Origin of the sequence: Micromonospora sp. WMMD1274 (assembly GCF_049179035.1) — a bacterium.
GTDB lineage: Bacteria > Actinomycetota > Actinomycetes > Mycobacteriales > Micromonosporaceae > Micromonospora > Micromonospora tulbaghiae.
The window spans coordinates 5731286-5845493 of sequence record NZ_JBMHMG010000001.1; the positions used below are offsets into that span (position 1 = coordinate 5731286).

The window sequence follows — 114208 nt, forward strand, 5'->3', positions numbered from 1 at the left end:
CGCCCCGCTGGAACGGGTCGGCGGTCCGGAGTAGCGTCGAAACTCCCACCGCTAGTTTCCACCGCCCCCGAAGGACGCCATGGATCTCGCCGCCGCCCCTCCCGCCCTGCTGACGCGCCGCCACCTGCACGTCGCCGGTGACTGGGTCGACCCGTCGTCGCGCGACACCATCCCGGTCGAGAACCCGGCCACCGGGAGCATCGTCGGCGAGGTGCCCGCCGGCACACCGGCCGACGTGGACCGCGCGGTCGCCGCCGCCCGCGCCGCGTTCCCCGGCTGGGCCGCCACCGCCCCCGCGGAGCGGGCTGCGCACCTGGACCGGCTGCACGCCGCGCTCGCCGCCCGCGCCGACGAGATCGCCCGCACGGTGGCGACCGAGCTGGGCACCCCGCTCAAGCTCGCCACGCGCGTCCAGGCCGGCCTGCCGCTGACAGTGCTGCGGACCATGGTCGACCTGGCCGCCCGCCCGGCCGCCGAGCACACGGTCGGCAACTCGCTCGTGGTCCGGGAGCCGGTCGGCGTGGTCGGGGCGATCACCCCGTGGAACTACCCGCTGCACCAGGTGGTCGCCAAGGTCGCGCCCGCGCTCGCCGCCGGGTGCACAGTGGTGCTGAAGCCGAGCGAGCTGACGCCGCTGACCGCGTACCTGCTGTTCGACGCGATCACCGACGCCGGCCTGCCGCCCGGCGTGGTGAACCTGGTGCCCGGCACCGGCGCGGTGGTCGGCGAGGCCCTCGCCGCGCACCCCGACGTCGACCTGGTCTCGTTCACCGGTTCCACCGCCACCGGCCGGCGCATCGCCCACCTGGCCGCCGAGCGGATCGCCCGGGTGTCGCTGGAACTCGGCGGCAAGTCGGCGAACGTCGTCCTGGCCGACGCCGACCTGCCCACCGCGGTCAAGGTCGGCGTGGGCAACGCGCTGCTGAACTCCGGGCAGACCTGCACCGCCTGGACCCGGATGCTCGTACACCGCGACCGCTACGCCGAGGCGCTGGACCTGGTCGCGGCGGCGGTGGCCGGCTACCGGCTCGGCGACCCGTTCGACCCGGCCACCCGGCTCGGCCCGCTCGCCTCCGCCGCGCAGGCCCAGCGGGTACGCGACCACGTCGACCGGGCGCTCGCCGACGGCGCCCGGCTCGTCGCCGGTGGCCCGGACGCGCCACTGCCGCCGCAGGGGCACTTCGTGGCGCCCACCGTCTTCGCCGACGTGCACCCGGACAGCGCGCTCGCCCAGGAGGAGGTGTTCGGGCCGGTGCTCGCGGTGATCCCGTTCGCCGACACCGACGAGGCGGTCGCCATCGCCAACAACTCCCGGTACGGGCTGGCCGGCGCGGTCTGGTCGGCCGACGAGGAGGCGGCGCTGGCAGTGGCGCGGCGGATGCGTACCGGCCAGGTGGACGTCAACGGCGGCGCGTTCAACCCGCTCGCCCCGTTCGGCGGCTACAAGCAGTCCGGCCTCGGCCGGGAGCTGGGCGGGTACGGCGTGGAGGAGTTCACCGAGGTGAAGGCGATCCAGCGGTGAGGGCGCTCGTGGTGCGCGGCCGGGGCGAGACACCGGCGGTCGAGGACGTACGGCTGCCCGCGCCCGGCCCGGGTGAGCTGCGGGTACGCATCCGCGCCGCCGGCATCTGCCACTCCGACCTGGCCATGGTGGACGGCACGCTGGCGCCCGCGTACCCGCTGGTGCTGGGGCACGAGGCCACGGGCGTGGTGGCCGAGGCCGGGCCCGGCACGACGCTCGCGGTCGGCACGCCCGTGGTGCTCAACTGGGCGCCGGCCTGCCGGGAGTGCTGGCACTGCCGGCACGGCGAGCCGTGGCTCTGCGCCGCCAACCCCAACCCGTCGACACCCCGGGGCGAGACGGCCGCCGGTGAGCCGCTTCAGGTCACGCTCGGGCTCGGCGCGCTCGCCGAGGAGGTGATGGTGCCGCAGCACGCCGCCGTGCCGGTGCCGGCCGGACTGCCGACGGAGCAGGCCGCGGTGCTGGGCTGCGCGGTGCTCACCGGCGTCGGCGCGGTCCGCAACACCGCGCGGGTCGCACCCGGCGAGTCGGTGGCGGTGATCGGGCTCGGCGGGGTGGGCCTGGCCGTGCTGACCGCCGCGCGGCGGGCCGGCGCGTCGCCGATCCTCGCCGTGGACGTGGTGGAGGCCAAGCGGGACTTGGCGCTCGCCGCCGGGGCCACCGACTTCCTCCGCTCGGACGACCGGCTGGGCAAGGAGATCCGGGTCCGCACCGAGGGACGCGGCGTGGACCACGCGTTCGAGTGCGTCGGCCGGTCCGCCACCATCCGCGCCGCCTGGCGGGCGACGCGGCGCGGGGGAGCGGTCACCGTGGTCGGCATGGGCGGCAAGGACGACATGCTCAGCCTCTCCGCGCTGGACATCTTCCACTCCGCGCGCACGCTGCGCTCCTCGGTGTACGGCTCGACCGACCCGGACCGGGAGGTGCCGGAGTTGGCCGAGGCGCTCGCCGCCGGTGACCTGGACCTGGGGCCGCTGGTGAGCGGCACGGTGCCGCTGGCCGAGGCGCCCGCCGCGCTGGAGCGGCTGGCCCGCGGCGAGGGCGCCCGCTGGGTGGTCACCTTCCCGGACTGATCCGGCTCGGCCGGATTCGCCGGTGGCGCATCCGGATCGGGCCGTGCGGACGAACCCCTGGGTAGGAGAGCTACCCGGGGGTACGTCCGTTGCTGACCGAGAACATGCCGGCCTGGGCCGCCGAGACGGCCCGCAAACGGCTGACCGCCGCCGCCGAGGACCTGGACGACAACCGGGTCGCCGGGCTGGTGCTCGACCTGGCCGCCGAGGCCGGGGTGGTGCCCGCCTGGGAACAGGTCTGCCTGCCGCTGCTGGGCACGCTGCGCGGCGACAGCGCCGCCGAGATCGCCGTCGAGCACGCCCTCTCCGAGGGGGTACGCGTCGGCCTGGACGTGTTCGGCCGTGAGCCGTCCCGGCCGCTTCCCGCCCAGGGCGTGCTGCTCGCCGGCGCCGAGCACGAGACGCACTGCCTCGGGCTGCACGCCCTCGCCGCGGCGCTGCGCGAACGCGGCCGGGGCGCGCTGCACCTCGGCCCGGCGCTGCCCTGGTCCGCGCTGGCCAGCGCGGTGGTCCGGGTCCGCCCGCGGGTGGTGGTGGTCTGGTCGCAGTCGCCGCTGACGGGCCGCGCGTACCGCCTGGTCCGTCTGCGGCGGGACCTGCCCGGGGTACGCGTGCTCGCCGCCGGTCCGGGGTGGATCGAGCCGTTCCCGCCCTCGTCGGCCGTGCCGCGTCGCCTCACCACCCTCGGTGAGGCGACGCTGGCCTGCCTGGCCGGAGGCGGCGCCTGACGCCAGGGCGCCGGACCGGCCCGCGCCTGGCGCCGGCTGCCTGTGGGCCCGCCTGACGCCCGCCGCCTGGCATCCGGTCAGCCGGCGCGAAGGCCGCGCAGCAGCGTGGCGACGGCGGCCTCCGGGTCGAAACCGTCATCGGGGGAGGCGAGCTGGTTGCTCAGCAGCCCGTCGACGAGCGCCAGCAGCATCCGGAAATGGGCGGGCGGATCGGCCGAGCCGAGCGTGGCGAGCAGCGGCTCGCCCCAGCCGGCCAGCCGTGCCCGGGCGGCCTCGATCGCCGGGCGCAGGTCGGGCCGCACGGCCGCCTCGACGAACAGCGCGTACCGGGCCAGGGTGACCACCCGCTGCTGGTCGGTGAACTCCCGGATCAGCCGGCCGACCACGGCGGCGAACGCGGCGACGTCGCCCGGCGGCAGGTCCGCGGCGAGCCGTTGCCAGGCCGCCGTCTCCACCTCGACCAGCCGGTCGAAGACGCCGGTGACCAGCGCCTCCCGGGTGCGGAACCGGTTGGACGCCGAGCCTTCGGGCAGGCCCGCCTCCGCGTCCACGGCCCGGTGGGTGAGCTGCCGCGGCCCTCCGGTGCCGAGCACCCGGATGGCGGCGTCGAGCAGGAGCTGCCGGCGATCGGTCACCCGGTCAGACTACAGCCGTAGTGCGGCCGACTACATCTGTAGTACGGTGACCGCATGGGCGGACGCGCGGTCGTGGTCGGGGGCGGCATCGGCGGGCTCGCGGCGGGCATCGGCCTGCGTGCGGCGGGCTGGGAGGTGACGGTCCTGGAGCGGTCGGCCGCGTTGCCGCACAGCGGCACCGGGCTCGGCATCTGGCCCGCCGCGATGCGCGCCCTGGACGCCCTCGGCGTCGGCGACGAGGTGCGCCGCCGGGGCAGCCGTCAGGCCGGCGGCTCGATCCGGCGTCCCGACGGCAGCCGGATCGCCACCGTCGACGTCGAGCGGCTGGAACGCCGGCACGGCGAGCCGGTGCACCTGGTCACGCGGCCGGTGCTGCTCGCCGTCCTGGCCGGCGCGCTGCCCGGCCCGGCGCTGCGCCTCGGCGCCCCGGTGGTCGACCCGGCGTCACTGCTCGACGCGTACGACCTGGTGGTGGGCGCGGACGGGATCAACAGCGTGGTGCGGGCGCAGATGTACGGGCAGCGGTACCCGCTGCGCTACGCGGGCGCGGTGGCCTGGCGCGGCGTGGTCGACATGGACCTGGCCGAGGGTGGCGAGACCTGGGGGCGGGGGCGCAAGTTCGGGCTGACCCCGGCCGGGCCGGGCCACACCAACTGGTACGCCGCGGTGCGGCTGCCCGAGGGGCACCCGGCGCCGCCGGACGACCGGGCCGAACTGCGCCGCCTCTTCGGCGACTGGCATTCGCCGGTGCCGGAGGTGCTCGACGCGCTCACCCCGGAGGGGATCCTGCGGCACGAGATCCGCGACCTGACGCCGCTGCCGTCGTACGTGTCCGGCCGGACGGCGCTGCTCGGCGACGCCGCGCACGCGATGACCCCGGACCTCGGGCAGGGCGCCTGCCAAGCGCTGATCGACGCGGTCACGCTCGCCGACTGCGTACGCGACGCCGGGGACGTGCCGGCCGCGCTGCGCGCGTACGACGGGCGACGCCGGCGGCCCACGCAGCGGATCGCGGCCGGCGCGCGGTGGGCCGGGCGGCTGTCCGGCGTGCGGCGGCTGCTGCCGGTACGGGACGCGCTGCTGCGGCTGGCGCTGGCGGCCGGCCCGCCCGCGTGACCTGAGACACATCCGATACGAACCCGTTCCGTATCGAAACCGGCTCACCTACGCTCGGCAACGTTACGAGTCTGACCCGTATCGTATTTCGAACGCGGGTGAACCGGGGGGAGAACGGCAGTGGAACTGCACGAGAACACCGGACACCCGAGGAGGTGGGCGATCCTTGGGGTGCTGGTGATCAGCCTCCTCGTGGTCGTCCTCGACAACACCATCCTCAACGTCGCGCTGCGCACCCTGGCCGACCCGGTGCACGGCCTCGGCGCCACCCAGGGTGAGCTGGAGTGGGCGATCAACTCCTACACGCTCGTCTTCGCCGGACTGCTGTTCACCTTCGGCGTGCTCGGTGACCGGCTCGGCCGCCGCCGCTTCCTGATCCTCGGGCTGGCGCTGTTCGGCCTGTCCTCGCTGCTGTCCGCGTACGCGCAGGACCCGGGCCAGCTCATCGCGGCCCGCGCGCTGATGGGCGTCGGCGGCGCGGCCATCATGCCGGTGACACTCTCGATCATCTCCAACGTCTTCGACCCGCGCGAGCGCGCCAAGGCGATCGGCGTCTGGGCCGGCGCGGTCGGCCTCGCGGTGGCGATCGGCCCGGTGCTCGGCGGCGCACTGCTGGAGCACTTCTGGTGGGGCTCGGTCTTCCTGATCAACGTGCCCGTGGTGGCGCTCGGCGTGGTGCTCGTCGCGGCCCTGGTCCCCGAGTCGCGCGACCCGAAGCCCGGCCGGGTCGACCTGCTCGGCGTGCTGCTCTCGGTGGTCGGCCTGGTCGCGCTCACCTACGGCATCATCGACGGCGGCGAGCACGGCTTCGGCCGCCCGCAGGTGTGGGTCGCGGTGCTCGGCGGTCTCGCGGTGCTCGGCTGGTTCGTCGCCCACGAGCTGCGCAGCGACCACCCGTCGCTGGACGTACGGCTGTTCCGGGTGCCCCGCTTCGCCGCCCCGGTGGCCCTGGTCGGGCTGGTCTTCTTCGCCGCCATGGGCGTGATGTTCTTCGGCGCGTTCTACCTCCAGCTCGTGCGCGGCTACAGCCCGCTGGAGAGCGGCCTGCTGTTCCTGCCGTTCGCCGCGGCCCAGCTCATCTTCGCGCCGCGCAGCGCGGCGATGGTCCGCCGCTACGGCGGCCGGGCGGTCGCCGCCGTCGGGCTGCTGCTCACCACTGTGGCGCTCGCCGCGTTCGTCTTCATCGACGCGGACACCCCGATCTGGATCTTCTCGGCGCTCGGTTTCCTCCAGGGCGCCGGGATGGCCAACATCATGCCGCCGGCCACCGAGTCGATCATGTCCTCGCTGCCCCGGGAGAAGGCCGGCGTCGGTTCCGCAGTCAGCAACACCGTGCGCCAGGTGGCCGGCGCGCTCGGCGTGGCGGTGCTCGGCTCGGTGCTCTCCGCCGTCTACCGCGACCAGGTCGGCCCGGCGGTGGCGGCCCTGCCCGCCCCGGTGCGCGACGCGGCCCGCGAGTCGGTCTCCGGGGCGTACGCGGTCGCCGGCCGGCTCGGCCCCGACGCGCCGCGGCTGATCGACGCGGCGAACGACTCGTTCGTCTCGGCCATGCACTGGGCGGCGGGCGCCTCCGCGGTGGTGGCCGCGCTCGGCATCGTGATCGTGCTGCGCTGGATGCCGGGCCGGCCGGTCGCCGCCCCCGACGCGACGCCGGTCACCGACCGGGAGTTGGCCGGTACCGCGTAGGTTCGTGGACAATGTCTGACATGACTTCCACGGCGGATGCTCCGCGGTCGCCCGGGCGACCGCGGAGCACCCGCGCGGACGAGGCGATCGTCGACGCCACCCTCGACCTGCTGGCCGAGGGCAGCACCATAGAGTCGCTGTCCATCGAGGCGATCGCGGCCCGCGCCGGCGTCGGCAAGGCCACCATCTACCGCCGCTGGCCGGGCAAGGACGCGTTGCTGCTGGACGCGTTGCGCACGCTCAAGGGGCCCGCGCCCCGCACGGCCGGACGCTCCGTCCGCGACGACCTGGTGCTGCTCGTCGGCGCCGTGGGCCAGCACACCGACCCCCGGGTCCGCAAGATCATGCCCTGCCTGGTGCCCGAGGTGAACCGCAGCTCGGCCCACCGGCAGGCGTACGAGGCGATCGTCGAGCCCCGGCGCGCGGCGCTGCGCGAGGTGCTGCGCCGCGGGATCGAGCAGGGCGAGCTGCGCGCCGACCTCGACGTCGAGGTGACCATGTCGCTGCTCACCGCGCCGATGCTCACCCAGCGGATGCTGCGCTGGCACCCCGAGCGTGACGAGCGGATGCTGCCCGAGCGGATCGTGGACACGGTCCTGGACGGTCTGCGCGTGCGCTGATCCCGGGTCGCCGTGCCCGACCGCTCAGCGGCCGGGCGTGCGCAGGCGGTGCAGGCGCAGCGCGAGCTGCACCTCCAGCGCCCGCTCCGGGCGCTGCCAGTCCGCGCCGAGCAGGTGCCCGACCCGCTCCAGCCGCTGGGTGACCGTGTTCACGTGCACGTGCAGCTGCTCGGCGGCGCGAGCCAGGCTGCCGCCCACCCCGAAGTACGCCTCCAGCGTCTTCACCAGCGCGGTGCCCCGCCGGGCGTCGTAGTCCAGCACCGGCCCCACCGTGGTGGCGAGGAACCGGGCCACGTCCCGGTCCCCGGCGTCACCGACCGCGCCCAGCAGCAGCCCGACGAACCCCAGCTCGGCGGTGCTCGCCCCCTGCCCGGCCCGGCCCAGCGCGCCGAGCGCGGACAGGCAGCGCTCCGCCTCGGTGAACGTGACAGCCAGCGACGCCGGGCCGGTCGACGGCCCGCTCGCCCCGGCGGTCACCGGCCGGCCGGTCACCCGGGACAGGTCCCGCGCCACCGCGCGTGCCGCACCACCGGCGTCGTGGCCGGGCAGCATCAGCACCACCCGCCCGTCGCGCGCCGCGGCCAGGCCACCCCGGGTCGAGGCGTACGTGGTGGCCCAGGACAGCACCCGCTGCCGGGCCGAGCCGGTTTCGGCGAACGCGTCGTCACCGACCGCGACCAGCACGTGCGGGGCGTCCAGGTCCACCCCGATCCGGCGCGCCCGTGCCCGCAGCGCGTCGGCGTCGCGCAGCGGCCGGGCGATCAGGTCGTCCAGCAGCTCGCCGCGGACCCGTCCCTCCGCCTCGGCCACGGTCCGGCGGAACAGCAGCAGCAACGCGGTCACCAGCGCGGCGCGTTCCAGGATCCGCTGGTCGGCGTCGACCAGCTCGTCGTCCGGGCGCAGCACCAGCGCGCCCAGGTTCTCCGCACCGGCCACCACCGCCGCGTACCAGAGCGGGCCCCGGCGCACGCTGCGCCCTTCCGTACGCGACGCGGCCACCGCCTCCACGATGTCGGCCCGGTCCGGCTCCTCGATCTCACCGACCCGGGCCAGCCGCCGGCCCTCGGCGTCCAGCGCCAGCAGCGCGCCGCCGAGCACCTCGGTGACCGCCGCCGCCACGTCCTCCATCCCGCCGCCGCGCACCACCAGCGCGGTCATCCGGTCGTGCGCGGCGGCGGCACGCTCCACCGAGCTGCTGTGCGCCCGGATGGTGCTGTTCGCCGCCGACAGCTCCGCCAGCGCCGCACGGGTCTCGGCGAGCAGCCGCGCGGTGTCGATCGCCACCGCCGCGTGCGCCGCCAGCGACACCAGCAGCGACACCTCCTCGCGGGCGAACGGCCGGGCCGAGCGGTTCGCCGCGTACAGCACGCCGATCACGCTGGACCCCAGCCGCAGCGGCACGCCGAGGATGGCCACCAGGCCCTCCTCGCCCACCCCGCCGTCGATCTCCCCGGTGTGCCGGAACCGCTCGTCCTCCTGGTAGTTCGAGGTGACGTACGGGGTGCCGGTCTGCGCGACCAGCCCGCCCAGCCCGTCGCCCAGCTCCAGCCGCAGCCGCTGGAACCGGGCCGAGATCGAGCCGTCGGTGACCCGCATGTACGTGTCGCCGCGCTCGTCGTCGTTGAGCGTCATGTACGCCACGTCGGTGCCGAGCAGGATCCGCGCCCGGTGCACAATCGCGCGCAGCACGTCGTCCAGGTCGCGCAGGCCGGCCAGGTCGCTCGCGGTGTCGTACAGGCCGGACAGCTCGGTTTCCCGGCGGCGCCGGCGGGCCAGCAGCGCCCGTACCCGCAGCGCCACCACCTTCGCCTGCTCCAGCTCGGCCAGCCGTTCGGCGGGCAGGCCGGCGGCGCGCGCGGCCACCAGCGGGCCCTCGAACTCGACCGCGGCGGCCTCGCGCGCCAGCAGCTCCAGGAACTCGACCGGCGACGACATGACCGACATTGTGCGCGGGGCCACTAGTTCGCCGTCCAGCCCCCGTCGAGGGCGATCGAGGTGCCGGTGAGGAACGCGGCGGGCGGGGAGCACAGGTACGCCACCAGTTCGGCCACCTCCGCCGGCTCGATCAGCCGCTTGATCGCCGCCCGGGCCAGCATGATCTTCTCGACCACCTCGTCCTCGCCGATGCCGTGGGTGGCCGCCTGGTCGGCGATCTGGCTCTCCACCAGCGCGGTGCGCACGTACGCCGGGTTGATGCAGTTGGCGGTGACACCGTGCGCGGCGCCCTCCAGCGCGACCACCTTGGACAGGCCCTCCAGCGCGTGCTTGGCCGAGACGTACGCCGACTTGAACGGCGACGCGCGCAGCCCGTGCACCGAGGAGATGTTCACGATCCGGCCCCAGCCGTTCGCGTACATCCGGGGCAGCGCGCGGCGGATCAGCAGGAACGGCGCCTCCACCATCACCCGCTGGATGTACTCGAAGCGCTCGACCGGGAAGTCCTGCACCGGCGCGACGTGTTGCAGCCCGGCGTTGTTGACCACGATGTCGGCGTCGGCGTCGAGCGCGTCCACCGCCGCCGGGTCGGCCAGGTCGATCCCGACGGCCCGGCCGCCGGTCTCGGCGGCCACCGCCTGGGCCGCCGCCACGTCGCGGTCCAGCACCACCACCGTCGCGCCGGCCGCCGCCAGACGCAGGGCGCAGGCCCGCCCGATGCCGCCGCCACCACCTGTGACCAGCGCGGTGCGACCGGTCAGGTCGACGTGTACGACGTGGGGGACCGCCACGGGTTCTGCCGTCATGGCGCATGAACGTACGAGCCGGGTGCCCCCCGGCACATGGGGCGGCGACACATACTCCACCGCCCGCGTGTGTGGTGCGCCGCGTCACCGCCCGCGCCCGGCGTGTCCGCCCGCCCCGCTGTCGGCGCGCACCAGTAGGGTGTGTCGAACACACGTACTGCTGGCGGCTCGGGGAGGAGGCGGCGTGCGCGTGCTGGGCGTCGACCCGGGGCTGACCCGGTGCGGGGTCGGCGTGGTCGAGGGCGTGCCGGGCCGCCCCTGCACGCTCGTGGCCTACTACGTGGTCTACACCGACCCCGAGGACGACCTCGCGCTGCGCCTGCTGCACCTGGACCGCTCGCTCACCGACCTGGTCGCCGAGCACCGGCCGGACGCGGTCGCGGTGGAGCGCGTGTTCAGCCAGCACAACGTCCGCACCGTGATGGGCACCGCCCAGGCCAGCGGGGTCGCGGTGCTCGCCGGGGCCCGGGCCGGGCTGCCGGTGACGACGTACACGCCGAGCGAGGTGAAGGCGGCGGTGACCGGCTCCGGCCAGGCCGACAAGAAGCAGATGACCACCATGGTCACCCGGCTGCTGCGGCTGCCCGAGCCGCCGAAGCCGGCCGACGCCGCCGACGCCCTGGCGCTGGCCATCTGCCACGTGTGGCGCGGCGGCACGAGGTCCAAGCTGGCCGCCGCCGCGCAACAGGCCCGACGAGGAGGGACGCGATGATCGCGAGCGTACGCGGCACGGTGACCGCCACCGGCCCGGATCACGCGGTGGTGGAGGTGGGCGGCATCGGCCTGGCCGTGCAGTGCGCCCCCGGCACGCTCGCCGACCTGCGCGTGGGCCAGCCCGCCCGGCTCGCCACCAGCCTGGTGGTCCGGGAGGACTCGCTCACCCTCTACGGCTTCGCCGACGACGACGCCAAGCACCTGTTCGAGCTGCTCCAGACCGCCAGCGGGGTCGGTCCCCGGCTGGCCCAGGCGGTGCTCGCCGTGCACACGCCGGACGCGGTCCGCAAGGCCATCGCCAACGCCGACACCGCGGCGCTGACCCGGGTGCCGGGCATCGGCAAGAAGGGCGCCGAGCGGCTGGTGCTGGAGCTGCGCGACCGGGTCGGCCCGGTGCCGGTGGGCGCCGACGGCGCGGCCGGGGTGACCGCCGGCGCCTGGCCGGAGCAGGTCCGTCAGGCGCTCGTCGGGCTCGGCTGGACGGCGGGCCAGGCCGAGCAGGCGGTGGCCGCGGTGGCGGAGACCGTCGACGGCGAGACCCCGCCGGTGCCGGTGCTGCTCAAGCAGGCCATCCGCCTCCTGGGCCGGACCCGATGACCGGAGAGAACCTGGTCTCGGCGTACGTGGACGACGCCGAGCGGGACGCCGAGGCGAGCGTCCGCCCGAAGCGGCTCGACGAGTTCATCGCCCAGCACCGCGTCCGCGACCAGCTCGACCTGCTGTTGCAGGGCGCGATGCGGCGCGGCTCCCCGCCCGACCACATCCTGCTGTCCGGGCCGCCTGGCCTCGGCAAGACGACCCTGGCCAACATCGTCGCCGCCGAGCTGGGCACCGGGATCCGGGTGACCAGCGGCCCGGCCATCGAGCGCTCCGGCGACCTGGCCGCGATCCTGACCAGCCTCGCCGAGGGCGACGTGCTGTTCATCGACGAGATCCACCGGATCGCCAAGCCGGCCGAGGAGCTGCTCTACAGCGCCATGGAGGACTTCCGGGTCGACGTGGTGGTCGGCAAGGGGCCGGGTGCCACCGCCATCCCGCTCGACGTGGAGCCGTTCACGCTCGTCGGCGCCACCACCCGGTCCGGCCTGCTGACCGGCCCGATGCGCGACCGGTTCGGCTTCGTCGCGCACCTCGACTTCTACGCGCCGGCCGACCTGGAGACGCTGCTGCACCGGTCGGCCCGGATCCTCGGGGTGCCGATCACCGCGGACGGCGCGGCGGAGGTCGCCGGCCGGTCCCGGGGCACCCCGCGTATCGCGAACCGGCTGCTGCGCCGCGTCCGCGACTACGCCGAGGTCCGCGCCGACGGCGTGGTCACGCTGGAGACGGCGCGGGCCGCGCTGACCGTCTACGACGTGGACGCGCTGGGCCTGGACCGGCTCGACCGGGCGGTGCTGACCGCGCTGGTCGACTCGTTCCGGGGCGGCCCGGTGGGCCTGTCCACGCTCGCCGTGGCGGTGGGGGAGCAGCCGGACACGGTCGAGGAGGTCTGCGAGCCGTTCCTCGTCCGGGCCGGGCTGCTGGCCCGGACGCCGCGCGGGCGGGTGGCCACCGAGGCCGCCTGGCGCCATCTGGGCCGTACGCCCCCGAATGGTACATTTGGTACGGATGCCCCTCCGGGGCCCGATCTGTTCTCGGTGCAGACCGACCAGCCGTGATCCGTTCGTGATCTGTGCCGCATTCGGTCTTCTCAGGAGCAGGGACTAGACTTCGCCGCGGTTTGTACAGGACGTGAGAATCCGCTTCCGCTGCGGCGCCCTCCGGCGCCGGGGTGGAGGCCAACCGGAAGGTCTACACCGTGCTTTACGCAGCAGCGAGTGGCGGGGGAGCCGGCAGTCTGACGCCGATCCTCATGATCGCTCTGCTTTTCGTCGTCATGTACTTCATGATGATCCGTCCGCAGCAGAAGCGCCGCCGCGAGGCCGAGCAGATGCAGGCCGCTCTCGCCCCGGGCGACGAGGTGGTCACCATCGGCGGCCTGCACGGCACGGTCACCGCGGTCGAGGACGAGACGGTCCTGCTCGAGGTCGCCCCGGGCGTGCAGACCCGGTACGCCCGTCCCGCCGTCGCGCGGGTGATCAAGCGCTCCGAGGCGCCGGCGGCCGAGACGATCACCGAGGAAGCCGAGCCGGTCAAGGAGTGACCACCCGTCCCGGACGGGGCAGCGGATTCATCCGTACAAGTGGATAGTTGGGGTCGGCGCGCGGCGCCGGCATCCGGCCGGGCCGTGCGGCGCCCCCGCGCCGCGCTCCAGCTGGCGTGCCGTCCTCCGGTGCCGACCCGCCGGAGCAGTCGGGCGGACACCCCCGGCCCGACAGTTGTCGCCGCCGTGGAAGCGGCGCGACCGTACAGGGAGACAGGACAGCCGTGGCACCACCTCAGGGACAGATGCGGCCCGGACGGCAGCTCGCCGTGCTCGGGCTCATCTTCGTCGTCCTCTATCTATTGGTGTTCTTCTCGGGCGGCGCCAGCGGCGGCTGGAAGGACCGGTTGGAGCCGCGGCTCGGCCTGGACCTCGTCGGCGGCACCCGGCTGACGCTCGAGGCCACCAACACGGTGGACGGCAAGCCCCCGACCGCCGACAACCTCGAGGAGGCCCGGCAGATCATCGAGAGCCGGGTCAACGCGTACGGCGTGGCCGAGGCCGAGGTGGTCACCGAGGGCAACCGCAACATCGTCATCTCCCTGCCCGGCCAGAACCGCGACCTGACCGACGTCGGTGAGGCCGCCGAGCTGCGCTTCCGCAAGGTGCTCAAGGCCACCGACGGCAGCGGCGCCGCGCTCGCGCCCGCGCCGACGCCCAGCGCCACCCCGTCGGGTGCCGCCACCCCGTCGGGCAGCGCGTCGCCGAAGGCGAGCACGAGCCCCAAGGTGAGCGGGTCGCCGAGCGCCGGCGGGCAGGGCGGCATGGCCCCCACGCCGAGCGCCAGCGCCTCCGCGTCCCCGTCGGCCTCGCCGAGCGCCGCCGCGCCGAGCCCCAGCGCCAGCGCCGAGCCGGTGCCGCAGAGCATCGAGCAGCAGCGCAAGGCCGTCGAGCAGAAGGTCGGCGCGGCCGCCTGGGCCGCCGCCTCGGGCCTGCAGGCCCCGGCGGACCTGACCACCGACCCGTCGCTGGCGGACAAGCTCAAGCCGTTCGGCACGCTCTCCCCGCAGGAGATCGCCGTCCTGCCGGTGGAGATGCAGTTCAACGTCCCGAGCATCACCTGCGCCCAGCTCGACAAGCGGCCCGCCGCCTCGATCAAGGACGAGAAGCAGAAGGCGGTCGCCTGCGAGTCCGGCGCCAAGTACCTGCTGGACGTCGCGAAGGTGCTGGGCACCGACGTCAAGAACGCCTCCGCCCAGCTCGACCAGACCAGCTCCTGGGTGGTCAGCCTCAACTTCACCGGCGGCGGCCAGGAGAAGTGGACCGCGCTGACCCGCGAGGCGTTCACCAACGAGGGCCAGGCCTGCGACCAGACCGCGCTCGGCCAGGACGGCAAGTGCCGGGTCGCCGTGGTGCTGGACAACGAGATCGTCTCGTCCCCGGAGATCCAGGGCGTGCTGACCGGTGACTCGCAGATCACCGGCAGCTTCGACAACAAGGCCGCGAACGCGCTCGCCAGCCAGCTGCGCTACGGCGCGCTGCCGGTGACGTTCGAGCCGCAGGAGCAGCAGAACGTCACCGCGACGCTCGGCGACAGCCACCTCAAGGCGGGTCTGCTGGCGGCCGGCATCGGCATGCTGCTGGTCATCATCTACTCGTTCTTCTACTACCGGCTGCTCGGCTCGGTCATCTTCCTGAGCCTGGTGCTCTCCGCGCTGCTGGTGTTCGGCGCGCTCGTGGTGCTCGGCCGGTCGATCGGCTTCACGCTCACGCTCGCCGGCATCGCCGGCATGATCGTCTCGCTGGGCGTCGCGGCGGACTCGTTCGTCATCTACTTCGAACGACTGAAAGACGAGATCCGGGAGGGCCGCAGTCCACGCAGCGCGGTGCCGCGCGCCTGGATCCGGGCCCGCCGGACGATCATCTCGGCCAACGCCATCACGCTGATGTCGGCAGTGGTGCTCTACATCGTGTCCGTCGGCGCGGTGAAGGGCTTCGCCTTCGCGCTCGGCCTGGCGACCGTGCTCGACCTGGTCGTCGTGTTCCTCTTCCGCCACCCGATCATGACGATGTTCGCCCGTACCCGGGCGTTCCTGTCGCCGCGGGTCAGCGGTCTGGGCCGGGCGCTGCCGGCCCGGTCGGCCGAGCCGGGCAACGCCCGCAACCCGCGTGTGAAGGAGGCCTGAGATGGCTAAGAGCGGTCTGGCCGCCCGGCTCTACCGGGGTGAGGCGGATCTCAACATCGTCGGGCGGCGCAAGCTGTGGTTCGGCGTGGCCGGCGTGCTCGTGCTGATCGCCGTGCTGAGCTTCGCGATCAGCGGCTTCAAGCTGGGCATCGAGTTCGCAGGCGGCAACTCGTTCCAGGTGCCGGCCAGCGTCGGCACGCTGGACCAGGCCGAGCGGACCGTCGACGACGTGCTGGCCGACGAGGCGCCGGGCGTCGAGGTGGTCAGCGCGCAGAAGGTCGGCGGCACCAGCGGCGAGTTCTACGAGATGCGCACCGGCCAGCTCTCCGCCGAGCAGGCCAACGCGGCCAAGACCGCGATGGCGCAGGAGTTCGGCATCCCGGCCGACCAGATCAGCGGCAGCCAGGTCTCCGAGGCCTGGGGCAGCCAGGTCACCTCGCGCGCCTTCCTCGGCCTGGTGATCTTCATCGCGGTGGTGTCGATCTACCTGGTGCTGCGCTTCGAGTGGCGGATGGCGGCCGCCGCGATCGTCTCGCTGCTGACCAACCTGGCCCTGACCGCCGGCATCTACTCGATCGTCGGCTTCGAGGTCACCCCGTCGACGATCATCGGCTTCCTCACGATCCTGGGCTTCGCGCTCTACGACGTGGTGGTGGTCTTCGACAAGGTGCAGGAGAACACGCGCGGCATCACCGCGAACAACAACGTCACCTACGGCGAGGCGTCCAACCTGGCGCTCAACCAGAGCCTCATGCGGTCGCTGAACACCTCGGTGGTGGCGCTGCTGCCGGTCGGCGGCCTGCTCTTCATCGGCGCCGGCCTGCTCGGCGCGGGCACGCTGAAGGACCTCGGCCTGGTGCTGTTCGTCGGTATGGCGGTGGCGTTCCTGACCTCGATCCTGCTGGCCACGCCGCTGCTGGTGCTGCTGAAGAACATGGATCCGCGGATCAGCGCCCACAACAAGCGGGTGCTGTCCCGCCGGGCCGCGCTCGCCCGGGGCGAGATCACGCCGAAGGGCCCGCGTACCGCAGCGCCGGCCGCCGACGCGCCGATCGACCCGGACGCGGCCGCGCTGGCCGGCGCCGCACCCAAGGTGGGCGCCCGCCCCGCGGGCAAGCGCCCCAGCGGCGCCCGCGGCGGCCGTCCCGCCGGTGGCGGCGGCAACCGGCCCGGCGGCAAGCGCCGCTGACCGCAGGGCCGGACGGAATCGGTCCGACGGCGTCCGTCATGCTGATGTCACGGCATGACGGACGCCGTCGTCGTTTCGAGAGGACATGGGACGCACCGTGACGGAGACCCACACCGCAGGGGTACGCGGAGACAGCGGCCCGGAGGTCGCCCAGCTCGTCGCCAGCCGGCTGCTGGACGTGCCGGACTTCCCCAAGCCGGGTGTCGTGTTCAAGGACCTGATGCCGCTGTTCGCCGACGGTGAGGCGTTCCGGGCGGTGATCGACGGCATCATCGCGTACCACGGGCGGGACTCGTTCGACACGGTCGCCGGCATCGAGGCGCGCGGGTTCGTGCTGGCGGCGGCGGTCGCGTACGCCACCGGTGTCGGCGTGGTGCCGGTGCGCAAGGCCGGCAAGCTGCCCCGGGCCACCCACTCGGCCTCCTACGCGCTGGAGTACGGCGAGGCGACGCTGGAGGTGCATCAGGACGCGTTCACCGCCGGTCACCGGGTGCTGGTGCTCGACGACGTGCTCGCCACCGGCGGGACCGCCGAGGCCACGCTCGACCTGGTGGAACGGGCCGGCGGGACGGTGGCCGGGTTCACCGTGCTGCTGGAGCTGGGCTTCCTCGAGGGCCGCAAGCGGCTGGCGCAGCGCCCGGTCCATGCCCTGTTGACCGTTTGACCGGGCCGGACCGTCGGGCCGGTCGGCGCCGACCGTCCGGGGGAGCGGTGGCGTACCCTGCGTACGGGTAGCATTGCCCTTTGCCCGGCCCGGCCGAGATCTCCGGGGCGGCGAAGGCGCCGGGGCCCGGCCCCGGCGACCGCGTGGAACAACACCGGCCCCCGGGCCGGTTGAACCAGACGTCGGCCGGACGGCCGGCGCATCCCGGCGAGCGGTGAGGAGGCCGGTGTCCCACGATGTCGTCCCTCCGGTGGAGGGCACGGTGCACCCGACAGGCGACGCGGACGGCTCGGTGACCGAGCGCAGCGGCAACCCGCCGGCCCGGGCGACCGGCGCCACCGGCGGCGCGTCCGACGCGACGGCCGACGGCGGGGCGGTCGTGGTGCCGTTCCCGACCGAGGGTTCCACCGAGTCCACGCCCGGCAGCGGTTTCGCCCTCTCCAACGCGCCCACCGGCCGGCGGGTACGCGCCCGGCTGGCCCGGTTCAACGCGCCCTGGCAGACCTCGCAGGTCAGCGAGGTGCTGGAGCCGCTGATCGCGACGCACCGGGAGAACCACCCCAAGGCCGACGCGCGGCTGCTCCAGCGCGCCTTCGACACGGCCGCGCGGTGGCACTCGGGGCAGTACCGCAAGTCCGGCGACCCCTACATCACGCACCCGCTCGCGGTGGCGACCATCCTGGCGAACCTGGGCATGGACACCACCACGCTGGTCGCGGCGCTGCTGCACGACACCATCGAGGACACGGAATACACGCTCGACCAGATGCGCGCCGACTTCGGCGGTGAGGTCGCGCTGCTCGTCGACGGCGTCACCAAGCTCGACAAGGTCAAGCTCGGCGACGCGGCGAAGGCCGAGACCATCCGCAAGATGGTCGTCGCGATGGCGAAGGATCCCCGGGTCCTGGTGATCAAGCTGGCCGACCGGCTGCACAACATGCGGACCCTGACCTTCCTGCCCCGCCCGAAGCAGGAGCAGAAGGCCAAGGAGACGCTGGAGATCCTGGCCCCGCTGGCGCACCGCCTCGGTATGAACACGATCAAGTGGGAGCTGGAGGATCTGGCCTTCGGCACGCTGTTCCCGAAGCGGTTCGAGGAGATCAACCGGCTGATCGGGGAGCACCAGCCGCAGCGCGAGGCGCTGCTGCGCCAGGTGACCCAGAAGGTGTCCACCGACCTGAAGGCCGCCAAGATCAAGGCGGAGACGACCGGGCGGCCGAAGCACCTCTACTCGATCTACCAGAAGATGATCGTGCGGGGGCGCGACTTCAACGACATCTACGACCTGGTGGGCGTGCGGATCCTGGTCGACACGGTTCGTGACTGCTACGCGGCGCTGGGGGTCATCCACGCCAACTGGCAGCCGGTGCCGGGCCGGTTCAAGGACTACATCGCCATGCCCAAGTTCAACATGTACCAGTCGTTGCACACGACTGTCATCGGGCCCACCGGCAAGCCGGTGGAGATGCAGATCCGCACGTACGCGATGCACCGCACCGCCGAGTTCGGCATCGCCGCGCACTGGAAGTACAAGGAGCACAAGGGCACCCCGGTGGTGGGCCCGCCGGCGCACATCGACGAGATGACCTGGCTGCGGCAGCTGCTGGACTGGCAGCGCGAGGCGGCCGACCCGAGCGAGTTCCTGGACGCGCTGCGGTTCGACCTGTCCAGCCAGGAGGTGTACGTCTTCACGCCCAAGGGCGACGTCATCCCGCTGCCGACCGGGTCGACGCCTGTCGACTTCGCGTACGCGGTGCACACCGAGGTCGGGCACAAGTGCATCGGCGCGCGGGTCAACGGCAAGCTGGTGCCGCTGGAGTCGACGCTGTCCAACGGCGACGTGATCGAGATCTTCACGTCGAAGTCCGACACGGCCGGTCCCACGCAGGACTGGCTGGGCTTCGTCAAGAGCCCGCGGGCGCGTACGAAGATCCGCCAGTACTTCAACAAGGAGCGGCGCGAGGAGGCGATCGAGGCCGGCAAGGACGCGATCGTCAAGGCGATGCGTAAGCAGGGCATGCCGTTGCAGCGGATGCTCACCTCGGACGCGCTGATGGCGATCGCCCGGGACCTGCACCTGGCCGACGTGGCCTCGCTGTACGCGGCGGTCGGCGACAGCCAGGTCTCCGCGCAGTCGGTCGTGCAGAAGCTGATGGCGTCCTACGGCGGCGAGGAGGGCGCGGCGGAGGACATCGCCGAGACCGCCGTCGCCACCCGGCCGCCGCGCAGCCGGCAGAGCAGCGCCGACCCGGGCGTGGTGGTCCGCGGCGTCAGCGACGTCTGGATCAAGCTGGCCCGCTGCTGCACGCCCGTACCGCCGGACTCGGTGTTCGGGTTCGTCACCCGCTCCGGCGGGGTCAGCGTGCACCGGGACGACTGCGCCAACGCCGAGGACCTGCGCGCCCAGCCCGAGCGGGTGGTCGAGGTGAGCTGGAAGCTCACGTCCGCCTCCACGTTCCTGGTCGCCATCCAGGTCGAGGCGCTGGACCGGCACAAGCTGCTCGCCGACGTGACGCGGGTGCTGTCCGAGGAGCGGGTCAACATCCTCTCCGCGACCGTCACCACCACCCGTGACCGGGTGGCGGTGAGCCGGTTCAGCTTCGAGATGGCCGACCCGAAGCACCTCGGCCACCTGCTGGCCGCCGTGCGGAAGGTCGACGGCGTGTTCGACGCGTACCGGGTCACCTCGGGGGCCTGAGCCACCCACGCACACGAAAGCGCCCGCCGGCTGCGATCAGCCGGCGGGCGCTTCGTCGTTGTGCGGGTGCGGTCAGCCGCCCTCGACCGGGCTCATCGTCACCTTGGTCATGGTGATCTCCTTCTTCGGGTGACCACCGCCGGCCTGCTTGGCGAACGCGCCGTCGTCACCGGCCGTGGCGACCTGCTTCACCACGTCCATGCCACCGGTGATGGTGCCCAGCACCGTGTAGTTCGGGTCGAGCGGCGAGTCGCCGTACACGATGAAGAACTGGCTGCCGGTGCTGCCCGGCTGGCCGGAGTTGGCCATCGCGATGACACCCTCCGGGTACGGCGGGCGCTTGTCGGTGGGGAGGTTCTCCTCGGCCAGGTTGTACGACGGGCCGCCGGTGCCGTCGGTGTCCCGCCAGCCCTTGCCGGTGGCGCTCGGGTCGCCGCACTGGAGCACCTTGATGCCCTCGGTGACCAGCCGGTGGCACTTGGTGTTGTCGAAGAAGCCCTTGCTGGCCAGGTGCGTGAAGCTGCCGGCGGTGCAGGGCACCTTGGCGCGGTCGATCTTGGCGGTGATCGGGCCCAGGTTGGTGTCGATCGTCATCGTCTGGGTGCCCTTGCCGGCCTGCTGGGCCGGCGGCAGGCCGACGTCCTTGATCTGCGGCGGCCGGCCCTCCTTGGGCACCTCCGTGTACGCGCACTGCACGGCGTCGGCCCCGGCGGCGGTGCCGCCCTGCTTCTCGTCGTCGTCGCCGAGCGCGGCGACGAGCCAGACCGTGCCGGCCACGACGAGCACCAGCACCGCCGCGGCCCCGACGATCGCCTGGGTCTGCCGGCGCTTGCGGGCCCGGCCGGCCCGTTCCGCCATCTCCCGCTCGAGCTTGGCCCGCGCCGCCGCGCGCTGGCGGTCTCTGGTGGACGTCACGGTCACTCCTCACCTGCTGCGTATGGGGTCGGCGCGCGCGCCGCCGGGTCACGTGTGGGTCACCGGCGGCGGGCCGCCGGATCGGGTTGTCGGGTCAGCCCGCGCTGGCGCTGGGCGAGGGCGCGGGGCTTTCGGCCGGCGCCGCGCCGGGCTCGCCGACTGTGACGCTCTGGACCAGCACCTGCGTCTTCGGCTTGACCTTGGCGCCGTTGCCATTGTCCACCGTCGGCATGGCGCCGATCTTCTCCACCACGTCGAGCCCGCCGGTGACCTTGCCGACCACCGAGTAGGCCGGCTTGGCCGGGCTGGCGTCCTTGAAGAAGATCAGGAACTGGCTGCTGTTGCTGCCGGGCGGGTTGCCGATCATGGCGACCGTGCCCTTCGGGTACGTCGGGGCCTGCCCGGGCGCCGGCGAGGCCGACGGGCTGGGCTCCGCCGCGGCCGGGACGTTCTCGTCGTAGAACGAGTAGGTCGGGCCGCCGAGCCCGGTGCCGGTCGGGTCACCGCAGCGCAGCGCACCCTCGGCGGTGATCTCGTGGCAGGTGGTGTTGTCGAAGAACGACCGGCCGGCCAGGTAGCTCAGGCTCGCCGCGCCGCACGGCGCGTCGGTCTGGTCCAGCTCGACGGTGATCGGCCCACCCTGGTTGGTGGTGATCGTCATCGGGCGGGTGCCCGAGGTCGGCAGGCCCGTGGTGGGCGGCTGGCCGACGTCCTTGAGGTTGGTGTTGACGGCACCGTCCTCCGCGGTCCAGAGGCAGACGTCCTCGGCGGCCTTCTTCTCCGGCTCGGAGTCGAACGCGCCGAGTGCCCAGGCCGAGCCGGCCACGATCAGCACGAGCACCACCGCGGCACCCACACCGGCCCGGATCTGCCGGCGGCGCTTCGCGACCGCCGCCCGCCGGGCGAGCTGCCGGTCGAGCTTGGCGCGCGCCAGTTTGCGCTGCCGGTCCCTGCTGGAAGCCACGTGCGCTCCCCTTCCTCTGCCTGATCGCCGCCGGCGCCGGGCGCCGTCCGCCGTTCCGATCGGGGTGCGCCACGCCACACGCCCGCCAGAGTGTACGGGTAGCGACTGTGAAAGTGGTGTACGAGGTCCGGTCATCTCAGCCCGGCCGGGGCGGACGGGGCCGGTGGCGGACGGAATCCGTTCGCCGCTGCGACTAGGCTGCAGGCAGACGACGACCGGACGGAAAGGGGAGCGACGTGCTCGTGGCCGGCTTTCCCGCGGACGCCTTCGGCACCAACTGCTATGTGGTGGCGACCGGGCCGGGGGAGCAGTGCGTGGTGGTCGACCCCGGCATCGGGGTGCTCGACCGGCTCGACGCCGTGCTCGCCGAGCACCGCCTGCACCCGGCCGCCGTGCTGCTCACCCACGGCCACCTGGACCACACCTTCTCCGTCGCCCCGGTCTGCGGCGCGCGGGGCATCCCCGCCTACGTCCACCCGGACGACCGGGAGCTGCTGGCCGACCCGAGCAAGGCGCTGTCGATGGACCTGACCCAGCTGTTCGGCGGCCGGCTGCCGTACGCCGAGCCGGACGACGTGGCCGAGCTGACCGACGACGCGACGCTGTCGCTGGCCGGGTTGGAGATCACCGTCGACCACGCCCCCGGCCATACCGGCGGGTCGGTGCTTTTCCGGTTGCCCGGCGCCGGCTCGCCCTGGGAGGCGGAGCAGATCTGCCTCTCCGGTGACGTGCTGTTCGCCGGCTCGATCGGCCGCACCGACCTGCCGGGCGGCAGCATGCCCCGGATGCTGTCCAGCCTGCGGGAGAAGGTGCTCCCGCTGGCCGACGACACGGTCGTCCTGCCCGGCCACGGCCCCGCGACCACGATCGGCCGCGAGCGCGCGACCAACCCGTACCTCGTCGAGGTGGCGGGCACCGGCGGCGCGCGCCCGGCCGCGCCCACCCGAGGCCTCTAGACCCTCACCCGCGCCCGCGCGGGTTCTCAAGGAGTTCGTGATGAGCAAGCCCACGCCCATTTCCGGCTTCCCCGAGTGGACGCCGGCGCAGCGGATGATCGAGCAGTTCGTGCTCGACCGGATCCGCGCCACGTTCGAGCTGTACGGCTTCGCCCCGCTGGAGACCCGTTCGGTCGAGCCGTTGGACCAGCTCCTGCGCAAGGGGGAGACCTCCAAGGAGGTCTACCTGCTGCGCCGGTTGCAGGCCGACACCGACGGTCCGGCCGGTGACGACGCGCTCGGCCTGCACTTCGACCTGACCGTGCCGTTCGCCCGCTACGTGCTGGAGAACGCCGGCAAGCTCCAGTTCCCGTTCCGCCGCTACCAGATCCAGAAGGTGTGGCGGGGTGAGCGCCCGCAGGAGGGCCGCTATCGGGAGTTCCTCCAGGCCGACATCGACATCGTCGACCGGGACACCCTGCCGGCCCACTACGAGGCCGAGATGCCGCTGGTCATCGGTGACGCGCTGCGGTCGCTGCCGATCCCGCCGGTGCGTATCCAGGTCAACAACCGCAAGATCTGCGAGGGGTTCTACCGGGGCGTCGGGCTGACCGACACGGAGGCGGCGCTGCGCGCCGTCGACAAGCTCGACAAGATCGGCCCGGCCGGGGTGACGGAACTGCTGGCGAGCACCGCCGGGGCGAGCGAGGCGCAGGCCAAGGCCGTGCTGTCGCTGGCCGAGATCTCCGCGCCGGACGCCTCCTTCGCCGACGCGGTGCGCGGCCTCGGGGTGAGCGACCCGCTGCTGGACGAGGGCGTCGCGGAGCTGACCGCCGTGGTGGAGACCGCCGCCGCGCACGCGCCCGGCCTCTGCGTGGCCGACCTGCGCATCGCGCGGGGCCTGGACTACTACACGGGTACGGTCTACGAGACGCAGATGATCGGCTACGAGCGGTTCGGCTCGATCTGCTCCGGCGGCCGGTACGACAACCTGGCCAGCTCCGGCAACGTCCGGTTCCCCGGCGTGGGCATCTCGATCGGCGTGACCCGGCTGCTCGGCCTGTTGTTCGGCGCGGAGGCGCTGTCGGTGTCCCGTTCGGTGCCGACCTGCGTGCTGGTGGCCGTGACCGTCGAGGAGGACCGGGCGGCCAGCGACGCGGTCGCGGCGGCGCTGCGGTCGCGGGGTGTGCCCACCGAGGTGTCCCCGTCGGCGGCCAAGTTCGGCAAGCAGATCCGGTACGCCGAGCGGCGCGGCATCCCGTACGTCTGGTTCCCCGGCGCGGACGGCGACGAGGTCAAGGACATCCGTTCCGGCGAGCAGGTGCCGGCCGCTGCGGGGGAGTGGACGCCACCCCGGGCGGACCTGAAGCCGCTGGTCGGCCCGGCGGGCACTGGCGTCTGAAGACGTTTCGACCTACGGTGGCGTAAGTTACGCCACCGTAGGGAGAACGTCGTGACCGTGCTCAGCCAGACCGCTCTGCTCACCGAACTCGAGCCGGTGGTCGAGAAGAACCTCGACCGCCACCTGTCGCTGGCCAAGGAGTGGTTCCCGCACGAGTACGTGCCGTGGAGCGAGGGCCGCACCTTCGACGGCCCGCTGGGCGGCGAGGCGTGGTCGCCGGAGGACTCGACGCTGCCCGAGGTGGCCCGGACCGCGCTGATCGTCAACCTGCTCACCGAGGACAACCTGCCGTCGTACCACCACGAGATCGCCACCCTGTTCGGGCGCGACGGCGCGTGGGGCACCTGGGTCCACCGGTGGACGGCGGAGGAGGGGCGGCACGGCACGGCGATCCGCGACTACCTCACTGTGACGCGGGCGGTGGACCCGGTGGCGCTGGAGCGGGCCCGCATGGTGCACATGTCGGCCGGTTACCAGAACGTGCACGACCAGGAGATGCTGCACTCGCTGGCGTACGTGTCGTTCCAGGAGCTGGCCACCCGCATCTCGCACCGCAACACGGGCCGGGCCACCGGCGACCCGATGTGCGAGGCGCTGCTGGCCCGGGTCGCCGCGGACGAGAACCTGCACATGGTCTTCTACCGCAACCTGCTCGGCGCGGCGTTCGAGCTGGCCCCGTCGCAGGCGATGCGTGCCGTAGCCGACGTGCTCGCCAACTTCCAGATGCCGGGTGTCGGCATCGACGGCTTCGCCCGCAAGTCGGTGGCGATCGCGCTGGCCGGGATCTACGACCTGCGCCAGCACCGCGACGAGGTGGTGATGCCGGTGCTGCGCCAGTGGAACCTGTTCGACGTGACCGGCCTGAACGCCGACGGCGAGGCCGCCCGCGACCAGATCGCCGCCCACCTGGACACCCTGGAGACCCAGGCGTCCCGCTTCGAGGAGCGCCGAGCCGCCCGAGCCGCCCGCGTCTCCGCCCGCACCGCCTGACCCCCCGCCCCTCCCGCTCGCCCGCGCGATCTTGCACTTACGGCCCCCGCGAATGCCGCGAAACCGGCGCTGCGGGGGCCGCAACTGCAAGATCGCGCGGGATCAGGGAGGGGGTCAGGGGAGGGGGAAGATGAGGCAGGTCGAGGTGGCGTGGGCTACCAGGCGGTTGGCGGGGTCCGTGAGGCGGGCCTCGGCCAGGGCGGTACGGCGGCCCCGCTGGAGCACCGTGCCCTCGCAGCGCAGCAGGCCGGTGTCGACTGTCACCGGGCGCAGGAACTTCACGTTGAGGTCCAGCGACGTGTAGCCGACGCCGGCCGGCAGCGTGGTGTGCACGGCGCACGCCGCGGCGGTGTCCAGCAGCGTGGAGAGGACGCCGCCGTGCACGGTGCCGAGCGGGTTGTAGTGGAACTCCTGCGGCAGCAGCTCGACCGCCACGCGCCCCTCCTCGGCCTCCATCCGGGACATGTCGACGAGGTGCATGATCGGCGGCGCGGCCAGCTCCCCGGCGATCATCGCCTGCATCAGTTCCAGGCCGCTGCGCCGGCCCAGGTGTGCGGCGCCGGCCGCCGGGTCGGACCAGGTGAACGTACGGGTGCGCTCCTGCGTCTGCGTCATGGACTCAGCCTCGCAGCGCGTTGCTGAGTCTGTCAATCAGACCTAGCCTGGTCGGCATGAGACCCGCGGCACTGGACTGGTCGGTGGAGAACTGCACCATCGCGCGCGCCATGGAGGTCCTCGGCGAGCGGTGGACCCTCGTCGTGCTGCGCGAGGTCTTCAACGGCGTACGCCGGTTCGACGACATGCGGGTGCGTACCGGCATCCCGCGCCAGGTGCTGACCAACCGGCTCGCCATGCTCGTCGAGCGCGGCGTGCTGCGCCGGGAGCCGTACCGCGAGCCGGGCAGCCGGCCGCGCCACGAGTACCGGCTCACCGAGATGGGGCTGGACCTGTGGCCGGTGCTCGTCGCGGTGCTCGGGTGGGGTGACCGCTACCTGGCCGACCCGGAGGGCTCGCCGCTGAGCGTCGCGCACCGCGACTGCGGCGCCGAGGTCCGGGTCGCGTTGCGGTGCGCCGGGGGGCACGAGATCACCGAGGCGCGCGACGTGCTGCCCCGCCCGGGCCCGGGCGCCCGCCGCCGCGCACCCTGACCCGCTCTGACAGATGATGTCGATGTTGTTGCTTCGGCGTTACACCGGGCGCTGGTGCGAATCCGGGCAAAGCCATGTCTTGCTTACGATCTTAAATGTGTGAATACTTTGGGCACCCGGGCGGTTTCCCCAGGTCGCCCGGGTTGTCCTCGGGCGCGCCCCCATGACAGCGCCCGTTCACCCCCATTCGGAGGTTGTTACATGCGACCCACGAGGTCCACGCTCCGCCGCGCCGCCGCAGTCGCCGTCGCCGGCACCCTGGTCACCGGCTCGCTGCTCGGCGCCCCCGCGCAGGCCGCCCCCACGGCCCTCTCGCCGGACGCCGCCGCCACCCTCGTCGAGAAGCTCGGCGCCCGCGCGGCCGGCACGTACGCCGACGCCAGCGGCAAGATGGTCGTCACGGTGACCGACACCGCCACCGCCCGCCAGGTGCGCGACGCCGGCGCCATCCCGAAGATCGTGGCGCGCGGCGCGGACAAGCTCAACGCCGCCACCAGCGAGCTGGAGCGCTCCGCCAAGATCCCCGGCACCGCCTGGTGGACCGACCCGGCCACGAACCAGGTCGTCGTCTCCGTCGACAGCACCGTCACCGGCGCCAAGCTGGAGCGGGTCAAGGCCGCCGCCGCCCGTCACAACGGCGCGATCCGCATCGAGGCCGAGGCCGGCGTGCTGAGCACCCGGATCTCCGGCGGCCAGGCGATCTACGCCGGCGGCGGGGGTCGCTGCTCGCTCGGGTTCAACGTCCGCAGCGGCTCGACCTACTACTTCCTCACCGCGGGCCACTGCACCAACATCTCGTCGAGCTGGTACAGCAACTCCGCGCAGACCAGCCTGCTCGGCACCCGGACCGGCACCAGCTTCCCGGGTAACGACTACGGCATCGTCCGGCACAACAACTCGGCCAACGCGGCCGGCAACGTCTCGCTCTACAACGGCAGCTTCCAGGACATCACCTCGGCCGGCAACGCGTACGTCGGCCAGTCCGTCCGCCGTTCCGGCAGCACCACCGGCCTGCGCAGCGGCAGCGTCAGCGCGCTCAACGCGACCGTGAACTACGCCGAGGGCAGCGTCTCCGGCCTCATCCGCACCAACGTCTGCGCCGAGCCGGGCGACAGCGGCGGCTCGCTGTTCGCCGGCACCGTCGCGCTCGGTCTCACCTCCGGTGGTAGCGGCAACTGCCGCACCGGTGGCACCACCTACTTCCAGCCGGTCACCGAGGCCCTCAGCCGCTACGGCGTGAGCGTCTTCTGATCCACGCACTTCCACGAACGGGCCGCCGGGTGACCGGCGGCCCGTTCCGCGTACCCGTCTCAGGCGCCCGCCCCGAGGCGGCCCGGACCGACCGGCGGGCCGTCCGGCCGGGGCGGCTCCGACGGCCGGGCCGTCCAGTGCCGGTGGGCCCGCCGGGCGGACAGCACCGCGGCCAGCGGCCAGAGCGTCACCGCGAGCGCGGCCACCCGCTCGGCCAGCCCGGTCCGGGAGCCGCCCGTCACCTCGGCCACCGACCAGCCGAACAACGCCAGCAGCACCGCCGTGACGGCCAGCGCCACCGGCCGGCGGAACGCCCACGGCGGCCGGCCCGCCGGGGAGGCGGCCACCGCACGCGGCACCCTGCGGGGCAGGCGCAGCGCCGTGCCGGCCGGCCACAGCGCCAGCGCGAGCACCGCCACGGTGGCCACCACCCCGTGCGCCGGGGAGCCGCCCACCTGCGGCCGGGGGAACGCGATGAGCGCGACGGTGGCCACCCCGCCGACCGCGAGCAGGAAGCGGCTGGGCAGCCCGGCGGCGTGCAGCGCGGCGGCGGTGGCGCAGTAGCAGCAGCCGAGCAGCACGAGCGCGCCGCCCATCAGCCACGGATCGGTCGCGCCCTCGCCGGCCAGTTCGCTGATCGTGTCCCGCACCGGGTCGTACCCCGGCCCCTGGCGGGCGCCCGCCACCGTCCAGCCCGCCACCAGCAGCGCGGGCGCGGCGGCCGCGGTGGCCACGGCCCAGGTCGGTACGGCACGCACCCGGCCACGGTAGACCGCCGGACCCGGCCCGCACGGCGCTTTGGCCAAGCACCCGGGGCGGCCCGGCTCGACGGGTGCCGGGGAGCGGGCCCGCCCGTCCTGACAGAATGCGGGGGAGCAGTGAGTGGACCAGATTGAGGAGACGCCAGCCGTGATCCGTACCCACAATGCCGGAAGCCTGCGCGCCGCGGACGCCGGCTCGACGGTGACGCTCGCCGGGTGGGTGGCCCGCCGGCGCGACCACGGCGGTGTCATCTTCGTCGACCTGCGTGACGCCTCCGGCGTCGTGCAGGTGGTCTTCCGCGAGGAGGACGCGCACGCGCTGCGCAACGAGTTCTGCGTCAAGGTCACCGGCGAGGTGACCCGCCGCCCGGAGGGCAACGAGAACCCGGACCTGCCCACCGGCGAGGTCGAGGTGACAGCGACCGCGCTGGAGGTGCTCTCCGAGGCCGCGCCGCTGCCGCTGCCGGTGGACGACCAGATCGAGGCCGGCGACGACATCCGGCTCAAGTACCGCTACCTGGACCTGCGCCGGGGCGGCCCGGCCAAGGCCATGCGGCTGCGCTCGCGGGCCAACCAGATCGCCCGCGGCGTGCTGCACGAGCGGGACTTCCTGGAGATCGAGACGCCGACGCTGACCCGCTCCACCCCGGAGGGTGCCCGCGACTTCCTGGTGCCGGTGCGCCTGCAGCCCGGTAGCTGGTACGCGTTGCCGCAGTCGCCGCAGCTGTTCAAGCAGCTGCTCATGGTCGGCGGCATGGAGCGGTACTACCAGATCGCCCGCTGCTACCGCGACGAGGACTTCCGCGCCGACCGGCAGCCGGAGTTCACCCAGCTCGACATCGAGATGTCGTTCGTCACCGAGGACGACGTGATCGACCTGGGCGAGGCGATCGTCTCGGCGTTGTGGAAGGACCTCGCCGGCTACGAGATCTCCCGGCCGATCCCGCGCATCACCTGGCACGACGCCATGTCCCGGTACGGCTCGGACAAGCCGGACCTGCGCTACGGCGTGGAGCTGACCGAGCTGACCGACTACCTGCGCGGCACCGAGTTCCGGGTGTTCGCCGGCGCGATCGACGCGGGCGGCTACGTCGGCGCGGTGGTCATGCCCGGCGGCGCCTCGCAGACCCGCAAGGAGCTGGACGGCTGGCAGGACTGGGCCAAGGCGCGCGGCGCGCGCGGCCTGGCATACGTGGTGCTGGACGCCGAGACCGGCGAGCCGCGCGGCCCGGTGGCGAAGAACCTGTCCGAGGCGCACCTGTCCGGCCTGGCCGACGCGGTCGGCGCGAAGCCCGGCGACGCGATCTTCTTCGCCGCGAGCACGAACACCCGCGAGGCGCAGGAGCTGCTCGGCGCCGCCCGGATCGAGATCGCCAAGCGGTCGAACCTGATCGACGAGAACGCCTGGGCGTTCTGCTGGGTCGTGGACGCGCCCATGTTCGAACGCACGGACGAGGGCGGCTGGACCGCCGTGCACCACCCCTTCACCTCGCCGAACGCCGAGTGGGTGGACCGGTTCGAGGAGGCACCGGACCGGGCGCTGGCCTACGCGTACGACATCGTCTGCAACGGCAACGAGATCGGCGGCGGCTCCATCCGTATCCACCGGGGCGACGTGCAGCAGCGGGTGTTCGACCTGCTCGGCATCACCGCCGACGAGGCGCAGGACAAGTTCGGCTTCCTGCTGGAGGCGTTCAAGTACGGCGCTCCGCCGCACGGCGGCATCGCGTTCGGCTGGGACCGGGTCTGCATGCTGCTGGCCGGCGCGGACTCGATCCGCGAGGTGATCGCGTTCCCGAAGACCCGGGGCGGCTTCGACCCGCTGACCGGCGCGCCCACCCCGATCACCGGGCAGCAGCGCGCCGAGGCCGGCATCGACGCCAAGCCGAAGGCGCCGGCCGGCCCGCACGCCGGCACCGCCGGCCCGGCCGCCCCGGTGGCCGACCCCACCTGATCCTCGCCTCGTCGAAAGGCCCGCGTCATGATGACGCGGGCCTTTTCGATCTTCAGGGGGACTCATGCGTCTGCTCGTGGTGGGAGCCAGCGGCTTCCTCGGCGCCGAGGTGTGCCGGCAGGCGGTCGCCGCCGGGCACCGGGTCACCGGCACGTACCACCGCGCCGCCGTCGCGGTGCCCGGCGTCGCGCCGCACCGGCTCGACGTGACCGACCGCGCCGCCGTGCGTGAGCTGCTGATTCGGGTACGCCCCGACGCCGTCGTCGCCACCCCCTACCGGTACGACGACTGGGCGGTCACGGCGGACGGGGCGGCCCACATCGCGGTAGCCGCCGCCGAGGTGCGCGCCCGGCTGGTGCACCTGTCCAGCGACGCGCTGCACGCCGGGCGGCCCACACCGTACGCGGACGAGGACGTGCCCACGCCGCTGCACCCGTACGGGGCGGCGAAGGCGGCGGCGGAGACGGCCGTACGGGCGGTGGATCCGGCCGCGGCGGTGGTGCGGACCTCGCTGATCGTGGGGGAGGGCAGCAAGCAGATCCAGCTCTGCCGGGACGCGCTGGCCGGGCGGGCCACCTTGTTCACCGACGAGCTGCGCTGCCCGGTGCACGTCGCCGACCTCGCCGCCGCGGTGCTGGAGCTGGTGCCGGGCGACTACGCCGGGCTGCTCAACGTGGCCGGGCCGGACGCGGTGAGCCGCGCCGAGCTGGGCGTGCTGGTGGCCCGGCACGACGGGGTGGACGCGCGCGGGCTGCCCACCACCACGATCGCCGCCGCCGGGCAGCACCGCCCGGGTGAGGTGGTGCTGGACTCCACCCGCGCCGCGGGGCTGCTGCGGACCCGCCTGCGGGGGATCACCGAGCTGTACGGCTAGTTGCACAGATTCTTTGCAATCCTCTTGTGCATGGAAAGTATGCACAGATATTGTGCATCCCATGGAGGAGAAGAAGGAGCGCACCGTACGCATCGACCACCGCCAGGTTCGTGCCCTGGCCCAACCGCTGCGCATGCGGCTGGTCGGGGCGCTGCGCGTGGGCGGTCCGGCCACCGCCACCGCCCTCGCGGAGGCGCTCGGCACCAACAGCGGTGCGACCAGCTACCACCTGCGCCAGCTCGCCGAGGTGGGCCTCGTGGTGGAGGACCCGAGCCTCGGCACCGGCCGCCAGCGCTACTGGCGGGCCGCGCACGACGTCACCAACTGGGAGTCCAGCGACTTCGACGACGACCCCGACGCGCGGGCGGCCATCGAGTGGATCGAGGCGGACTACGTCCGCTTCTTCGCCCAGCACGCCGAACGCTGGTTCGCCCAGCGGCACCGGTGGTCGGCGGACTGGCGCGACGGCTTCGGCATGGGCGACTTCTTCATGCGGATCCCGGTCGACCGCCTCAAGGCGATCCAGGAGGAGGTCTTCGCGGTCTTCGAGCGGCACCGCGACGCCACCGACCCCGACGACCCCGACGCCGAGACGGTGCAGTTCTACCTCGCCGCCCTGCCGATGGACGCGGCCTACCCGCGGTCCACCCCGCCGCCCGCCGAGGAGACGCCGTGACCGCGCTGTCCGTACGCCAGATCCGGTTCCGCTACCTCACGCTGTACGGCCTGCGCTGGCTGCCCACCGGCCTGCTCATGCCGGTGATGATCCTGCTGATGCAGGAGCGCGGGCTCACGCTGTCCCAGATCGGCCTGGTCGCCACCGCGCAGGGCCTCGTCGTACTGGCGCTGGAACTGCCCACCGGCGGCTTCGCCGACGCGCTCGGCCGCAAGCCGGTGCTGGTCGCCGCCTGGGCCATCGGCCTCGGCTCGCTGGCGCTCATGGCGGTGGCCGACTCGTTCTGGATGTTCTTCCTGGTCTGGGCGTTGCAGGGCGTCTACCGGGCGCTCGACAGCGGCCCGATGGAATCCTGGTACGTCGACGCCACGCTCGCCGCCGACCCGAAGGCCGAGTACGAGCGCGGCCTCGGCTGGGCCGGCACCGTGGTCGGTGTCGCCATCGGCGCGGGCGCCCTGCTCAGCGGCGGCCTGGTCGCGCTCGGTCCGATCGGCCCGGTCAGCGCGCTGGCGCTGCCGGTGATCGTCGCCGCCGTGCTCCAGGCCGTCTCCATCGTGGCGCTGCTGGCGCTGATGGCCGAGCGGCGGCCCGCGTCCGGCCCGGCCGCGCTGCGCGCCTCGGTGGTCGACGCGCCCCGCATGGTCGGGCAGGCCGTCGGGCTGCTGCGCCGCAACCGGGTGCTGCTGGCCCTGGTCGCCGTCGAACTGTTCTGGGGCTTCGGCATGGTCACCTTCGAGTCGCTGCTCCCGGTACGCCTCGCCGACGTGGTCGGTGGCGCCGACCGGGCGGCGGCGCTGCTCGGTCCCGCCGGCACGGCGGCCTGGCTGGCGAACGCCGCCGGCGCCGCGCTCACCCCGTTCCTGCTGCGCCGCCTCGGCGCCGCCCCGGCCGCCGCGCTGATGCGGATCCTCCAGGGCGTGACGGTGGTCGGCATGGGCCTGCTGGCCGGCCCGGTCGGCGTGCTCATCGCGTACCTGGCCTGCTACGCCGTGCACGGCGCGTCGAACCCGCTGCACATGGGCCTGCTGCACCGGCAGGTCGACGGCCCGTACCGGACCAGCGTGCTCTCGCTGAACTCGATGGCCGCCCAGCCGGCCGGCGCGCTCGGCGCGGTCACGCTGACCGCGCTGGCCGACGCCACGAGCGTCAGCGTCGCCATGATCGTCGGCGGGGTGGTGCTCGCCGTGGCCGCGCCGCTCTACCTGCCGGCCTGGCGCGCCGCCCGCCGTACCCCGCAGGACGTCACAGTGGAACCGGAGGCGGCGGCCGGCCCCGGCCACTCCGGCCTGGCGCCCGAGCCGGCCGGCCCGTCCCTCGACGCCGCCGCAGCCCCTGCCGGCCGGGACTGACCCCGGCGCGATCCGCCGGGACCGGACGAGATCCTGGTACGCGAGCGCCCCTGTGACGGCCGTTCCGTACCAGGATCCCGGCGTGGGAGGCTGCGTCAGGCGAGCCGGATCGACGTGCGGCGTTCGGCGGCGGTGAAGCCGAGCCGGCGGTAGAGCCGGATCGCGCCCACGTTGTCCGGGTACACGCCCAGCGCCACGGCGTCGTACCGGTCGAACAGGGCACACGTCATCCCGGCGGTCAGCGCCGCGCCCAGCCCCCGGCCGCGATGCCCGGGCGCGACCGTCAGCCCGGCCAGGAAGCCGATGTCACCCCGGCTGCGATCGGCGCCGCAGGCGAGCAGGCGGTCACCGTCGCGGATGCCGTACCAGCCGACGATGCCCGGATCGCCCGGCCGGGAGGTGGTGCTCGGGAACGCCTCCTCGATCAGCGCGGCCAGCGCGGGACGGTCGGCCCCGGTCAGGCGTACCACCCGCTCCTGCTCCGGCTGCCGCGGCGGCGGGCCGGTGGTCCAGAGGAAGTCCCACTCGGTGAGCCGGGCCACCGGCAGCCGCGCGGCCACCTCGTCCGGATCGGCGTGGGAAAGGTTGATCGACTGACCGGCCCGCAGCGTCCCGTCCGCCCGGTGGGCGGCGAAGACGTCGAGTGCCGGGCCGGGTGCGCCGACCGCGCCGCCGGCCGACCACTCGCCCGGCGGGAGCAGCCACCCCACCGCGCCGCCGTGCCGCCATCCGCGTACGGCCTCGTCGCGCCGCAGCGCGTGCCGGGCGAACGGGTGACGGCGGGCCGCGGCCAGCAGCCCCTCCCGCTCCGTCAGCGACTCGTCGACCGTGATCATTCCGCCAGCGTACGAGCATCCCTGCTGGTACCGAGGGCCGAGGCACCTCCTGTTCCACGGTGGAGATTGACGAACAGACCGATTGGGTACATCCGTCGCCGACCTGCTGGGAACCCCCACCGGAGGAACGACATGCTCGCCATTCTCGCGGCCATCGTGTTCGGTTTCGCGCTGCTGCTCGACTTCATGAACACCGACCTCGGCGCCCCCGATCTGTTCAGCACCACGACGCTCATGCTCATCGGCTTCCTGCTGCTCTCGCTCTACCTGGCCGGCGTCGGCTCCGGCCCGCGCGGCGGCGGTGGCGGCCGGTGGTACCGGGGCCGGCGGCCGGGTCGCGGCTGACCGGAAAAGACCACCCGGGCCGGGGCGGCGGCGCGATTCCGGCGTCGTCGGCCCGGCCCGGTACTGTTCCCGTGATGGAATCGGACGCCCTCTTCACCCTCGGCGAGCCGGCCGGCGCACCCGCGGGCGCGGGCGGCGCCGACGGCTTCACCGACACCCGGGCGGACTCGCCCCTGCCGGTGCGGATGCGCCCGGCGGGCATCGACGAGCTGGTCGGGCAGGAGCACCTGCTCGCGCCGGGAGCGCCGCTGCGTCAGCTGGTCGAGGGCGCGGCGCCGATGTCGGTGATCCTCTGGGGTCCGCCGGGCAGCGGCAAGACCACCATCGCCCACCTCGTGGCCCGGGCCACCGACCGGCGGTTCGTGGCGATGTCCGCACTGACCGCGGGCGTGAAGGACGTGCGCGCCGTGATCGACACCGCCCGGCGGCAACGCCGGTCCGGCGGCCCGCCCACAGTGCTGTTCATCGACGAGGTGCACCGGTTCAGCAAGACCCAGCAGGACTCGCTCCTCGCCGCCGTCGAGGACCGGACGGTCACGCTGCTGGCGGCGACAACGGAGAACCCGTACTTCTCGGTCATCTCGCCCCTGCTGTCGCGCTGCGTGCTGCTCACCCTCCAGGCCCTGGACGACGACGACGTACGCGGGCTGCTGCGCCGCGCGGTCGCCGACGAACGCGGTCTCGGCGGCGCGCTGGCCCTGGCGCAGGAGGCGGAGGACCACCTGGTCCGGCTCGCCGGGGGCGACGTGCGCAAGGCGCTCACCGCGCTGGAGGCCGCGGCGGCCACCGCGACCGCGCTGGGCACCGGCCGGATCGACCTGGCCGTGGCCGAGCAGGCGGTCGACGTGGCGGCGGTGCGCTACGACCGGGACGGCGACGCCCACTACGACGTGACGAGCGCGTTCATCAAGAGCATGCGCGGCTCGGACGTGGACGCGGCACTGCACTGGCTGGCCCGGATGCTGGTGGCCGGCGAGGACGCCCGGTTCATCGCCCGCCGGCTGGTGATCTTCGCCAGTGAGGACGTCGGCATGGCCGATCCCACCGCGCTGACAGTGGCCACCGCGGCCGCCCACGCGGTCGAGTACGTGGGCCTGCCGGAGGCACAGCTCAACCTGGCCCAGGCGGTCATCCACCTGGCCACCGCGCCGAAGTCGAACTCGGCCACCACGGCGATCGGCGCTGCCGTCGCCGACGTACGCGCGGGTCGGGGCGGCGCGGTGCCGCGCGGTCTGCGCGACGCCCACTACTCCGGGGCGCGGGGCCTCGGTCACGGCGCCGGCTACCGCTACCCGCACGACGACCACCGGGGGGTGGTCACCCAGCAGTACGCTCCGGACGACCTCGTCGGAACCGACTACTACCAGCCCAGCGGGCACGGCGCGGAGCGGGCGGTGGCCACCCGGCTGCCGCTGCTGCGCCGGATCGTGCGCGGGCTGCCGGCTCCGGCGACCCGGGCGGAGGCCGGCGCCCCGGCCGCCGCGAACGGGGCCCGGGTGGGGGGCGGCGAGCAGGCCAGCGGGGCGAGTGAGGGCGGCAGCGACGCCGCCGAGGGGGGTCAGTAGTGATGGCGCGTGGTCCGGAGCGGCCGGCGGACGGCCCCGACGAGCGGCGCGACCCGCGGGGCAAGGGCCGCCGGTGGGGACGGGGCCGGGCCGAGCCCGAGCTGGACCCGACAGTCGTCGGCGAGGAACTCGGCTGGATCGACGACCTGCGTACCGCCAAGCAGCAGGGCGGTGAACTCGGACCGGACGGGGGCGTCCCCGCGCCGCGCCCCGGCGCCGACCCGTCCTGGCCGGACGGCGAGCCGGCCCGGCCACCCCGCCCGGCCGCCGCGCCGGCTCCGGGCCCCGGTGTGCCGCCCGCCGGCCGGCAGGCTCCGCGGCCCCCGGCACCGGGCACCCAGCCGCCCTCGACCGGCCAGCCGGTTCCACCGCCGTCACCCGCCGGCCGGCCCGGCACTCCGTCGGCAGGTGCACCCCCGGCTCCCGGCCGGTCCGTTCCGCCCTCGGCTGCCACGCCCCAGGCTCCCGGCCGGCCCGTTCCGCCGTCGGCCGCCGCGCCGCAGGCTCCCGGCCGACCGGTTCCGCCGTCGGCCGCCGCGCCGCAGGCTCCCGGCCGGCCCCATCCGGGCGGGCCCGCTCCGGCCGGCCGCACCGACCCGACGATGCCGCCCGTGACCGGCCGTCCCGGCCCGGCCGCGCCCCCGGCCGCCGGGCGTCCCGGCGGGCCGGTCACCGGACGACCCGGTACCGACCTGCCCCCGGCTCCCGGCCGACCGGGCGTCGACACGCCTCCGCCTGCCGGACGGTCCCGGGTGGACACCGCCCCGCCGTCCGGCCGGCCCGGCGTGGACATGCCTCCGGCTCCCGGGCGCCCGCCCGCGGACACGCCGCCGGGGGTCCGCCCGCCGGTCGTGGACGCGCCCTCCGGCGGTGGCCGTCCCGGCCCGGAGACGCCGCCCGGTGGTGGCCGGCCCGGTCCGCGTCCGCCGGTCATGCGCCGCCCCGACACGCCCGGTCCGGCCGCGCCGCCGGTGCGCCCCGGCGGTCCCGAGACCGGTGCCCCGCGCCGGGCCGGCGACGGCCCGTGGCCCGGCGGCCCCGAAGCCGGCGCCCCGCACCGCCCCGTCGACGGTCCGTGGCCCGGCGTGCCCGAGGCACCCCGTCCCGCGGACGCGCCGTACCGCCGCCGCGTGGACGGACCCACCGGCCAGCAGTCACCCGTGGCCGGCACCCGGGTCCCGCCCGCTCCACCGACGCCCGGCCGGGCACCCGCCGACCCGGGTCGGCCGCCTGTCGACGGTGACACCCGGGTACCGCCGACGCCGCGCGGCCGGCACGGATCCGGACCCGAGGTCCCGCACCAGGCCGATCCGACGATCGCGTCGCCGCCCGTCGGCCGACGCGCCCGGGCGGACGACACCGCCGGCATCCAGCCGGTCTCCGGTGGTGCCCGCCGGGCCCGCGCCGAGGACACCGACGCCGTCCAGCCGCTCCCCGGTGGAGCACGCCGGGCGCGCCCCGACGACGTGGCACCCGGCACCCAGCCGGTGTCCGGTGCGGGCCGCCGGGCCCGTCCCGACGACGTTCCGCCCGGCACCCGGCCGGTGTCCGGTGCGGGCCGGCGGGCCCGTGCCGACGACGTACCGCCCGGCACCCGCCCCGTCTCCGGTGCGGGCCGTCGCGCCGCGCCGGAAGGTGCCGTACCCGGCGGGCCGGCCGGACGGGCCGTACCGGACGCCGCCCCGGTCTCCGGCGGCGGGCGACGCGCCCGGCACGACGAGCCCACCGGCGGGCACCACGTGTCCGCGCCCGGCGGCGAATCCGCAGCCGTGCCCACGCCGGGCACCGGCCGCCGGGCCGCCCCGGAACGCCCCCCGGTCGTCCCGCGCAGCGGAAACGCGCCGGACCTGCCGGGCGCGCCCGTGTCCGGCAGTCCGGCGACCGGCCCGACCTCGCCCGCCGGCCGCCGAGGCACGCCCGCCGGCCGCGGTGCCGCCCCCGACGTACCCGGCGGCCGCCGGGCCGCGCCCGATGCCGCCGGTGGCCGCCGGGCCGCTCCCGACGAGCCGGTCGGTCCCGGCGCCGGCGTCGAGACGCCCGGTCGCCGCGCCGCGCGTGACGAGGCCGGTGAGCCGCGGCCGCAACGGCCCGACCGGCCCGCGGACTGGCTGCGGCAGGCCGGTCGCACGCCGCACACCGACCCGGCCATGCCGGTCACCCGCCGCCCGGCCGGACCTCCGGCCGAGGAGCCGTCCGGTCGTCCCGGTGGGCCCGCCGGCCGGGCCGGCGTCGCGGTTCCGCCGGTGCGTCCCGAGCCGGGTACGCCGTCCCCGCGCCCCGGACAGCCCGGCCCCGACGTGCCGGCGCGCGCCGAACCGGCGGGCCGCCCCGGCCAGCCCGGTCCGGCCGTGCCCCCGGCCCGGTCCCAGCCGTCCGACCCGTCGCGCGGTGGGCCCGGTCCGGCCCGCGGCGCGGCGCGCCCCGGTGTCGCGCCCGCTCCCGGCCCGGCCGGTCCGGGTCCGCGTGGCGACCTCGATCGCACGGGCGGGATTCCCGCGGGTGGTGGCCGTCCCGGTGGTGCTCCGGCGGGTCCGGCCGGCCCGGCCCGCCCGGGTCCGCGTGGCGACCTCGATCGCACGGGCGGGATTCCCGCCGACGGTGGCCGCCCCGGTGGCGGCCCGGCGGGTCCGGCCGGTCCCGGTCCGCGTGGCGACGTCGAGCGCACCGGTGGGGTGCCGGTCGGTGCCGGCCGCCCCGGTGGCGGTCCGGCCGGACCCGGTGGCGACGGACGCGGGATGGCACGCCCCGACGACACCCGGCCCGGTGCCGGGCCCCGTCCGCCGGTGGCACCCGGCGCCCGAGGGCCGGCAGGCGACGGCCCGGTGCCGCCCGGCGCGCCGGTGACCGCCCGCGCGGCAGCCGGTGTGGCCCGCCCGGTCGCGCCGGACGAGCGGAGCGCCGGACGTGCGACGCCACCCGGACCGGAGCCGGACCGGCCCGGACCGGGCAACGCGGCGACACCGGCGACGGCCCGCGCGGCTGTGGCCGTACCCCCGGGGGAGCCCGCGGGGCCACGGCCCGCAGCGGGCGGCGCGCCACGGCCCGGCGGTCCCGGACCGGACGACAGCGGCGCGGAGGCCGGGGGCCTGCGCGGCGCCCGGTCCGAGCTGCGCCGGCAGATGCGCGAGCGCACCCGGCTGCGGCTGGGCATCCTCGCCCTGGTCAGCCTCGTGCTGCTCGGCGCGGTGCCGCTGTACTTCGGGATGCGGACGCTCAGCCGCGACCCCGTCTTCGACACCCTCGACGCGCTCGCCGTGCCCGCCTGGGCGCAGAGCAACACCGTCGACAACGTCAGCGGCAGCCGCTGGTGCCTCCAGGACTGCCGCCTGCGTGAACGTTCCGTCGAGTCGGAGCAGGGGTGGAAGGAGACCGTCGCGGTCTACGAGAAGGCGCTGACCGGGGACGGGTGGCGGCGCTGGAAGGTCGACCGCTGCCCGGACGAGAAGGTCCCGGGTAGCTACACCTGCTGGCGCCGGGACGAACTGACGCTCGACCTGTGGGTACGCGACCGCACCTGCACGCCCCCGCCGGTGGACGGGGCGCCCGCGCCGACCGCACCGGCCACGCCCGCAGCGGCGGAGTGCACCGGCTCGTTGGTGTCGGTGAAGGTGCGCAACGCGATCGACGACGAGCGCACCGGACCGACACCGACCACCGATCCGTCACTCACCGGTGAGGATCCGTACCCGACCCTGACCGACGACCCGCTGGGCGAGGCGACCCCCTCACCGTCGTGAGCCGACTTTCATCACGGACGGTAGGGTCTGGGGCTGGCACGCCCGTCCGCGCCCGGTGACCGGGTCGGCGTGGCGCGAAGTGGGTAGGTACGGTCGCGCGTTCCGGGGCGTCGGGTCCCGGGACACTGCTTGAGGAGGACTTTCGCGTGAGTGGTGGAGAGATCGCTGCGCTGATCGCGGCCGGCGCGTTCCTGATGCTGGTGCTCGTGCTGGCGGTGCCGATCCTGCGGCTGCGGCACACCGTGGACGCGACGACCCGCATGATCACCGACGTGAACGAGCGCACCGCGCCGCTGCTCGGCGACGTGAACACCACGGTGAAGAACGTCAACGTGGCGCTGGAGCAGGTGCAGACCTCGCTGGACGGGGTGAACCTGCAGCTCGCCAAGGTGGACACCATGACCAGCCACGCGCAGAACGTCACCGCGAACGTGGCGAACCTGGCCACCGTGGTCTCCGCCGCCGCCGCGAACCCGCTGGTCAAGGTGGCCGCGTTCGGGTACGGCGTGCGCCGGGCCGCCTCCGCCCGCCGGCACGCCGAGACCGAGCGCGAGGTGCGCGACACCATCAAGCAGCAGCGTCGCGCCGCCAAGCGCGGCAACCGCTGACCCCGACCGGCGTACGCGGGAAGGATGAGAACATGAGGCGGTTGTTCTGGCTGGGCATCGGGCTGGCCGTGGGCGTCCTGGTGGTGCGCAAGGCCACCCGGACCGCGCAGGCGTACACCCCGGCCGGCATCGCCAGCGGGCTGTCCGAGTCCGCCGGCGGTCTGGTCGAGTCGCTGCGGGCGTTCGTGGACGACGTCCGGGTCGGCATGGCCGAGCGTGAGCAGGAGATCCACGAGGCCTTCGCCCGCGGCGAGGTGTACGACGACCAGTTCGCCGAGCTGCGGGAGGACCCGCGGATCGGTGACCGAGAGATTTTCCCGGAGGACCACCAGCGATGAAGACGGCGGAGATCAAGCGGCGGTTCCTCGCCCACTTCGAGGCGAACGGGCACACCGTGGTGCCGTCCGCTCCGCTGCCCGCCATCAGCGACCCGAACCTGCTGTTCATCAACGCGGGCATGGTGCAGTTCGTGCCCTACTTCCTGGGCCAGCAGACCCCGCCGTACGCGCGGGCGACGAGCGTGCAGAAGTGCATCCGGACGCCGGACATCGACGAGGTCGGCAAGACCAGCCGGCACGGCACGTTCTTCCAGATGAACGGCAACTTCTCCTTCGGTGACTACTTCAAGTCCGGGGCGATCCCGCTCGCCTGGGACCTGGCCACCAAGCCGGTCGAGGCGGGCGGTTTCGGGCTGGACCCGGAGCGGATCTGGGCCACCGTCTACCTGGACGACGACGAGGCGTACGACATCTGGCGCGCCACCGGCGTGCCGGCCGAGCGGATCGTGCGCCGGGGCAAGGCGGACAACTTCTGGTCGATGGGCATCCCCGGCCCGTGCGGCCCGTGCTCCGAGCTGTACTACGACCGCGGCCCGGCCTACGGCCGCGAGGGCGGCCCGGAGGTCGACGAGGACCGCTACCTGGAGTTCTGGAACCTCGTCTTCATGCAGTTCGAGCGGGGTCCGGGCGTCGGCAAGGAGGACTTCCCGATCCTCGGCGACCTGCCGGCGAAGAACATCGACACCGGCATGGGCCTGGAGCGGATGGCCTCGCTGCTGCAGGGCGTGGACAACCTCTACGAGATCGACGAGGTCAAGCCGATCCTGGACCGGGCCGCCGAGCTGACCGGCAAGCGCTACGGCGTGCACTCCGGTCACGCGGCGAACGAGTCGCACCCGGACGACGTACGGCTCCGGGTGATCGCCGACCACGTGCGCACCTCGCTGATGCTCATCGGCGACGGCGTGACCCCGTCGAACGAGGGCCGGGGTTACGTGCTGCGGCGGATCATGCGCCGGGCGATCCGGGCGGTGCGGCTGCTCGGCTACCAGGACCGGGCGCTGCCGGAACTGCTGCCGGTGGCCCGCGACTGCATGGCGCCGTCGTACCCGGAGCTGGCCGAGGACTTCGGCCGGATCTCCCAGTACGCGTACGCCGAGGAGGACGCGTTCCTGGCCACGCTGCGCGCCGGCACCACGATCCTGGACACCGCCATCGCCGAGACCAAGTCGGCCGGCAAGGCGGCGCTCTCCGGTGACAAGGCGTTCCAGCTGCACGACACGTACGGCTTCCCGATCGACCTGACCCTGGAGATCGCGGCCGAGCAGGGCTTGCAGGTCGACGCGGAGGGCTTCCGCCGGCTGATGGCCGACCAGCGCAGCCGGGCCAAGGCCGACGCGCAGGCGCGCAAGACCGGGCACACCGACGTGTCGGCGTACCGGTCGGTGCTCGACGGCGGCGGGCCGGTGGAGTTCACCGGCTACACCGAGCTGAGCCGGGAGTCCCGGGTGCGCGCGCTGCTGTCCGGCGGCGCCACCGTGTCGGCGGCTGTCGAGGGGGACACGATCGAGCTGGTGCTCGACACCACCCCGTTCTACGCCGAGGGCGGCGGCCAGCAGCCCGACCAGGGACTCATCACCGTCGGCGGCGGCCAGGTCGAGGTCTTCGACGTGCAGCAGCCGGTGCCCGGCCTGATCGTGCACCGGGCCAAGGTGGTGCGCGGCGAGGTGCGCTCCGGCGAGACCGGGTACGCCGAGATCGACGTGTCCCGCCGCCGGGCCATCTCCCGCTCGCACACGGCGACGCACCTGGTGCACCAGACGATGCGCAACTTCCTCGGCGAGTCGGCGACCCAGGCGGGTTCGCTCAACGCGCCGGGCCGGCTGCGGTTCGACTTCAACACCCCGACGGGTGTGGCGCCGAGCGTGCTGCACGACGTCGAGCAGCAGGTCAACGAGGTGCTGCTGGCCGACCTGGAGGTGCACGCGTTCGTCACCAGCCAGGAGGAGGCCCGCCGGATCGGGGCGATGGCCCTGTTCGGCGAGAAGTACGGCGAGCGGGTCCGGGTCGTCGAGGTCGGCGACTACGCCCGTGAGCTGTGCGGCGGCACGCACGTGGCCCGCTCCGCCCAGCTCGGCCTGGTGAAGATCCTCTCCGAGGCGTCGGTGGGTTCCGGAGTACGCCGGATCGAGGCGCTCGTCGGCATGGACGCGTTCGGGTTTCTGGCCCGCGAGCACCTGCTGGTGTCCCGGCTGGCCGAGCTGTTCCGGGTGCCGGGGGAGCAGGTCGCCGACCGGGTGGAGCAGACCGTCACCCAGCTGCGCGACGCGGAGAAGGAACTGGAGAAGCTGCGCGCCCAGCTCGTGCTCGGCGGGGCCGGTGCCCTGGCGGCGCAGGCGAAGGACGTGCGCGGCGTCGCGTACGTCGGCACCGAGGCGCCGGAGGGCGCGGCGGCCAACGACGTGCGGACCCTCGCCCAGGAGATCCGGGGCCGGATCGACGCGGCCCGCCCGGCGGTGGTCGCGGTGGCTGCCCGGGCCAACGGCAAGGCGTCTCTCGTGGTGGCTGTCAACCAGGCCGCCCGGGGCCGGGGCCTGAGCGCGAAGGACCTGGTCAAGGCCGCGTTCTCCGGCCGGGGCGGCGGCAGCGACGACCTGGCCCAGGGCGGCGGGCTGCCCGCGACGGAGGCGCCGAACCTGCTGGTCACCGTCGAGCGGGCGGTCGCCGACGCGGCATGAGCGAACGCACCGAGCGGAGCGAGGGCCGTGAGGGCATGCCCAGTCGGCACGGCATGAGCGAACGCACCGAGCGGAGCGAGGGCCGTGAGGGCATGCCCAGTCGGCACGGCATGAGCGAACGCACCGAGCGGAGCGAGGGCCGTGAGGGCATGCCCAGTCGGCACGGCATGAGCGCAACGATCGACGCCAGGGCGGACCACCCGGTCCGCCCTGGCCCGTACCGGCGGGGAGGTGTCCGCTCGTGAGCGAGCTGTCCCGTGGCGTCCGGCTGGGTGTCGACGTCGGTCAGGTCCGGGTGGGGGTGGCCCGCTGTGATCCGCACGGCATCCTCGCGACGCCGCTGGTGACGCTGGCCCGCGATCTGACGGCCGAACCGGACGCGGTCCCCGCCGACATGGCCGAGCTGGTCCGGCTCGCCGCCGAGCACGAGGCGGTGGGGATCGTGGTCGGGCTGCCGGTCAACCTCGCCGGAAAACACGGCCCGGCGGCGGTGAACGTATCAGCATATGCCAGCCGATTGGCTGATGTAATGAGGCCAATTCCGGTGACGCTGACGGACGAGAGGATGTCTACCGTCGTCGCGAGTCGTAGGCTGGCCGAACGGGGCGTCCGGGGAAAGCGCCAACGAGCGGTGGTCGACCAGGCCGCCGCGGTGGAGATTCTGCAGAGCTGGCTGGACGCACAGCGGAGGCGGACGCAATGATCGACGATCTTGATCTGGGCTTCGACGAGCAGGACAGGGGGGAGAAGGGCCGGCACCGGCGCGGCGCGGTACGCCGGCGCCAGGGCAAGTCCGGCGGCGGCCGGGGCAAGACCCTGCTCGCCCTCGCGCTCGCCCTGGTTCTGCTCGGCGGCATCGGCGGCGGCGCGTTCTACGGCTTCGACCGGGTCCAGAACTACTTCGTCACCCCCGACTACGACGGCTCCGGCACCGGCGAGGTGACAGTCGAGATCAAGCAGGGCGCGCTGATCGCCGACATGGCCGACGCGCTCGTCGCCGCCGACGTGGTGAAGAGCACCAAGGCGTTCATCGAGGCCGCCGAGGAGAACTCGCGCAGCAAGAACATCCAGCCCGGCACGTACAAGCTGCGCAAGCAGATGAGCGGTGACGCGGCGGTCGTGGCGCTGCTGGACCTCAAGAACAAGATCGTCAACGGGATCACCATCCCCGAGGGGCTCACCGCGAAGACGGTCTACAAGCGGCTCTCCGAGAAGACCGACATCCCGGTCAAGGACTTCGAGGCCGCTGCGAAGGACCCGGAGGCGCTCGGCGTCCCGGACTGGTGGTTCAAGCGCTCCGACGGCAAGAAGGTCAAGCCGTCGGTCGAGGGATTCCTGTTCCCGGACACCTACGAGATCCCGCCGAAGGCCACCGCCGAAACAGTGCTCAAGCTGATGGTGGACAACTTCCTCACCGTCACCGGGAACCTGAAGTTCGCCGAGAACGTGCAGGCGAACCGTGGCGGCATCAGCCCGTACGAGGTGCTCATCGTGGCGTCGCTCTCGCAGGCGGAGGCGGGTAACAAGGACGACCTCGGCAAGATCGCCCGCGTCGCCTACAACCGGGTCTACAGCGGCAACTTCCCCTGCAGCTGTCTGCAGTTCGACGTGTCGGTCAACTACTACTGGGAGCTGACCGGCAAGCCAACAAAGGCGTCGAAGGACATGCGCAGAGAGGAGCTGTACGACGAGAAGAACCCGTACAGCACCCACGCTCGCCCGGGTCTGCCCCCGACTCCCATCAACAACCCGGGGAAGCAGGCCCTGGAGGGGGCGCTGAACCCGCCGAACGAGAAGTGGCTCTTCTTCGTCGCCATCGACAAGCAGGGACACTCGGCTTTCGCGACGACGAACGCCGAGCATGAGCGCAACATCGAGAAGGCCAAGGAGAACGGCGTTCTCTAGGCACGACCGCGCGACCTCGCTCAGCCGCGATGCTTGCGGAGATCGACTGCAGTCACTACGCTCGGTGCCTGTATTCGACATCGAGACGCGGGGGTGCCTCATGATGCGTGGTTTGTGGACGCGGCGAGTCGGCGTGGTGGGAACTGGCGTCGCGATGCTGTTGGGATTTGCTGCTGTGCCGGCACAGGCGGCGACGATCACCCGGAGCACGACCGGAGCGGCTGGAAGAGCGGTCTACCTGGGCGATTCCAACTGGGAGCTGTTCGCTCGCGACACGCTGTCGGACGGGCACTGCGCGCGTTGGCAGGTGCGCGCACCCGGGGGAACCTCGTGGTCGTGGCAGGGCGATTCCGTCTGCACCTCGACGGAGAAGTCCGCGACGTTCGGTGTGTCGAACTACTCCTACCGGATCTGCCGAACCGGGATCGGCAACTGCTCGTCCGCGGCTACGCTACCCTGATCCGTTCATGACCTGGGGGGAGAGAAGCAGTGCAGTTCTCGACCCCCCGCCGCGCCGCTGTTGTCGGCAAGCCGATCGCCCACTCGCTCTCCCCGGTGATCCACACCGCCGGGTACGCGGCGGCCGGGCTGACCGGCTGGTCGTACACCCGGATCGAAGCCGGCGCCGACGACCTGCCCGGCCTGGTCGCGGGCCTGGGCACGGAGTGGGCCGGGCTGTCGGTGACCATGCCCGGCAAGGAGGCGGCGCTCGCGCTGGCCGACGAGGTCTCGCCGGTCGCCGCCGCGGTCGGCGCCGCCAACACGTTGGTACGCCGGCCCGACGGCACCTGGTACGCCGACAACACCGACGTCGCCGGCATGGTCGAGGTGCTCACCGGTGCCGGTTGCGTGGCCGGGGCGGTCGTCACCGTGCTCGGCGCGGGCGGTACGGCCCGGGCCGCGATCGCGGCGGCGGCCCGGATCGGGGCGGCCGAGGTGACAGTGGTGGCCCGTCGCCCGGAGGCCGTCGACGAGCTGCGCCCGGTCGCGGAGGTGGCCGGCGTGCCACTGGCGGGCGCCGAGTGGGACGGCGCGCCCGCCCACGCCCGCGCCGACCTGGTGATCTCCACGGTGCCGAAGGGCGTCGCCGACCCGCTCGCCGACAACTTCGACTGGCGGCCCGAGTCCGTCTTCTTCGACGTGGTCTACGACCCGTGGCCCACGCCGCTCGCGGCGGCGGCGCTGGCCGCCGGATGCCGGGTGGTCTCCGGGCTGGACCTGCTGCTGGCCCAGGCGTTCGGCCAGTTCGAGCAGTTCACCGGCGTCACCGCGCCACGCGCCGCGATGGCCGACGCCCTGGCACGGGAACGGGCCGGCGCCGGACCGGTGTGACCGGCGCGCGGACGGGCCCGTCCGCAGGGCGGGACGCGGCGGGCGGCGTACGCCGGTGACCACCGGGCGTGACAGACTGACCGTCGTGTTGCGCTGGCTGACTGCAGGTGAATCGCACGGACCCGCCCTCGTCGCGATGCTGGAGGGCGTACCCGCCGGCATCGAGGTGACCACCGGGGAGATCTCCGGCGAACTGGCCCGGCGCCGGCTCGGCTACGGCCGGGGCGCCCGGATGTCGTTCGAGCAGGACGAGGTCGAGATCATCGGCGGGCTCCGGCACGGCGTGACGCTGGGCAGCCCGGTGGCGATCCGGGTCGGCAACTCCGAGTGGCCCAAGTGGCGCACCGTGATGGCCGCCGACCCGGTCGACCCGGAGGAGCTGGCGAGCCAGGCCCGCAACGCGCCGCTGACCCGTCCCCGCCCGGGTCACGCCGACCTGGCCGGCATGCAGAAGTACGGGCACACCGACGCCCGGCCGATCCTGGAACGCGCCAGCGCCCGGGAGACCGCCGCCCGGGTCGCGGTCGGCACCGTCGCCAAGGCGCTCGTGCGTCAGGCGCTCGGCGTCGAGATCGTCTCCCACGTGGTCGAGCTGGGTCCGGTGGCGGTCAAGCCGGGTCTGCGCCCCACGCCGGAGGATGCCGCGCGCATCGACGCCGACCCGCTGCGCTGCCTCGACGCCGAGGCCAGCGCCCGGATGGTCGCCGAGGTCGACGCCGCGAAGAAGGCCGCCGACACGCTCGGTGGCGTGGTCGAGGTGCTCGCGTACGGGGTACCGCCGGGCCTGGGCAGCCACGTGCAGTGGGACCGCAAGCTCGACGCCCGCCTCGCCACCGCGCTCATGTCGATCCAGGCGATCAAGGGTGTGGAGATCGGCGACGGCTGGCAGCAGGCGCGTTCCCGCGGCTCGGAGGCGCACGACGAGATCGTGCCCACCGCCACCGGGGTGCGGCGGATCACCGACCGGGCCGGTGGCCTGGAGGGCGGCATCACCACGGGTGAGCCGCTGCGGGTGAAGGCGGCCATGAAGCCGATCTCGTCGCTGAACCGGGCGCTCGCGACGATCGACGTGACCACCGGCGAGCCGGCCACCGCCATCAACCAGCGCTCGGACGTGTGCGCGGTGCCGGCGGCAGCGGTGGTGGCCGAGGCGATGGTCGCGCTGGTGCTGGCCGAGGCGGCGGTGGAGAAGTTCGGCGGCGACTCGGTCGCCGAGATGCGCCGCAACCTGGCCGGTTACCTCGACAGCCTGGTGGTCCGGTGAGCGCGAGGAACGCAGCGCAGCGGAGTCCCGCAGTCGCGAACGAGAGGTGGCAACGATGAGCACCCGGCCGGTCTGCGTGCTGGTCGGTGCGCCCGGCTCCGGCAAGACCACAGTCGGCACGGCGCTCGCCGAGGCGCTCGGCGTCGGCTTCCGGGACACCGACGCCGACATCGAGAACCTCGCCGGCAAGCCGATCCCGGAGATCTTCGTGGACGAGGGGGAGGAGCACTTCCGTACCCTCGAACGGGCCGCCGTGGCGGCGGCGCTCGCGTCGCACGCGGGTGTGCTCGCGCTCGGCGGCGGCGCGGTCCTGGCCGAGGAGAACCGGGCCGCGCTGATCGGCCACACGGTGGTGCACCTGTCGGTGGAGCTGCCCGACGCGCTCAAGCGGGTCGGTCTCGGCGCCGGCCGGCCGCTGCTCGCGCTGAACCCGCGCGCCACGCTCAAGCACCTGATGGACCAGCGCCGCCCGCTCTACGCCGAGGTGGCGACCGCGACCGTGGTCACCGACGGGCGTACGCCGCAGGAGTTGGCCGCGGAGATCGCCGCGCTGCTCAAGCCCTGACCCGCCCGCCCAGCCACACCCGGCTCCCGGCTCCCTCGGTGGAACGCCGTGGGTGTCTCCCGGGGCGTTATGCACCCATGGTGTTCCAGCCGGCGTGGATGCCGTCGGTGGGTGGAACGGTGTGGGTGTCTCCCGAGGGTTGTGGCACCCGTGGTCTTCCAGTCGAGGCGCGTGACGTCGGTGGGTGGAACGCCATGGGCCAGTGAGAGGGCGTGCCGGCGCGAGGGTGGACGGTCAGGCGTTGGCCGCAGCGGTCCCGGCCGTCCGGCGTCCGGCCCGGCGGCGAGGGCTCCGCGCGCGGCGGCGCCGGGCCGGTTCGGGCCGCCAGGTGGCGAGCAGCGCCAGCGCCAGCGCGATCTCGGCCAGGTCGCCCAGGTAGTACATGAGTGTGGCGCCGGCCCGCAGCTCGGCGGCGGTGGCGGGCACGTCGACGAACAGCCCGGCGTAGAGCAGCTGGGCGATGGTGGCGTGCGCGGCCACCCCGAACCCGATCACCACCAGCCGGACCGGTACGCGGGGGCGGTGCGGTCCCGGATCCGGACCGGCGATCGACCAGGCGAACAGGCAGCCGCTGAGCAGGAAGTGCAGGTTCACCAGCGTGTGCAGGGCCGGGCTGTCCAGGGTGGCCCGGTACAGCGGGGTGAGGTAGAGCAGCCAGAGCCCGCCCGCGGTGAGCAGCAGCCCGGTCACCGGGTGGCCGAGCACCCGCGCGACCGGATGCCGCAGCAGGTGGACCAGCCTCCGGCCGGTACGCCGGTCCAGCGTGCGCAGCAGCAGCGTGACCGGGGCGCCGAGCACCAGCGCCAGCGGCGCGAGCATGCCGATCAGCAGGTGCTGCCACATGTGCCCGACGAAGTCCCCGGCCGGCCACAGCAGCCCGGCCGTCAGCAGCAGCGCGCCCAGCCCGAAGCTCGCGGTGCGGGCGTGCGGCCAGCCCGGCCCGCCGGGGTCGCGCAGCCGCAGCGCGGCGGCCAGGTACGCCCAGAACAACGCCACCGGGATCAGCGCGGTGGCCGGGAAGCCGCCGGCGGCGTGCCCGGCGTGGGCCACTGTCACCGGCGCTCCGGCGCGCAGAGGTCGACGGCGCGGGCGCGGCGCTGGATCGCCCAGCCCACAGCGATCAGCACCACGCCGAGGGCGAGGAACCCGAGGTCCCACCAGAGCTGGTTCGGGCCGCTGCGCACGTGGTGGATGCCGAGCAGGTGGTGGTCGATGACGCCCTCGACCAGGTTGAACAGGCCCCAGCCGATGAGCGCCCAGCCCCACAGCATCGGCGAGCGCCACAGCCGGCCCCGGGAGTGGGTGACACGGGAGTAGAGCAGGGCCAGGCCGGTCAGCACCGCCACCCAGGTGACCACGTGGAACAGGCCGTCCCACAGCGTGTTCATCTGCAATCCGGGCACCGTGTCCACCGGGTACTCCCGGACGCCGATCCGGTCGCTGCCGGTGCTGCTGAGCAGGTGGTGCCACTGGAGGACCTGGTGCAGGACGATGCCGTCGACGAAGCCGCCGAGCCCGACGCCGAGGATCGTGGCGGGCAGCCGGATGCTCGTCGCGGACTCCGGCCGGGTCGTGTGTGCCGTCGTCTCACTCATTCCGGCCGCCCTACCCGCCCTGCGGCCGGGCAAACACCCAGCCAGTGGACAACGGCCGCGCGAGGGCGGCGCGCTGGACTAGGCTGCCCGCGATGGACGAGGTGACCCGGATCCCGGTCGGCGGCGAGCGGCCGTACGACGTGCTCGTGGGACGTGACCTGCTGGACCCGCCGCCCCGGCTGCTGCCCGGCGCCGAGCGGGTGGCCTTCCTGCACGCGCCGCCGCTCAAGGCGCTCGCCGACAAGCTCGCCGGCGGCGTCCGCGAGGGCGGCGTGACGCCGCTGCTGATCGAGGTGCCGGACGCGGAGGCGGGCAAGCACGTCGACGTGGCGGCGGCCTGCTGGGACCGGCTCGGCGACGCCGGGTTCACCCGTACCGACGCGGTGGTCGGGGTGGGCGGCGGCGCGGTCACCGACCTGGCCGGGTTCGTCGCGGCCACCTGGCTGCGCGGCGTGCGCTGGGTGCCGGTCGCGACGTCGCTGCTCGGCATGGTCGACGCCGCCGTGGGCGGCAAGACCGGCATCAACACGGCCGCCGGCAAGAACCTGGTCGGCGCGTTCCACCCGCCGGCCGGCGTGCTGGCCGACCTGGCGACGCTGGACAGCCTGCCCCCGGCCGACCTGGCCGCCGGGATGGCCGAGGTGGTCAAGTGCGGGTTCATCGCCGACCCGGTCATCCTCGACCTGGTCGAGCGGGATCCGGCCGCCGCGCTGGACCCGGCCGGGCCGGTGCTGCGGGAACTGGTCGAGCGCGCGGTCCGCGTGAAGGCCGACGTGGTCGCCGGGGACCTGCGCGAATCCGGGGTACGCGAGGTGCTGAACTACGGGCACACGCTGGCGCACGCGATCGAGAAGGCGGAGGGCTACCGCTGGCGGCACGGTCACGCCGTGGCGGTCGGCCTGGTCTACGCCGCCACGCTGGCCCGGCTCGCCGGCCGGCTCGACGCGGCCGACGCGGAGCGGCACCGCCGGGTGCTGGCCGCGCTCGACCTGCCCACCGGCTACCGGGCCGACGCCTGGCCGGAGCTGCTGGCCGCGATGCGGGTGGACAAGAAGGCCCGGGGCAGTCGGCTGCGGTTCGTGGTGCTCGACGGGCTCGCCCGCCCGGCGATCCTGGAGGCGCCCCCGGACGACCTGCTCGCCGCCGCGTACGCGGAGATCAGCTCGTGAGGGTGTACGTGCTGAACGGGCCGAACCTGGGCCGGCTCGGCACCCGCCAGGTCGACGTGTACGGGGTGACCAGCTACGCCCAGCTCGTGGCCGACTGCGAGCGGCACGGCCGGGAGCTGGGCCTGGACGTGGTGGTCCGGCAGACCGACGCCGAGCACGAGATGCTCGCCTGGTTGCACGAGGCGGCCGACGAGGCGGCGGCGGTGGTGCTCAACCCGGCCGCCTGGTCGCACTACTCGGTCGCGGTGCGGGACGCCTGCGCCATGCTGCGCGGCCCGCTGGTCGAGGTGCACATCTCCAACATCCACGCCCGGGAGGAGTTCCGGCACCACTCGGTGGTCTCCGCGGTGGCCACCGGGATGATCTGCGGCCTGGGCGTGGACGGCTACCGGCTGGCGCTGCACCACCTGGCCGCCCGGCTCGCCGCAGGTGCCTGAGCCGGTCCGCCCGGCGGCGCTCCCGCCCGGTCCGTTCCGTGGCGCGAGTCCGATTCGACAGGGCGAGTAGACTTGGACGGTCTGTCCGCCAATTGATGATCAAGGCAGGAAATGGCCACCACCAACGACCTGAAGAACGGCCTGGTACTCAACCTGGACGGCGAGCTGTGGGCCGTCGTCGAGTTCCAGCACGTCAAGCCCGGTAAGGGTGGTGCCTTCGTGCGCACCACGCTGAAGAACGTGCTGTCCGGCAAGGTGGTCGACAAGACCTTCAACGCGGGCACCAAGGTCGAGACCGCGACCGTGGACAAGCGCACCATGCAATACCTCTACGCCGACGGCGAGGACTACGTCTTCATGGATCTGGAGACGTTCGACCAGATTACCGTCCCCGGCGCCACCGTCGGCGAGGCCGCCAACTACCTCCTCCCCGAGGCCGAGGCGACCGTCGCCACCCACGAGAGCGTGCCGCTGTACATCGAGCTGCCGACCTCGGTCGTGCTCGAGGTCACCTACACCGAGCCGGGCCTGCAGGGCGACCGGTCGACCGGCGGCAACAAGCCGGCCACCGTCGAGACGGGCGCGACCGTGCAGGTGCCGCTGTTCATCACCACCGGTGAGAAGATCAAGGTCGACACCCGCGACGGCCGTTACCTCGGCCGAGCCTGATGGCCGAGGGCCCCAAGCAGCAGATGCCGGCGCGCCGCAAGGCGCGCAAGCGGGCGCTGGACGTGCTCTTCGAGGCCGATCTGCGGGACCGCCCGCCGGTCGAGGTGCTCGCCGGTTACCTGGAACGGATCGAGCAGCCCCGCCCCGACCACCTCGGCTACGCGGTCGGGCTGGTCGAGGGCGTGGCGGCGCACCTCGACCGGATCGACGAGACGATCGCCAGCTACGCCGAGGGGTGGACGCTGGAGCGCATGCCGGTGGTCGACCGCAACCTGGCCCGGATCGCCGTGTACGAGCTGCTCTACGTCGACGAGATCGACGACGCGGTGGCGATCAGCGAGGCCGTGGAGCTGGCCCGGCAGATGTCGACCGACGACTCGCCCCGCTTCCTCAACGGCATCCTCGGCCGGATCGCCGAGTACGCCTCGCGCTGACGCGCCACGACGACGAAGGGCCCGTGCCGGTAGGCACGGGCCCTTTCGGTCGTACGGGGTGTCAGGACGCGAAGAACGCCCGCGGGTCGGCGACCAGCACGCCGTGCTCGGTCAGCCGCTCGATCAGGCCCGACGGCGAGGCGTCGTAGACGATCGCGAGGGCGCGCAGGTCGTCGGCGCGGATCGAGAGCACCCGGCCGTTGTAGTCGCCGCGCTGCTGCTGGATGGCGCGCGCGTAGCGGGCCACGTACGCGAGGTCCTCGGAGGCCTCGTCGTAGAGCCGCTCCAGGTCCAGGACGATCTTGCTGGTGGGCTCGTGACGCACCCCGCTGCCGTCGGGCAGCAGCTCCGAGACGGGAACGCGGTAGAAGTCGGCCAGCTCCGCCAGGCGGGACACGGTGACGGCGCGGTCGCCGCGCTCGTACGAGCCGACCACCACGGCCTTCCACCGCCCGTTCGACTTCTCCTCCACCCCCTGCAGGGACAGGCCCTGCTGCTGGCGGATGGAGCGCAGGCGGGCGCCCAGCGACTTGGCGTATTCAGAGGGCATTCGGACACTCCCAGTGCTGTTCGGGTTCCCCGAGCTATCGCTACGGAGCGTGACGGTACGGGGATTGCGACATGTGGTCAAGTGTTGCCGTCCACCGGGTCCGGCACCCACGTGTGGCTTGTCCCCATTTCTCCGGGCTGACCAGCAGGTCAGGACCGGCGGCGGGCGGCCCGGTGACCGCTGGTAACGTGGCGTGAAGCCCCGGTCCGGGCCCCGCGCGGGCCTGCCGGAGCCGACCAGACGTCCTTTAACGACCCGTCCCGTGAGGCGGGGAAGGAGGTCCGCCGTGGCCTACCCGCCGGCTGCCCATTCGTCGCCGCCGCGACAACCCTCGGTGAAGGTGATCCTCGCCGCAGCGGACGTGTCGCGGGTGGTCGACCGCATCGCCCACCAGATCCTGGAGAAGACCCAGGGCGCCGCCGACACCGTGCTGCTCGGCATCCCCACCCGGGGTGTGCCGCTGGCCCACCGCCTCGCGGACCGGATCAGCACCTTCGAGGACGTCACAGTCCCGGTCGGCGTGCTCGACATCACGCTCTACCGCGACGACCTGCGCCGGCACGCCACCCGCGCGGTCGGCCCGACCGACCTGCCCACCGGCGGGATCGACGGCAAGCGGGTGATCCTCGTCGACGACGTGCTGTTCTCCGGCCGCACCGTGCGGGCCGCGCTGGACGCGCTCAGCGACGTCGGCCGGCCGGCGTCCGTGCAGCTCGCGGTCCTGGTCGACCGCGGCCACCGGCAGCTGCCGATCCGCGCCGACTACGTCGGCAAGAACATCCCCACCGCGCTGGCCGAGAACGTCAAGGTCACCCTCGCCGAGACCGACGGCACGGACGAGGTCAAGTTGTACGGGGGTACACCCGCATGATCCGGCACCTGCTCTCCGGCGCCGACCTGGACGCCGGCACCGCCACCCTGGTCCTGGACACCGCCGCGGAGATGGCGACGGTGGCCGGTCGCGAGGTCAAGAAGCTGCCGGCGCTGCGCGGACGCACCGTGGTCAACCTCTTCTACGAGGACTCCACCCGCACCCGGATCTCGTTCGAGGCGGCGGCCAAGCGGCTCAGCGCCGACGTGATCAACTTTTCCGCCAAGGGCTCCAGCGTGGCCAAGGGGGAGAGCCTGAAGGACACCGCGCTCACGCTCCAGGCGATGGGCGCGGACGCGGTCGTCGTCCGGCACCCCGCCTCCGGCGCCCCGCACCGGCTCGCCGAGTGGGTGGACGGGTCGGTGGTCAACGCCGGTGACGGCACCCACGAGCACCCCACCCAGGCGCTGCTCGACGCGTACACGATGCGGTCCCGGCTGGGCCGGCTCGACGGCCTGCACGTGGCGATCGTCGGCGACGTGCTGCACTCCCGGGTGGCCCGCTCCAACGTGCTGCTGCTGTCCACGCTCGGCGCGAAGGTCACCCTGGTCGGCCCGCCCACGCTCATCCCGGTCGACATCGCCGCCGCCCTGGCGCCCGGCACCGACGTCTGTTACGACCTCGACGCCGTTCTCCCGGATGTGGACGTGGTGATGATGCTGCGGGTGCAACGTGAGCGGATGGGTGACTCCTACTTCCCGTCGGCCCGCGAGTACGCCCGCCGCTACGGGCTCGACGGGCCGCGCATGCGCCGGCTGCCCGCGCACGCGATCGTCATGCACCCCGGCCCGATGAACCGGGGCATGGAGATCACGCCCGAGGTGGCCGACTCGCCCCGCTCCACCATCGTCGAACAGGTCGCCAACGGGGTCTCCGTGCGGATGGCCGTGCTCTACCTGCTGCTCGGAGGGAACAACCGGTGACCGCGTACCTCATCAGAAGCGTCAGCATCGTCGGCGGCGAGCCGACCGACCTGCTCATCCGCGACGGCGTGGTGGCCGAGACGGGCCGCGGGCTCGCCGCGGACGACGCCACGGTCGTCGACGCGAGCGGCCTGGTCGCGCTGCCCGGCCTGGTCGACCTGCACACCCACCTGCGCGAGCCCGGCCGGGAGGACGCCGAGACCGTCGAGTCCGGTTCCCGGGCGGCGGCGCTCGGCGGCTACACGGCGGTGTGCGCGATGGCGAACACCTCGCCGGTCGCGGACACCGCGGGCGTGGTCGAGCAGGTCTGGCGGCTCGGCCGGGAGGCCGGCCTGGTCGACGTGCAGCCGATCGGGGCGGTCACGGTCGGGCTGGCCGGCGAGCGCCTGGCCGAGCTGGGCGCGATGGCCGACTCGGCCGCCGGGGTGCGGATCTTCTCCGACGACGGGCACTGCGTGTCCGACCCGCGGCTGATGCGCCGGGCGCTGGAGTACGTCAAGGCGTTCGACGGCGTGATCGCCCAGCACGCCGAGGAGCCCCGGCTGACCGAGGGCGCGCAGATGCACGAGGGTGAGGTGTCCACCCGCCTCGGCCTGACCGGCTGGCCGGCCGTCGCCGAGGAGGCGATCATCGCCCGGGACGTGCTGCTGGCCGAGCACGTCGGCAGCCGCCTGCACGTCTGCCACGTCTCCACCGCCGGCAGCGTCGAGGTGCTGCGCCAGGCCAAGGCGCGCGGGGTACGCGTCACCGCCGAGGTGACGCCGCACCACCTGCTGCTCACTGATGAAAGGGCAGCCAGCTACGACCCGGTCTTCAAGGTCAACCCGCCGCTGCGTACCGCCGCCGACATCGCCGCGCTGCGGGAGGCGCTGGCCGAGGGCGTGATCGACATCATCGCCACCGACCACGCGCCGCACGCCGTGGAGGACAAGGAGTGCGAGTGGGCGTACGCCCGGCCGGGCATGCTCGGCCTGGAGACGGCGCTGTCGATCGCGCTCGACGTGTTCGGCCCCCGCTGGGACCTGATCGCCGAGCGGATGTCCCGCACGCCGGCCCGGATCGCCGGGCTGGCCGGGCACGGCCTCGACCCGGCGCCCGGCGTACCGGCCAACCTGACCCTGGTCGACCCGGCCGCCCGCCGCGTCATCGAACCGGCGGAGCTGGCCAGCCGTAGTCGCAACACCCCGTACGCCCGCATGACGCTGCCGGGTCGCATCGTGGCGACCTTCCTGCGCGGCGAGCCGACGGTCCTGGACGGAAAGGCAGTCAAGTGAGCGCGAGGAACGCAGCGGAGCGGAGTCCCGCAGTAGCGAACGAAAGGCGGGCACAGTGAAGCGACGGCCCGCGATTCTCGTCCTTGAGGACGGGCGCACGTTCCACGGCGAGGCGTACGGCAGCGTCGGGGAGACCTTCGGCGAGGCGGTCTTCAACACCGGCATGACCGGCTACCAGGAGACGCTCACCGACCCCTCGTACCACCGGCAGGTCGTGGTGCAGACCGCGCCGCACATCGGCAACACCGGCGTCAACGGCTCCGACGACGAGTCCGACCGGATCTGGGTGGCCGGGTACGTGGTGCGCGACCCGGCCCGGATCAGCTCCAACTGGCGCGCCGACGGCGGGCTGGAGGACCGGCTCGCCGCCGAGGGCGTCGTCGGCATCAGCGGCGTGGACACCCGGGCGCTGACCCGGCACCTGCGCGAGCGCGGCGCGATGCGCGTCGGCATCTCCAGCGTCGAGGACGACCCGGCCGCCCTGCTGGAGCGGGTGCGCCGCTCGCCGCAGATGGTCGGCGCGAACCTGTCCGCGGAGGTGACCACCGCCAAGCCGTACGTCGTCGAGGCGCAGGGCGAGCACCGGTTCACGGTGGCGGCGGTGGACCTGGGCATCAAGCGCAACGTGCCGCGACGGCTCGCCGCCCGCGGCGTCACCACCCACGTGCTGCCCGCCGGGTCGACGATCGAGGACCTGCTCGCCACCGGCGCGGACGCGGTCTTCTTCTCGCCCGGCCCGGGCGACCCGGCGACCGCCGACGGCCCGGTGGCGCTGGCCCGGGAGGTGCTGACCCGGCGGATCCCGCTGTTCGGCATCTGCTTCGGCAGCCAGATCCTCGGCCGGGCGCTCGGCTTCGGCACCTACAAGCTCGGGTACGGCCACCGCGGCATCAACCAGCCGGTGCTCGACCGGGCCACCGGCAAGGTCGAGGTGACCAGTCACAACCACGGCTTCGCGGTGCAGGTGCCGGGTGCCGGGGACGGCGCCGTGGTGCCGGACCAGGTGATCCAGACCGAGTTCGGCGGCGTCCAGGTGTCACACGTCTGCCTCAACGACAACGTGGTCGAGGGGCTGCGGGCCGTGGACGTGCCCGCCTTCACCGTCCAGTACCACCCGGAGGCGGCGGCCGGCCCGCACGACGCGGACTACCTCTTCGACCGTTTCGCAGAGCTGATCGAGGGGCGCACGAATGCCTAAGCGGACCGACCTCAAGCACGTCCTGGTGATCGGCTCCGGGCCGATCGTGATCGGACAGGCCTGCGAGTTCGACTACTCCGGCACCCAGGCCTGCCGGGTGCTGCGCAGCGAGGGGATCCGGGTCAGCCTGGTCAACTCCAACCCGGCGACGATCATGACGGATCCGGAGTTCGCCGACGCCACGTACGTCGAGCCGATCACCCCGGAATTCGTCGAGCTGGTCATCGCCAAGGAGCGCCCCGACGCGCTGCTGCCGACGCTCGGCGGGCAGACCGCGCTGAACACGGCCGTCGCCCTGCACGAGGCGGGCGTGCTGGAGAAGTACGGCGTCGAGCTGATCGGCGCGAACATCGAGGCGATCAACCGGGGCGAGGACCGGCAGCTGTTCAAGGAGATCGTCGCGAAGGCCGGCGTACGGCTGGGCCTGGCGGATCCGTCCGCGCTGGTGCCGCGGTCGCGGGTCTGCCACTCGATGGACGAGGTCCGCGAGACGGTCACCGAGCTGGGCCTGCCGGTGGTCATCCGGCCGTCGTTCACCATGGGCGGCCTCGGTTCCGGCATGGCGCACACCGACGAGGACCTGGAGCGCATCGCCGGCGCGGGCCTGGCGGCCAGCCCGGTGCACGAGGTGCTCATCGAGGAGAGCGTGCTCGGCTGGAAGGAGTACGAGCTCGAACTGATGCGCGACCGCCACGACAACGTGGTGGTGGTCTGCTCGATCGAGAACGTCGACCCGATGGGCGTGCACACCGGCGACAGCGTCACCGTCGCCCCGTCGATGACGCTCACCGACCGGGAGTACCAGCGGCTGCGTGACCTCGGCATCGCGGTGCTGCGCGAGGTCGGTGTGGACACCGGCGGCTGCAACATCCAGTTCGCGGTGAACCCGGCCGACGGCCGGATCGTCGTGATCGAGATGAACCCGCGCGTGTCGCGTTCCTCGGCGCTGGCGTCGAAGGCCACCGGCTTCCCGATCGCGAAGATCGCCGCGAAGCTCGCCATCGGCTACACGCTCGACGAGATCCCCAACGACATCACGCTGAAGACGCCTGCGGCGTTCGAGCCGACGCTCGACTACGTGGTGGTGAAGATCCCCCGGTTCGCGTTCGAGAAGTTCCCCGGCGCGGACCCGGAGCTGACCACCACGATGAAGTCGGTGGGCGAGGCGATGAGCCTGGGCCGCAACTTCACCGAGGCGCTGAACAAGGCGATGCGCTCGATGGAGACCAAGGCGTCCGGCTTCTGGACCGTGCCGGACCCCGACGGCGCGACCAGGGAGAACACGCTGGCGGCGCTGCGCACGCCGCACGACGGCCGGCTCTACACCGTCGAGCGGGCGCTGCGCCTCGGCGCGTCGATCGCCGAGGTGTCCGAGGCGTCCGGCGGCATGGACCCGTGGTTCCTGGACCAGATCGCCTCGCTGGTCGAGCTGCGCGCCGAGATCGTGGACGCGCCGGTGCTCGACGCCGGTCTGCTGCGCCGGGCCAAGCGGGCCGGCCTGTCCGACCGGCAGCTCGCCGCGCTGCGTCCCGAGCTGGCCGCCGAGGACGGCGTCCGCACGCTGCGGCACCGGCTCGGCGTACGGCCGGTCTACAAGACGGTGGACACCTGCGCGGCCGAGTTCGAGGCGACCACGCCGTACCACTACTCGACGTACGACTCGGAGACCGAGGTGGCGCCCTCGGCCCGGCCGAAGGTGCTCATCCTGGGCTCCGGGCCGAACCGGATCGGGCAGGGCATCGAGTTCGACTACTCGTGCGTGCACGCTGTACAAGCTCTCCGGGACGTGGACTACGAGACCGTCATGGTCAACTGCAACCCGGAGACCGTCTCCACCGACTACGACACCGCGGACCGGCTCTACTTCGAGCCGCTGACGTTCGAGGACGTGCTGGAGGTCTGGCACGCCGAGGACACCTCGGGCAAGGAGGCGGGCGGTCCCGGCGTCATCGGGGTGGTCGTGCAGCTCGGCGGGCAGACCCCGCTCGGCCTGGCCCAGCGGCTCAAGAACGCCGGCGTGCCGATCGTCGGCACCTCCCCGGAGTCGATCCACCTGGCCGAGGAGCGCGGCGCGTTCGGCGCGGTGCTGGCCCGGGCCGGGCTGCGCGCGCCCGCGCACGGCATGGCCACCTCGTACGACGAGGCGAAGACGATCGCCGACGAGATCGGGTACCCGGTGCTGGTCCGCCCCTCGTACGTGCTCGGCGGGCGCGGCATGGAGATCGTGTACGACGACGCCACGCTGCGCGACTACATCGGCCGGGCCACCGCCATCTCGCCGGACCGCCCGGTGCTGGTGGACCGGTTCCTGGACGACGCCATCGAGATCGACGTGGACGCGCTCGTGGACGCCGACGGCGACGTCTACCTGGGCGGCGTGATGGAGCACATCGAGGAGGCCGGCATCCACTCCGGCGACTCGTCCTGCGCGCTGCCGCCGATCACGCTGGCCGGCTCGCACCTGGCCCAGGTGCGGCACTACACCGAGCAGATCGCCCGCGGCGTCGGGGTGCGCGGCCTGCTCAACGTCCAGTACGCGTTGCAGGGCGACATGCTCTACGTGCTGGAGGCCAACCCGCGCGCCTCCCGGACCGTACCGTTCGTCTCGAAGGCCACGGCGGTGCCGCTGGCCAAGGCGGCGGCCCGGATCGCGCTCGGCGCCACCATCGCGCAGCTGCGCGCCGAGGGGATGCTGCCGCCCACCGGCGACGGCGGTACCATGCCGGCCGACGCGCCGATCGCGGTCAAGGAGGCGGTGCTGCCGTTCAAGCGGTTCCGCACGCCGTCCGGCAAGGGCATCGACGTGCTGCTCGGCCCGGAGATGAAGTCCACCGGCGAGGTGATGGGCATCGACACTGGCTTCGGTCAGGCGTTCGCCAAGTCGCAGGCCGCCGCGTACGGGTCGCTGCCGACCGCCGGGAAGATCTTCGTCTCGGTCGCCAACCGGGACAAGCGCGGCATGATCTTCCCGATCAAGCGCCTGGCCGACCTGGGCTTCGAGATCGTGGCCACCACCGGCACGGCCGAGGTGCTGCGCCGGCACGGCATCGCCTGCGAGCAGATCCGCAAGCACTACGAGTCGGGTGAGGGCGCGGACGCGGTCTCGCTGATCCTCGGCGGGGACGTGGCGCTGGTGGTGAACACGCCGCAGGGCTCCGGGGCGAGCGCCCGTTCCGACGGGTACGAGATCCGCAGTGCGGCGGTGAGCGCCGACATCCCGTGTGTCACCACGGTGCCCGGCGCGGCCGCCGCCGTCATGGGCATCGAGGCCCGGATCAACGGCGACCTGAAGGTCCGCCCGCTGCAGGACCTCCACGCCGCCCTCCGGGCGGGCGAGTGACCCCCCGCCCCACTGCGTCGATCATGAGGTTGGCGGCGGATATGGAGATCCACATCGCCGCCAACCTCATGGTCAACGGGGAGATCGGGCGGACCGGGCGGGGGGCCGGGGCGTGATCTTCGAGAAGGTGGTGCGGCCCCGGCTGTTCTCGCTCGCGGGTGGGGACGCGGAGGGGGCGCACGAGTGGACGCTGGAGCGGCTGGCCGCGGTGTCGCGGCAGCCGGCCGTGCTCGCCGCGCTGCGCGCGGCGTACTTCCGGTCGGCGCCGCGCACCGTGTTCGGGGTGCGCTTCCCCAACCCGGTCGGGCTGGCGGCCGGCATGGACAAGAACGGACTCGCGTTGCCGGCCTGGCCGGCGCTCGGCTTCGGCTTCGTCGAGGTCGGCACCGTGACCGCGCACGCCCAGCCGGGCAACCCCCGGCCCCGGCTGTTCCGGCTGCGCGACAGCGAAGCGGTGATCAACCGGATGGGCTTCAACAACGCGGGCGCGGCGGCGCTCGCGGACCGGCTGGCCGCGTTGCCGCGCCCGCTCGGCGTGCCGCTGGGCATCTCGCTCGGCAAGTCCAAGGTGACCCCGCTGGACGAGGCGGTCGAGGACTACCTCGCCTCCTACCGGGCGCTCAAGGAGCACGGCGACTACTTCGCGGTGAACGTGTCCTCACCGAACACTCCCGGACTGCGGTCGCTTCAGGACCGGTCCCATCTGGACGCGTTGCTCGCCGCGCTGGTGGGGGAGAAGCCGGTGCTGGTGAAGATCGCCCCGGACCTGACCGAGCCGGCCGTGGCCGAGCTGCTGGAGGTGTGCCTCGACCGGGGCGCGGCCGGGGTCATCGCCACCAACACCACGCTCGCCCGTGACGGGCTCGCCCCGGCCGACCGGGGGCGCGCCGCCGAGGCCGGCGGGCTGTCCGGCCGGCCGCTGACCGCCCGGGCCCGGGAGATGGTCGCCTTCGTGCACCGGGAGACCGGCGGCCGGCTACCGGTGATCGGCGTGGGCGGCATCCTGCACCCGGACGACGCCACCCGCATGTTCGACGCCGGCGCCGCCCTGCTCCAGCTCTACACCGGCTTCATCTACCGAGGCCCCGCCCTGACGAGAGCCATAACCCGGACCACCCGACCCTGACCCACCCCTCCACCCCCGCGATCTTGCACTTCCGGCCCCGGCACACCGCCTCATTCCGGGCGCGGCCGGGGCGGCAACTGCAAGATCGCGGGGGTGAGAGGGGGAGGGGTGACGGAGGAGGAGACGTGACGCCTGAGGAGATCCTGGAGGCCGACCGGCGGCACGTGTGGCATCCGTACACCGCCATGCCTTCCGCCAGTGCGCCGTACGTCGTCGACAGCGCGGAGGGGGTGCGGCTGCGGCTCGCCGACGGGCGGGAGCTGGTCGACGGCATGTCGTCGTGGTGGGCGGCGATCCACGGCTACCGGCACCCGGTGCTCGACGCCGCGGTGACCGACCAGCTCGGGCGGATGAGTCACGTGATGTTCGGCGGGCTCACCCACGAGCCCGCCGTACGCCTGGCGCGCACGCTCGTCGAGCTGACCCCGGACGGGCTGGAACACGTCTTCCTGGCCGACTCCGGCTCGGTGAGCGTCGAGGTGGCGGTGAAGATGTGCCTGCAGTACCAGCGGGCGCTGGGACGCCCTCAGCGCCGCCGGCTGGGCACCTGGCGGGGCGGCTACCACGGCGACACGTTCCACCCGATGAGCGTGTGCGACCCGGAGGGCGGCATGCACCACCTCTGGGGCGACGTGCTGCCCCGGCAGGTGTTCGCGCCGGTGCCGCCGCCCGGCTTCGACGCGGCGCCGGACCCGGCGTACGAGGCGGCGCTGGTGGAGGCGGTCGAGCGGCAAGCCGACGAGCTGGCCGCGGTGATCGTGGAGCCGGTGGTCCAGGGCGCCGGCGGGATGCGGTTCCACCACCCGCACTACCTGCGCGTGCTGCGCGAGGTGACCCGCAGGCACGGCATCCTGCTGGTGTTCGACGAGATCGCCACCGGCTTCGGCCGGACCGGGCGCATGTTCGCCGCCGAGCACGCCGCCGTCACCCCGGACGTGCTCTGCGTCGGCAAGGCGCTCACCGGCGGGTACCTGACGCTCGCCGCGGCGCTGTGCACACCCGAGGTGGCGCGCGCGATCTCCGCCGGCGGGGTGCTGGCGCACGGGCCGACGTTCATGGGCAACCCGCTCGCCTGCGCCGTCGCCAACGCCTCCCTGGACCTGCTGCGGGCCGGGGACTGGGCGGGACGGGTGGCGGGCATCGCCGAGGGCCTGCGGGCCGGCCTGGCGCCGTTGCGGGACGCGCCCGGTGTGGCCGACGTACGCGTGCTCGGCGCGATCGGGGTGGTGCAGCTCGACCACGAGGTGGACCTGCCCCGGGCGACCGCCGCCGCGGTGGCCGAGGGGGTGTGGCTGCGCCCGTTCCGGGATCTCGTCTACACGATGCCGCCGTACGTCTGCGACGCCGCGGACGTGGCGCGGATCGCGGCCGGAGTGGCCGCGGCGGTCAAGGCCGGCTGAGCCCGGCCGAGTTCCACAGGGCGCGACGGGAGGCCCGTCGCCGGACACGCCAGGCGGCCCGGAGCCGCCGGGAGAGGGAGAGACGCGATGGAGACGTTCGGCGCCCGTCTGCACCGGGCCGTGGCGGAACGAGGGCCGCTCTGCGTGGGGATCGACCCGCACCCCGGGTTGCTGACCGCCTGGGGCCTGTCCGACGACGTGGCGGGCCTGGAGCGGTTCTGCGCCACTGTGGTGGAGGCGATCGGCGACCGGGTCGCCGTGGTCAAGCCGCAGTCGGCGTTCTTCGAGCGCTTCGGCGCCCGGGGCGTGGGTGTGCTTGAGTCAACTATCCGACAGTTGCGAGATTTGGGAGCGCTCACTCTGCTTGACGTCAAGCGTGGTGACATCGGCTCGACGGTCGCCGCGTACGCCTCGGCGTACCTCGATCCATCCAGCCCCCTGTATGTCGATGCGGTCACCGCGAGCCCCTACCTGGGAGTAGGTTCGCTCGCCCCGATGTTCTCCACCGCCGCCGAGCACGGTGGCGGGGTCTTCGTCCTGGCGCTCACCTCCAACCCGGAGGGTGCCTCCGTGCAGCGCGCCGTGGGTGCCGACGGGCGCACCGTCGCGCAGACCGTGATCGACGAGATTTCCCAGCTCAACCGGGGTGCGGAGCCGCTCGGCAGCTTCGGTCTGGTGGTCGGCGCGACGGTCGGTGAGACGGGTCACGATCTGGACTCGGTCAACGGTCCGCTGCTCGCGCCGGGGCTGGGCGCGCAGGGCGGAACGCCCGCCGGGTTGCGTACCGTGTTCGGCGCCGCGCTGCCGTCGGTGCTTCCCTCGTACTCCCGGGAGGTGCTCGGCGCGGGCCCCGACCCGGCCGACCTGCGGGCCGCCACCGAGCGGGTGCTGGCCGACTGCCGGGCCGCCCTGGGCACGGCGGACTGACTGACGGCTCGGTCACTTTGGGTTGATCATCGCGCGCCCACGTTGCCGAAATCTCCGTTGACCGCTAGTTTTCCCCGCGCTGGGAACCACGGACCCCTTTGGTTGCCAGCGACACCACGTTTCACAGATGCGGTGGGGCGCTCAGCCCGCCGTACTAGGGACCTGAGGAGAACTGGTGCCGCTCCCGTCACTGACCCCCGAGCAGCGCGCTGCCGCGCTGGAGAAGGCCGCGGAGATCCGCAAGGCCCGCGCTGAGCTGAAGGAGCAGCTCAAGCAGGGCAAGACCACCCTCGCCACCGTCCTCGAGCGGGCCGAGTCCGACGACGTCGTGGGCAAGCTGAAGGTTTCGGCCGTGCTCCAGGCGATGCCGGGCATCGGCAAGATCCGGGCCACCCAGATCATGGAGAAGCTCAAGATCGCGGACAGCCGTCGCCTGCGCGGCCTCGGCGAGCAGCAGCGCAAGGCTCTGCTCGGAGAGTTCGCCGCCAACTGAACGGCCCGCCGTGTAGAAACAAGCGGTGAGCACGGATGACGAGGCGCGCTCGGCGGCTCGGCTCACTGTCCTGTCCGGTCCCTCCGGGGCCGGCCGGAGCAGTGTCGTCGAGGCGGTCCGGGCGCGCCTTGCGTCTGTCTGGGTGCCGGTGGTCGCCACCACCCGCCCACCCCGTCCGGACGAGCGCGACGGCGTGGACCGCGTCTTCCTCGACGCGCCGGGCTTCGACCGGCTGATCGCCGCCGGGGAGCTGCTGGAGTGGTGCCGGATCGGGCCGTACCGCCGGGGGGTGCCCCGGGCCGAGGTGCGGGCGCGGCTCGCCGAGGGACGGCCGGTGCTGCTGCCGCTGGACCTGGTCGGCGCGCTGGCGGTACGGGCGGCGGCGCCCGGCGCCCGGCTGGTGCTGCTCGCGCCGCCGGCGTACCGGGCCGACCCGGACGTGGCGGCCGTCTTCGCCCACGCCGTGGCACACGACCACACCGAGCGCGCCGCGGCCGAGCTGGTAGGATTGCTCGGTTCGTCCTTCCTGGCTCCGGCCCGACCGCCCGCGGGCGGCGCACGAGACGCAGAGGTTTAATTCGTGGGATCCATCGCCACCAACCCCGAGGGCATCACCAACCCGCCGATCGACGAGCTGCTCGAGAAGACCACCTCGAAGTACGCGCTGGTCATCTTCGCCGCCAAGCGCGCCCGTCAGGTCAACGCCTACTACAGCCAGCTCGGTGAGGGCCTCCTGGAGTACGTCGGCCCGCTGGTGGAGACCACCCCGCAGGAGAAGCCGCTCTCCATCGCCATGCGCGAGATCAACGCGGGCCTGCTCACCGCCGAGCCGACCGACCAGCCGTAACCGCGCCCGCGCCGATGCCCGCCGAGATCGTCCTCGGGGTCGGCGGCGGCATCGCCGCCTACAAGGCGTGTGAGCTGCTCCGGCTCTTCACCGAGTCGGGTCACCGGGTCCGGGTGGTGCCGACCGCCTCGGCGCTCCGCTTCGTCGGGGCGCCGACCTGGGCGGCCCTGTCCGGCCGGCCGGTCGCCGACGACGTCTGGTCCGACGTGCACGAGGTGCCGCACGTGCGGCTCGGGCAGCACGCCGACCTGGTCGTGGTCGCACCGGCCACCGCCGACCTGCTCGCCAAGGCCGCCCACGGCCTCGCCGACGACCTGCTCACCAACACGCTGCTGACCGCGCGCTGCCCGGTGCTGCTGGCCCCGGCCATGCACACCGAGATGTGGGAGCACCCGGCCACAGTCGCGAACGTGGCCACGCTGCGTTCGCGGGGCGTCCGCGTGATCGAGCCGGCCGTGGGCCGGCTCACCGGGCGGGACACCGGCAAGGGCCGGCTGCCCGACCCGGCGGAGATCTTCGTGGTGGCCCGCCGGGCGCTGGCCCGCGGCGTCGAGGCCGAGGCCGACCTGGCCGGCCGGCACGTGGTGGTCACCGCCGGGGGCACCCGCGAGCCGCTGGACCCGGTCCGGTTCCTGGGCAACCGGTCGTCCGGCAAGCAGGGGTACGCGTTCGCCCGCGCCGCCGTGGCCCGGGGCGCCCGGGTCACGCTCGTCGCGGCCAACGTGGCGCTGCCCGACCCGGCCGGGGCGGACCTGGTCCGGGTGGGCACCACCGAGGAGCTGCGCGACGCGACGCTCGCGGCGGCCGCCGACGCGGACGCCGTGGTGATGGCCGCCGCGCCCGCCGACTTCCGGCCGGCCAGCTACGCCACCGGGAAGATCAAGAAGTCCGACGACGGGGTTGCGCCCACCATCGAGCTGGTCACCAACCCGGACATCGCCGTGGAGCTGGGGCGGCGTCGCCGGCCCGGGCAGGTGCTGGTGATCTTCGCGGCGGAGACCGACGACGCGGAGGCCAACGGCCGGGCCAAGCTGGCCCGCAAGGGGGCCGACATGATCGTGGTCAACGAGGTCGGCGTGGACAAGGTCTTCGGCGCCGACACCAACGCGGCCACCGTGATCGGTGCCGACGGCGCCGTGCACCGGTTGCCGGAGCAACCAAAGGAGGCCCTGGCCGACGCCGTCTGGGACCTCGTCTGTCAGCGGTTGCCGTCGCGTTCCTGACGGTTGGTCGACCCGCGTTCGTCGGGTCGCGGCGGAACGATGATGACTAAACTGCCGCCGAGCGACCTTTAAAAGTCTTCACATGCTTAGGAGTGCCGTGACACGTCTCTTCACGTCCGAATCGGTCACGGAGGGCCACCCGGACAAGATCGCCGACCAGATCAGTGACGGCATTCTCGACGCGCTGCTCGCCCAGGACCCGCACAGCCGGGTCGCGGTGGAGACGTTGATCACCACCGGTCAGGTGCACGTGGCCGGCGAGGTGACCACCAAGGCGTACGCCGACATCCCGACGATCGTCCGCGAGACCATCCTCGGGATCGGCTACGACTCGTCGAAGAAGGGCTTCGACGGCGCGTCCTGCGGCGTCAGCGTGTCCATCGGCGCCCAGTCGCCGGACATCGCCCAGGGCGTCGACAACGCCTTCGAGCTGCGTACCGGTGGGTCGGAGAGCGCGCTGGACGCGCAGGGCGCCGGTGACCAGGGCATGATGTTCGGCTTCGCCTGCTCCGAGACGCCCGAGCTGATGCCGCTGCCGATCGCGCTGGCGCACCGGCTGGCCCGCCGGCTCGCCGCGGTCCGCAAGGACGGCACGATCCCGTACCTGCGGCCGGACGGCAAGACCCAGGTCACCATCGAGTACGACGGGCTGCGCCCGGTCCGGCTCGACACCGTCGTGGTGTCCAGCCAGCACGCGGCGGACATCTCGCTGGAGTCGCTGCTCACCCCGGACATCCGGGACCACGTCATCGCCCCGGAGCTGGAGGGCCTCGGTCTGGAGACCGAGGGCTACCGGCTGCTGGTGAACCCGACCGGGCGGTTCGAGATCGGCGGCCCGATGGGTGACGCCGGCCTGACCGGCCGGAAGATCATCGTGGACACGTACGGCGGGTACGCCCGGCACGGCGGCGGCGCGTTCTCCGGCAAGGACCCGTCGAAGGTCGACCGGTCGGCCGCGTACGCGATGCGCTGGGTGGCCAAGAACGTGGTCGCCGCCGGGCTGGCCGAGCGGTGCGAGGCGCAGGTCGCGTACGCGATCGGCAAGGCGCACCCGGTGAGCCTGTTCATCGAGACGTTCGGCACCGAGACCGTGCCGGTCGCCTCGATCGAGAAGGCCGTGGCCGAGGTGTTCGACCTGCGTCCGGCCGCCATCATCCGGGACCTGCACCTGCTGCGCCCGATCTACCAGCAGACCGCCGCGTACGGCCACTTCGGCCGGGAGCTGCCGGAGCTGACCTGGGAGGGCACCGACCGGGCCGCCGACCTCAAGTCGGCCGCGGGAGCCTGACCGCCACCACGCGCCGCGACCGGCGACCCGCACAGGGGTCGCCGGTCGCGCGCGTCTGCGTGGACGTGCCGCTGCCCCACCTCGACCGCCCCTTCGACTACCTGGTGCCGGAGGCGCTCGACGCCGACGCCCGGCCGGGGGTACGCGTGAAGGTGCGGTTCGCCGGGCAGCTCGTCGACGGCTGGCTGCTGGAGCGCGCCGAGTCGTCCGAGCACCCGAAGCTGGCGTACCTGGAGAAGGTCGTGTCGCCGGTGCCGGTGCTCTCCCCGGAGGTGGCCCGGCTGGCCCGCGCGGTCGCCGACCGGTACGCCGGCAGCCTCGCCGACGTGCTCCGGCTGGCCGTGCCGCCCCGGCACGCCCGCGCCGAGAAGGCCGTCACGGCGGCGGACGCGCCACCGTCCGCCGACGCCGACGCCGACGCCGACGCCGACGCCCGGGTGGGCGGTCGGGCGGAGGTGGACCCGCGCGGCTGGCGGGACTACCCGGCCGGGCCGGCGCTGCTGCGCGCGCTCACCGACGGCAAGCCGGCCCGCGCGGTCTGGTCGGCGCTGCCGGGGGAGGACTGGGCCGACCGGTACGCCGACGCGGTCGCCGCCACGGTGGCCGGCGGCCGGGGCGCCGTGGTCGTGGTGGCCGACGCCCGTGACCTGGACCGCCTCGACGCCGCCCTGACCGCCGTGCTCGGCGCGGGACGGCACGTCCGGCTCACCGCCGCCGACGGCCCGGCCCGCCGCTACCGGGCCTTCCTCACCGCCCGGACGGGCGAGGTGGACGTGGTCGTCGGCACCCGGGCCGCGATGTTCGCCCCGGTGCGGCGGCTCGGCCTGGTGGCGATCTGGGACGACGGCGACGACCTGCACGCCGAACCGCGCGCGCCCTACCCGCACGCCCGGGACGTGCTGCTCACCCGGGCGCAGCTCGGCGACGTGGCCGCCCTGGTCGGCGGCTACGCGCGTACCGCCGAGGCGCAACTGCTGGTGGAGACCGGCTGGGCGCGCGAGGTGGTGGCCGACCGGGCGGTGGTGCGCGCGCGTACCCCGGCCATGGCGCCCACCGGCGACGACCCGCAACTGGCCCGCGATCCCGGCGCCGCCTCGGCGCGGCTGCCGAGCCTGGCCTGGACCACCGCCCGGGACGCGCTGCGCGCGGACCTGCCGGTGCTGGTGCAGGTGCCGCGCCGGGGGTACGTGCCGTCGGTGGCCTGCGCCGACTGCCGCGCCCCGGCCCGCTGCCCGCACTGCGCCGGACCGCTCGCGCTGCCGTCGGCGCAGGGCACGCCCGCCTGCCGCTGGTGCGGCCGGGTGGCCGCCGCGTACGCCTGCCCGGAGTGCGGCGGGCGGCGGCTGCGCGCCTCGGTGACCGGCGCCCGGCGGACCGCCGAGGAGCTGGGCCGGGCGTTCCCCGGTGTGCCGGTGCGGACGTCGGGGCGGGAGGAGGTGCTGGCGGGCGTGCCGGGCGGGGCCGGGCTGGTGATCGCCACCCCGGGCGCCGAGCCGGTCGCGGAGGGCGGGTACGGCGCGGTGCTGCTGCTCGACTCGTGGGCGCTGCTGACCCGGGCCGACCTGCGGGCCGGCGAGGAGGCGCTGCGGCGCTGGATGGCCGCCGCCGCGCTGGCCCGGCCCGGCCCGGCAGGTGGCCGGGTGGTGGTGGTCGCGGACGGCGCGCTGGCCCCGGTGCAGGCGCTGCTGCGCTGGGACTCCGCCTGGTTCGCGGCCCGGGAACTGGCCGAGCGGCGCGAGCTGGGCTTCCCCCCGGCGGTCCGGATGGCGAGCGTCACCGGCGCGGCCGAGGCGGTGGCCGACCTGCTCGCCGGCGCCCGGCTGCCGGGCGACGCCGAGGTGCTCGGCCCGGTGCCGGCCGAGGAGGGCCGGGAACGGATGCTGGTACGCGTGCCCCGGTCCCGGGCCGCCGCGATGGCCGAGGCGCTGCACGCCGCCGCCGGGCAGCGCAGCGCCCGCAAGGCGGCCGACCCGGTACGCCTCCAGGTCGATCCGCTCACCCTGTTCTGATCGGACGCGACCGCGTGACGGTGCGCACGCGCGCCCTCGCGCACGGTCGTGAGCTGGGGTTTGCCGCACACCTGGTCCGGCAATCGAGTAGCGGGCGGTGATAGCATCGCCCGTCATGCCCAGCCGCGCGGTTTCCCCGCGCGGGACGCGGCGCGGCGGGTGCCAGAGCACGTCGGGCCGACACTCGATGTCGTCAGTCAGCCGGTGAGCAGGGGTGGACCAGTCGTGACCGTTCGTCAGTCGATCGTCTTCAACGGTGACCTCGGCAGTGGCAAGAGCACCGTCTCGGTCGAGATCGCCAAGCGGCTCGGGCTGCGCCGGGTCAGCGTCGGTGACCTCTACCGCCAGATGGCCCAGGAGCGGCAGATGACCGCCCTCCAGCTCAACCTGCACGCCGAGCTGGACCAGGCCGTCGACGGCTACGTCGACCAGCTCCAGCGCGACATCGCCGCCTCCGGCGAGTCCCTGGTCATGGACTCCCGCCTGGCCTGGCACTTCTTCACCGACGCGCTCAAGGTGCACATGATCACCGAGCCGACCGAGGCGGCCCGGCGGGTGCTGGCCCGCCCGTCCGGTCCGGCCGAGAGCTACACCTCGCTGGAGGAGGCGCGGGCCAAGCTGCGCGAGCGCAGCGAGAGCGAGCGCGGCCGGTTCATCGTCCGGTACGGCGTCGACAAGGCCCGCCTGCGCAACTACGACCTGGTCTGCGACACCACCCGGGCCAACCCGGAGCAGGTCATCCAGCACGTCATCGACGTCTACGAGGGCCGCCTGGGCGCGGACGTGCTGCGCGCCGGCCAGCCGTTGCTGCTGCTCGACCCGACCCGGGTGTACCCCACCGAGGACGTGTCGACGCTGCGCGGCCTCTGGGACGCCGACGCCGCCGCCGAGGCGGCCGGAAGCGGCGAGGAGCCGGAGCCGCTGAGCATCGGCTACACCGGCGAGTACTTCTTCGTCGTGGACGGGCACCGGCGGCTCAGCGCGGCGGTGCGCGCCGGGCTGCCGATGGTCCCGGCCCGGCTGGTCGCCGAGGTGGAGGAGCCGGTGGTCGGCGGGATCAGCGCGCTCGACTTCTTCACCGCGCAGGCCCGCCCGGGCCTGATCCACGACTGGGAGGACGCGCACGGCATCACGCTGCCGCTGCCGGAGCACGCGCTGCTCGGCGGCGGCCCGGTGCTCGCCGGGGAGCCGGGCGCCGGCGCCTGACCGCCGGGGGACACCACCACCTCACCGGCACGGGTTCACCCGATCCGGCGGGCCGGAGCATGATGAAGGCCTCCGATGCCTGGGGAGGCGGAATCGTGGATCCCACCGACGCGCTCGCGCTGCTGATGTCCCCCGAGGGTCGTCTCGACCCCTATCCGACGTACGAGCGGCTGCGCGCGCACGGCCCGGTGGTCCAGGCCGGGCCGGTCTTCTACGTGGTCACCGGCTACGCGGAGGCCGACGCGATCCTGCGCGACGCCCGGTTCGGTGTGATGGACGACGCGCTGCGCGACCAGTTCATGCCCGGCTGGCGGGAGAGCCCGGCGGTGCTGTCGATCTCCCGGTCGATGCTGCGCACCAACCCGCCCGACCACAGCCGGATGCGGCGGCTGGCCGCGGGCGCGTTCACCCCGCGCCGGATCGCCGCCATGCGCGACGTGGTGCGGGCACAGGCCGACGAGCTGGTCGACGCGATGCTCGCCGCCGACGGGCCGGTCGACTTCATGGCCGCGTTCGCGTACCCCCTGCCGGTCGGGGTGATCTGCGCGCTGCTCGGCGTGCCGGCAGCGGACCGGCCGCTGTTCCGGCGCTGGGCCACCGACCTGACCGGCGTGCTCGAACCGGAGATCACCGCCGACGAGCTGGCGGTGGCCGACCGGGGCGCGGCCGAGCTGCGGAGCTACTTCACCGAGCTGGTGGCGGCCCGCCGCCGGGCCCCGGCCGACGACCTCACCACCGCGCTGGTCCAGGCCCACGACGGCGGTGACCGGCTCTCCGGCGACGAACTGCTGGCCAACCTGATAGTGCTGCTGGTGGCCGGTTTCGAGACCACCACCAACCTGCTCGGCAACGGCCTGGTGGCGCTGCTGGACCACCCGGACGCCGCGGCGGCGCTGCGCGAGCGGCCCGACCTGGCGCCCGCCTACGTCGACGAGTTGCTGCGCTACGACTCGCCGGTGCAGCTCACCTCGCGGATGAGCACCGCGCCGTCCCGGTACGGCGACGTCGACCTGCCGCCGGAGAGCTGGGTCATCGTGCTGCTCGGCGCGGCCAACCGCGATCCCCGCCGCTATCCGGATCCGGCCCGCTTCGACCCGTGGCGGGCGCAGATCGCGCCGCTGTCCTTCGGCGCCGGGCCGCACTACTGCCTCGGCGCGGCGCTGGCCCGGCTGGAGGCGCAGGTGGCGTTCCCGCTGCTGCTGCGCCGGCTGCCGGAGTTGGCCCTCGCGGGCCGGCCCGAGCGGCGGGTGCGGCTCACCCTGCGTGGTCACGCCACGCTGCCGGTGCGCGTGGGGCGGGAGGCGGCCCCGGTCACCGTTCCCGGTACGCCACCCGGGGCGGCCGGGCCGACTCCGTAGACTGGACGCGCATCGTTCGACCCAGACAAGGAGCCACGCCGAGTGACCGTCCAGCCCATCCGTCTGTTCGGCGATCCGGTGCTGCGCACGCCGGCCGACCCGGTCGTCGACTTCGACGCCGAGCTGCGCAAGCTGATCGCCGACCTGACCGACACGATGCGCGAGCAGAGCGGCGCCGGCCTGGCCGCGCCGCAGCTCGGGGTGGGCCTGCGGGTGTTCACCTTCGACGTCGACGACGTCCTCGGTCACCTGGTCAACCCGGTGCTGGAGTTCCCCGACGAGGAGGAACAGGACGGCCCGGAGGGCTGCCTGTCCATCCCCGGGCTCTACTTCGACACCAAGCGCCGGCAGAACGTGATCGCCAAGGGCTTCAACGGCTACGGCGACCCGCTGCAGATCGTCGGCACCGGCCTGATGGCCCGCTGCGTGCAGCACGAGACCGACCACCTCGACGGCGTCCTCTTCGTCGACCGGCTCGACGCGGCCGGCCGCAAGGAGGCCATGAAGGCGATCCGCCAGGCCGAGTGGTACGACCAGGCCGCCCCGCCCACAGTCAAGCTCAGCCCGCACGCCGCCGGCAACCCGTTCGGCCTGGGGCGGTGACCCGGATGCGCCTGGTCTTCGCCGGCACGCCGGCTGTCGCCGTACCGGCCCTGGACGCGATCGCCGCCTCCGGGCACGAGCTGCTCGCCGTGGTCACCCGCCCCGACGCCCCGGCCGGCCGGGGGCGGGGACTGGTCCGCTCGCCGGTCGGCGCGTGGGCCGACGCGCACGGCGTCGAGGTGCTCACCCCGGCCCGCCCGCGTGAGCCGGAGTTCCTCGACCGGCTGCGCGAGCTGGCGCCGGACTGCGTACCGGTGGTCGCCTACGGCGCGCTGGTGCCGCCGGTGGCGCTGGAGATCCCCCGGCACGGCTGGATCAACCTGCACTTCTCGCTGCTGCCCGCCTGGCGCGGCGCCGCGCCGGTGCAGCACGCCGTGCTGCACGGCGACGAGCTGACCGGGGCCAGCGTCTTCGAGCTGGAGGAAGGGCTGGACACCGGCCCGGTCTACGGCACCGTCACCGACGAGATCCGTCCCGCCGACACCTCCGGCGACCTGCTGGAGCGGCTCGCGCACTCCGGCGCCGGGCTGCTGGTCGCGGTCCTCGACGCGATCGGCGCCGGCACCGCCCGGGCCGTGCCGCAGCCCGCCGACGGGGTCTCGCTCGCCCCGAAGCTCACCGTCGAGGACGCCCGGGTCCGCTGGGGCGACCCCGCGTTCGCGGTGGACCGGCGCATCCGCGCCTGCACGCCCGCGCCCGGCCCGTGGACCACGTTCCGCGACGACCGGGTCAAGCTCGGCCCGGTCACCCCGCTGGCCGAGGGCCCGGAGCTGAAGCCGGGGGAGCTGCACGTGGAGAAGTCCGGCGTGCTCGTCGGCACCGCCACCACGCCGGTGCGCCTCGGCGAGGTGCGCGCCGCCGGCAAGAAGGCCATGCCCGCCGGCGACTGGGCGCGCGGCGCCCGGGTCACCGCCGGCGAGGTGTTCGCGTGACGGGGCCGTCGCGCCCGGACCGGCCCGCCGAGGGCGAGCGTCCCCGGGGGTACGCGCGTGAGCACGCCGACCGGCCCGGCGCGGATCGGCGTGGCGGAGACCGGTCCGGTGGGGACCGGCGTGGCGGAGACCGCTTCGGCGGAGACCGGTCCGGTGGGGATCGGCGTGGCGGTGACCGCTTCGGCGGTGACCGGTCCGGTGGGGACCGGCGCGGTGGGCGCCGTCCGGTCCGTCCGGCCGTGGACCTGCCCCGGCAGATCGCGTACGAGGCGATCGCGGCGGTGCACCGCGACGACGCGTACGCCAACCTGGTGCTCCCGGCGATGCTGCGCGAGGCCGGGCTGACCGGCCGGGACGCCGCGTTCGCCACCGAGCTGACCTACGGCACGCTGCGGCACACCGGCACGCTCGACGCGATCGTCACCGACGCGGCCGGGCGGGACGTGCAGCGCATCGACCCGCCGGTGCGCGACGCGCTGCGGCTCGGGGCGTACCAGATCCTGCACACCCGGGTGCCCGCGCACGCCGCGGTGTCCTCGACCGTGGACCTGGTCCGGTCGGTGGGGCCGGGCGCCACCGGGTTCGCCAACGCGGTGCTGCGGGAGATCACCAGCCGCGACGCCGACGCCTGGGTGGCGAAGATCGCCCCGGCCGAGGAGACGGACCCGATCGGGCACCTCGCGCTGGCGTACAGCCACCCGCAGTGGATCGTGCGGTCGTTCGCCGAGGCGCTCGGCGGCGACATGGGGGAGACGACCCGGCTGCTCATCGAGGACAACGAGCGCCCGCCGGTGCACCTGTGCGCCCGGCCCGGTCTGGCCGATCCGGTGGCGCTCGCCGACGAGGTGGGCGGCGCGCCCGGCGCGTTCTCGCCGTACGCGGTCTACCTGCCCGGCGGCGCGCCGGGTGACCTGCCGGCGGTGGCCGACGGCCGCGCGCACGTGCAGGACGAGGGTTCCCAGCTGGTGGCGGACGCGCTGGCAGCGGCGCCGCTGGACGGGCCGGACGGCCGGTGGCTGGACCTGTGCGCCGGCCCGGGCGGCAAGTCCGGCCTGCTCGGCGCGCTCGCCGCGACCCGCGGCGCGCGGCTGACCGCGGTCGAGGTGGCCGAGCACCGGGCGCGGCTGGTCGAACAGGCCACCCGTGGGTTGCCGGTGACGGTGCTGAACACCGACGGGCGCACCGTGGGCAGTGACCCGAAGCTGCCGGAGGAGCACTTCGACCGGGTGCTCGTGGACGCGCCGTGCACCGGGCTGGGCGCACTGCGCCGCCGCCCGGAGTCGCGGTGGCGCCGCCAGCCGTCGGATCTGCCGCCGCTGACCCGGTTGCAGCGGGAACTGCTCACCGCGGCGCTGCGGGCGGCCCGGCCGGGTGGCCTGGTGGCGTACGTGACGTGCTCGCCGCACGTGGTGGAGACGCACGTGACGGTGACCGAGGCGGCCCGGCGGTGCGGTTTCGGCGTCGACTTCGTCGACGCGCGGCCGCTGCTGCCGGCCGGCATGCCGGGCCTGGGTGACGGCCCCACGGTGCAGCTCTGGCCGCACCGCCACGGCACCGACGCCATGTTCCTGGCGGTCCTCCGCCGGGTCTGACCCACCTCTCTCCGCAGTCGATCAAGGAGTTCGTGTCCCCGGGGCCACCGTGCCCGGGCACGAACTCCTTGATCGTCATGCGGCGAAATGGGGAGGGATGGAGCGTGTGCGGCATCCCGGTGGGGGGAGGGGGCCGGTGGGATGTGACAGCCCGTTGACTGTGCGATCGATACATGTAACTGTTCCGATCACCGGTCCCGGCACCCCCGCCCGCCGAACCCCCACGAGGAGTCTCCATGAGACGCAGAACGCCGACCACGAGCCTCGCGCTCGCCCTCGTCGCCACCCTGACGACGGCGAGCCTGGCCGGCACCGCCTCCGCCGCGCCCGCTCCGGCCCCCGCCCCCGCCCCGGCCGCCGCCGCGCTCGCCGCGCCGGACGTCTCCCTGAGCAACATCCAGGCCCACCTCACCCAGTTCAACTCCATCGCCACCAGCAACGGCGGCAACCGGCGCTCCGGCTCGGCCGGCTACACGGCGTCGGTCAACTACGTCAAGGGCAAGCTCCAGGCCGCCGGCTACACGGTCACCGAGCAGAACTGCTCCACCTGCACCTACCCGGGCAACAACCTGATCGCCGAGTGGCCGCAGGGCCCCTCCGACCAGGTCGTCATGTTCGGCGCGCACCTGGACGGCGTCGCCGCCGGCCCCGGCATCAACGACAACGCCTCCGGCTCGTCGGTGCTGCTGGAGAACGCGCTGGTGCTGGCCGCGCAGAACCCGACCATGACCAAGCGGGTCCGGTTCGCCTGGTGGAACGGCGAGGAGCAGGGCCTCCAGGGCTCCAAGCACTACGTCAACCAGCTCAGCTCCACCCAGCGCGGCTACATCAAGGGCTACTACAACTTCGACATGGTGGGCTCGCCCAACGGCGGCTACTTCATCAACCGGATCACCTCGGCCACCGCCGCGCCGCTGAAGGCGTACTGGGACTCGTTCGGCATCTCGCCGGAGGAGAACACCGAGGGGCAGGGCCGCTCCGACGACTACTCGTTCGCCAACGCCGGCATCCAGACCTCCGGCTACGCGGCCGGCGCGAGCTACACCAAGAGCTCGGCGCAGGCCAGCAAGTGGGGCGGCACCGCGGGCGCGGCGTACGACGGGTGCTACCACCGCTCCTGCGACAACACCAGCAACATCAACACGACCATCCTCAACCGGGCCGCGGACGGCGTCGCGTACGCGATCTGGCAGCTCGCGGTCGGCGGCGGCACCCCGACCAACGACTTCTCCGTCTCGGTGAGCCCCACCTCCGGCAGCGTCGCCCGGGGCGGCTCCACCACCGCCACCGTCAGCACCGCCACCACCGCCGGCAGCGCGCAGACCGTGGCGCTGTCCGCCAGCGGCGCCCCGAGCGGCGTCTCGGTGAGCTTCAGCCCGTCGTCGGTCACCTCGGGCGGCTCGTCCACCATGACCGTCACCGCCTCGTCGACGGCCACCACCGGCACGTTCACGCTCACCGTGACCGGCACCGGCTCGGCCACCCGCACCGCCAGCTACACGCTCACCGTGACCGGCGGAAGCGGCGGCTGCACCGGCGGCCAGCTCATCGGCAACAGCAGCTTCGAGTCCGGCACCACGCCGTGGACGGCCAGCTCCGGCGTCATCACCAACGACTCCCGGCAGGCGGCCCGCACCGGGTCGTACAAGGCGTGGATGAACGGGTACGGCTCCTCGCGTACCGAGACGCTGTCCCAGTCGGTCACGCTGCCGGCCGGGTGCAGCAGCTACACGTTCTCGTTCTGGCTGCACATCGACACGGCCGAGACGACCAGCTCGACCGCGTACGACAAGCTGACCGTGCAGGCCGGCTCGACCACGCTGGCCACGTACTCGAACCTGAACAAGGCCACCGGCTACACCCAGCGCACCTTCAACCTGGCCGCGTACGCGGGTCAGACGGTCACGCTGAAGTGGACCGGCGTCGAGGACTCCTCGCTGCAGACCAGCTTCGTCGTGGACGACGTGACGCTGCAGGTCGGCTGAGCGGTCCCGGGCGGGGTGGGCGCCGGCCCGCCCCGCCCGGGTCTCAGGTGATCGGCAGCGCCTTGGCGCCCGCGCCCTTGACCGACCGGGTCAGCGAACGCTCGGAGACCCACAGGAAACACTGCACGCCCCGGTCGCCGTCCCGCCACTGCTCCTCGAACGGGTGGTAGATGATGGTGCCGGCCCGGTACTGCATGTTGCCGTCGTTCGGCAGCTTCGCGTACTTGGCGATCAGGCCGCGGCACGCCTTGTGCGTGCGCAGCGGCGTGCGCTCGAACTCGGCGTAGCTGATGTCCGGCGCCTGGTAGACGCCGACGAACTCGGCGTGGTGCCGGGAGGTGCAGGCCACCGGCCGCATCGCCTGCACCTCGTCCTTGCTCAGCTTCGGGTTGAAACAGCCGAACGCGAGCTTGGAGCCGGGCTTCAAGGCGCCCCGCAGGCTGCCGGTGCGCTGGGCCACGGCGCCCTCGTCCAGGTCGGTGATCTCGGCGACGTCGCAGCGGTACCAGCGGGCCCCGCCGGACCACGCGAGCGCCGAGGGGAAGACCACCGCCAGGCGCAGCCGCCCGCCGCGCCAGTCCGCGCCGACGGCCCGGGTGACCTGCCGGGCGCAGTCGGCGTGCGCGGCGCGCATCCCGGCCGAGCCGGTACGCGGCGGCGCGGAACGCTCCGCCTCCGCGCCGGTCATCGTGCCCACGTGCAGCGTCTCGGTGCGATGCGGGGCGGCGCAGTCGACCGGCTGGTAGCCGCTGAGGTAGCCGACGTCGGCGACGGTGGGGTGACAGGCGCCGGACTTCGGCACGAAACCGACCGGCGCGGCGAACGCGGGCCAGTCGTCGACCAGGTCGCGGTCCACTCCGGCCGGCGCGGCACAGCCGCCGAGCGCCAGCGCCAGCGCCGCGCCCACGGTGACCGCCACCCGCCATCGCCGCATCCCGACCGACCTCCCCCGCGCATCCGGCGCCACCCGGTCGACCGGTACGCCTCGGCGGTGCAGCATACGGCAGCGGCTCAGGTGACCGGGAGTCCCTCGGGCCCGGCGCCGCGCACCGAGCGGTTCAGCTTGCGGTCGTCACTCCACAGGAAACAGCGCACGCCCCGGTCGCCCTCCTCCCACTCCCGCTGCGACGGCGGGTAGAAGATGGACCCGGCCCGGTACGGCAGTTCGGCGTTGTCCGGCACCTCGGCGAACGCGGCGATGAGCGTCATGCAGCGCCGGTGCGTGGCGGGCGCGCCCCGGGTGAACTCGGCCCAGCTCATGTCGCCTTCCTCGTACACGCCGACGAACTCGGCCCGGTGCGGTTCGGTGCACAGCACCGGGGCCATGTAGTTGAGGTTCTGGCCGATCAGCTTCGGGTCGAAGCACCTGTGCACCAGCGGGTTGTCGCCGACGAGCGCGCCGCGCAGGCTGCCGACCCGGTTGACCGGGCGGGTGTTGTCGATGCTGTCGGTCTCGGCCAGGTCGCAGCGGAACCAGCGGGCGCCGGACGTCCAGGCGGTGACGGTGGGCAGCGCGATGTTCAGGGTCAGCCGGGCGGCGTGCCAGTCCCCGCCGATCATCTCCCGGGCCCGCTGGTCGCACTCGGCGCGCGCGGTCCGCAGCGCCGGTGAGCCCGGTTCCGGGCGTACGCCCTGCGCCGCCGGCCCGCTGAACCGGCCGACGTGCACGGTCTCGGCCAGGTGGCTGCCCGCGCAGTTCACCGTCTCGTACGTCGCGGCGGCCACCACTGTGCTCAGCCGGGGCAGGCACGCCTCGGTCGCCGGGACGAACAGCTGCGGCACCGGCAGCGCCGCCCAGTCGTCGATCAGGTCGCCGTCGGCCCGGTGTGTCTGAGCGCATCCGGCGAGCACCGCAGTCACGGCGCCGGCCAGCGCGAGCACGTGGAGCCACCGTCGCATCGTCCGCCCCTTCCGGGAGAGATGACAGCCGGTCGCCACAGGCCCGACCGGCGTCCCCCGCGCCCGGGCGTGCAGCATACGTGACCGTCCCTGTAGGAGTTTCGTCATCTTTCAATCGATCGGCCAGTCACCGGCGACTATTCGTGCCGATTTTCTCTCCGGACGGCCGGATGGTGCACCACCGGTGAATGAGGCATCACCACCTGTCACTCCGGGAGACGTGCCGCGACCTCCGGATCACCGCGTTCGTACACTGGCCCGGTGACCGTACCGCCGCCGATCGTCGCGCCGAGCATCCTGGCCGCCGATTTCGCCCGCCTCGCCGACGAGGTCCGTGCCGTGGAGCCCGCCGCCGACTGGCTGCACGTCGACGTCATGGACAACCACTTCGTGCCCAACCTGACCATCGGACTGCCGGTGGTGCAGAGCCTGCGCGCCGTCACCGGGATTCCGTTCGACGTGCACCTGATGATCGAGGACCCGCGCCGCTGGGCGCCCGGGTACGCCGACGCGGGGGCGTACAACGTCACGTTCCACGCCGAGGCGTGCGACGACCCGGTGGCGCTGGCGAAGGACCTGCGCTCGGCCGGGGCGAAGGCGGGGCTGGCGATCGACCGGGACACCCCGATCGAGCCGTACCTGGAGCTGCTGCCGAGCTTCGACACGCTGCTGATCATGACGATCAAGGCCGGCTTCGGCGGCCAGCGTTTCCTGCCGCAGCTGCTGGACAAGGTGCGCGCGGCCCGCCGGCACGTCGACAGCGGACACCTGGAGCTGCGCATCGAGGTCGACGGCGGCATCGCCGCGGACACCATCGAGCAGGCCGCCGCGGCCGGCGCCGACGCGTTCGTCGCGGGCACCGCCGTCTACGGCGCCGACGATCCCGCGGAGGCGGTACGCCGCCTGCGGGGCCTGGCGGAACGCGCGATGACCGGGGCCTGAGATGGACCCGGCCGGCGAGCGACCCGACGTGATCCTCGTCGTCGACGACGACGAGGACATCGCCCGCTTCGTCGAGTTCAACCTGCGCCTGCACGGCTTCGAGGTGCTGCACGCCGCCGACGGCCAGGAGGCGCTGGAGATCATCGAGCGGCAGCGGCCCGACCTGGCGGTGGTCGACCTGATGATGCCGCGCATCGACGGGCTGGAACTGACCCGGCGGCTGCGCGCCGACCCGATGACCTCGGCCCTGCCGGTGATCATGCTCACCGCCAAGGGGATGACCCAGGACAAGGTCAACGGGCTCAGCGTCGGCGCGGACGACTACCTGGTCAAACCGTTCGACACGCTGGAACTGGTGGCCCGGGTCAACTCCACGCTGCGGCGCAACAAGGAGTTCCGGGAGGTCTCCCCGCTGACCGGGCTGCCCGGCAACAGCCGGATCCGGCGGGAGATCAGCGACCGGGTGCGCAACGGCGTCGACTACGCCGTCGGCTACATCGACATCGACCGGTTCAAGAGCGTCAACGACCGGTACGGCTTCGTGCGCGGCGACGAGTTCATCTCGGCGCTGGCCCGTAGCCTGCACCGGGCGGTGGTGTCGATCGGGCTGCCGCCGGCGTTCCTCGGCCACGTCGGCGGTGACGACTTCGTCATCGTCTGCACCCCCGGTCAGGTCCGGCCGCTGACCAGCCGGGCCGTCGTCGACTTCGAGAAGGCCGCGGACGCGCTCTACGACGCGACCGACCGGGAACGCGGCTTCGTCGAGCTGAAGGACCGGCGCGGCAACATCCGCCGCGCCGCGCTCGTCACGCTCTCCATCGGCGTGTCGCTGTCCGATTCCGGCAAGCGGTTCACCGATCCGCTGGAGGCGATCGCGGTCGCCTCGGAGATGAAGACGGTGGCCAAGAGCCAGCCCGGCTCGTACGTGGCGGTGGACCGCCGGCGCGGCGTCACCTGAGGCGGTCCTGTGAGGTAGCTCGCCTCTGTGGCGCGCGCCCGGGCGGAACGTGTAAGACTTCCCGTATACCCACCACGCGCTGGCGGGGCTCGGTGAAATTCCGAACCGGCGGTGATCCACGGCCCGACCGTGGTAAGCCCGCGACCCGGACGGCTTCGGCCGGACGGTGGACCTGGTGAGAATCCGGGGCCGACGGTTGGGGTGCGGCTCGTCCGCCCCCAGAAAGTCCGGATGGGAGACAGCGCGCGGAACGGGGGAGGCCCCTGCCGGCCGCTGAGCACCCTCAGCCGCCGCGTGGGCTCCCCGGGGTCGGCGTCGCCGTCCCCGGGTTCTCCGCCGCCGCGTGTCCGCGGCTTTCGTGGCCGTTGCTCCCGAACCTGCCCGCGCGCGACCGGCGAGCGGGAGGACAGGCGGCCATGGCGAGCGTCTCCGTCGACGAGGCGATGCGTCGTGCCATCGAACTGGCCGCGCGCGGCCTCGGCGCCACGAGCCCCAACCCGGTGGTCGGCTGCGTGCTGCTCGACACCGACGGCGAGGTCGTCGGCGAGGGCTTCCACGCGTACGCCGGCGGCCCGCACGCGGAGATCGTCGCGCTGGCGCAGGCCGGCACGCGCGCCCGCGGCGGCACCGCGGTGGTCACCCTGGAACCCTGCGACCACACCGGCCGCACCGGCCCGTGCAGCCACGCGCTCATCGCCGCCGGGGTGTCCCGCGTGGTGATCGCCGTGCCCGACCCCAACCCGGTCGCCTCCGGCGGCGCCGCCACGCTGCGCGCCGCCGGGGTCCAGGTCGCCTTCGGGGTACGCGCGCAGGAGGCCGAGGCCGGCAACGTGGCCTGGCTGACCTCGATGCGCCGGGGCTGGCCGTACGTGATCTGGAAGTACGCGGCCACGCTCGACGGGCGTTCCGCCGCTGCCGACGGCACCAGCATGTGGATCACCTCGGAGGCGGCCCGGATCGACGTGCACGCGCTGCGCGGCACCGTCGACGCGGTGCTCGCCGGGGTGGGCACCGTGCTCACCGACGACCCCCGGCTGACCGCCCGCAACCTGCGCGACGGCACGCTCGCCATCCGGCAGCCGCTGCGGGTCGTGGTGGACAGCTCGGGGCGTACCCCGGCCGAGGCCCGGGTCCGCGACGGCGCCGCCCGCACGTGGGTGGCCACCGCCGCGGAGGTCGGCGCCGGGCCGGACGGCCGGGTCGACCTGCCGGCGCTGCTCGCGGAGCTGCACCACCGGGGCGTGCGGGCCGCGCTGCTGGAGGGCGGGCCCACGCTGGCCGGCGCGTTCCTCGCCGCCGGCCTGGTCGACAAGATCGTCGGGTACGTCGCGCCGAAGCTGCTCGGCGCCGGCCCGACCGCGCTGCTCGACGCCGGCGTGAGCACCATCGCCGACGCGATCGATCTGGAGATCACCGACGTTACGCGGGTCGGTCCCGACCTGCGGATCACCGCGCTGCCCCGGAAGAGGGAGGGCTGACATGTTCACCGGCATCGTCGAGGAACTGGGCGAGATCGTCCGGAGCACCGAGACCGGCGACGACTCCGCGCTGGTCGCCATCCGCGGCCCGCTCGTCACCTCGGACGCCCGGCACGGCGACTCGATCGCGGTCAACGGCGTCTGCCTGACGGTGGTCGACGTCGACGGCGGCGTGTTCACCGCCGACGTGATGGGCGAGACGCTGCGCCGCACCGCACTCGGCGCGCTGCGTCCCGGCGACCCGGTCAACCTGGAACGGGCCGCCGCGCTCGACAGCCGCCTGGGCGGGCACCTGGTGCAGGGCCACGTCGACGGCGTCGGCGAGATCGTCGCCCGGGAGCCCGCGGCGCAGTGGGAGACGGTGCGGTTCCGGCTGCCCGCCGGACTGGCCCGGTACGTGGTGGAGAAGGGCTCGATCACCGTCGACGGCGTGTCCCTGACCGTCGCCGAGGTGGGCGACGACTGGTTCTCGGTCGGCCTGATCCCGACCACGCTGAAGCTCACCGTGCTCGGCACGAAGCGGATCGGCGACCCGGTCAACCTGGAGGTGGACGTGCTGGCCAAGTACGTCGAGCGGCTGCTCGGCGACCGGAGCGCGGGGGGTGCGCGGTGATGGGCCCGCTCGGCTGGCTGCTCGACGCCCAGGTGCACGTGGCCGGCTCGCCGGTGCTGGTGCGGGAGATCGTCGGCAACGTGTTCGGGCTCGGCTCGGCGCTGCTCGGGCTGCGCCGGGTGGTCTGGGCCTGGCCGGTCGGCATGATCGGCAACGCGCTGCTGCTCACCGTGTTCCTCGGCGGCGTCTTCGTCACCCCGCAGGCGCACGACCTCTACGGCCAGGCCGGCCGGCAGGTCTTCTTCTTCGCCGTCAGCGTGTACGGCTGGTGGCGCTGGTCGCGCAACCGGCGCGCCGGTGGCGGGGACGAGCCGGCCGTGGTGCCGCGCTGGGCCACCTGGCGGGAGCGGCTCGGCCTGCTCGTGGCCGCCGCCGCCGGCACCGCCGCCGCGTACCCGGTGCTCGCCGCGCTGGGCTCGTGGGGGCCGCTGCCGGACGCCTGGATCCTGGTCGGCAGCCTGCTCGCCACGTACGGCATGGCCCGCGGCTGGGTGGAGTTCTGGCTGATCTGGATCGCCGTCGACGCGGTCGGTGTGCCACTGCTGCTGCGCGGCGGCTTCTACCCGTCGGCCGCCATGTACCTGGTCTACGGCGCGTTCTGCGCGGCCGGCCTGTACAGCTGGTGGCGCACCTCCCGGGCCGTCGCGACCGCGCCCGCCCCGATCCCGGCGACGTACTCGGAGGCCGTGGCATGAGCACGTTCGGATCGATCGAGCAGGCGGTGGCGGACATCGCCGCCGGGCGTCCGGTGGTCGTGGTCGACGACGAGGACCGGGAGAACGAGGGCGACCTGATCTTCGCGGCCGAGCTGGCCACGCCGGAGCTGGTCGCGTTCATGGTCCGCTACACGTCCGGCTACATCTGCGTGCCGCTGACCGAGGACGAGTGCGACCGGCTGGACCTGCCGCCGATGCACCACACCAACCAGGACCGGCGCGGCACCGCGTACACGGTGACGGTGGACGCCCGGGAGGGCGTCAGCACCGGCATCTCGGCCGCCGACCGGTCGCACACCATCCGGCTGCTCGCCGACGCCGCGACCGGCCCGACCGACCTGGCCCGGCCCGGTCACGTGGTGCCGCTGCGCGCCCGTGCCGGCGGGGTGCTGCGCCGCCCCGGGCACACCGAGGCGGCGGTGGACCTGACCCGGCTGGCCGGGCTGCGCCCGGCCGGGGTGCTCTGCGAGCTGGTGAACGACGACGGCACCATGATGCGCCTGCCGGACCTGGAGAAGTTCTGCGCCGAGCACGGGCTGACGCTGGTCACCATCGCGGACCTGATCGCCTACCGGCGGCGTACCGAGAAGCAGGTCGAGCTGGCCGCCGAGGCCCGGATGCCCACCCCGTACGGCGTGTTCCGGGCGCTCGGCTACCGCGCCGAGCACGACCCGGCCGAGCACGTCGCGCTGGTCATGGGCGACCTCGGCGACGGGCGGGACGTGCTGGTGCGGGTGCACTCCGAGTGCCTCACCGGCGACGTGTTCGGCTCGCTGCGCTGCGACTGCGGCCCGCAGCTGCAGGCCGCGCTGGCGCGGGTCGCCGCGGAGGGGCGCGGCGTGGTCCTCTACGTGCGCGGGCACGAGGGCCGGGGCATCGGCCTGCTGCACAAGCTCCAGGCGTACCAGCTCCAGGACCAGGGCCGCGACACCGTGGACGCGAACCTCGACCTCGGGCTGCCGGCCGACGCCCGCGACTACGGCACCGGCGCGCAGATCCTCTACGACCTGGGCGTCCGGACGATGCGGCTGCTGACGAACAACCCGGCCAAGCGGGCCGGCCTGGAGGGGTACGGCCTCACCGTGACCGGCCGGGAGGGGCTGCCGGTGCGGTCCAACCCGGAGAACGTGCGCTACCTGCGCACCAAGCGGGACCGGATGGGCCACCTGCTGGACGGACTGGACGAGGTGACCGAGGCGCCGATGGGCCGCCCGGTCGCCGGTGACGAGATCGGAGCGTAGGGCGATGGCGGGTTTCGGTGAGCCGGGCGTGACCGCGGTGGACGCCGCCGGGATGACGGTCGGCGTGGTGGCCGCCCGGTGGCACGGCGACCTGACCGACCACATGACCGAGCGGGCGGTGGCCGCCGCGCAGGCCTGCGGGGCGCGGGCCGTGGTGGCCCGCGTGGCCGGCTCGGTGGAGCTGCCGGTGGTGGCCCAGGCGATGGCCCGCCGCTTCGACGTGGTGGTCGCGCTCGGCGTGGTGGTACGCGGCGCGACGGCACACTTCGACTACGTCTGCCAGTCGGTCACCGAAGGGCTGACCCGGGTGGCGCTGGACGAGGGCAGGCCGGTGGCGCACGGGGTGCTGACCGTGGACACCATCGAGCAGGCCCGGGACCGGGCCGGGCTGCCCGGCTCGGCCGAGGACAAGGGCTGGTCGGCGACGGTGGCCGCGCTGGACGCGGCCCTGGCCGTCCGCGCGCTGGACGCCCAGTCCGCCCACCGGGTCGGCTTCGCCTGACCCACCCGGCCCGTCACCGGGAGCGGCTGGAAGAATCGCCTTCCGTGAAGACGTTCGAGGAGTTGTTCGCCGAGCTGCAGGCCAAGGCCGCCGCCGGCACCCCGGGCTCGGGCACGGTCGAGGCGCTCGCCAAGGGCGTGCACTTCATCGGCAAGAAGGTCGTCGAGGAGGCGGCCGAGTCGTGGATGGCCGCCGAGCACGAGGGCCCGGAGCGGGCCGCCGAGGAGATCTCCCAGCTGCTCTACCAGGCGCAGGTGCTGATGCTCGCCACCGGCCTGGAACTGAAGGACGTCTACCGACATCTGTGAGTGCCCGTCCGCTGATCATCCGATCGAACGAAGGAGCACTCCCATGCTGCGTGTCGCAGTACCCAACAAGGGCGCCCTGGCCGAGTCGGCCGCCGGGATGCTGCGCGAGGCGGGCTACCGCCAGCGCACCGACCCGAAGGACCTGGTCTGCCGGGACGAACCCAACGACATCGAGTTCTTCTACCTGCGTCCCAAGGACATCGCCACCTACGTCGGCTCCGGTGACCTGGACGTCGGCATCACCGGCCGCGACCTGCTGATCGACTCCGGCGCGCCGGCCGAGGAGGTGGTCGACCTCAACTTCGGGCGGGCCACGTTCCGGTTCGCCGCCCGGCCCGACGACGTCGCCTCCGTCCAGCAGCTCGGCGGGCACCGCATCGCCACCGCGTACCCGGGTCTGGTCGAGCGGCACCTGGCCGAGCTGGGCGTCAAGGCCGACGTGATCCGCCTGGACGGCGCGGTGGAGAACGCCATCCGCCTCGGCGTGGCCGACGTCGTCGCCGACGTGGTGGAGACCGGCGCGACGCTGCGCCAGGCCGGCCTGGTGGTCTTCGGCGAGCCGCTGCTGCGCTCCTCGGCGGTGCTGGTCCGCCGCGCCGGCGCGACCGGCGGCGCGCAGCAGGAGCAACTGCAGCGCCGGCTGCACGGCGTCCTGGTCGCCCGCCGGTACGTGATGCTCGCCTACGACGTGCCGGCCGGCCTGCTCGACCGGGCCAGCTCGCTGACCCCGGGCATCGAGTCGCCGACGGTCTCGCCGCTGCACCGGGAGGGCTGGGTCGCGGTGCAGGCGATGGTGCTCCGCGACGACGTGCACCGGATCATGGACGAGCTGTACGAGCTGGGCGCCCGCGCGATCCTGGTCACCAACATCCACGCCTGCCGGCTGTGAGGCCGCTGCCGCTCCCGGCCGCGCTGGCCGTGGTCGTGGCCGGCGGCGTGGCCTCGGCCGCCCAGGGTGCGGTCAACGCCGAGATGGGGGAGCGGACCGGCGCCCCGGTCCTCGGCGCGGTGGTCAACAACCTCGGCGGCTGCCTGCTGGTGCTGGCCGGGATCGTGGCGCTGCCCTCGATGCGCGCCGGGCTGGCCGGGCTGCGCCGCTCCGGGCTGCCGTGGTGGACGTACCTCGGCGGGGTGGGCGGCGCGGTGATCGTGCTGGTCGCGCCGGTGGTGGTGCCGGTGCTCGGGGTGGCGGTGTTCACCATCGCCCAGGTGGCCGGCGGCAGCCTCGGCGGCCTCGCGGTGGACCGGGCCGGGCTGGCCGCCACCGGCCGGATGCCGCTCACGGTGCCCCGGGTCGGCGGGGCGGTGCTCGGCGTCGGCGCTGTCGCGCTCGCCCAGCTCGGCCGCCCGATCGGTGACCTGGCGGTCGGGCTGGTGCTGCTCTGCGTCCTGGGCGGGCTGGCGGTGGCCGGGCAGTCCGCGCTCAACGGCCGGGTCGCCGCCTCGGTCGGCCCGGCCGCCGGCCTCGCCGTCAACTTCGCGGTCAGCACCGTGGTGATCGGCGCGGTCGCGGCGCTCACCGGCGCGCTCGCGAGCCAGCCCCCCTGGCCTGCCCAGTGGTGGCTCTACCTCGGTGGCCTGCTCGGCGTCGGGATCGTGCTCTCGCTGCTGGTCGGGGTACGCGCCGCCGGGGTGCTGCGGACCGGCCTGGCGCTGGTGGCCGGGCAGCTCGGCGGCGCGCTGCTGCTCGACCTCGTACTGCCCGGCGGCCCCGGTGTCCGGCTGCCGGTGCTGGCCGGCGCCCTGCTCACGCTGCTCGCCGTGGTGGTCACCAGCCTGCGCCGGCGCGGCCCGGACCGTGTGGCGGCCGAAGGCGCGCCCGAACCGGATGGCAGACTGGTCGGGTGAGCGATTCCGTGGTGACCGTGCGACCCCGCCGCGTCCGGGTCGTCTGCTGGGCCTCGGCCGTCACGCTGATCGTGGTGTTCAGCCTCGTCGCGACGTCGCTGACCGGCGCCACCGGCAACGGCTACGGCACGTTCCAGCGCGGCGACCAGTTCGCCATGATCGGCCTGGGCGTCTTCGGCGCGCTGGGCTTCCTGCTGTTCACCCGCCCCCGCGTGATCGCCGACGCCAGGGGCGTCCGGGTGCGCAACGTGTTCAGCTCGTACGAGCTGCCGTGGGAGGTCGTCCGTGGTGTCCGGTTCGACCGGGGCGCCCCGTGGGCCAGCCTGGAGCTGCACGACGACGACCTGCTGCCGATGGTCGCGTTGCAGGCCGCCGACAAGGAGAGCGCCGTCGAGGCGGTCCGCGCGCTGCGCCGCCTGCACCAGGCGCACCTGGCGGCGCTGTCCGCCGGCCAGTCGGCACCCCGCTGACCAGCGAGCCCGGTTTGGGTGGGCCTGGGCCGAGGGTGTAGTGTTGCGGAGTCGACCAGACTGCCCCCGTCCCTGACGCGCGGGCGGTCGAGAAGCGGAGCGCCCGCTCCCACCCGAGTCGCCGCCACGGTGGCCGGGTCCGGTCCCCGGTTTCGGGCACGTCCCGACGCCGGATGCGCGATCCTGTGATCGTGCCGACCGGTCGAGTGGGCCCTGGCATACGCCGGGGCCTTCTGCTTTCCGGGTCGGCTCCCACCCGGGAGCCCACGGAGTCGGCACCGTAGGAGACTCGACTCGAGGAGGCCCCATCAGCGTCGAACCACGCGTGAACGAGCAGATCCGGGCACGTGAGGTCCGACTGGTCGGCCCTGAGGGTGAGCAGGTGGGCATCGTCCCGCTTGAGCGCGCCCTGCAGCTGGCCGCGGACGTCGACCTGGACCTGGTCGAGGTTGCGCCGATGGCGCGCCCGCCGGTGTGCAAGCTCATGGACTTCGGCAAGTTCAAGTACGAGAGCGCACTCAAGGCGCGCGAAGCGCGGCGTAACCAGCAGCAGACCGTCATCAAGGAGATGAAGCTCCGGCCGAAGATCGACCCGCACGACTACGAGACCAAGAAGGGTCACGTGGTGCGGTTCCTCAAGGCCGGCGACAAGGTCAAGGTGACGATCATGTTCCGCGGTCGCGAGCAGAGCCGCCCGGAGCTGGGTTACCGGCTCCTGCGCCGGCTCGAGTCCGAGATCACGGACCTGGGATACGTCGAGGCCGCGCCGAAGCAGGACGGCCGAAACATGATCATGGTTCTCGCTCCGCACCGGGCCGTGAAGGCCTCCGCGGTCGCCGCCACGGCGTCCCGCGGTGGACCGCGCGACCGGGCTGCGGAGGAATCGGCCGCTCCGGCGACCGGCGAGACCCCGGCGGCCGGCGAGACCGCAGCAGCCGGTGAGACCGGCACGACCGCTGAGACCAGCGGCCAGTAACAGGGGAGAAGACGTTCCAATGCCGAAGATGAAGAGCCACACGGGTATGGGCAAGCGGGTCAAGGTGACCGGCAAGGGCAAGATCGTTGCCCAGCAGGCCGGCCTTCGCCACAACCTGGAGAAGAAGCCCAGCACCCAGACCCGTCGGCTGACCGGCACCGTCGAGCTGGCCAAGGCCGACACCAAGCGCATCAAGAAGCTGCTCGGCCGCTGACGCGAGCCACCTGAACCGAAGAAGGAGTTGAGATGGCACGCGTCAAGCGGGCTGTGAACGCCCAGAAGAAGCGTCGTACCCTGCTGGAGACCGCGAGTGGTTACCGCGGTCAGCGCTCCCGGCTGTACCGCAAGGCCAAGGAGCAGGTGCTGCACTCGATGCAGTACTCCTACCGGGACCGTCGCGACCGCAAGGGCGACTTCCGGCAGCTCTGGATCCAGCGGATCAACGCCGGCGCCCGGGCCAACGGCCTGACCTACAACCGGCTGATCCAGGGCCTGCGCCTGGCCGGCATCGAGGTCGACCGGAAGATCCTGGCCGACATGGCCGTCAACGACGCCGCCTCGTTCGCGGCGATCGTCGAGCTGGCCCGCGCCGCCGTGGCGGCCGAGGGCACCGGTGGCGCCGCGGCTCAGGCCGCCTGACCCACCCCGTACGGCAGATCGAGGCGTCTCCCATGCAGTCACAGTCGCAGGGGAGGCGCCTCGACGCCGTTCCCGGACCGTTCACCCCGCGTACCCCCAGGGTCGTGGCGGCCCGCCGGTTGCAGCGCCGGCGCGACCGCGACCAGGCCGGCCGGTTCCTGGCCGAGGGGCCGCAGGCGGTCCGGGAGGCGCTCGCCCGCACCGGCACCGTGGTCGAGCTGTTCGGCACCCCGGCGGCGCTCGACCGGTACGCCGATCTCGCCGCCGCTGCCGCCCGGGCCGACGTGCCGGTCTCCGAGGTGACCGACGACGCGCTCGCGGCGCTCACCGAGACGGTCGCACCGCAGGGCCTGGTGGCGGTCTGCCGGCACCTCGACGTACCCCTGGAGCAGGCTGTGGCGCGCGGGCCGCGACTGGTCGCGGTGCTCGCCGGGATCCGCGACCCGGGCAACGCCGGCACGGTGCTGCGCACCGCCGACGCGGCCGGCGCGGGCGCTGTGGTTTTCGCCGGCGAGGCGGTCGACCCCTACAACGGCAAGTGCGTGCGAGCCTCCGCCGGCAGCCTCTTCCACGTCGACGTGGTGCGCGCCGCCGACCCGCTCGCCGCCGTCGAGGCGCTGCGGGCCGCCGGCCTCACCATCTTCGCCACCACCGGGTACGGCGACAGCGACCTGGACGACCTCGCCGACGCAGGAAGGCTGGCCACACCTGCCGCGTGGCTGTTCGGCTCGGAGGCGCACGGCCTGCCCGACGAGTTGACCGCCGCGGCCGACGCCCGGGTCCGGGTGCCGCTGCACGGGCGCGCGGAGAGCCTGAACCTGGCTGCGGCGGCGGCCGTGTGCCTGTATTCTTCCGCCAGAGCACAGCGTGCCCCCAGGGCCACGCACGACACAGCAGGGGAGTCCGCCTCGTCATGAACGCGCCACGGCGTTCGTTTAGCCAGCCCGCCGGTGTCGGCGGGCGGCGGGCCTGACCCTTCCCCCTGCACGACTCCCCACCGGCGGGCTGCGGCGAAGCCGCGCGTCCGTAGACTCGCCTAGCCACCCGTGAGGGTCGGCGCCGCCGTGAGGGAGTGCCCGTTCACCATGAGCTACCGCAACGATCCGTACGACCCGAAGCAGGTCGCCCTGCTCGACCCGGACGCCCTGGCCGGGGCCGTGGCCGACGCCGAGAAGGCGTTCGCCGACGCGACCGACCCGGACGCGCTCGCCGTGCTGCGCCCCGCGCACCTCGGCGACCGGTCCCCGGTGTCGCTGGCCCGCCGGGAGATCGGCGCGCTGCCGCCGGCCGCGAAGGCCGACGCCGGCAAGCGGGTCAACGAGGCCCGCCGGGCGATCGAGTCCGCGTACGCCGCCCGGCAGGAGATCCTGGACCGGGAACGGGCCGCGCGGGTGCTGGTCGAGGAGCGGGTCGACGTGACCCTGCCGTACGACCGCCGGCCGCGCGGCGCCCGCCACCCGCTGAGCGTGCTGATGGAGCAGATCAGCGACCTGTTCATCGGCATGGGCTACGAGGTGGCCGAGGGCCCCGAGGTCGAACTGGAGTGGACCAACTTCGACGCGCTGAACATCCCGGCCGACCACCCGGCGCGCGGTCTGATGGACACGTTCCACATCGCACCCGAAGGCTCGGGCCTCGTGCTGCGTACGCACACGTCGCCGGTGCAGGCGCGCACCATGCTCACCCGCAAGCCGCCGATCTACGTGGTGGTGCCCGGCCGGGTCTACCGCACCGACGAGCTGGACGCCACCCACGCGCCGGTGTTCCACCAGGTCGAGGGCCTGGTGGTGGACAAGGGCATCACCATGGCGCACCTGCGCGGCACGCTCGACCACTTCGCCCGGGCCATGTTCGGCGAGGGCGCGAAGACGCGCTGGCGGCCGCACTACTTCCCGTTCACCGAGCCGTCGGCGGAGTTCGACGTCTGGTTCCCGGAGCACCGGGACGGTCCGCAGTGGGTCGAGTGGGGCGGCTGCGGCATGGTCAACCCGCGGGTGCTGCGCGCCTGCGGCATCGACCCGGAGGTCTACTCCGGATTCGCGTTCGGCATGGGCATCGACCGGACCGTGATGGTCCGGCACGGCGTCAGTGACATGCGGGACATGGCCGAGGGCGACGTGCGGTTCACCCGTGCGTTCGGCGCCTGAGCTACGGGAACGGTGGTTTAACAGTCATGCGAGTCTCTGTCAGTTGGCTGCGGGAGTACGTGGACCTGCCGGCCGACCTGCCCACCGGCGACCTGGAGCAGGCGCTGGTCGACCTCGGCATCGAGGTCGAGTCCGTCGTGGACCTGCGCGAGTCGGTCACCGGCCCGCTGGTCGTGGGCGAGGTCCTGGAGATCGAGGAGCTGACCGGCTTCAAGAAGCCGATCCGCTTCTGCCGGGTGGACGTCGGCGCCGCGAACGGCACCGGCGAGCCGCAGGAGATCGTCTGCGGGGCGCGCAACTTCGCCGTGGGCGACAAGGTCGTGGTCATCCTCCCCGGGGGCGTGCTGCCGGGCGGGTTCGCCATCGGCGCGCGCAAGACGTACGGGCGCAACTCTCACGGCATGATCTGCTCCGCCCAGGAGCTGGGGCTCGGCGACGACCACTCGGGCATCGTCGTGCTGCCCGAGGACGTCAAGGCCCAGCCCGGCGACGACGCGCGGCCCGTCGTCGGCCTGGACGACGTCGTGGTCGAGATGGAGATCACCCCGGACCGCGGGTACGCGCTGAGCGTGCGCGGCATCGCCCGGGAGCTGTCGCACGCGCTCGGCGTGCCGTTCCGCGACCCGGCCGACGCGCCCGCGCCCGGGGGGACCGCCGAGCCGGCGTACCCGGTGGAGGTCCGTGACCCGGTCGGCTGCGACCGGTTCGCGGCGCGGATGGTGCGCGGCGTCGACCCGACCGTCGAGACGCCCGGCTGGATGCGGCAGCGCCTCACCGTGGCCGGGGTGCGCAGCATCTCGCTCGCCGTCGACATCACCAACTACCTGATGCTCGAACTCGGCCAGCCGATGCACGCCTTCGACGCGGACCGGATCGCCGGCACGCTCGTGGTGCGCCGCGCCGAGGCGGGGGAGAAGCTGACCACGCTGGACGGGGTGAGCCGCTCCCTGTCCGCCGAGGACCTGGTCATCTGCGACGCTGGGCTGCCCAACGCCCTCGCAGGCGACGGCGCCGGCGTTCCGATCTCGCTGGCGGCGGTGATGGGCGGCGAGACCAGCGAGGTGCTCGCCTCCACCACGAACGTGCTGTTCGAGGCGGCGCACTGGGATCCGGCCACCGTCGGCCGTACCGCGCGACGGCACAAGCTGTTCAGCGAGGCCGCGAAGCGGTGGGAGCGTGGCGTCGACCCGGCGCTGCCGCTCGTCGCGCTGGAGAAGGCGGTCCGGCTGCTCACCGACCTCGCCGGCGGCACCGCCGGCGAGGAGGTGCTCGACATCGACCACGTCGCGCCGCGCACGCCCGTGACGCTGCCGGTGGACCTGCCGTCGCGGCGCGTCGGCGTGGCGTACCCGCCGGACCGGGTGGTGGAGCTGCTGGAGCAGGTCGGCTGCACCGTCACCCGCGGCGCCGACCGGCTCGCCGAGGACCCGGGCAGCGTCGGCACGGCCGCCGGTGGCGGTTCCGCCGCCGGGGGTGGCGAGGTGCTGACCGTGACGCCGCCGAGCTGGCGGCCCGACCTGACCGACCCGGCCGATTTGGTGGAGGAGGTGGTACGCCTCGACGGTTACGACCGGGTGCCGTCGGTGCTGCCCACCGCGCGGCCCGGCCGGGGCCTGACCTGGCAGCAGCAGCGCCGCCGGGCCGTCGCCCGCTCGCTCGCCGAGCGCGGCTACGTCGAGGTGCTGGCGCAGCCGTTCGTCGCGCCGGAGCTGGTCGACCAGCTCGGCCTGCCCGCCGACGACCCGCGCCGCCCCGCGGTACGCCTGGCGAACCCGCTGTCGGAGGAGGAGCCGCTGCTGCGCACCACGCTGCTCGGCCCGCTGCTCGGCATCGTCAAGCGCAACGTCGGCCGGGGCCAGCGGGACGTGGCGATCTACGAGATCGGCACCGTCTTCCACCCGCGTCCCGGCGCCGGCGCCCCGCCCGCGATGGGCGTGGACCGGCGGCCCACCGACGAGGAGTTCGCCGCCGCCGACGCGGTCGTGCCCGCCCAGCCCCGGCACGTCGCGGTGGCGCTCACCGGTGAGATCGAACCGGCCGGCTGGTGGGGCGCGGGCCGCACGGCCGGCTGGGCGGACGCCGTCGAGGCGGGCCGGGCGGTGCTCGACGCCGCCGGGATCCCCGCCGACCGGGTGACGGTACGGGCCGGGGAGCGGGCGCCCTGGCACCCGGGCCGCTGCGCCGAGCTGGTGGTGGACGACGTGGTCGTCGGCCACGCCGGTGAGCTGCACCCGGCCGTGCTGGCCGCGCTGGAGCTGCCCCGGCGTACCAGCGCCATGGAACTGGACCTGGACGCGCTGCCCGCCGCCCCGCTGGCGGCCGGCCCGACCATCTCCACGTTCCCGCCGGCGCTGATCGACGTGGCGCTGGTGGTGGACGACTCGGTGCCGGCCGCCGAGGTGCGGGCGGCACTGGTCGAGGGCGCGGGCCCGCTGCTGGAGGACGTCCGCCTGTTCGACGTCTACACCTCCGAGCAGCTCGGCGAGGGACGCAAGTCGCTGGCGTACAAGCTGACGTTCCGCGCCCCGGACCGGACCCTCGCGGGCGAGGAGGCGGTGGCCGCGCGCGACGCGGCGGTCGCTGTCGCCGCCGAGCGCTTCGGCGCCACGCTGCGCGGCGCCTGACGCCCTGCCCGTCGTGGAGTTGCGGCCCGGAATCGGGCCGCAACTCCACGGCTGGCGAGAGACTCGCCTCATTCCTATGCACTCGACTGTATGACCTTGCGGTGGTGTGGCCCCGACGGGTAACCTTCTCTGCATAGTCATGCGGAGGTGGGTATGGGCATTCGGGTTGCTGTTGCCGGGGCGAGTGGATACGCCGGGGGCGAACTGCTGCGCCTGCTCGCCGGTCACCCCGAGTTCGAGCTGATCGCCGCCACCGCGCACAGCCAGGCCGGTCAGCCCGTCACCGCCGTACACCCGCACCTCGCCGGCCTCGACCTGGTGTTCGCCGCCACCGAACCGGCGACCCTGGCCGACGCGGACCTGGTCTTCCTGGCCCTGCCGCACGGGCAGTCCGCGGCGCTCGCCGCGGCTCTGCCCGCCACGGTCAAGGTGGTCGACCTCGGCGCGGACCACCGGCTGCGCGACGCCGGCGCCTGGTCCCGCTACTACGGCGGGGAGCACGCCGGCGCCTGGACCTACGGGCTGCCCGAACTGCCCGGCCGGCGGGCCGAGATCGCCGCCGCGTCGCGGGTCGCCAGCACCGGCTGCTACGCGGTGGCGACCACGCTGCCACTCGCCCCGCTGATCGCCGCCGGCGCGGTACGCCCCGACGACGTGGTGGTGGTCGCCGCCTCCGGCACCTCCGGCGCCGGCCGGGCCGCCAAGGCCCACCTGCTCGGCAGCGAGGTGATGGGCGACCTGACGCCCTACAAGGTGGGCGCGCACCAGCACGTACCGGAGATCAAGCAGGCCACCGGCGCGACCGGCCTCTCCTTCACCCCGGTGCTCGCGCCGATGCCCCGGGGCATCCTGGCCACAGTCACCGCCGTGCCCACCGGCGACGCCGACCCGCGCGCGGTGCTGGCCGCCGCGTACGCCGACGCGCCGTTCGTGCACGTGCTGCCCGAGGGGGCGTGGCCGCACACCGCCGCGACCGCCGGCTCGAACTCCTGCCACCTCCAGGCGACGGTGGACGTCGACTCGGGGCGGGTGATCGTGGTCAGCGCGATCGACAACCTCGGCAAGGGCGCGGCCGGTCAGGCCGTGCAGAACGCCAACCTGATGGTGGGTCTCCCGGAGACCACCGGTCTGTCCGTGTTTGGAGTGGCCCCGTGAGCGTCACCGTCCCCCGTGGGTTCCGCGCCGCAGGTGTCGCGGCCGGACTGAAGTCCTCCGGCGCCGCCGACGTCGCCCTCGTGATCAACGACGGCCCGGACGCCGGTGTGGCCGGTGTGTTCACCGCCAACCGGGTCAAGGCCGCGCCGGTGCTGTGGAGCCAGCAGGTCGTGCACGGCGGCGTCGTGCGCGCCGTGGTGCTCAACTCCGGCGGCGCGAACGCCTGCACCGGACCGGCCGGCTTCCAGGACACCCACGCCACCGCCGAGCACACCGCCGCCGCGATCACCGCGGCGAACGCCCGGCTCATCGTCGGCGCGGGCGAGGTCGCTGTCTGCTCGACCGGCCTGATCGGCGAGCGGCTGCCGATGGACAAGCTGCTTCCCGGCGTACGCGAGGCGGTGCGCGGCCTGTCCCGCGACGGCGGCCCGGCCGCGGCCGAAGCGATCATGACCACCGACACCCGGCCCAAGACGACCGTGGCGCAGGGTACGGGCTGGACCGTCGGCGGCATGGCCAAGGGCGCGGGCATGCTCGCCCCGGCCATGGCCACCATGCTCTGCGTGCTCACCACCGACGCGGTGGCCGGGCCGGACGCCCTGGACGCCGCGCTGCGCGCCGCCACCCGGATCACGTTCGACCGGATCGACTCCGACGGCTGCATGTCCACCAACGACACGTTGCTGCTGCTGGCCAGCGGCGCCTCCGGCATCGAGCCGACCGCCGAGGAGCTGACCGCCGCGGTCACCGCCGCCTGCCACGACCTGGCCCAGCAGCTCCTGGCCGACGCCGAGGGCGCGACCAAGGAGGTCGCGATCGAGGTGGTCGGCGCGGCGAGCGAGGACGACGCGGTCGAGGTGGGCCGCACGGTGGCCCGCAACAACCTGGTGAAGACCGCGCTGTTCGGCAACGACCCGAACTGGGGCCGGATCCTCGCCGCGGTCGGCACCACCGCCGCCGTGTTCGAACCGGACGGCGTGGACGTCGCGGTCAACGGCATCTGGGTGTGCCGGGGCGGCGCCGCCGCCGAGGACCGCGCCAAGGTGGACCTCACCGGCCGCGGCGTCACGGTCCGCATCGACCTGCACGCCGGCGCCGACGCCGCCACCATCTGGACCAACGACCTTTCGCACGCGTACGTCCACGAGAACTCGGCTTACTCCACATGAATCTTTCCGCTGACCTCACCCGGGCCCAGGCCAAGGCCGCCACGCTGATCGAGGCGCTGCCCTGGCTGGCCCGTTTCTCCGGCGCCACGGTCGTGGTCAAGTACGGCGGCAACGCCATGGTCGACCCCGAACTCCAGCGGGCGTTCGCCGCCGACATGGTGTTCCTGCGCTACGCGGGCCTCAAGCCGGTCGTGGTGCACGGCGGCGGCCCGCAGATCTCCGCCATGCTCGGCCGCCTCGGCATCGCCAGCGAGTTCCGGGGCGGCCTGCGGGTCACCACCCCGGAGGCGATGGACGTGGTCCGGATGGTCCTCGTCGGTCAGGTCGGCCGGGAACTGGTCGGGCTGATCAACGCGCACGGCCCGTACGCGGTCGGCCTCTCCGGTGAGGACGCCGGGCTGTTCACGGCGGTGCGCCGTCCCGCGTACGTGGACGGGGAACCGGTCGACGTGGGCCAGGTGGGCGACGTGGAGTCGGTGAACGTCTCGGCGGTGACCGACCTGATCGAGGCCGGCCGGATCCCGGTCATCTCGACAGTCGCACCGGACGCCGACGGGGTGCTGCACAACCTCAACGCGGACACCGCCGCCGCCGCGCTCGCCGTGGCGCTGGACGCCCGCAAGCTCGTCGTGCTGACCGACGTGCCGGGCCTGTACGCCGACTGGCCGGACACGTCCAGCCTGGTCAGCGAGATCACCGCGGACGACCTGGCGAAGCTGCTGCCGTCCCTGGAGTCGGGCATGGTCCCGAAGATGGAGGCCTGCCTGCGGGCGGTGCGCGGGGGAGTACCGGCCGCGCACGTCGTCGACGGCCGGGTCGCCCACTCCACGCTGCTGGAAGTGTTCACGTCGGAGGGCTTCGGAACCATGGTGATCGAGTCATGAGCACGCTGGTGCAGCGGTGGAACGCCACCATGATGGACAACTACGGCACGCCGCCGCTGGCGCTCGTCTCCGGCTCCGGCGCCGTCGTGGTCGACGAGACCGGCCGGGAGTACGTCGACCTGCTCGGCGGCATCGCCGTCAACGCGCTCGGCCACGCCCACCCGGCGGTGGTGGCCGCCGTCAGCAAGCAGGTCGCGACGCTCGGACACGTGTCCAACCTGTTCGTCGCCGAGCCGCCGGTGGCGCTGGCCGAGCTGCTGCTGGCGCTGGCCGGCCGTCCGGGCCGGGTGTTCTTCGCCAACTCCGGCGCGGAGGCCAACGAGGCCGCGTTCAAGCTGTCCCGGCTCACCGGCCGCCGGCACGTGGTGGCCACCCACGGCGGCTTCCACGGGCGCACCATGGGCGCGCTGGCGCTGACCGGCCAGCCCGCCAAGGCCGACCCGTTCCGCCCGCTGCCCGGCGACGTGACCCACGTGCCGTTCGGCGACGCCGACGCGCTGGCCGAGGCCGTCACCGACGACACCGCCATGCTGATCATCGAGCCGATCCAGGGCGAGAACGGCGTGGTCGTCCCGCCGCCCGGCTACCTGGCCGCGGCCCGGCGGATCACCGCCGCGCACGGCGCGCTGCTGGTGCTCGACGAGGTGCAGACCGGCGTCGGCCGGACCGGTCACTGGTTCGCCCACCAGGCCGAGGGCGTCGAGCCGGACGTGATCACGCTCGCCAAGGGCCTCGGCGGCGGGCTGCCGCTGGGCGCCTGCCTGGCCTTCGGTCGGGCCGCCGACCTGCTCACCCCCGGCTCGCACGGCACCACGTTCGGCGGCAACCCGGTCAGCTGCGCCGCCGCGCTCGCCGTCGTCTCCACGATCGCCCACGAGGGCCTGCTCGACCACGTCAAGCGCGTCGGCGAGCGCCTGCGGCGCGGCGTCGAGGCGCTCGGGCACCCGCTGGTCCGCGAGGTGCGCGGCGCCGGGCTGCTGCTCGGCATCGTGCTCGACCAGCCGGTCTCCGCCGCGACCGCGGCCGCGCTGCGCGAGGCGGGCTTCCTGGTCAACCCGGTGCAGCCGGACGTGGTCCGGCTCGCCCCGCCGCTGATCCTCACCGCGGCGCAGGCCGACGCGTTCCTCGCCGCGCTGCCGGCCGCGCTGTCCGCCGCCGTTCCCACCGGCACCGCCGCGCCGGCCGAGGCCGCCGCGCCGGGCCTTCCCGCCGCCGCGACCGCAGGCACCGCCGCGACCGACGCCACGACCCCGACGGAGGCTCCCGCATGATCCGCCACTTCCTGCGCGACGACGACCTCACGCCCGCCGAGCAGGCCGCCGTGCTCGACCTCGCCGCCCGGATGAAGGCCGACCGGTACGGGCACCAGCCGCTGGCCGGGCCGAAGTCGGTGGCGGTGCTGTTCGACAAGCAGAGCCTGCGCACCCGGATCTCGTTCGACGTGGGCATCGCCGAGCTGGGCGGGCACCCGCTCGTGGTGGACACCCAGGTCACCCACTTCGGCCGGGGCGAGACGCTCGGCGACGCCGGCCGGGTGCTGTCCCGCTACGTCGCCGCGATCGTGCTGCGCACCCACGGCGACGACCGGATCGCCGAGGTCGCCGCGCACGCCACGGTGCCCGTGGTCAACGCGCTCACCGACACGTACCACCCCTGCCAGCTGCTGGCCGACCTGCTCACCGTGCGGGAACGCTTCGGCGGCACCGCCGGGCGGATCCTCACGTACGTGGGCGACGCGGCGAACAACATGGCCCACTCGTACCTGCTGGCCGGCGCGACCGCCGGGATGCACGTGCGGATCGCCGGGCCGGACGGGTTCCAGCCGGACCCGGAGATCGTGGCCCGCGCCGAGAAGATCGCCGCCACCACCGGCGGTTCGGTGCAGGTGCTCACCGACCCGGCCGAGGCGGTACGCGGCGCGCACGTGATCGCCACCGACACGTGGACGTCGATGGGGCAGGAGGACGACGGGCTGGACCGGATCACCCCGTTCCTGCCGTACCAGGTCAACGCCGAGCTGCTCGGCCACGCCGACGCCGACGTGATCGTGCTGCACTGCCTGCCCGCCCACCGGGGCGAGGAGATCACCGACGAGGCGCTCGACGGCCCGCACAGCGCGGTGTTCGACCAGGCGGAGAATCGGCTGCACGCCCAGAAGGCGCTGCTGACGTTTCTCCTGGAGGAATCCGCATGACCGCTCCGCTGACCCGCGCCGCGCGGCACGCCCGCATCGTCGAGCTGATCCGCGACACCCCCATCCACTCGCAGACCGAGCTGGCCGACCTGCTCGCCGGGGACGGCATCCAGGTCACCCAGGCCACGCTGTCACGCGACCTGAAGGAACTGGGAGCGGTGACCGCGCGGGGCGGCGACGGGCGGGGCGTCTACCTGATCCCGGAGGACGGGCACCGGCCGCTGCGCGACGCCGAGGGCGCGCCGGCCCGGCTGGTCCGGCTGCTGCGTGAGCTGCTCAACGGTGTCGACTCCAGCGGCAACATCGCGGTGCTGCGCACCCCGCCGGGCGCGGCGCAGTACCTGGCCAGTGCGCTGGACCGGGCCGGCCTGTCCGAGATCGTCGGCACCATCGCCGGCGACGACACCATCCTCGTCGTGGCCCGCGAGGCCGACGGCGGGGCCGCGCTGGGTGAGCGGCTCGCCGCCTGGGCCCGCCGCGACGACACAGCCGAAGGGGGCACCTCGTGACCGAGCGGGTCGTGCTGGCGTACTCCGGGGGCCTGGACACCTCGGTCGCCATCCCGTACCTGGCCGAGCGGACCGGCGCGGAGGTCATCGCGGTTGCCGTCGACGTCGGTCAGGGCGGCGAGGACATGACAGTGATCCGGCAGCGCGCGCTCGACTGCGGCGCCGTCGAGTCCGAGGTGGTCGACGCCCGCGACGAGTTCGCCGCCGACTACTGCCTGCCGGCGATCCGGGCCAACGCCCTCTACATGGACCGCTACCCGCTGGTGTCCGCGCTGTCCCGGCCGCTGATCGTCAAGCACCTGGTCGCGGCGGCGCGTGCCCACGGCGGCACGATCGTGTCGCACGGCTGCACCGGCAAGGGCAACGACCAGGTCCGGTTCGAGGTCGGCCTGGCCGCGCTCGCGCCCGACCTGAAGGTCGTCGCACCGGCCCGGGACTTCGCCTGGACCCGGGACAAGGCCATCGCGTTCGCCGCGGAGAAGGGCCTGCCGATCGACGTGTCGGCGAAGTCGCCGTACTCGATCGACCAGAACCTGTGGGGCCGGGCCGTGGAGACGGGTTTCCTGGAGGACATCTGGAACGCCCCGGTCGAGGACCTCTACGCGTACACCGAGGACCCGGCCGCGGAACGCGACCCGGACGACGTGGTGATCACCTTCGACGGCGGTGTCCCGGTCGCGATCGACGGCGAGACGGTCACCCCGTACCAGGCGATCCGCGAGCTGAACCGGCGGGCCGGGGCGCACGGCGTGGGCCGGCTGGACATGGTCGAGGACCGGCTGGTCGGCATCAAGAGCCGCGAGGTGTACGAGGCGCCCGGCGCGCTCGCCCTGATCACCGCCCACCAGGAGCTGGAGGCGGTGACAGTCGAGCGGGATCTCGCCCGGTTCAAGCGCGGCGTCGACCAGCGCTGGGGTGAGCTGGTCTACGACGGGCTCTGGTTCTCGCCGCTGAAGCGGTCACTGGACGCGTTCATCGACGACGCCCAGCGGCACGTCACGGGTGAGGTACGGCTGCGCCTGCACGGCGGCCGGGCGGTGGTGACCGGCCGGCGCTCGGAGGCGAGCCTCTACGACTTCGGCCTGGCCACCTACGACACCGGCGACACGTTCGACCAGTCGCTGGCGAAGGGATTCGTGCAACTGTGGGGACTGCCCAGCAAGATGGCCGCGCAACGGGACGCCCGGATGGGAGGGGCCTGATGGGGGGCACCACAATGGGTGGGGTGGACGACAAGAGCCTGACCGAGAACAGCGCCCCCGCCAACCGGACGAGCCTCTGGGGCGGCCGGTTCGCCGGCGGTCCCGCCGAGGCGCTCGCGCGGCTGTCGGTGAGCGTCCAGTTCGACTGGCGCCTCGCCCCGTACGACATCGCCGGTTCCCGCGCGCACGCCCGGGTCCTCGCCGGCGCCGGCCTGCTCGACCCGGACGAACTGGGCCGGATGCTGGCCGCGCTGGACGACCTGGAGGCGGCGTGCGCCTCCGGCGCGTTCCGCCCGACAGTCGACGACGAGGACGTGCACACCGCGCTGGAGCGCGGCCTGCTGGAACGCCTCGGCAGCCTCGGCGGCAAACTGCGCGCCGGCCGGTCCCGCAACGACCAGGTCGCCACCGACCTGCGGCTCTACCTGCGCGACCACGCCCGCGGCGTGGCGGCCCGGCTGGTCGAGCTGGCCGAGGCCCTGGTGGAGCAGGCGGAGCGGCACGTGGACACCGCCGCGCCGGGCATGACCCACCTGCAGCACGCCCAGCCGGTGACGTTCGGGCACTGGCTGCTGGCCCACGTGCAGCCGCTGCTGCGCGACCTGGAACGGATGCGCGACTGGGACGAGCGGACCGCGATCAGCCCGCTCGGCGCGGGCGCGCTGGCCGGCTCGGGGCTGCCGCTGGACCCGGTGGCGGTCGCCAAGGAGCTGGGTTTCCGCACCTCGTTCGCCAACTCGATGGACGCGGTCGCGGACCGCGACTTCGTCGCCGAGTTCCTGTTCGTCACCGCCATGATCGGCGTGCACCTGTCCCGCCTCGGCGAGGAGGTGGTGCTCTGGACGTCGCAGGAGTTCGGCTGGGTCGAGCTGGACGACGCCTTCGCCACCGGCTCGTCGATCATGCCGCAGAAGAAGAACGCGGACATCGCCGAGCTGGCCCGGGGCAAGTCCGGCCGGCTGGTCGGCGGCCTGATGAGCGTGCTCACCATGCTCAAGGGCCTGCCCATGACGTACGACCGGGACATGCAGGAGGACAAGGAGCCGGCGTTCGACGCGGTCGACACGCTGGAGCTGCTGCTGCCCGCGCTGGCCGGGATGATCTCCACGATGACGGTCCGGGTGGACCGGCTGGTCGCGAGCGCCCCGTCGGGCTTCTCGCTGGCCACCGAGGTCGCCGACTGGCTGGTCCGGCGCAACGTGCCGTTCCGCGACGCGCACGAGATCACCGGCAAGCTGGTGGCGCTCTGCGCGGCCCGCGACTGCGCGCTGGACGAGGTGTCCGACGCCGACCTGGCCGCGGTCAGCGAGCACCTGGACCCGTCGGTGCGCGACGTGCTCTCGGTGCGCTCGGCGCTGGCCGCCCGCATCACGCCCGGCTCCACCGGCCCCGGTCCGGTCGCCGACCAGCTCGCCGCCGCGGCGGACAAGCTGACCGGCTGGCGGGAGTGGGCCGCCGAGCGGGTCGTCCCCCGCTGACCTTCACGGCTGCTCGCAGATCTTGGTACGGAACGGCCCCTGTAGGGGCGCCTCCGTACCAAGATCTGCGGGCCGCGCTTCCCGGTCAGCGGGTGGGGCGCTCGCGTTTGGGCAGCTTCGCGACCACCGCGTCGTACGAACCGTCGACCGCTTCGATCAGCTCGTCGTCGGGGATGCCGCCGGAGAGCCGCAGCGTGTTCCAGCCCGACCGGCTGATGTAGGGGGAGGGGCGCGCGTCGTCGGGGAACCGGTGCAGCCACTCGTCGGCCACCTCCCGGGACGGCCCGCACTTCACCCCGAGCCGCGCCTCACCCTCCGGGGAGCCGAGGAACGCGAAGATCCGGCTGCCCACCTTCACCACCTCGTCGCCCTCCCACGGCCGGTCGAGCCAGGCTCCCGGCTTGGCCAGGCAGTAGGCCAGCATCTCCTCGCGCGTCATCGCGTCCTCCCGTGCCGTCGTCCGGCACAGTCTCGCCCGCCGCTGTGACAGCCCGCGTCGCCCGGCCGCAGTTCAGTCGCCGGTGCCGGTGCGGACGGTGAGCCGCTCGTAGCGCTGCCGGGCCGCCTGGGCGCTGCCCAGCCCCAGCCCGAAGGCGATCGCCTGCCAGGTCATGCCCCGGCCGCGGGCCACCTGCAACAGGCCGGCCTCCAGCGCGTCCACCTCGGCCCGCACGTGCGGGATCAGCGTCAGCGCGGCCATCAGGTCGGCCTGGTCGACGGGCTCCTCGCCCTCGTCCAGCTCGGCGCCACCGGCGAGCGCCATCACCAGCGTGGCCGCCTCGTAGGCGTCGGGCACGTCGGGGTGGGCATAACGCCTGCGGCGGGAGTTGGTGCCGGCGTGCCGCTCGGCGATCCGCAGCAGCGCCGCGTAGTTGCGGTGGGCCCGGGCCTGGGCAGCATCCGGAGCGGTGAACGGGTCGTTGTCCACGGTGACCATGCCGTCCATCCCACACCTAAGAATGGCCTGTTGTCAACACCCTGTTGAAAGTCATTCGTGCAAAGGGTCGTGCGCTCAGGGCGTGGCGAGAAGACGGCGCGTCATGCCACCACAGACGCGCCGCGGGGTGTTCCGGGTTGCCCGGAACGGCCGATTCAGGCCGGTGAGTTCCGCACCGGGGCCGTCGGGCCGGGCCGGCGACGCGGGACGTGCCGCCGGTAGACGCTGACGCTCGGCTCGTCCGCCAGCCAGAACCGCCACGGCAGGTCGTGCGCGGCGGCGACCCCGACTCGCGGCCCGGCGACGATCCGTGCCGGGTCGACCGGGTTCGCCGGTGGAGTCAGCAGCAGCGGGCCGCTGCCGTCGATCGCCGAGGTGCCGTTCGCCTCCCGCCCGAGCCCGAGCGCGGTGACCAGCCGGGCCGGTCCGCGGGCCAGCTCCCGGTCGGTGGAGCGTGGCCGGCGTTCGCGGGCGATCTCGACGCCGTCGACCACCTCGCCCGCGCGCAGCAGCACCGCCGCCGCCTCGCCGTCGCGACCGCAGACGATGTTGGCGCACCAGTGCATGCCGAACACGAAGTACACGTACACGTGCCCGGCAGGCCCGAACATGACCCTGTTGCGCGGCGTCGGCCCGCGGTGGGCGTGCGACGCCGGGTCCTCGCCGGTGCCCGCGTACGCCTCGACCTCGGTGAGCCGGACGGTGACGCCGCCGGCCGACACGGTCCAGCCGAGCAGCGTCCGCGCGGTGTCGGCGATCCGGGCGGCCGGTGCGTCGAGCCAGGGGTACGTCATCGCGGCAAGGGTAGTCGGTGGGTGGCGCGTGATCCGGGCCACGAGGGGGTGGGCGGCCACCGGAATAGTTGACTCGTCAAATATGTTGTGAGGAGCGATCCCGGGCGACCGGTCCGGACCCCACGCGAGGAGCTGGTCATGCAGTTCGGAGTCTTCACCGTCGGTGACGTCACCGTCGACCCCACGAACGGGCGGCTGCCGTCCGAGCGTGAGCGGATCAAGGCCATGACCGCCATCGCGCTCAAGGCCGAGGAGGTCGGCCTGGACGTCTTCGCCACCGGCGAGCACCACAACCCGCCGTTCGTGCCGTCGTCGCCGACCACCATGCTCGGCTGGATCGCCGCGCGCACCGAACGGCTGCTGCTGTCGACCTCGACCACGCTGATCACCACGAACGACCCGGTGAAGATCGCCGAGGACTACGCGATGCTCCAGCACCTGGCCGACGGCCGGGTGGACCTGATGATGGGCCGCGGCAACACCGGCCCGGTCTACCCGTGGTTCGGGCAGGACATCCGCAACGGCATCCCGCTGGCCATCGAGAACTACGACCTGCTGCACCGGCTGTGGCGCGAGGACGTGGTCGACTGGAAGGGCCGCTTCCGGACGCCGTTGCAGTCGTTCACCTCGACCCCGCGCCCGCTCGACGGCGTGCCGCCGTTCGTCTGGCACGGCTCGATCCGCAGCCCCGAGATCGCCGAGCAGGCCGCGTACTACGGTGACGGCTTCTTCGCCAACCACATCTTCTGGCCGAAGGAGCACACGCAGCGGATGGTCGGCCTCTACCGGGAGCGGTTCGCGCACTACGGCCACGGCTCGCCGGACCAGGCGATCGTCGGCCTCGGCGGGCAGGTGTTCATGCGCCGCAACTCCCAGGACGCGGTACGCGAGTTCCGCCCCTACTTCGACAACGCCCCGGTCTACGGGCACGGCCCGTCGCTGGAGGAGTTCACCCGCGAGACGCCGCTGACAGTGGGCAGCCCGCAGCAGGTCATCGACCGGACGCTGGGCTTCCGCGAGTACGTCGGCGACTACCAGCGGCAGCTGTTCCTCATGGACCACGCCGGGCTGCCGCTGAAGACCGTGCTGGAGCAGCTCGACCTGCTGGGCGAGGAGGTGGTGCCGGTGCTGCGCAAGGAGTTCGACTCGATGCGTCCCGCGCACGTGCCCGAGGCGCCCACCCACGCGAGCCTGCTGGCCGCCCGCGACGCCGCCCCGGCCGCCGGGGAGCAGCGATGACCGGCCGTACCCTGGCGGTCGTCTCGGCCGGTCTCGGCCAGCCGTCGTCCACCCGCCTGCTCGCCGACCAGCTCGCCGCGGCCGCCCGCGACGAGCTGGCCGGCCGCGGCGCGACTGTGGAGCTGCGCGTGGTCGAACTGCGCGAGCACGCCCACGACGTGGTGAACCACCTGCTCACCGGCTTCGCACCGGCCGCGCTGCGGCGCACGCTCGACGAGGTGGCCGCCGCCGACGGGCTGATCGCGGTGACGCCGATCTTCAACGCGTCGTACAACGGGCTGTTCAAGTCGTTCTTCGACGTGGTCGACCGGGACGCGCTGGCCGGCAAGCCGGTGCTGCTCGGGGCGACCGGCGGCACCGCCCGGCACTCGCTGGCCCTGGAGCACGCGGTCCGGCCCATGTTCACGTACCTGCGGGCGGCGACACTGCCCACGGCGGTGTTCGCCGCGCCGGAGGACTGGGCCGGCGACGACGGCGACAGCGCGCTGCGGTCCCGGATCCGCCGGGCCGGGGCCGAGCTGGCCGAGCAGGTGGACCGCCGTCCGCCCGCGACCGGCCCGGCCGACCCGTTCGCGCTCACCACCGACTTCGCCGACCTGCTCGCGGGCCGCGACCCGTCCTGACGCCTGGCGGAACCGGACCGGCCGGCCGCGCGGGGCGTCAGTCGTCGGCCGGCTCGGGCCGGTGGGCGACGAGCACCGGGCAGTGGGAGTGCTGCACCAGCGCCTGGCTGACCGAGCCGAGCAGCAGCCCGGCGAAGCCGCCCCGGCCCCGGGAACCGACCACCACGAGCCCCGCCTCGCCGCTGGCCTCCCGGAGCGCCGTCTCCGGCGAGGCGGCGGTCACGGCACGCTCCGTCACCCGCAGGCCCGGGTGCGCCGCCCGGACCCGGTCCGCGGCCTCGGCCAGCAGCCCGGCCGCCTCGGCCCGCTCGGCGGTGGACGCCTCCGCCGCGACCTCCGGCGCCACCGCGCCGCGTTCCGGCGAGCGGACGTGCATCAGCACCAGCTCCGCGTCGCGCCGCTCGGCCTCGTCCGCCGCAAGCTCGATCGCGTACGCGGCCGAGTCGGAACCGTCCACGCCGACCAGCACCGGACCGTCCACCGGGATCGGCTGCTCCTCGGGCCGGACGATCAGCACCGGGCAGTGCCCGTGCTGCGCGAGCTGCCCGCTGACCGAGCCGAGCAGCAGGCCGGCGAAACCGCCCACGCCCCGGCTGCCCACCACGACCAGCTCGGCTCGGCGGGACTCCTCGACCATCGTGGCGCCTGGACCGCCGGCGACCTGGCGCACCTGCACCCGCAGGCCCGGGTGCCGCTCGGCCAGGTCGGCGGCGACCGACTCCAGCATCTTCTCCGACTCCGCGGTGGGCGCCGGCACCCCCAGGTCGTACGGGTTGAGCGGCACGCCGTAGCCCAGTGGGTGCAGGTAGCCGTGCACCAGCAGCAGCGGCCGGGAACGGGCGACGGCGGTCGCGGCGGCCAGGTCGGCGGCGGCCAGGCTGGACGGCGATCCGTCCACTCCCACCACGACGGGTCGGTTCATCAGGTGCTTTCCCTCCGGTCGGCTCAGGCCATTGTGGCGCTACCGGCCCCGTCCGGGCCGGGGAACCGGCTCAGTGGGTCCGGCCGCCCCGGTGCCGGACGACGGCCAGCGGGCTGTGGCAGTGGTGCAGCACGGCGTGGCTGACCGAGCCGAGCAGCAGCGCACCGAGGCTACCGCGACCGTGGGCACCGACCACCGTCAGCTGCGCGCCGACGGACTCCTCGACGAGCACCCGGGACGGCGTGGCGGCGGCGACCAGCTTCGGCCGTACCGTGACCTCCGGGTAGCGCTCGGCCCAGCCGGCGACCGCCTCGGCCAGCACCCGCTGCTCGTCGGCGCGCAGCTCCTGCGGGTCGTACGCCAGCGGCACGACGTCGCCGAACGCCTCCCGGTAGGTCACCGGCTGCGGGTAGAGCCAGGTGTGCACCACGACCAGTTCGGCGCCGCGCGCCGCGGCCTCGGCGAACGCGAACCCGACCGCCTCGTCGGACAGCGCGGAGCCGTCCACGCCGACCACCACCGGGCCGTCGGCGCGGGCCTCACCACGGGCGACGAGCACCGGGCAGTCCGCGCGGGCGGAGAGCTGCACCGCGGCGGAGCCGACCAGCAGTTCGGCGAAGCCGCCGAGTCCCCGGTGACCCAGCACGAGCAGCGCGGCGTCGCGGCTCTCCCGCAGCAGCACCGCGACCGGCCCGCCGTCGACCACCGCCCCGGTCACCGCCAGGTCCGCGTCGACCTTGCGGGCCTCGTCCACCGCCTCCTCGACCAGCTTCTCGGCCTCCTGGCGCAGCTCGACGTCGGGCAGCACCGGGGCGACCATGCCCAGCGGCGTGCCGACCAGCGGCCAGAGGAACGCGTTCACCACCCGCAGCGGCCGGTGCCGCAGCACCGCCTCGCGTGCGGCCAGCCGTACCGCGTCCAGCGCGGACGGGGAGCCGTCCACACCCACCACGACGGGGGCACCGGTTCTGTCGGTCATCACGTCCTCCTTCGGTTCTCCCTCAGCCTGCGCCGACGGCTCCCACCCGGGCAGAGTCGATCCGCCCGGCCCGGCCGGGACCATCGGCCCCTACCGGCCGGGGCGACGGCGGGGTGAAATGGAACCAGTGCTCCCCTCCTGTCGACCCTGGAGGCGCGATGACCCCGCTGGAGATGCTCCGCGTCCACCCCTTCCTGGCCGGGCTGCCCGACGAGTGGCTGCCCCGGCTCACCGGTTACGCCCGTCCGGTGGTCTGGCATCCCGGGCACCGGCTGTTCCGCTCCGGCCAGCCGGCCGACCGGTTCTGGCTGGTCCGCGGCGGTCAGGTGGCGCTCGACTTCCCGGTGCCGGGCCGCGGCGACGTGGGCATCGAGACGATCGGCCCGGGCGGGGTGCTCGGCTGGTCCTGGCTGTTCCCGCCGTACCGCTGGCAGTTCGGCGCGGTCGCCACCCAGCGCAGCACCGCCCTGGAACTCGACGCCGACGGCGTACGCCGGCTGATGGAGTCCGACGACACGCTCGGCCGTCAGCTCACCACCCGGTTCATGAGCGTGGTGGTGGACCGGCTCCAGGCGTCCCGGGTGCGGCTGCTCGACCTCTACGGCTACCCGACGGCGGCGGCGAGCTAGGGCTCAGCGGTCGCGGACGACCAGCTCGTCCACCTCGAGGCGGCCGATGCGCAGTTCGCGGATCACCGCGCGGCGCACGGCGAGCCGGCCGATCACGAGCGAGCCCACCGCCACGGCGCCGAGCGCGAACGCGCCGAAGGCGATCGCGCCGATCGCGGTCGCACCCAGGGCTCGTGCACCTGTCGCGCCCGCGCCGGTGGCCTGCGCGCCGACGGCCCGCGCCCCGGTGGCCTGCGCGCCGGTCGCGCCCAGGGCGCGGATACGTGCGGTCGGAAGCAGGTTCGGCATGCCCCGATCGTAGTGCGCCGCGGCCGGACCGGTCAGGTGACGGTGAGGCCGCGGGCGGCGAACTGCCCGCGTACCCGGGTCAGCAGGTCGGCGTCCGGCGGCTCGGTGCCGGCCAGCGGGAAGGTCAACCCCAGCTCGGCGTACTTGTGCGCGCCGAGCCGGTGGAACGGCAGCACCTCGACGCGCTGCACCGTGGCCAGCCCGGCGGCGACGTCGGCCACCCGTTCCACCTCGTCGACCGCGTCGGTCAGGCCGGGCACCAGCACGTACCGGATCCAGATCGGCGTACCCCGGTCGGCCAGCCGTTGCGCGAAGCGCAGCGTCGGCGCGAGCCGGCCGGTGCCGGTGACCCGGCGGTACGTCTGCGGGTTGCCCGCCTTGACGTCGAGCAGCACCAGGTCGGTGGCGTCCAGCAGCGCGTCGTCGGCGCGGACGCCGAGGAAGCCGGAGGTGTCCAGCGCGGTGTGCAGGCCGAGGTCGTGGCAGCGGCGCAGCAGCTCGCCGGTGAACGCCGGCTGCAGCAGCGGCTCCCCGCCGCTCACGGTGACGCCGCCGCCCGCGACCTGGATGAACCGGCGGTACCGGGTGGCGAGCGTGACCATCTCGTCCACCGTCCGGCGCCGGCCGCTGCGGCCGTACCAGGTGTCCGGGCTGTGGCAGTAGCGGCAGCGCAGCGGGCAGCCGGCCAGGAAGACCACGAACCGGGTGCCCGGCCCGTCCACCCCGACCGAGGTGTCCCACGAGTGCACCGCGCCGGAGACGGCACCCGCCGCCGCCGGAGTCACCTCCGGCGGCGCGGGCGGGCGGCCGTTCACAGCGACCCGTGGAAGGTCCGCGACACCACGTCGCGCTGCTGCTCCGGCGTGAGCCGGACGAAGTTCACCGCGTACCCGGAGACCCGGACGGTGAGCTGCGGGTACCGCTCCGGGTGCGCCATCGCGTCCAGCAGCGTGGCCCGGTCCAGCACGTTGACGTTGAGGTGGAACCCGCCGGCGTCGGCGTAGCCGTCGAGCACCCCGGCCAGGTTCGCGATCCGCTCGTCGCGGGTGTGGCCCAGTCCGTCCGGCGTGACGGTGCCGGTCAGCGAGATGCCGTCGCGGGCCGCGTCGTACGGCAGCTTCGCCACCGACAGCGCCGAGGCGACCAGGCCGTGCGTGTCGCGCCCGTTCATCGGGTTCGCCCCCGGCGCGAACGGCTCACCGGCGCGCCGGCCGTCCGGCGTGTTGCCGGTGTGCTTGCCGTACACGACGTTCGAGGTGATGGTGAGCACCGACATGGTCAGCTCCGCGTCGCGGTACGTGCGCCGCCGGCGCAGCTTCTCCGCGAACGTCTCGACCAGCCACACCGCGATCTCGTCGGCCCGGTCGTCGTCGTTGCCGTAGGTCGGGAACTCGCCCTCGACCGCGTAGTCGACGGCCAGGCCGGTGGCGTCCCGCAGCACCTTCACCCGGCCGTACCGGATGGCCGACAGGCTGTCCACGGCGACCGACAGCCCGGCGATGCCGGTGGCCATGAACCGGCGCACCGGGTGGTCGTGCAGCGCCATCTCCAGCCGCTCGTACGCGTACCTGTCGTGCTGGTGGTGGATCACGTTCAGCGCGTCGACGTACGTCTGCGCGAGCCAGTCCAGCGTCCGGTCGTACGCGGCCAGCACCTCGTCGTAGTCGAGCGTCTCGCCGCCCACCGGTGCGGCCGGCGGGGCCACCTGCGTGCCGGTCAGCTCGTCCCGGCCGCCGTTGATCGCGTACAGCAGCGCCTTCGCCAGGTTCGCGCGGGCGCCGAAGAACTGCATGTCCCGGCCGACCCGCATGGCGGACACGCAGCAGGCGATCGCGGTGTCGTCGTCGTACGCCGGGCGGATCAGCTCGTCGTTCTCGTACTGGATGGCGCTGGTGTCCAGCGACACCTGGGCGCAGAACCGCTTGAACCCCTCGGGCAGGCGCGGCGACCAGAGCACCGTGAGGTTCGGCTCCGGCGCCGGGCCGAGGTTGTAGAGCGTCTGGAGGTAGCGGAACGCGGTGCGGGTGACCAGCGGCCGTCCGTCCGCGCCCATCCCGCCGAGCGACTCGGTGACCCAGGTCGGGTCGCCGGAGAACAGCTGGTCGTACTCGGGGGTGCGCAGGAAGCGGATGATCCGCAGCTTGATCACGAAGTCGTCGATCAGCTCCTGCGCGCCGCTCTCGTCCAGCCGCCCCTCGGCGATGTCCCGCCGCAGGTACGCGTCGACGAACCCGGCGGTGCGGCCGAGCGACATCGCGGCGCCGTTCTGCTCCTTCGTGGCGGCCAGGTAGGCGAAGTAGAGCCACTGGATCGCCTGCGCGCCGGTGGCCGCCGGGCGGGAGATGTCGAAGCCGTACGAGGCGGCCATCTCCCTCAGCTCACCGAGCGCGCGGATCTGCTCGGCCAGTTCCTCCCGGTCGCGGATCACGTCGTCGGTGCTGCGCCGGTCGTCCAGCGCCGCCTTGAGCGCGCGGCGCTCCTCGACCAGCCGGTCCACGCCGTACAGCGCCACCCGGCGGTAGTCGCCGATGATCCGCCCGCGCCCGTACGCGTCGGGCAGCCCGGTGATGACGTGCGAGCGCCGCGCCGCCAGCACGTTCGCCGGGTACGCGTCGAACACCGCGTCGTTGTGCGTGCGCCGGTACCGGGTGAAGATCTCGTGCACGCGCGGGTCCGGTTCGCGCCCGTACGCGCGCAGCGCCGTCTCCACCATCCGCAGCCCGCCGGCCGGCATGATCGCCCGCCGCAGCGGCGCGTCGGTCTGCAACCCGACGATCAGCTCCCGCTCCCGGTCGATGTAGCCAGGGGCGTGCGAGGTGATCGTCGACGGGGTGGCCGCGTCGACGTCGTACACGCCGCGCCGCCGCTCCTCGCCGAACATCTCCCGCAGCCGGTCCCACACGGCGAGCGTGCGCGGCGTCGGCCCGGTGAGGAACGACGCGTCCCCGGTGTACGGCTCGTGGTTGTGGCGGACGAAGTCGGCCACGTCGACTGTCTCCTGCCACGCTCCGGCGTGGAATCCGCGCCAGGGGGCCAGGGGTTCGGTGGCGGTCATGTCGGTCCCTCTCCGGGCGTCGGCGGTGGCCCGGTCCCCGCGGGGTGCGGGGACCGGGGGCGGGGGTCAGGGCTGGAGCACGAGCCGGGCGGCGACCCGGCCGGCGAGGACGTCGTCCACCGCGTCGTTGATCTCGTCGAGCTTGCGGGTCTCGTAGACGACCCGGGTGCGGCCGGCGGCGTGCAGCGCGAAGACCTCGGCCAGGTCGGCGCGGGTGCCGACGATCGAGCCGAGCACCGTGATGCCCTTGAGCACCGTCTCGAAGACGGGCAGGGTGATCGCGTTGTCGGCCGGCAGCGACACCAGCACCAGCCGGCCGCCGCGGCGCAGCGAGCGGTGGGCCTGCTCGATCACCCGAGGGCTCGCGGCCAGCACGATCGCCACGTCCACGCCGCCCAGCGCGGTGATCCGCTCGACCGGGTCGGTGGTGGCGGCGTCGACGGTGTGCGCCGCGCCCAGCGACGTGGCCAGCTCCAGCTTCTCGGGGGTCACGTCCACCGCGACCGTCTCGGCGCCGAAGATCTGCGCGTACTGCTGCGCGAGGTGGCCCAGGCCGCCGATGCCGAAGATCGCGACCCGCTCGCCCGGCCGTACCCCGGCGACCTTGACGGCCTTGTACGTGGTGACGCCCGCGCAGGTCAGCGGCGCGGCCTCGAACGGGTCCACGCCGTCGGGCACGCGGACCGCGTAGCGGGCCGAGGCCACCGCGTACTCGGCGTGCGCGCCGTCGATGCTGTAGCCGGTGTTGCGCTGCGACTCGCACAGCGTCTCCCAGCCGGTCACGCAGTACGAGCAGGTGCCGCAGGCCCAGCCGAGCCAGGGCAGCGCGACCCGGTCGCCGACGGCGTGCTCGGTGACGCCGGGGCCGACCTGCTCGACCAGGCCGACGCCCTCGTGACCGGGGACGAACGGCGGGGTGGGCTTCACCGGCCACTCGCCGCGGGCGGCGTGGATGTCGGTGTGGCAGAGTCCGCTGGCTTCGATGCGGACCAGGATCTCGCCCGGGCCGGCCTCCGGCACGGGACGCTCGGTGATCTCCATCGGACGGTCGAACGCGGTGACGACACTGGCGCGCATCGGGGGCCTCCCTCGGTCTCGTTCTCACCCTCAGCGTCGTCGGTCCGGGCGCTGCCGGGCAGGGGCGCAGGACCGCGGTGACCCGGGACCAACGGCCCCCTCCCGGGCGGGGGAACGGCGGTACGGCCGCCGGTGACGTGCCGGCGGCCGTACCCCGGTGGTGGTCAGCGGTCGACGACCAGGCGGCGGGCCCGCAGCACGCGCGCCCACCAGGGCC

At 73.9% G+C, this 114208-nt stretch carries 111 protein-coding genes and 1 riboswitch (2 of these 112 cut by a window edge); of the genes, 88 read left to right on the forward strand and 23 right to left on the reverse strand.

Translation table 11 applies throughout. From position 1 onward, the window contains the following. The 4 genes from ACN27D_RS27160 to ACN27D_RS27175 all read left to right on the forward strand — a co-directional run. On the forward strand, positions 1 to 34 hold the 3' portion of the coding sequence (locus ACN27D_RS27160; protein ID WP_302906091.1) for a TetR/AcrR family transcriptional regulator. 620 nt of this gene lie to the left of the window's left edge; the window shows 34 of its 654 coding nt (coding positions 621-654); its start codon lies beyond the left edge, outside the window; it ends in the stop codon at positions 32 to 34. Positions 35 to 79: 45 nt separating this feature from the next. After that, the gene (locus ACN27D_RS27165) at positions 80 to 1522 is read left to right on the forward strand and encodes an aldehyde dehydrogenase family protein (protein WP_421500329.1); all 1443 of its coding nucleotides are present in this window, start codon (positions 80 to 82) and stop codon (positions 1520 to 1522) included. Then, a complete protein-coding gene (locus ACN27D_RS27170) occupies positions 1519 to 2595 on the forward strand; it encodes an alcohol dehydrogenase catalytic domain-containing protein (protein WP_421500330.1) in 1077 nt (358 codons plus the stop codon). Before ACN27D_RS27165 ends, ACN27D_RS27170 begins: the two co-directional genes overlap by 4 nt. Positions 2596 to 2684: 89 nt before the next feature. Continuing rightward, on the forward strand, positions 2685 to 3323 hold the full coding sequence (locus ACN27D_RS27175; protein WP_233585454.1) for a transcriptional regulator: 639 nt from the start codon (positions 2685 to 2687) through the stop codon (positions 3321 to 3323). Between the two features lie 77 nt (positions 3324 to 3400). On the opposite strand, the gene ACN27D_RS27180 is transcribed toward ACN27D_RS27175, so the two are convergent. Further along, complete coding sequence (locus ACN27D_RS27180; protein ID WP_120570547.1) at positions 3401 to 3958, reverse strand: TetR/AcrR family transcriptional regulator; 558 nt, start codon at positions 3956 to 3958, stop codon at positions 3401 to 3403. 54 nt (positions 3959 to 4012) lie between these two features. On the opposite strand from ACN27D_RS27180, the gene ACN27D_RS27185 reads away from it, so the two are divergent. The 3 genes from ACN27D_RS27185 (at position 4013) to ACN27D_RS27195 (ending at position 7380) form a co-directional block, all read left to right on the forward strand. Beyond that, positions 4013 to 5074, forward strand: a complete 1062-nt coding sequence (locus ACN27D_RS27185) for an FAD-dependent monooxygenase (RefSeq protein WP_357898827.1) — start codon at positions 4013 to 4015, stop codon at positions 5072 to 5074. 120 nt (positions 5075 to 5194) lie between these two features. Then, on the forward strand, positions 5195 to 6760 hold the full coding sequence (locus tag ACN27D_RS27190) for an MFS transporter (RefSeq protein WP_421500331.1): 1566 nt from the start codon (positions 5195 to 5197) through the stop codon (positions 6758 to 6760). 11 nt (positions 6761 to 6771) lie between these two features. Next, the gene (locus tag ACN27D_RS27195; RefSeq protein ID WP_120570544.1) at positions 6772 to 7380 is read left to right on the forward strand and encodes a TetR/AcrR family transcriptional regulator; all 609 of its coding nucleotides are present in this window, start codon (positions 6772 to 6774) and stop codon (positions 7378 to 7380) included. A gap of 24 nt (positions 7381 to 7404) precedes the next feature. Here ACN27D_RS27195 and ACN27D_RS27200 read toward each other — a convergent pair whose 3' ends face one another. Then, entirely contained in the window at positions 7405 to 9324 is a 1920-nt protein-coding gene (locus tag ACN27D_RS27200; RefSeq protein WP_120570543.1) for a helix-turn-helix domain-containing protein, read from the reverse strand. A 14-nt stretch (positions 9325 to 9338) separates the two neighbouring features. Then, positions 9339 to 10121, reverse strand: a complete 783-nt coding sequence (locus tag ACN27D_RS27205) for a 3-hydroxybutyrate dehydrogenase (protein WP_358172842.1) — start codon at positions 10119 to 10121, stop codon at positions 9339 to 9341. 184 nt (positions 10122 to 10305) lie between these two features. Here ACN27D_RS27205 and ruvC point away from each other — a divergent pair, with 184 nt between their 5' ends. The 8 genes from ruvC (at position 10306) to ACN27D_RS27245 (ending at position 19655) form a co-directional block, all read left to right on the forward strand. After that, complete coding sequence (gene ruvC, locus ACN27D_RS27210) at positions 10306 to 10833, forward strand: crossover junction endodeoxyribonuclease RuvC (RefSeq protein WP_121683419.1); 528 nt, start codon at positions 10306 to 10308, stop codon at positions 10831 to 10833. Then, entirely contained in the window at positions 10830 to 11432 is a 603-nt protein-coding gene (ruvA, locus tag ACN27D_RS27215) for a Holliday junction branch migration protein RuvA (RefSeq protein ID WP_121683418.1), read from the forward strand. Before ruvC ends, ruvA begins: the two co-directional genes overlap by 4 nt. After that, positions 11429 to 12493, forward strand: coding sequence for a Holliday junction branch migration DNA helicase RuvB (ruvB, locus tag ACN27D_RS27220; protein ID WP_121683417.1), 1065 nt, complete (start codon positions 11429 to 11431; stop codon positions 12491 to 12493). Before ruvA ends, ruvB begins: the two co-directional genes overlap by 4 nt. A gap of 140 nt (positions 12494 to 12633) precedes the next feature. After that, on the forward strand, positions 12634 to 12978 hold the full coding sequence (gene yajC / locus ACN27D_RS27225; protein ID WP_199733067.1) for a preprotein translocase subunit YajC: 345 nt from the start codon (positions 12634 to 12636) through the stop codon (positions 12976 to 12978). Positions 12979 to 13202: 224 nt separating this feature from the next. After that, positions 13203 to 15104 carry a protein translocase subunit SecD gene (gene secD, locus ACN27D_RS27230; protein ID WP_357898820.1) on the forward strand — a complete coding sequence of 634 codons (1902 nt, stop codon included), beginning with the start codon at positions 13203 to 13205 and terminating at the stop codon, positions 15102 to 15104. Between the two features lies 1 nt (position 15105). Next, positions 15106 to 16293, forward strand: coding sequence for a protein translocase subunit SecF (gene secF / locus ACN27D_RS27235; RefSeq protein ID WP_350815992.1), 1188 nt, complete (start codon positions 15106 to 15108; stop codon positions 16291 to 16293). A gap of 97 nt (positions 16294 to 16390) precedes the next feature. Next, positions 16391 to 16957, forward strand: a complete 567-nt coding sequence (locus ACN27D_RS27240; protein ID WP_120573853.1) for an adenine phosphoribosyltransferase — start codon at positions 16391 to 16393, stop codon at positions 16955 to 16957. A gap of 226 nt (positions 16958 to 17183) precedes the next feature. Beyond that, entirely contained in the window at positions 17184 to 19655 is a 2472-nt protein-coding gene (locus ACN27D_RS27245) for a RelA/SpoT family protein (protein ID WP_013285470.1), read from the forward strand. A gap of 72 nt (positions 19656 to 19727) precedes the next feature. Here the strand turns inward: ACN27D_RS27245 and ACN27D_RS27250 are convergent, their stop codons facing one another. Together ACN27D_RS27250 and ACN27D_RS27255 are read right to left on the reverse strand one after the other, a co-directional pair. Then, complete coding sequence (locus tag ACN27D_RS27250) at positions 19728 to 20570, reverse strand: peptidylprolyl isomerase (RefSeq protein ID WP_120573852.1); 843 nt, start codon at positions 20568 to 20570, stop codon at positions 19728 to 19730. 94 nt (positions 20571 to 20664) lie between these two features. Beyond that, positions 20665 to 21534, reverse strand: a complete 870-nt coding sequence (locus tag ACN27D_RS27255) for a peptidylprolyl isomerase (RefSeq protein WP_120570534.1) — start codon at positions 21532 to 21534, stop codon at positions 20665 to 20667. A gap of 236 nt (positions 21535 to 21770) precedes the next feature. On the opposite strand from ACN27D_RS27255, the gene ACN27D_RS27260 reads away from it, so the two are divergent. The 3 genes from ACN27D_RS27260 to ACN27D_RS27270 are packed head-to-tail and all read left to right on the forward strand — an operon-like array spanning position 21771 to position 24861. Continuing rightward, entirely contained in the window at positions 21771 to 22490 is a 720-nt protein-coding gene (locus ACN27D_RS27260) for an MBL fold metallo-hydrolase (protein ID WP_421500332.1), read from the forward strand. 40 nt (positions 22491 to 22530) lie between these two features. Further along, on the forward strand, positions 22531 to 23871 hold the full coding sequence (gene hisS / locus ACN27D_RS27265) for a histidine--tRNA ligase (protein ID WP_421500333.1): 1341 nt from the start codon (positions 22531 to 22533) through the stop codon (positions 23869 to 23871). Positions 23872 to 23922: 51 nt separating this feature from the next. After that, on the forward strand, positions 23923 to 24861 hold the full coding sequence (locus tag ACN27D_RS27270; RefSeq protein ID WP_120570531.1) for an acyl-ACP desaturase: 939 nt from the start codon (positions 23923 to 23925) through the stop codon (positions 24859 to 24861). A gap of 114 nt (positions 24862 to 24975) precedes the next feature. Here the strand turns inward: ACN27D_RS27270 and ACN27D_RS27275 are convergent, their stop codons facing one another. After that, a complete protein-coding gene (locus ACN27D_RS27275; RefSeq protein WP_350815990.1) occupies positions 24976 to 25476 on the reverse strand; it encodes a PaaI family thioesterase in 501 nt (166 codons plus the stop codon). Between the two features lie 56 nt (positions 25477 to 25532). Between ACN27D_RS27275 and ACN27D_RS27280 the strand changes: the two genes are divergently transcribed. Beyond that, positions 25533 to 26009 carry a winged helix-turn-helix transcriptional regulator gene (locus ACN27D_RS27280; RefSeq protein WP_121686406.1) on the forward strand — a complete coding sequence of 159 codons (477 nt, stop codon included), beginning with the start codon at positions 25533 to 25535 and terminating at the stop codon, positions 26007 to 26009. Positions 26010 to 26210: 201 nt separating this feature from the next. Then, entirely contained in the window at positions 26211 to 27260 is a 1050-nt protein-coding gene (locus ACN27D_RS27285) for a S1 family peptidase (protein WP_120570529.1), read from the forward strand. Between the two features lie 59 nt (positions 27261 to 27319). On the opposite strand, the gene ACN27D_RS27290 is transcribed toward ACN27D_RS27285, so the two are convergent. Next, entirely contained in the window at positions 27320 to 28018 is a 699-nt protein-coding gene (locus ACN27D_RS27290) for a DUF998 domain-containing protein (protein WP_083816938.1), read from the reverse strand. A 151-nt stretch (positions 28019 to 28169) separates the two neighbouring features. Here ACN27D_RS27290 and aspS point away from each other — a divergent pair, with 151 nt between their 5' ends. From aspS to ACN27D_RS27310, 4 genes are all read left to right on the forward strand, one after another. Beyond that, complete coding sequence (gene aspS / locus ACN27D_RS27295; protein WP_421501202.1) at positions 28170 to 29975, forward strand: aspartate--tRNA ligase; 1806 nt, start codon at positions 28170 to 28172, stop codon at positions 29973 to 29975. A gap of 64 nt (positions 29976 to 30039) precedes the next feature. Further along, positions 30040 to 30849: an SDR family oxidoreductase gene (locus ACN27D_RS27300; RefSeq protein ID WP_421500334.1), complete on the forward strand. Its 810-nt coding sequence runs from the start codon at positions 30040 to 30042 to the stop codon at positions 30847 to 30849. Between the two features lie 61 nt (positions 30850 to 30910). Next, positions 30911 to 31525 carry a winged helix-turn-helix domain-containing protein gene (locus tag ACN27D_RS27305; protein ID WP_421500335.1) on the forward strand — a complete coding sequence of 205 codons (615 nt, stop codon included), beginning with the start codon at positions 30911 to 30913 and terminating at the stop codon, positions 31523 to 31525. Then, positions 31522 to 32874: an MFS transporter gene (locus tag ACN27D_RS27310; RefSeq protein ID WP_421500336.1), complete on the forward strand. Its 1353-nt coding sequence runs from the start codon at positions 31522 to 31524 to the stop codon at positions 32872 to 32874. The genes ACN27D_RS27305 and ACN27D_RS27310 overlap by 4 nt, the downstream gene beginning before the upstream one ends. A gap of 95 nt (positions 32875 to 32969) precedes the next feature. Here the strand turns inward: ACN27D_RS27310 and ACN27D_RS27315 are convergent, their stop codons facing one another. Further along, on the reverse strand, positions 32970 to 33710 hold the full coding sequence (locus tag ACN27D_RS27315; RefSeq protein ID WP_421500337.1) for a GNAT family N-acetyltransferase: 741 nt from the start codon (positions 33708 to 33710) through the stop codon (positions 32970 to 32972). A gap of 132 nt (positions 33711 to 33842) precedes the next feature. On the opposite strand from ACN27D_RS27315, the gene ACN27D_RS27320 reads away from it, so the two are divergent. The 12 genes from ACN27D_RS27320 to ACN27D_RS27375 all read left to right on the forward strand — a co-directional run bounded on the left by ACN27D_RS27320 (position 33843) and on the right by ACN27D_RS27375 (position 48047). Then, positions 33843 to 34055: a hypothetical protein gene (locus tag ACN27D_RS27320; protein WP_013285485.1), complete on the forward strand. Its 213-nt coding sequence runs from the start codon at positions 33843 to 33845 to the stop codon at positions 34053 to 34055. Between the two features lie 74 nt (positions 34056 to 34129). Beyond that, entirely contained in the window at positions 34130 to 35620 is a 1491-nt protein-coding gene (locus tag ACN27D_RS27325) for a replication-associated recombination protein A (RefSeq protein WP_358172827.1), read from the forward strand. Positions 35621 to 38739: 3119 nt separating this feature from the next. Then, on the forward strand, positions 38740 to 39357 hold the full coding sequence (locus ACN27D_RS27330; protein ID WP_091424570.1) for a hypothetical protein: 618 nt from the start codon (positions 38740 to 38742) through the stop codon (positions 39355 to 39357). Between the two features lie 146 nt (positions 39358 to 39503). Then, positions 39504 to 39965 (forward strand): DUF948 domain-containing protein, encoded by a 462-nt coding sequence (locus ACN27D_RS27335; RefSeq protein WP_013285490.1) that lies wholly within the window; start codon positions 39504 to 39506, stop codon positions 39963 to 39965. A gap of 32 nt (positions 39966 to 39997) precedes the next feature. Beyond that, positions 39998 to 40303 carry a hypothetical protein gene (locus tag ACN27D_RS27340; RefSeq protein ID WP_013285491.1) on the forward strand — a complete coding sequence of 102 codons (306 nt, stop codon included), beginning with the start codon at positions 39998 to 40000 and terminating at the stop codon, positions 40301 to 40303. After that, positions 40300 to 42981 carry an alanine--tRNA ligase gene (gene alaS / locus ACN27D_RS27345; protein WP_421500338.1) on the forward strand — a complete coding sequence of 894 codons (2682 nt, stop codon included), beginning with the start codon at positions 40300 to 40302 and terminating at the stop codon, positions 42979 to 42981. The genes ACN27D_RS27340 and alaS overlap by 4 nt, the downstream gene beginning before the upstream one ends. A gap of 241 nt (positions 42982 to 43222) precedes the next feature. After that, the gene (gene ruvX / locus ACN27D_RS27350; protein WP_151500724.1) at positions 43223 to 43684 is read left to right on the forward strand and encodes a Holliday junction resolvase RuvX; all 462 of its coding nucleotides are present in this window, start codon (positions 43223 to 43225) and stop codon (positions 43682 to 43684) included. Next, positions 43681 to 44886 carry an endolytic transglycosylase MltG gene (gene mltG, locus ACN27D_RS27355; protein WP_358172823.1) on the forward strand — a complete coding sequence of 402 codons (1206 nt, stop codon included), beginning with the start codon at positions 43681 to 43683 and terminating at the stop codon, positions 44884 to 44886. The genes ruvX and mltG overlap by 4 nt, the downstream gene beginning before the upstream one ends. A gap of 64 nt (positions 44887 to 44950) precedes the next feature. Beyond that, positions 44951 to 45346, forward strand: coding sequence for a hypothetical protein (locus tag ACN27D_RS27360; RefSeq protein WP_421500339.1), 396 nt, complete (start codon positions 44951 to 44953; stop codon positions 45344 to 45346). 29 nt (positions 45347 to 45375) lie between these two features. Then, the gene (locus ACN27D_RS27365) at positions 45376 to 46218 is read left to right on the forward strand and encodes a shikimate dehydrogenase (RefSeq protein WP_421500340.1); all 843 of its coding nucleotides are present in this window, start codon (positions 45376 to 45378) and stop codon (positions 46216 to 46218) included. Between the two features lie 85 nt (positions 46219 to 46303). After that, positions 46304 to 47482, forward strand: a complete 1179-nt coding sequence (gene aroC, locus ACN27D_RS27370) for a chorismate synthase (protein ID WP_350815981.1) — start codon at positions 46304 to 46306, stop codon at positions 47480 to 47482. A 55-nt stretch (positions 47483 to 47537) separates the two neighbouring features. Next, on the forward strand, positions 47538 to 48047 hold the full coding sequence (locus ACN27D_RS27375; RefSeq protein ID WP_091424298.1) for a shikimate kinase: 510 nt from the start codon (positions 47538 to 47540) through the stop codon (positions 48045 to 48047). A 234-nt stretch (positions 48048 to 48281) separates the two neighbouring features. On the opposite strand, the gene ACN27D_RS27380 is transcribed toward ACN27D_RS27375, so the two are convergent. Further along, positions 48282 to 49103 carry a cytochrome c oxidase assembly protein gene (locus tag ACN27D_RS27380; protein WP_121683046.1) on the reverse strand — a complete coding sequence of 274 codons (822 nt, stop codon included), beginning with the start codon at positions 49101 to 49103 and terminating at the stop codon, positions 48282 to 48284. Next, positions 49100 to 49642, reverse strand: a complete 543-nt coding sequence (locus ACN27D_RS27385) for a DUF2243 domain-containing protein (protein WP_121683045.1) — start codon at positions 49640 to 49642, stop codon at positions 49100 to 49102. Before ACN27D_RS27385 ends, ACN27D_RS27380 begins: the two co-directional genes overlap by 4 nt. Before the next feature lie 92 nt (positions 49643 to 49734). On the opposite strand from ACN27D_RS27385, the gene aroB reads away from it, so the two are divergent. The 4 genes from aroB (at position 49735) to nusB (ending at position 52351) form a co-directional block, all read left to right on the forward strand. After that, complete coding sequence (gene aroB, locus ACN27D_RS27390) at positions 49735 to 50811, forward strand: 3-dehydroquinate synthase (RefSeq protein ID WP_421500341.1); 1077 nt, start codon at positions 49735 to 49737, stop codon at positions 50809 to 50811. Further along, entirely contained in the window at positions 50808 to 51248 is a 441-nt protein-coding gene (gene aroQ, locus ACN27D_RS27395) for a type II 3-dehydroquinate dehydratase (RefSeq protein WP_421500342.1), read from the forward strand. Before aroB ends, aroQ begins: the two co-directional genes overlap by 4 nt. A gap of 111 nt (positions 51249 to 51359) precedes the next feature. Then, positions 51360 to 51917 (forward strand): elongation factor P, encoded by a 558-nt coding sequence (gene efp, locus ACN27D_RS27400; RefSeq protein ID WP_073827682.1) that lies wholly within the window; start codon positions 51360 to 51362, stop codon positions 51915 to 51917. Positions 51918 to 51940: 23 nt separating this feature from the next. After that, positions 51941 to 52351 carry a transcription antitermination factor NusB gene (gene nusB / locus ACN27D_RS27405; RefSeq protein WP_199733039.1) on the forward strand — a complete coding sequence of 137 codons (411 nt, stop codon included), beginning with the start codon at positions 51941 to 51943 and terminating at the stop codon, positions 52349 to 52351. A gap of 61 nt (positions 52352 to 52412) precedes the next feature. Here nusB and ACN27D_RS27410 read toward each other — a convergent pair whose 3' ends face one another. Continuing rightward, on the reverse strand, positions 52413 to 52901 hold the full coding sequence (locus ACN27D_RS27410; protein ID WP_013285505.1) for a transcriptional regulator: 489 nt from the start codon (positions 52899 to 52901) through the stop codon (positions 52413 to 52415). Between the two features lie 286 nt (positions 52902 to 53187). Between ACN27D_RS27410 and pyrR the strand changes: the two genes are divergently transcribed. The 20 genes from pyrR (at position 53188) to ACN27D_RS27510 (ending at position 77496) form a co-directional block, all read left to right on the forward strand. Beyond that, positions 53188 to 53772, forward strand: coding sequence for a bifunctional pyr operon transcriptional regulator/uracil phosphoribosyltransferase PyrR (gene pyrR / locus ACN27D_RS27415; RefSeq protein ID WP_421500343.1), 585 nt, complete (start codon positions 53188 to 53190; stop codon positions 53770 to 53772). After that, on the forward strand, positions 53769 to 54695 hold the full coding sequence (locus ACN27D_RS27420) for an aspartate carbamoyltransferase catalytic subunit (RefSeq protein ID WP_421500344.1): 927 nt from the start codon (positions 53769 to 53771) through the stop codon (positions 54693 to 54695). Before pyrR ends, ACN27D_RS27420 begins: the two co-directional genes overlap by 4 nt. Then, a complete protein-coding gene (locus tag ACN27D_RS27425; RefSeq protein WP_421500345.1) occupies positions 54692 to 55969 on the forward strand; it encodes a dihydroorotase in 1278 nt (425 codons plus the stop codon). Before ACN27D_RS27420 ends, ACN27D_RS27425 begins: the two co-directional genes overlap by 4 nt. 55 nt (positions 55970 to 56024) lie before the next feature. After that, positions 56025 to 57167 carry a glutamine-hydrolyzing carbamoyl-phosphate synthase small subunit gene (gene carA, locus ACN27D_RS27430; RefSeq protein WP_120570508.1) on the forward strand — a complete coding sequence of 381 codons (1143 nt, stop codon included), beginning with the start codon at positions 56025 to 56027 and terminating at the stop codon, positions 57165 to 57167. Then, positions 57160 to 60507, forward strand: coding sequence for a carbamoyl-phosphate synthase large subunit (gene carB, locus ACN27D_RS27435; protein WP_357898799.1), 3348 nt, complete (start codon positions 57160 to 57162; stop codon positions 60505 to 60507). The genes carA and carB overlap by 8 nt, the downstream gene beginning before the upstream one ends. A 112-nt stretch (positions 60508 to 60619) precedes the next feature. Beyond that, positions 60620 to 61633, forward strand: a complete 1014-nt coding sequence (locus ACN27D_RS27440; protein ID WP_357898796.1) for a quinone-dependent dihydroorotate dehydrogenase — start codon at positions 60620 to 60622, stop codon at positions 61631 to 61633. A gap of 125 nt (positions 61634 to 61758) precedes the next feature. After that, positions 61759 to 63033, forward strand: coding sequence for an adenosylmethionine--8-amino-7-oxononanoate transaminase (locus ACN27D_RS27445; protein WP_421500346.1), 1275 nt, complete (start codon positions 61759 to 61761; stop codon positions 63031 to 63033). A gap of 87 nt (positions 63034 to 63120) precedes the next feature. Continuing rightward, entirely contained in the window at positions 63121 to 63960 is an 840-nt protein-coding gene (pyrF, locus tag ACN27D_RS27450) for an orotidine-5'-phosphate decarboxylase (protein WP_252448505.1), read from the forward strand. A gap of 175 nt (positions 63961 to 64135) precedes the next feature. Continuing rightward, a complete protein-coding gene (gene mihF, locus ACN27D_RS27455) occupies positions 64136 to 64453 on the forward strand; it encodes an integration host factor, actinobacterial type (RefSeq protein WP_013285515.1) in 318 nt (105 codons plus the stop codon). Between the two features lie 25 nt (positions 64454 to 64478). Beyond that, entirely contained in the window at positions 64479 to 65030 is a 552-nt protein-coding gene (locus ACN27D_RS27460; RefSeq protein ID WP_421500347.1) for a guanylate kinase, read from the forward strand. Positions 65031 to 65033: 3 nt separating this feature from the next. Beyond that, positions 65034 to 65300 carry a DNA-directed RNA polymerase subunit omega gene (rpoZ, locus tag ACN27D_RS27465; protein ID WP_013285517.1) on the forward strand — a complete coding sequence of 89 codons (267 nt, stop codon included), beginning with the start codon at positions 65034 to 65036 and terminating at the stop codon, positions 65298 to 65300. 14 nt (positions 65301 to 65314) lie between these two features. Then, on the forward strand, positions 65315 to 66523 hold the full coding sequence (gene coaBC, locus ACN27D_RS27470) for a bifunctional phosphopantothenoylcysteine decarboxylase/phosphopantothenate--cysteine ligase CoaBC (RefSeq protein ID WP_421500348.1): 1209 nt from the start codon (positions 65315 to 65317) through the stop codon (positions 66521 to 66523). 82 nt (positions 66524 to 66605) lie between these two features. Next, the gene (gene metK / locus ACN27D_RS27475; RefSeq protein ID WP_030271053.1) at positions 66606 to 67811 is read left to right on the forward strand and encodes a methionine adenosyltransferase; all 1206 of its coding nucleotides are present in this window, start codon (positions 66606 to 66608) and stop codon (positions 67809 to 67811) included. 59 nt (positions 67812 to 67870) lie between these two features. Next, positions 67871 to 69820, forward strand: a complete 1950-nt coding sequence (locus ACN27D_RS27480; RefSeq protein WP_421500349.1) for a primosomal protein N' — start codon at positions 67871 to 67873, stop codon at positions 69818 to 69820. A 225-nt stretch (positions 69821 to 70045) separates the two neighbouring features. Beyond that, positions 70046 to 71026, forward strand: coding sequence for an AAA family ATPase (locus ACN27D_RS27485; protein ID WP_120570499.1), 981 nt, complete (start codon positions 70046 to 70048; stop codon positions 71024 to 71026). A 62-nt stretch (positions 71027 to 71088) separates the two neighbouring features. Next, the gene (locus tag ACN27D_RS27490; RefSeq protein WP_421500350.1) at positions 71089 to 72384 is read left to right on the forward strand and encodes a cytochrome P450; all 1296 of its coding nucleotides are present in this window, start codon (positions 71089 to 71091) and stop codon (positions 72382 to 72384) included. Positions 72385 to 72426: 42 nt separating this feature from the next. Then, positions 72427 to 72987 carry a peptide deformylase gene (def, locus tag ACN27D_RS27495; RefSeq protein ID WP_030271057.1) on the forward strand — a complete coding sequence of 187 codons (561 nt, stop codon included), beginning with the start codon at positions 72427 to 72429 and terminating at the stop codon, positions 72985 to 72987. Positions 72988 to 72992: 5 nt separating this feature from the next. After that, on the forward strand, positions 72993 to 73919 hold the full coding sequence (gene fmt, locus ACN27D_RS27500) for a methionyl-tRNA formyltransferase (protein ID WP_121686318.1): 927 nt from the start codon (positions 72993 to 72995) through the stop codon (positions 73917 to 73919). Then, the gene (locus tag ACN27D_RS27505) at positions 73916 to 75511 is read left to right on the forward strand and encodes an RsmB/NOP family class I SAM-dependent RNA methyltransferase (protein ID WP_421500351.1); all 1596 of its coding nucleotides are present in this window, start codon (positions 73916 to 73918) and stop codon (positions 75509 to 75511) included. Before fmt ends, ACN27D_RS27505 begins: the two co-directional genes overlap by 4 nt. A gap of 236 nt (positions 75512 to 75747) precedes the next feature. Continuing rightward, complete coding sequence (locus tag ACN27D_RS27510; protein ID WP_421500352.1) at positions 75748 to 77496, forward strand: M28 family peptidase; 1749 nt, start codon at positions 75748 to 75750, stop codon at positions 77494 to 77496. 43 nt (positions 77497 to 77539) lie between these two features. On the opposite strand, the gene ACN27D_RS27515 is transcribed toward ACN27D_RS27510, so the two are convergent. Both ACN27D_RS27515 and ACN27D_RS27520 read right to left on the reverse strand, forming a co-directional pair. Then, complete coding sequence (locus ACN27D_RS27515) at positions 77540 to 78430, reverse strand: septum formation family protein (protein ID WP_252448497.1); 891 nt, start codon at positions 78428 to 78430, stop codon at positions 77540 to 77542. Between the two features lie 77 nt (positions 78431 to 78507). Continuing rightward, positions 78508 to 79395, reverse strand: coding sequence for a septum formation family protein (locus ACN27D_RS27520; RefSeq protein ID WP_121685678.1), 888 nt, complete (start codon positions 79393 to 79395; stop codon positions 78508 to 78510). Between the two features lie 261 nt (positions 79396 to 79656). Between ACN27D_RS27520 and rpe the strand changes: the two genes are divergently transcribed. From rpe to argH, 25 genes are all read left to right on the forward strand, one after another. Next, positions 79657 to 80337 (forward strand): ribulose-phosphate 3-epimerase, encoded by a 681-nt coding sequence (gene rpe / locus ACN27D_RS27525; protein WP_128137820.1) that lies wholly within the window; start codon positions 79657 to 79659, stop codon positions 80335 to 80337. Between the two features lies 1 nt (position 80338). Beyond that, the gene (locus tag ACN27D_RS27530) at positions 80339 to 81295 is read left to right on the forward strand and encodes a response regulator (protein WP_091424366.1); all 957 of its coding nucleotides are present in this window, start codon (positions 80339 to 80341) and stop codon (positions 81293 to 81295) included. A 74-nt stretch (positions 81296 to 81369) separates the two neighbouring features. Beyond that, a riboswitch (FMN riboswitch) is annotated at positions 81370 to 81542 on the forward strand. Positions 81543 to 81711: 169 nt separating this feature from the next. Next, positions 81712 to 82773 carry a bifunctional diaminohydroxyphosphoribosylaminopyrimidine deaminase/5-amino-6-(5-phosphoribosylamino)uracil reductase RibD gene (ribD, locus tag ACN27D_RS27535; protein ID WP_421500353.1) on the forward strand — a complete coding sequence of 354 codons (1062 nt, stop codon included), beginning with the start codon at positions 81712 to 81714 and terminating at the stop codon, positions 82771 to 82773. A gap of 1 nt (position 82774) precedes the next feature. After that, entirely contained in the window at positions 82775 to 83386 is a 612-nt protein-coding gene (locus tag ACN27D_RS27540; RefSeq protein ID WP_121685676.1) for a riboflavin synthase, read from the forward strand. Next, positions 83386 to 84081 carry a nicotinamide riboside transporter PnuC gene (gene pnuC, locus ACN27D_RS27545; RefSeq protein ID WP_121685675.1) on the forward strand — a complete coding sequence of 232 codons (696 nt, stop codon included), beginning with the start codon at positions 83386 to 83388 and terminating at the stop codon, positions 84079 to 84081. The genes ACN27D_RS27540 and pnuC overlap by 1 nt, the downstream gene beginning before the upstream one ends. After that, entirely contained in the window at positions 84078 to 85343 is a 1266-nt protein-coding gene (locus tag ACN27D_RS27550; protein WP_120573848.1) for a bifunctional 3,4-dihydroxy-2-butanone-4-phosphate synthase/GTP cyclohydrolase II, read from the forward strand. Before pnuC ends, ACN27D_RS27550 begins: the two co-directional genes overlap by 4 nt. 4 nt (positions 85344 to 85347) lie before the next feature. Then, a complete protein-coding gene (gene ribH / locus ACN27D_RS27555; protein ID WP_121685674.1) occupies positions 85348 to 85845 on the forward strand; it encodes a 6,7-dimethyl-8-ribityllumazine synthase in 498 nt (165 codons plus the stop codon). Between the two features lie 26 nt (positions 85846 to 85871). After that, positions 85872 to 86153, forward strand: a complete 282-nt coding sequence (locus ACN27D_RS27560) for a phosphoribosyl-ATP diphosphatase (RefSeq protein ID WP_198039659.1) — start codon at positions 85872 to 85874, stop codon at positions 86151 to 86153. A gap of 43 nt (positions 86154 to 86196) precedes the next feature. Continuing rightward, on the forward strand, positions 86197 to 87042 hold the full coding sequence (gene hisG, locus ACN27D_RS27565; RefSeq protein ID WP_120570489.1) for an ATP phosphoribosyltransferase: 846 nt from the start codon (positions 86197 to 86199) through the stop codon (positions 87040 to 87042). Then, positions 87039 to 88001, forward strand: coding sequence for a DMT family transporter (locus tag ACN27D_RS27570; protein WP_421500354.1), 963 nt, complete (start codon positions 87039 to 87041; stop codon positions 87999 to 88001). Before hisG ends, ACN27D_RS27570 begins: the two co-directional genes overlap by 4 nt. Beyond that, positions 87998 to 88471 carry a PH domain-containing protein gene (locus tag ACN27D_RS27575; protein WP_181726749.1) on the forward strand — a complete coding sequence of 158 codons (474 nt, stop codon included), beginning with the start codon at positions 87998 to 88000 and terminating at the stop codon, positions 88469 to 88471. Before ACN27D_RS27570 ends, ACN27D_RS27575 begins: the two co-directional genes overlap by 4 nt. Before the next feature lie 325 nt (positions 88472 to 88796). Then, entirely contained in the window at positions 88797 to 89447 is a 651-nt protein-coding gene (gene infC, locus ACN27D_RS27580; protein ID WP_120570487.1) for a translation initiation factor IF-3, read from the forward strand. Positions 89448 to 89466: 19 nt separating this feature from the next. Beyond that, positions 89467 to 89661 carry a 50S ribosomal protein L35 gene (gene rpmI / locus ACN27D_RS27585; RefSeq protein WP_007075851.1) on the forward strand — a complete coding sequence of 65 codons (195 nt, stop codon included), beginning with the start codon at positions 89467 to 89469 and terminating at the stop codon, positions 89659 to 89661. Between the two features lie 32 nt (positions 89662 to 89693). Continuing rightward, complete coding sequence (gene rplT, locus ACN27D_RS27590) at positions 89694 to 90086, forward strand: 50S ribosomal protein L20 (RefSeq protein ID WP_043324928.1); 393 nt, start codon at positions 89694 to 89696, stop codon at positions 90084 to 90086. Positions 90087 to 90118: 32 nt separating this feature from the next. Then, the gene (locus tag ACN27D_RS27595) at positions 90119 to 91003 is read left to right on the forward strand and encodes a TrmH family RNA methyltransferase (RefSeq protein ID WP_358194466.1); all 885 of its coding nucleotides are present in this window, start codon (positions 90119 to 90121) and stop codon (positions 91001 to 91003) included. A gap of 168 nt (positions 91004 to 91171) precedes the next feature. Then, positions 91172 to 92233 carry a phenylalanine--tRNA ligase subunit alpha gene (gene pheS, locus ACN27D_RS27600; RefSeq protein WP_121685670.1) on the forward strand — a complete coding sequence of 354 codons (1062 nt, stop codon included), beginning with the start codon at positions 91172 to 91174 and terminating at the stop codon, positions 92231 to 92233. Positions 92234 to 92259: 26 nt separating this feature from the next. Beyond that, positions 92260 to 94857, forward strand: a complete 2598-nt coding sequence (locus ACN27D_RS27605) for a phenylalanine--tRNA ligase subunit beta (RefSeq protein WP_421500355.1) — start codon at positions 92260 to 92262, stop codon at positions 94855 to 94857. A gap of 153 nt (positions 94858 to 95010) precedes the next feature. Next, on the forward strand, positions 95011 to 96012 hold the full coding sequence (gene argC / locus ACN27D_RS27610; protein WP_421500356.1) for an N-acetyl-gamma-glutamyl-phosphate reductase: 1002 nt from the start codon (positions 95011 to 95013) through the stop codon (positions 96010 to 96012). Next, positions 96009 to 97181 (forward strand): bifunctional glutamate N-acetyltransferase/amino-acid acetyltransferase ArgJ, encoded by a 1173-nt coding sequence (argJ, locus tag ACN27D_RS27615; RefSeq protein WP_421500357.1) that lies wholly within the window; start codon positions 96009 to 96011, stop codon positions 97179 to 97181. The genes argC and argJ overlap by 4 nt, the downstream gene beginning before the upstream one ends. Then, positions 97178 to 98065, forward strand: a complete 888-nt coding sequence (gene argB / locus ACN27D_RS27620) for an acetylglutamate kinase (protein ID WP_120570481.1) — start codon at positions 97178 to 97180, stop codon at positions 98063 to 98065. The genes argJ and argB overlap by 4 nt, the downstream gene beginning before the upstream one ends. Beyond that, on the forward strand, positions 98062 to 99336 hold the full coding sequence (locus ACN27D_RS27625; protein ID WP_421500358.1) for an acetylornithine transaminase: 1275 nt from the start codon (positions 98062 to 98064) through the stop codon (positions 99334 to 99336). The genes argB and ACN27D_RS27625 overlap by 4 nt, the downstream gene beginning before the upstream one ends. Then, on the forward strand, positions 99333 to 100259 hold the full coding sequence (gene argF / locus ACN27D_RS27630; RefSeq protein WP_252448482.1) for an ornithine carbamoyltransferase: 927 nt from the start codon (positions 99333 to 99335) through the stop codon (positions 100257 to 100259). The genes ACN27D_RS27625 and argF overlap by 4 nt, the downstream gene beginning before the upstream one ends. Next, positions 100256 to 100768: an arginine repressor gene (locus ACN27D_RS27635; protein WP_013474917.1), complete on the forward strand. Its 513-nt coding sequence runs from the start codon at positions 100256 to 100258 to the stop codon at positions 100766 to 100768. The genes argF and ACN27D_RS27635 overlap by 4 nt, the downstream gene beginning before the upstream one ends. Beyond that, a complete protein-coding gene (locus ACN27D_RS27640; RefSeq protein ID WP_421500359.1) occupies positions 100765 to 101970 on the forward strand; it encodes an argininosuccinate synthase in 1206 nt (401 codons plus the stop codon). Before ACN27D_RS27635 ends, ACN27D_RS27640 begins: the two co-directional genes overlap by 4 nt. Before the next feature lie 14 nt (positions 101971 to 101984). After that, the gene (gene argH / locus ACN27D_RS27645; RefSeq protein WP_030271078.1) at positions 101985 to 103448 is read left to right on the forward strand and encodes an argininosuccinate lyase; all 1464 of its coding nucleotides are present in this window, start codon (positions 101985 to 101987) and stop codon (positions 103446 to 103448) included. Between the two features lie 85 nt (positions 103449 to 103533). On the opposite strand, the gene ACN27D_RS27650 is transcribed toward argH, so the two are convergent. From ACN27D_RS27650 to ACN27D_RS27660, 3 genes are all read right to left on the reverse strand, one after another. Further along, entirely contained in the window at positions 103534 to 103887 is a 354-nt protein-coding gene (locus ACN27D_RS27650) for an MmcQ/YjbR family DNA-binding protein (RefSeq protein WP_421500360.1), read from the reverse strand. 72 nt (positions 103888 to 103959) lie between these two features. Beyond that, positions 103960 to 104394: a hypothetical protein gene (locus ACN27D_RS27655; protein ID WP_030271080.1), complete on the reverse strand. Its 435-nt coding sequence runs from the start codon at positions 104392 to 104394 to the stop codon at positions 103960 to 103962. 146 nt (positions 104395 to 104540) lie between these two features. Continuing rightward, positions 104541 to 105179, reverse strand: coding sequence for a DNA-3-methyladenine glycosylase (locus ACN27D_RS27660; RefSeq protein WP_421500361.1), 639 nt, complete (start codon positions 105177 to 105179; stop codon positions 104541 to 104543). 138 nt (positions 105180 to 105317) lie between these two features. Between ACN27D_RS27660 and ACN27D_RS27665 the strand changes: the two genes are divergently transcribed. Further along, positions 105318 to 106418, forward strand: a complete 1101-nt coding sequence (locus ACN27D_RS27665) for an LLM class flavin-dependent oxidoreductase (RefSeq protein WP_120570474.1) — start codon at positions 105318 to 105320, stop codon at positions 106416 to 106418. After that, entirely contained in the window at positions 106415 to 107041 is a 627-nt protein-coding gene (locus ACN27D_RS27670) for a CE1759 family FMN reductase (RefSeq protein ID WP_120570473.1), read from the forward strand. The genes ACN27D_RS27665 and ACN27D_RS27670 overlap by 4 nt, the downstream gene beginning before the upstream one ends. 37 nt (positions 107042 to 107078) lie before the next feature. Here the strand turns inward: ACN27D_RS27670 and ACN27D_RS27675 are convergent, their stop codons facing one another. After that, positions 107079 to 107963 carry a universal stress protein gene (locus tag ACN27D_RS27675; RefSeq protein WP_421500362.1) on the reverse strand — a complete coding sequence of 295 codons (885 nt, stop codon included), beginning with the start codon at positions 107961 to 107963 and terminating at the stop codon, positions 107079 to 107081. 70 nt (positions 107964 to 108033) lie between these two features. Further along, entirely contained in the window at positions 108034 to 108942 is a 909-nt protein-coding gene (locus ACN27D_RS27680; RefSeq protein ID WP_121685660.1) for a universal stress protein, read from the reverse strand. A gap of 158 nt (positions 108943 to 109100) precedes the next feature. On the opposite strand from ACN27D_RS27680, the gene ACN27D_RS27685 reads away from it, so the two are divergent. Further along, a complete protein-coding gene (locus ACN27D_RS27685) occupies positions 109101 to 109571 on the forward strand; it encodes a cyclic nucleotide-binding domain-containing protein (protein WP_302906166.1) in 471 nt (156 codons plus the stop codon). A 3-nt stretch (positions 109572 to 109574) separates the two neighbouring features. On the opposite strand, the gene ACN27D_RS27690 is transcribed toward ACN27D_RS27685, so the two are convergent. The 5 genes from ACN27D_RS27690 to ACN27D_RS27710 form a co-directional block, all read right to left on the reverse strand. Then, on the reverse strand, positions 109575 to 109859 hold the full coding sequence (locus tag ACN27D_RS27690) for a hypothetical protein (protein ID WP_120570469.1): 285 nt from the start codon (positions 109857 to 109859) through the stop codon (positions 109575 to 109577). Positions 109860 to 109891: 32 nt separating this feature from the next. Beyond that, positions 109892 to 110674, reverse strand: a complete 783-nt coding sequence (gene pflA, locus ACN27D_RS27695; protein ID WP_421500363.1) for a pyruvate formate-lyase-activating protein — start codon at positions 110672 to 110674, stop codon at positions 109892 to 109894. After that, entirely contained in the window at positions 110671 to 112914 is a 2244-nt protein-coding gene (gene pflB / locus ACN27D_RS27700) for a formate C-acetyltransferase (RefSeq protein WP_421500364.1), read from the reverse strand. Before pflB ends, pflA begins: the two co-directional genes overlap by 4 nt. A 66-nt stretch (positions 112915 to 112980) precedes the next feature. Further along, positions 112981 to 113991, reverse strand: a complete 1011-nt coding sequence (adhP, locus tag ACN27D_RS27705; protein WP_421500365.1) for an alcohol dehydrogenase AdhP — start codon at positions 113989 to 113991, stop codon at positions 112981 to 112983. Between the two features lie 164 nt (positions 113992 to 114155). Then, positions 114156 to 114208 carry the final stretch of a hypothetical protein gene (locus ACN27D_RS27710; protein WP_120570465.1) on the reverse strand. 391 nt of this gene lie beyond the right edge of the window, so the window shows 53 of its 444 coding nt (coding positions 392-444); its start codon lies beyond the right edge, outside the window; it ends in the stop codon at positions 114156 to 114158.

Coding starts and splice junctions, on each gene's coding strand:
- ACN27D_RS27195 (WP_120570544.1), top strand. CDS start 6,772: ATGTCTGACATGACTTCCACGGCGGATGCTCCGCGGTCGCCCGGGCGA.
- ACN27D_RS27280 (WP_121686406.1), top strand. CDS start 25,533: ATGAGACCCGCGGCACTGGACTGGTCGGTGGAGAACTGCACCATCGCG.
- ribH (WP_121685674.1), top strand. CDS start 85,348: ATGGCGGGTTTCGGTGAGCCGGGCGTGACCGCGGTGGACGCCGCCGGG.
- fmt (WP_121686318.1), top strand. CDS start 72,993: ATGCGCCTGGTCTTCGCCGGCACGCCGGCTGTCGCCGTACCGGCCCTG.
- ACN27D_RS27340 (WP_013285491.1), top strand. CDS start 39,998: ATGAGGCGGTTGTTCTGGCTGGGCATCGGGCTGGCCGTGGGCGTCCTG.
- ACN27D_RS27320 (WP_013285485.1), top strand. CDS start 33,843: ATGCTCGCCATTCTCGCGGCCATCGTGTTCGGTTTCGCGCTGCTGCTC.
- ACN27D_RS27165 (WP_421500329.1), top strand. CDS start 80: ATGGATCTCGCCGCCGCCCCTCCCGCCCTGCTGACGCGCCGCCACCTG.
- argB (WP_120570481.1), top strand. CDS start 97,178: ATGAATCTTTCCGCTGACCTCACCCGGGCCCAGGCCAAGGCCGCCACG.
- argC (WP_421500356.1), top strand. CDS start 95,011: ATGGGCATTCGGGTTGCTGTTGCCGGGGCGAGTGGATACGCCGGGGGC.
- carB (WP_357898799.1), top strand. CDS start 57,160: ATGCCTAAGCGGACCGACCTCAAGCACGTCCTGGTGATCGGCTCCGGG.
- mltG (WP_358172823.1), top strand. CDS start 43,681: ATGATCGACGATCTTGATCTGGGCTTCGACGAGCAGGACAGGGGGGAG.
- alaS (WP_421500338.1), top strand. CDS start 40,300: ATGAAGACGGCGGAGATCAAGCGGCGGTTCCTCGCCCACTTCGAGGCG.
- metK (WP_030271053.1), top strand. CDS start 66,606: ATGCTTAGGAGTGCCGTGACACGTCTCTTCACGTCCGAATCGGTCACG.
- coaBC (WP_421500348.1), top strand. CDS start 65,315: ATGCCCGCCGAGATCGTCCTCGGGGTCGGCGGCGGCATCGCCGCCTAC.
- ACN27D_RS27315 (WP_421500337.1), bottom strand. CDS start 33,710: ATGATCACGGTCGACGAGTCGCTGACGGAGCGGGAGGGGCTGCTGGCC.
- ACN27D_RS27275 (WP_350815990.1), bottom strand. CDS start 25,476: ATGACGCAGACGCAGGAGCGCACCCGTACGTTCACCTGGTCCGACCCG.
- ACN27D_RS27690 (WP_120570469.1), bottom strand. CDS start 109,859: ATGCCGAACCTGCTTCCGACCGCACGTATCCGCGCCCTGGGCGCGACC.
- ACN27D_RS27660 (WP_421500361.1), bottom strand. CDS start 105,179: ATGACGTACCCCTGGCTCGACGCACCGGCCGCCCGGATCGCCGACACC.
- ACN27D_RS27300 (WP_421500334.1), top strand. CDS start 30,040: ATGCGTCTGCTCGTGGTGGGAGCCAGCGGCTTCCTCGGCGCCGAGGTG.
- ACN27D_RS27285 (WP_120570529.1), top strand. CDS start 26,211: ATGCGACCCACGAGGTCCACGCTCCGCCGCGCCGCCGCAGTCGCCGTC.
- ACN27D_RS27625 (WP_421500358.1), top strand. CDS start 98,062: ATGAGCACGCTGGTGCAGCGGTGGAACGCCACCATGATGGACAACTAC.
- secF (WP_350815992.1), top strand. CDS start 15,106: ATGGCTAAGAGCGGTCTGGCCGCCCGGCTCTACCGGGGTGAGGCGGAT.
- pheS (WP_121685670.1), top strand. CDS start 91,172: ATGAGCTACCGCAACGATCCGTACGACCCGAAGCAGGTCGCCCTGCTC.
- ACN27D_RS27205 (WP_358172842.1), bottom strand. CDS start 10,121: ATGACGGCAGAACCCGTGGCGGTCCCCCACGTCGTACACGTCGACCTG.
- ribD (WP_421500353.1), top strand. CDS start 81,712: ATGGCGAGCGTCTCCGTCGACGAGGCGATGCGTCGTGCCATCGAACTG.
- nusB (WP_199733039.1), top strand. CDS start 51,941: ATGCCGGCGCGCCGCAAGGCGCGCAAGCGGGCGCTGGACGTGCTCTTC.
- ACN27D_RS27675 (WP_421500362.1), bottom strand. CDS start 107,963: ATGAACCGACCCGTCGTGGTGGGAGTGGACGGATCGCCGTCCAGCCTG.
- ACN27D_RS27595 (WP_358194466.1), top strand. CDS start 90,119: ATGCAGTCACAGTCGCAGGGGAGGCGCCTCGACGCCGTTCCCGGACCG.
- ACN27D_RS27490 (WP_421500350.1), top strand. CDS start 71,089: ATGAAGGCCTCCGATGCCTGGGGAGGCGGAATCGTGGATCCCACCGAC.
- ACN27D_RS27605 (WP_421500355.1), top strand. CDS start 92,260: ATGCGAGTCTCTGTCAGTTGGCTGCGGGAGTACGTGGACCTGCCGGCC.
- adhP (WP_421500365.1), bottom strand. CDS start 113,991: ATGCGCGCCAGTGTCGTCACCGCGTTCGACCGTCCGATGGAGATCACC.
- ACN27D_RS27685 (WP_302906166.1), top strand. CDS start 109,101: ATGACCCCGCTGGAGATGCTCCGCGTCCACCCCTTCCTGGCCGGGCTG.
- ACN27D_RS27325 (WP_358172827.1), top strand. CDS start 34,130: ATGGAATCGGACGCCCTCTTCACCCTCGGCGAGCCGGCCGGCGCACCC.
- ACN27D_RS27385 (WP_121683045.1), bottom strand. CDS start 49,642: ATGAGTGAGACGACGGCACACACGACCCGGCCGGAGTCCGCGACGAGC.
- aroB (WP_421500341.1), top strand. CDS start 49,735: ATGGACGAGGTGACCCGGATCCCGGTCGGCGGCGAGCGGCCGTACGAC.
- efp (WP_073827682.1), top strand. CDS start 51,360: ATGGCCACCACCAACGACCTGAAGAACGGCCTGGTACTCAACCTGGAC.
- ACN27D_RS27185 (WP_357898827.1), top strand. CDS start 4,013: ATGGGCGGACGCGCGGTCGTGGTCGGGGGCGGCATCGGCGGGCTCGCG.
- ruvA (WP_121683418.1), top strand. CDS start 10,830: ATGATCGCGAGCGTACGCGGCACGGTGACCGCCACCGGCCCGGATCAC.
- argH (WP_030271078.1), top strand. CDS start 101,985: ATGGGTGGGGTGGACGACAAGAGCCTGACCGAGAACAGCGCCCCCGCC.
- ACN27D_RS27510 (WP_421500352.1), top strand. CDS start 75,748: ATGAGACGCAGAACGCCGACCACGAGCCTCGCGCTCGCCCTCGTCGCC.
- hisG (WP_120570489.1), top strand. CDS start 86,197: ATGCTGCGTGTCGCAGTACCCAACAAGGGCGCCCTGGCCGAGTCGGCC.
- rpmI (WP_007075851.1), top strand. CDS start 89,467: ATGCCGAAGATGAAGAGCCACACGGGTATGGGCAAGCGGGTCAAGGTG.
- ACN27D_RS27200 (WP_120570543.1), bottom strand. CDS start 9,324: ATGTCGGTCATGTCGTCGCCGGTCGAGTTCCTGGAGCTGCTGGCGCGC.
- ruvB (WP_121683417.1), top strand. CDS start 11,429: ATGACCGGAGAGAACCTGGTCTCGGCGTACGTGGACGACGCCGAGCGG.
- pnuC (WP_121685675.1), top strand. CDS start 83,386: ATGGGCCCGCTCGGCTGGCTGCTCGACGCCCAGGTGCACGTGGCCGGC.
- ACN27D_RS27670 (WP_120570473.1), top strand. CDS start 106,415: ATGACCGGCCGTACCCTGGCGGTCGTCTCGGCCGGTCTCGGCCAGCCG.
- ACN27D_RS27375 (WP_091424298.1), top strand. CDS start 47,538: ATGAGCACCCGGCCGGTCTGCGTGCTGGTCGGTGCGCCCGGCTCCGGC.
- argF (WP_252448482.1), top strand. CDS start 99,333: ATGATCCGCCACTTCCTGCGCGACGACGACCTCACGCCCGCCGAGCAG.
- ACN27D_RS27305 (WP_421500335.1), top strand. CDS start 30,911: ATGGAGGAGAAGAAGGAGCGCACCGTACGCATCGACCACCGCCAGGTT.
- ACN27D_RS27635 (WP_013474917.1), top strand. CDS start 100,256: ATGACCGCTCCGCTGACCCGCGCCGCGCGGCACGCCCGCATCGTCGAG.
- ACN27D_RS27550 (WP_120573848.1), top strand. CDS start 84,078: ATGAGCACGTTCGGATCGATCGAGCAGGCGGTGGCGGACATCGCCGCC.
- rplT (WP_043324928.1), top strand. CDS start 89,694: ATGGCACGCGTCAAGCGGGCTGTGAACGCCCAGAAGAAGCGTCGTACC.
- ACN27D_RS27655 (WP_030271080.1), bottom strand. CDS start 104,394: ATGGACGGCATGGTCACCGTGGACAACGACCCGTTCACCGCTCCGGAT.
- ACN27D_RS27410 (WP_013285505.1), bottom strand. CDS start 52,901: ATGCCCTCTGAATACGCCAAGTCGCTGGGCGCCCGCCTGCGCTCCATC.
- ACN27D_RS27665 (WP_120570474.1), top strand. CDS start 105,318: ATGCAGTTCGGAGTCTTCACCGTCGGTGACGTCACCGTCGACCCCACG.
- ACN27D_RS27330 (WP_091424570.1), top strand. CDS start 38,740: ATGCGCGAGCGCACCCGGCTGCGGCTGGGCATCCTCGCCCTGGTCAGC.
- pyrF (WP_252448505.1), top strand. CDS start 63,121: ATGGAGACGTTCGGCGCCCGTCTGCACCGGGCCGTGGCGGAACGAGGG.
- ACN27D_RS27420 (WP_421500344.1), top strand. CDS start 53,769: ATGATCCGGCACCTGCTCTCCGGCGCCGACCTGGACGCCGGCACCGCC.
- ACN27D_RS27530 (WP_091424366.1), top strand. CDS start 80,339: ATGGACCCGGCCGGCGAGCGACCCGACGTGATCCTCGTCGTCGACGAC.
- pflB (WP_421500364.1), bottom strand. CDS start 112,914: ATGACCGCCACCGAACCCCTGGCCCCCTGGCGCGGATTCCACGCCGGA.
- ACN27D_RS27540 (WP_121685676.1), top strand. CDS start 82,775: ATGTTCACCGGCATCGTCGAGGAACTGGGCGAGATCGTCCGGAGCACC.
- ACN27D_RS27650 (WP_421500360.1), bottom strand. CDS start 103,887: ATGACGCGCGAGGAGATGCTGGCCTACTGCCTGGCCAAGCCGGGAGCC.
- ACN27D_RS27520 (WP_121685678.1), bottom strand. CDS start 79,395: ATGCGACGGTGGCTCCACGTGCTCGCGCTGGCCGGCGCCGTGACTGCG.
- ACN27D_RS27680 (WP_121685660.1), bottom strand. CDS start 108,942: ATGACCGACAGAACCGGTGCCCCCGTCGTGGTGGGTGTGGACGGCTCC.
- ACN27D_RS27515 (WP_252448497.1), bottom strand. CDS start 78,430: ATGCGGCGATGGCGGGTGGCGGTCACCGTGGGCGCGGCGCTGGCGCTG.
- hisS (WP_421500333.1), top strand. CDS start 22,531: ATGAGCAAGCCCACGCCCATTTCCGGCTTCCCCGAGTGGACGCCGGCG.